The 91278-nt window shown below is 60.4% G+C and carries 77 protein-coding genes, 1 tRNA gene and 2 pseudogenes (1 of these 80 only partly in view); 42 read left to right on the top strand and 38 right to left on the bottom strand.

The genetic code is table 11. The features are described 5' to 3' along the window. Nucleotides 1-108 precede the first annotated feature (108 nt). Nucleotides 109-1122, bottom strand: a complete 1014-nt coding sequence (locus IE061_RS11655; protein ID WP_193461657.1) for an isocitrate dehydrogenase — start codon at nucleotides 1120-1122, stop codon at nucleotides 109-111. A gap of 529 nt (nucleotides 1123-1651) precedes the next feature. Between IE061_RS11655 and IE061_RS11650 the strand changes: the two genes are divergently transcribed. Together IE061_RS11650 and IE061_RS11645 are read left to right on the top strand one after the other, a co-directional pair. Next, nucleotides 1652-3142 carry a SulP family inorganic anion transporter gene (locus IE061_RS11650; RefSeq protein WP_081192509.1) on the top strand — a complete coding sequence of 497 codons (1491 nt, stop codon included), beginning with the start codon at nucleotides 1652-1654 and terminating at the stop codon, nucleotides 3140-3142. A 19-nt stretch (nucleotides 3143-3161) separates the two neighbouring features. Next, entirely contained in the window at nucleotides 3162-4019 is an 858-nt protein-coding gene (locus tag IE061_RS11645) for a universal stress protein (protein ID WP_193461656.1), read from the top strand. Between the two features lie 39 nt (nucleotides 4020-4058). On the opposite strand, the gene IE061_RS11640 is transcribed toward IE061_RS11645, so the two are convergent. The 4 genes from IE061_RS11640 to IE061_RS11625 form a co-directional block, all read right to left on the bottom strand. Beyond that, nucleotides 4059-5039, bottom strand: coding sequence for an arsenic resistance protein (locus IE061_RS11640; RefSeq protein WP_193461655.1), 981 nt, complete (start codon nucleotides 5037-5039; stop codon nucleotides 4059-4061). Continuing rightward, nucleotides 5036-5428, bottom strand: a complete 393-nt coding sequence (locus IE061_RS11635) for a fluoride efflux transporter FluC (RefSeq protein WP_193461654.1) — start codon at nucleotides 5426-5428, stop codon at nucleotides 5036-5038. The genes IE061_RS11640 and IE061_RS11635 overlap by 4 nt, the downstream gene beginning before the upstream one ends. Beyond that, on the bottom strand, nucleotides 5425-5808 hold the full coding sequence (locus tag IE061_RS11630; RefSeq protein ID WP_096921376.1) for a fluoride efflux transporter FluC: 384 nt from the start codon (nucleotides 5806-5808) through the stop codon (nucleotides 5425-5427). Before IE061_RS11630 ends, IE061_RS11635 begins: the two co-directional genes overlap by 4 nt. A 131-nt stretch (nucleotides 5809-5939) precedes the next feature. Further along, nucleotides 5940-7634, bottom strand: a complete 1695-nt coding sequence (locus tag IE061_RS11625) for a 2-isopropylmalate synthase (RefSeq protein WP_193461653.1) — start codon at nucleotides 7632-7634, stop codon at nucleotides 5940-5942. A gap of 219 nt (nucleotides 7635-7853) precedes the next feature. Between IE061_RS11625 and IE061_RS11620 the strand changes: the two genes are divergently transcribed. Both IE061_RS11620 and IE061_RS11615 read left to right on the top strand, forming a co-directional pair. Beyond that, the gene (locus IE061_RS11620) at nucleotides 7854-8330 is read left to right on the top strand and encodes an Lrp/AsnC family transcriptional regulator (protein ID WP_039175572.1); all 477 of its coding nucleotides are present in this window, start codon (nucleotides 7854-7856) and stop codon (nucleotides 8328-8330) included. Between the two features lie 99 nt (nucleotides 8331-8429). Further along, nucleotides 8430-8789 (top strand): RidA family protein, encoded by a 360-nt coding sequence (locus IE061_RS11615; protein WP_039175573.1) that lies wholly within the window; start codon nucleotides 8430-8432, stop codon nucleotides 8787-8789. A gap of 8 nt (nucleotides 8790-8797) precedes the next feature. On the opposite strand, the gene IE061_RS11610 is transcribed toward IE061_RS11615, so the two are convergent. From IE061_RS11610 to IE061_RS11595, 5 genes are all read right to left on the bottom strand, one after another. Beyond that, nucleotides 8798-9661, bottom strand: coding sequence for a MurR/RpiR family transcriptional regulator (locus tag IE061_RS11610; RefSeq protein WP_039175574.1), 864 nt, complete (start codon nucleotides 9659-9661; stop codon nucleotides 8798-8800). Next, nucleotides 9651-11183 (bottom strand): putative bifunctional diguanylate cyclase/phosphodiesterase, encoded by a 1533-nt coding sequence (locus tag IE061_RS18325; protein WP_373294974.1) that lies wholly within the window; start codon nucleotides 11181-11183, stop codon nucleotides 9651-9653. Before IE061_RS18325 ends, IE061_RS11610 begins: the two co-directional genes overlap by 11 nt. Next, nucleotides 11146-11415: a response regulator gene (locus IE061_RS18320; RefSeq protein ID WP_373294973.1), complete on the bottom strand. Its 270-nt coding sequence runs from the start codon at nucleotides 11413-11415 to the stop codon at nucleotides 11146-11148. Before IE061_RS18320 ends, IE061_RS18325 begins: the two co-directional genes overlap by 38 nt. Continuing rightward, complete coding sequence (locus IE061_RS11600) at nucleotides 11412-14033, bottom strand: GAF domain-containing protein (RefSeq protein ID WP_193461652.1); 2622 nt, start codon at nucleotides 14031-14033, stop codon at nucleotides 11412-11414. The genes IE061_RS18320 and IE061_RS11600 overlap by 4 nt, the downstream gene beginning before the upstream one ends. Nucleotides 14034-14105: 72 nt before the next feature. Further along, complete coding sequence (locus IE061_RS11595; protein WP_193461651.1) at nucleotides 14106-15461, bottom strand: aldehyde dehydrogenase family protein; 1356 nt, start codon at nucleotides 15459-15461, stop codon at nucleotides 14106-14108. A 144-nt stretch (nucleotides 15462-15605) separates the two neighbouring features. On the opposite strand from IE061_RS11595, the gene IE061_RS11590 reads away from it, so the two are divergent. The 12 genes from IE061_RS11590 (at nucleotide 15606) to lpxL (ending at nucleotide 26256) form a co-directional block, all read left to right on the top strand. Continuing rightward, the gene (locus IE061_RS11590) at nucleotides 15606-16778 is read left to right on the top strand and encodes a GNAT family N-acetyltransferase (protein WP_193461650.1); all 1173 of its coding nucleotides are present in this window, start codon (nucleotides 15606-15608) and stop codon (nucleotides 16776-16778) included. 44 nt (nucleotides 16779-16822) lie between these two features. Next, on the top strand, nucleotides 16823-17188 hold the full coding sequence (ftsB, locus tag IE061_RS11585) for a cell division protein FtsB (protein WP_016916293.1): 366 nt from the start codon (nucleotides 16823-16825) through the stop codon (nucleotides 17186-17188). Then, nucleotides 17185-17910 carry a 2-C-methyl-D-erythritol 4-phosphate cytidylyltransferase gene (gene ispD / locus IE061_RS11580; RefSeq protein WP_081136143.1) on the top strand — a complete coding sequence of 242 codons (726 nt, stop codon included), beginning with the start codon at nucleotides 17185-17187 and terminating at the stop codon, nucleotides 17908-17910. The genes ftsB and ispD overlap by 4 nt, the downstream gene beginning before the upstream one ends. Then, complete coding sequence (gene ispF, locus IE061_RS11575; protein WP_081136142.1) at nucleotides 17910-18398, top strand: 2-C-methyl-D-erythritol 2,4-cyclodiphosphate synthase; 489 nt, start codon at nucleotides 17910-17912, stop codon at nucleotides 18396-18398. Before ispD ends, ispF begins: the two co-directional genes overlap by 1 nt. Beyond that, nucleotides 18391-19431 carry a tRNA pseudouridine(13) synthase TruD gene (gene truD / locus IE061_RS11570; protein ID WP_081136140.1) on the top strand — a complete coding sequence of 347 codons (1041 nt, stop codon included), beginning with the start codon at nucleotides 18391-18393 and terminating at the stop codon, nucleotides 19429-19431. The genes ispF and truD overlap by 8 nt, the downstream gene beginning before the upstream one ends. A 21-nt stretch (nucleotides 19432-19452) precedes the next feature. Then, complete coding sequence (gene surE / locus IE061_RS11565; protein ID WP_189462592.1) at nucleotides 19453-20199, top strand: 5'/3'-nucleotidase SurE; 747 nt, start codon at nucleotides 19453-19455, stop codon at nucleotides 20197-20199. Continuing rightward, entirely contained in the window at nucleotides 20186-20863 is a 678-nt protein-coding gene (locus IE061_RS11560) for a protein-L-isoaspartate(D-aspartate) O-methyltransferase (RefSeq protein WP_039175586.1), read from the top strand. Before surE ends, IE061_RS11560 begins: the two co-directional genes overlap by 14 nt. Nucleotides 20864-20901: 38 nt before the next feature. Continuing rightward, a complete protein-coding gene (locus tag IE061_RS11555; protein WP_373294977.1) occupies nucleotides 20902-21813 on the top strand; it encodes a DUF368 domain-containing protein in 912 nt (303 codons plus the stop codon). A gap of 56 nt (nucleotides 21814-21869) precedes the next feature. Further along, a complete protein-coding gene (locus IE061_RS11550; protein ID WP_039175589.1) occupies nucleotides 21870-22904 on the top strand; it encodes a peptidoglycan DD-metalloendopeptidase family protein in 1035 nt (344 codons plus the stop codon). Between the two features lie 152 nt (nucleotides 22905-23056). Beyond that, complete coding sequence (gene rpoS / locus IE061_RS11545) at nucleotides 23057-24031, top strand: RNA polymerase sigma factor RpoS (protein WP_039176022.1); 975 nt, start codon at nucleotides 23057-23059, stop codon at nucleotides 24029-24031. A gap of 200 nt (nucleotides 24032-24231) precedes the next feature. Next, nucleotides 24232-25332, top strand: a complete 1101-nt coding sequence (alr, locus tag IE061_RS11540; RefSeq protein WP_144979769.1) for an alanine racemase — start codon at nucleotides 24232-24234, stop codon at nucleotides 25330-25332. A 12-nt stretch (nucleotides 25333-25344) separates the two neighbouring features. Then, on the top strand, nucleotides 25345-26256 hold the full coding sequence (lpxL, locus tag IE061_RS11535) for an LpxL/LpxP family Kdo(2)-lipid IV(A) lauroyl/palmitoleoyl acyltransferase (protein ID WP_039175592.1): 912 nt from the start codon (nucleotides 25345-25347) through the stop codon (nucleotides 26254-26256). Between the two features lie 93 nt (nucleotides 26257-26349). Here the strand turns inward: lpxL and speD are convergent, their stop codons facing one another. From speD to IE061_RS11515, 4 genes are all read right to left on the bottom strand, one after another. Beyond that, the gene (gene speD / locus IE061_RS11530) at nucleotides 26350-27144 is read right to left on the bottom strand and encodes an adenosylmethionine decarboxylase (protein ID WP_016916304.1); all 795 of its coding nucleotides are present in this window, start codon (nucleotides 27142-27144) and stop codon (nucleotides 26350-26352) included. A 228-nt stretch (nucleotides 27145-27372) separates the two neighbouring features. Continuing rightward, nucleotides 27373-27792 carry an OsmC family protein gene (locus tag IE061_RS11525; RefSeq protein WP_039175595.1) on the bottom strand — a complete coding sequence of 140 codons (420 nt, stop codon included), beginning with the start codon at nucleotides 27790-27792 and terminating at the stop codon, nucleotides 27373-27375. A 110-nt stretch (nucleotides 27793-27902) separates the two neighbouring features. Further along, the gene (murU, locus tag IE061_RS11520; protein ID WP_193461648.1) at nucleotides 27903-28559 is read right to left on the bottom strand and encodes an N-acetylmuramate alpha-1-phosphate uridylyltransferase MurU; all 657 of its coding nucleotides are present in this window, start codon (nucleotides 28557-28559) and stop codon (nucleotides 27903-27905) included. Further along, entirely contained in the window at nucleotides 28556-29566 is a 1011-nt protein-coding gene (locus tag IE061_RS11515; protein ID WP_193461647.1) for an aminoglycoside phosphotransferase family protein, read from the bottom strand. The genes murU and IE061_RS11515 overlap by 4 nt, the downstream gene beginning before the upstream one ends. Nucleotides 29567-29636: 70 nt before the next feature. On the opposite strand from IE061_RS11515, the gene IE061_RS11510 reads away from it, so the two are divergent. From IE061_RS11510 to apaG, 5 genes are read left to right on the top strand one after another with little or no spacing between them, the layout of a single operon-like run. Further along, nucleotides 29637-32084: an LPS-assembly protein LptD gene (locus tag IE061_RS11510; protein WP_193461646.1), complete on the top strand. Its 2448-nt coding sequence runs from the start codon at nucleotides 29637-29639 to the stop codon at nucleotides 32082-32084. Nucleotides 32085-32119: 35 nt separating this feature from the next. Next, nucleotides 32120-33157, top strand: a complete 1038-nt coding sequence (locus tag IE061_RS11505; protein ID WP_193461645.1) for a peptidylprolyl isomerase — start codon at nucleotides 32120-32122, stop codon at nucleotides 33155-33157. Further along, the gene (pdxA, locus tag IE061_RS11500) at nucleotides 33157-34200 is read left to right on the top strand and encodes a 4-hydroxythreonine-4-phosphate dehydrogenase PdxA (RefSeq protein ID WP_039175605.1); all 1044 of its coding nucleotides are present in this window, start codon (nucleotides 33157-33159) and stop codon (nucleotides 34198-34200) included. Before IE061_RS11505 ends, pdxA begins: the two co-directional genes overlap by 1 nt. A gap of 26 nt (nucleotides 34201-34226) precedes the next feature. Beyond that, complete coding sequence (gene rsmA / locus IE061_RS11495) at nucleotides 34227-35054, top strand: 16S rRNA (adenine(1518)-N(6)/adenine(1519)-N(6))-dimethyltransferase RsmA (RefSeq protein WP_039175608.1); 828 nt, start codon at nucleotides 34227-34229, stop codon at nucleotides 35052-35054. Next, nucleotides 35051-35428 (top strand): Co2+/Mg2+ efflux protein ApaG, encoded by a 378-nt coding sequence (gene apaG / locus IE061_RS11490; RefSeq protein WP_144979781.1) that lies wholly within the window; start codon nucleotides 35051-35053, stop codon nucleotides 35426-35428. Before rsmA ends, apaG begins: the two co-directional genes overlap by 4 nt. 15 nt (nucleotides 35429-35443) lie before the next feature. Here apaG and IE061_RS11485 read toward each other — a convergent pair whose 3' ends face one another. After that, the gene (locus IE061_RS11485) at nucleotides 35444-36907 is read right to left on the bottom strand and encodes an FAD-dependent oxidoreductase (RefSeq protein ID WP_193461644.1); all 1464 of its coding nucleotides are present in this window, start codon (nucleotides 36905-36907) and stop codon (nucleotides 35444-35446) included. Further along, nucleotides 36907-37083 carry a hypothetical protein gene (locus IE061_RS11480; protein ID WP_193461643.1) on the bottom strand — a complete coding sequence of 59 codons (177 nt, stop codon included), beginning with the start codon at nucleotides 37081-37083 and terminating at the stop codon, nucleotides 36907-36909. The genes IE061_RS11485 and IE061_RS11480 overlap by 1 nt, the downstream gene beginning before the upstream one ends. A gap of 201 nt (nucleotides 37084-37284) precedes the next feature. On the opposite strand from IE061_RS11480, the gene IE061_RS11475 reads away from it, so the two are divergent. After that, nucleotides 37285-38100, top strand: coding sequence for a symmetrical bis(5'-nucleosyl)-tetraphosphatase (locus IE061_RS11475; RefSeq protein ID WP_193461642.1), 816 nt, complete (start codon nucleotides 37285-37287; stop codon nucleotides 38098-38100). Then, complete coding sequence (locus tag IE061_RS11470) at nucleotides 38100-39218, top strand: polynucleotide adenylyltransferase (RefSeq protein ID WP_096921361.1); 1119 nt, start codon at nucleotides 38100-38102, stop codon at nucleotides 39216-39218. The genes IE061_RS11475 and IE061_RS11470 overlap by 1 nt, the downstream gene beginning before the upstream one ends. Here IE061_RS11470 and folK read toward each other — a convergent pair. Together folK and folB are read right to left on the bottom strand one after the other, a co-directional pair. Then, entirely contained in the window at nucleotides 39215-39760 is a 546-nt protein-coding gene (gene folK / locus IE061_RS11465; protein WP_193461641.1) for a 2-amino-4-hydroxy-6-hydroxymethyldihydropteridine diphosphokinase, read from the bottom strand. The two genes, IE061_RS11470 and folK, sit on opposite strands and share 4 nt — an antisense overlap. Then, nucleotides 39757-40137 (bottom strand): dihydroneopterin aldolase, encoded by a 381-nt coding sequence (gene folB, locus IE061_RS11460; RefSeq protein WP_039175618.1) that lies wholly within the window; start codon nucleotides 40135-40137, stop codon nucleotides 39757-39759. Before folB ends, folK begins: the two co-directional genes overlap by 4 nt. Before the next feature lie 104 nt (nucleotides 40138-40241). Between folB and IE061_RS11455 the strand changes: the two genes are divergently transcribed. After that, nucleotides 40242-40811: a glycerol-3-phosphate acyltransferase gene (locus IE061_RS11455; RefSeq protein ID WP_193461640.1), complete on the top strand. Its 570-nt coding sequence runs from the start codon at nucleotides 40242-40244 to the stop codon at nucleotides 40809-40811. Nucleotides 40812-40820: 9 nt separating this feature from the next. Here the strand turns inward: IE061_RS11455 and tsaD are convergent, their stop codons facing one another. Beyond that, complete coding sequence (gene tsaD / locus IE061_RS11450; protein ID WP_193461639.1) at nucleotides 40821-41876, bottom strand: tRNA (adenosine(37)-N6)-threonylcarbamoyltransferase complex transferase subunit TsaD; 1056 nt, start codon at nucleotides 41874-41876, stop codon at nucleotides 40821-40823. A 200-nt stretch (nucleotides 41877-42076) separates the two neighbouring features. Between tsaD and rpsU the strand changes: the two genes are divergently transcribed. The 3 genes from rpsU (at nucleotide 42077) to rpoD (ending at nucleotide 46414) form a co-directional block, all read left to right on the top strand. Then, nucleotides 42077-42292, top strand: a complete 216-nt coding sequence (gene rpsU / locus IE061_RS11445; RefSeq protein ID WP_016416934.1) for a 30S ribosomal protein S21 — start codon at nucleotides 42077-42079, stop codon at nucleotides 42290-42292. A gap of 187 nt (nucleotides 42293-42479) precedes the next feature. Beyond that, on the top strand, nucleotides 42480-44327 hold the full coding sequence (gene dnaG / locus IE061_RS11440) for a DNA primase (RefSeq protein ID WP_193461638.1): 1848 nt from the start codon (nucleotides 42480-42482) through the stop codon (nucleotides 44325-44327). 230 nt (nucleotides 44328-44557) lie between these two features. Continuing rightward, nucleotides 44558-46414, top strand: a complete 1857-nt coding sequence (rpoD, locus tag IE061_RS11435; protein ID WP_081192460.1) for an RNA polymerase sigma factor RpoD — start codon at nucleotides 44558-44560, stop codon at nucleotides 46412-46414. Between the two features lie 101 nt (nucleotides 46415-46515). Here rpoD and IE061_RS11430 read toward each other — a convergent pair whose 3' ends face one another. Both IE061_RS11430 and IE061_RS11425 read right to left on the bottom strand, forming a co-directional pair. Beyond that, nucleotides 46516-48087 (bottom strand): AbgT family transporter, encoded by a 1572-nt coding sequence (locus tag IE061_RS11430; protein WP_039175630.1) that lies wholly within the window; start codon nucleotides 48085-48087, stop codon nucleotides 46516-46518. 179 nt (nucleotides 48088-48266) lie between these two features. Beyond that, a complete protein-coding gene (locus IE061_RS11425) occupies nucleotides 48267-48908 on the bottom strand; it encodes a hypothetical protein (RefSeq protein WP_081192452.1) in 642 nt (213 codons plus the stop codon). A gap of 183 nt (nucleotides 48909-49091) precedes the next feature. Between IE061_RS11425 and IE061_RS11420 the strand changes: the two genes are divergently transcribed. Next, nucleotides 49092-50459 (top strand): L-serine ammonia-lyase, encoded by a 1368-nt coding sequence (locus IE061_RS11420; protein WP_039175634.1) that lies wholly within the window; start codon nucleotides 49092-49094, stop codon nucleotides 50457-50459. 14 nt (nucleotides 50460-50473) lie between these two features. On the opposite strand, the gene IE061_RS11415 is transcribed toward IE061_RS11420, so the two are convergent. Beyond that, the gene (locus IE061_RS11415; RefSeq protein WP_016916324.1) at nucleotides 50474-51361 is read right to left on the bottom strand and encodes a LysR family transcriptional regulator; all 888 of its coding nucleotides are present in this window, start codon (nucleotides 51359-51361) and stop codon (nucleotides 50474-50476) included. Between the two features lie 209 nt (nucleotides 51362-51570). Between IE061_RS11415 and IE061_RS11410 the strand changes: the two genes are divergently transcribed. The 3 genes from IE061_RS11410 (at nucleotide 51571) to mtgA (ending at nucleotide 54336) form a co-directional block, all read left to right on the top strand. Then, nucleotides 51571-52680 carry an S-(hydroxymethyl)glutathione dehydrogenase/class III alcohol dehydrogenase gene (locus IE061_RS11410; RefSeq protein ID WP_096921357.1) on the top strand — a complete coding sequence of 370 codons (1110 nt, stop codon included), beginning with the start codon at nucleotides 51571-51573 and terminating at the stop codon, nucleotides 52678-52680. 72 nt (nucleotides 52681-52752) lie between these two features. Further along, nucleotides 52753-53607 (top strand): S-formylglutathione hydrolase, encoded by an 855-nt coding sequence (gene fghA, locus IE061_RS11405; protein WP_016916326.1) that lies wholly within the window; start codon nucleotides 52753-52755, stop codon nucleotides 53605-53607. 12 nt (nucleotides 53608-53619) lie between these two features. Next, on the top strand, nucleotides 53620-54336 hold the full coding sequence (mtgA, locus tag IE061_RS11400; RefSeq protein WP_039175641.1) for a monofunctional biosynthetic peptidoglycan transglycosylase: 717 nt from the start codon (nucleotides 53620-53622) through the stop codon (nucleotides 54334-54336). A 7-nt stretch (nucleotides 54337-54343) separates the two neighbouring features. Here mtgA and IE061_RS11395 read toward each other — a convergent pair whose 3' ends face one another. Beyond that, complete coding sequence (locus IE061_RS11395) at nucleotides 54344-55111, bottom strand: EAL domain-containing protein (RefSeq protein WP_444542709.1); 768 nt, start codon at nucleotides 55109-55111, stop codon at nucleotides 54344-54346. A 37-nt stretch (nucleotides 55112-55148) separates the two neighbouring features. Beyond that, nucleotides 55149-56072: a DMT family transporter gene (locus IE061_RS11390; RefSeq protein ID WP_052196320.1), complete on the bottom strand. Its 924-nt coding sequence runs from the start codon at nucleotides 56070-56072 to the stop codon at nucleotides 55149-55151. A gap of 146 nt (nucleotides 56073-56218) precedes the next feature. Here IE061_RS11390 and IE061_RS11385 point away from each other — a divergent pair, with 146 nt between their 5' ends. From IE061_RS11385 to IE061_RS11375, 3 genes are all read left to right on the top strand, one after another. Then, nucleotides 56219-56608, top strand: a complete 390-nt coding sequence (locus tag IE061_RS11385; RefSeq protein ID WP_039175645.1) for a DUF4168 domain-containing protein — start codon at nucleotides 56219-56221, stop codon at nucleotides 56606-56608. A gap of 229 nt (nucleotides 56609-56837) precedes the next feature. Next, nucleotides 56838-58748, top strand: coding sequence for a DUF294 nucleotidyltransferase-like domain-containing protein (locus tag IE061_RS11380; protein WP_039175649.1), 1911 nt, complete (start codon nucleotides 56838-56840; stop codon nucleotides 58746-58748). Nucleotide 58749: 1 nt separating this feature from the next. After that, nucleotides 58750-59475: a 3'-5' exonuclease gene (locus tag IE061_RS11375; protein WP_144979812.1), complete on the top strand. Its 726-nt coding sequence runs from the start codon at nucleotides 58750-58752 to the stop codon at nucleotides 59473-59475. A 95-nt stretch (nucleotides 59476-59570) separates the two neighbouring features. Here the strand turns inward: IE061_RS11375 and IE061_RS11370 are convergent, their stop codons facing one another. Next, a complete protein-coding gene (locus IE061_RS11370) occupies nucleotides 59571-61211 on the bottom strand; it encodes a BCCT family transporter (protein ID WP_039175652.1) in 1641 nt (546 codons plus the stop codon). Nucleotides 61212-61668: 457 nt separating this feature from the next. Between IE061_RS11370 and IE061_RS11365 the strand changes: the two genes are divergently transcribed. After that, nucleotides 61669-62097 carry a hypothetical protein gene (locus IE061_RS11365; RefSeq protein WP_193461637.1) on the top strand — a complete coding sequence of 143 codons (429 nt, stop codon included), beginning with the start codon at nucleotides 61669-61671 and terminating at the stop codon, nucleotides 62095-62097. 244 nt (nucleotides 62098-62341) lie between these two features. Then, a complete protein-coding gene (locus IE061_RS11360; protein ID WP_039175655.1) occupies nucleotides 62342-62536 on the top strand; it encodes a hypothetical protein in 195 nt (64 codons plus the stop codon). Between the two features lie 49 nt (nucleotides 62537-62585). Here the strand turns inward: IE061_RS11360 and IE061_RS11355 are convergent, their stop codons facing one another. The 6 genes from IE061_RS11355 to IE061_RS11330 all read right to left on the bottom strand — a co-directional run bounded on the left by IE061_RS11355 (nucleotide 62586) and on the right by IE061_RS11330 (nucleotide 71008). Continuing rightward, nucleotides 62586-63986 (bottom strand): sigma-54-dependent transcriptional regulator, encoded by a 1401-nt coding sequence (locus IE061_RS11355; protein WP_039175656.1) that lies wholly within the window; start codon nucleotides 63984-63986, stop codon nucleotides 62586-62588. An 11-nt stretch (nucleotides 63987-63997) separates the two neighbouring features. Then, nucleotides 63998-65443 carry a sensor histidine kinase gene (locus IE061_RS11350; protein ID WP_096921350.1) on the bottom strand — a complete coding sequence of 482 codons (1446 nt, stop codon included), beginning with the start codon at nucleotides 65441-65443 and terminating at the stop codon, nucleotides 63998-64000. A 32-nt stretch (nucleotides 65444-65475) separates the two neighbouring features. Next, nucleotides 65476-66678, bottom strand: coding sequence for a PQQ-dependent sugar dehydrogenase (locus tag IE061_RS11345; RefSeq protein ID WP_084123727.1), 1203 nt, complete (start codon nucleotides 66676-66678; stop codon nucleotides 65476-65478). A gap of 80 nt (nucleotides 66679-66758) precedes the next feature. After that, entirely contained in the window at nucleotides 66759-67634 is an 876-nt protein-coding gene (locus tag IE061_RS11340; RefSeq protein ID WP_039175659.1) for an AEC family transporter, read from the bottom strand. Nucleotides 67635-67710: 76 nt separating this feature from the next. After that, entirely contained in the window at nucleotides 67711-68631 is a 921-nt protein-coding gene (locus IE061_RS11335; RefSeq protein ID WP_039176031.1) for a LysR family transcriptional regulator, read from the bottom strand. Between the two features lie 190 nt (nucleotides 68632-68821). Then, the gene (locus IE061_RS11330; RefSeq protein ID WP_096921349.1) at nucleotides 68822-71008 is read right to left on the bottom strand and encodes a TonB-dependent receptor domain-containing protein; all 2187 of its coding nucleotides are present in this window, start codon (nucleotides 71006-71008) and stop codon (nucleotides 68822-68824) included. A gap of 244 nt (nucleotides 71009-71252) precedes the next feature. On the opposite strand from IE061_RS11330, the gene IE061_RS11325 reads away from it, so the two are divergent. The 5 genes and pseudogenes from IE061_RS11325 to IE061_RS11305 all read left to right on the top strand — a co-directional run bounded on the left by IE061_RS11325 (nucleotide 71253) and on the right by IE061_RS11305 (nucleotide 77129). Then, a complete protein-coding gene (locus IE061_RS11325; protein WP_096921348.1) occupies nucleotides 71253-72230 on the top strand; it encodes an ABC transporter substrate-binding protein in 978 nt (325 codons plus the stop codon). Between the two features lie 56 nt (nucleotides 72231-72286). After that, nucleotides 72287-73255 carry a FecCD family ABC transporter permease gene (locus IE061_RS11320; protein ID WP_039175661.1) on the top strand — a complete coding sequence of 323 codons (969 nt, stop codon included), beginning with the start codon at nucleotides 72287-72289 and terminating at the stop codon, nucleotides 73253-73255. Between the two features lie 88 nt (nucleotides 73256-73343). Continuing rightward, nucleotides 73344-74426 carry a FecCD family ABC transporter permease gene (locus tag IE061_RS11315; RefSeq protein WP_096921347.1) on the top strand — a complete coding sequence of 361 codons (1083 nt, stop codon included), beginning with the start codon at nucleotides 73344-73346 and terminating at the stop codon, nucleotides 74424-74426. After that, a pseudogene (locus IE061_RS11310) lies at nucleotides 74423-75231 on the top strand (ABC transporter ATP-binding protein). The gene IE061_RS11315 and the pseudogene IE061_RS11310 overlap by 4 nt, the downstream one beginning before the upstream one ends. Before the next feature lie 62 nt (nucleotides 75232-75293). Then, entirely contained in the window at nucleotides 75294-77129 is a 1836-nt protein-coding gene (locus IE061_RS11305) for an ABC transporter ATP-binding protein (RefSeq protein WP_096921346.1), read from the top strand. A gap of 50 nt (nucleotides 77130-77179) precedes the next feature. On the opposite strand, the gene IE061_RS11300 is transcribed toward IE061_RS11305, so the two are convergent. Next, a complete protein-coding gene (locus IE061_RS11300) occupies nucleotides 77180-77755 on the bottom strand; it encodes a hypothetical protein (protein WP_016916346.1) in 576 nt (191 codons plus the stop codon). A 184-nt stretch (nucleotides 77756-77939) separates the two neighbouring features. Between IE061_RS11300 and IE061_RS11295 the strand changes: the two genes are divergently transcribed. Then, nucleotides 77940-78016, top strand: a tRNA-Ile gene (locus tag IE061_RS11295). Between the two features lie 45 nt (nucleotides 78017-78061). Here IE061_RS11295 and IE061_RS11290 read toward each other — a convergent pair. From IE061_RS11290 to IE061_RS11265, 6 genes and pseudogenes are all read right to left on the bottom strand, one after another. After that, nucleotides 78062-78465: pseudogene (locus IE061_RS11290) on the bottom strand (DDE-type integrase/transposase/recombinase); the annotation flags it as partial. Between the two features lie 155 nt (nucleotides 78466-78620). Beyond that, a complete protein-coding gene (locus IE061_RS11285) occupies nucleotides 78621-80858 on the bottom strand; it encodes a hypothetical protein (protein ID WP_096921344.1) in 2238 nt (745 codons plus the stop codon). Between the two features lie 12 nt (nucleotides 80859-80870). After that, nucleotides 80871-85043: a helicase-related protein gene (locus tag IE061_RS11280; RefSeq protein ID WP_193461636.1), complete on the bottom strand. Its 4173-nt coding sequence runs from the start codon at nucleotides 85041-85043 to the stop codon at nucleotides 80871-80873. Continuing rightward, on the bottom strand, nucleotides 85033-87534 hold the full coding sequence (locus IE061_RS11275; protein WP_096921342.1) for a hypothetical protein: 2502 nt from the start codon (nucleotides 87532-87534) through the stop codon (nucleotides 85033-85035). The genes IE061_RS11280 and IE061_RS11275 overlap by 11 nt, the downstream gene beginning before the upstream one ends. Beyond that, a complete protein-coding gene (locus IE061_RS11270) occupies nucleotides 87527-89284 on the bottom strand; it encodes an HsdM family class I SAM-dependent methyltransferase (protein ID WP_096921341.1) in 1758 nt (585 codons plus the stop codon). The genes IE061_RS11275 and IE061_RS11270 overlap by 8 nt, the downstream gene beginning before the upstream one ends. Nucleotides 89285-90085: 801 nt before the next feature. Further along, a protein-coding gene (locus IE061_RS11265) for a 3'-5' exonuclease (protein ID WP_193461635.1) crosses the window boundary here: on the bottom strand, nucleotides 90086-91278 show its 3' portion. It continues 658 nt past the right edge of the window; 1193 of the gene's 1851 nt are visible here — the last part of the coding sequence; its start codon lies off the right edge, out of view — the gene reads right to left on this strand; it ends in the stop codon at nucleotides 90086-90088.

Genomic DNA, 91278 nt, shown 5'->3' with positions numbered 1-91278 from the left:
AAGCAGTATATTGAGCAACAATCGAGGCCGGACTAGGGGCGCTCTCGCGCCCCTCGCTATCCATCCTCGCACTAGAAGTACGAGGTTTTTCGCGATGTTCGATAATTATCAATGATTGATCTGCTCCACCAGGGCTTGAGCAAAGGTCGACGTCGTGCCAGTGCCGCCCATGTCGGGGGTGATCATGTCTCGGCGGGTTTCGAGTACCGCACGGATGCCGTTGCGAATGGCGTCTCCTTTTTGCTGCATGCCCAGGTGGTCCAGCATTTGTGCTGCTGCCAGCAGCAGCGCACAGGGGTTGGCCATGTTCTTGTCCGCAATGTCGGGAGCAGAGCCGTGTACAGCTTCGAAGATAGCGGCCTTTTCACCGATGTTGGCGCCCGGGGCAAGGCCAAGACCGCCCACCAGCCCGGCGCACAGGTCCGAGAGAATGTCGCCGAACAGGTTGGTGGTCACCACTACATCGAACTGATGCGGGTTCATGACCAGCTGCATGCAGGCGTTATCCACGATCATTTCCTGAAATTCGATCTCCGGATACTCACTGGCGACTTCTCGGGCCACGTCCAGAAACAGGCCGGAGCTGGTCTTGATGATGTTGGCTTTGTGAACGGCGGTGACTTTCTTGCGGCCATTCTGTTTGGCTAGCTCAAAGGCGTAACGCACGATGCGCTCGGAGCCTTTGCGGGTCACTTTGATCACCGAGATGCCGGTATTGCCGTCGTCGAGCATCTCTTGGCCATCGGAGAGGTAAGCCCCTTCGGTGTTTTCCCGCACGGTGATCATATCGATCTCATCGTAGCGAGAGCGGGTGCCCGGAAAGCTGATGGCCGGGCGCACGTTGGCATAAAGGTCAAAGTGGCGGCGCAGCTGCACGTTGATGGATGAGAAACCCTTGCCGATTGGCGTGGTGAGCGGGCCTTTCAGGGCAATGCCGTGCTTTTCAATGGCATCCAACGAGGCTTGAGGAATCAACGTGCCGTGCTTGTCGAGTGCTACCAAGCCCGCGTCGATGAATTCGTAATTCAGCCCGCACTCCAGGGCGTCTAACACTTGCAGGGTGGCGTCCATGATTTCAGGGCCGATGCCGTCGCCTTTAATCACTGCTACTGTTTGGCTCATGTGCGGGGTCCTCTCGTTGGTAGGATAAAAAGTGGCGAGGAAACGGCGGCCAGACCGCCATTTGAGTGCCATGGTAAGCCAAGCTTAGGGGGCAGGTCATCGTCTAAACGTCTAGGGTGACGGGTGCGAAGCTCCCTGTTTGCTGATAGAATGCGGCGCTCACGACGACCAAGGCACTTAGTATCAAGGTACTTAGGATCAAGACACTTAGCGGCCATCCCTTCGTCTGAAAAACGATAATAGAACAGCAAGGTTTATTTGTAATGAACAATGCAATGGCAGCGATTGCTCTGCCCACCCCAGGGCTGATGACTCCGCCCTAGGGTTCCCCTCCTTATCAGCGCCATAACGCTCTGCGCGTTATATCAGCGCTATGGCACCCCGTTCCGCTATTTGGCTATCGGCGCGTTAGCGCCTTCGGTTGGTAGCATTCATCCGACAATCTATTACTAACGTGCGCTCTTGTGCTGCCTTTGTGTGCGGCTGCGGCGCGCAATGTCTTTAACCCCCTAACCATTGGACTCCCTGAATGGCACTTTTCAGCAAGCATGAGTGGTTCTCTAACATCAAGGGCGACACGCTCTCAGGTATTGTCGTCGCGCTGGCGCTAATTCCTGAAGCGATCGCCTTTTCAATTATCGCGGGCGTGGATCCAAAAGTGGGGCTTTACGCCTCGTTCTGTATCGCGGTGATTATCGCCTTTACCGGTGGCCGCCCAGGTATGATCTCTGGGGCCACAGGGGCGATGGCGCTGCTGATGGTAACGCTAGTGCGTGAGCATGGTTTGGAGTATCTGCTGGCCGCCACGCTGCTGACCGGCGTGCTGCAAATTATCGCGGGTTACCTGCGGCTGGCGGAACTGATGCGCTTTGTTTCTCGCTCGGTGGTCACCGGGTTTGTGAATGCGCTGGCGATCCTGATTTTCATGGCGCAACTGCCGGAGCTCACCAATGTGACGTGGCACGTGTATGCCATGACGCTGGCCGGCCTGGGGATTATCTACTTGTTCCCTTATTTGCCGGTGATTGGCAAGTCGATTCCTTCCCCCCTGGTGTGCATCGTGGTGCTGACCGCCGTGTATATGATCAGCGGCATGGATATTCGCAGCGTCGGCGATATGGGAGAGCTGCCGGATACGCTGCCTGTTTTCTTATGGCCGAGTGTGCCGTTAAATCTTGAAACGCTGATGATTATCTTCCCTACCGCCATCATGCTTACCGTTGTAGGTCTGCTTGAGTCGATGATGACTGCCACCATTGTGGATGACCTCACCGACACGCCCAGCGATAAAAATCGCGAGTGTAAAGGTCAGGGTATTGCCAATATTGGCGCTGGTTTAATGGGCGGTATGGCTGGTTGCGCGATGATCGGGCAATCGGTGATCAACATCAAATCAGGCGGCCGGACGCGCTTATCATCCCTGATTGCGGGTGTGGTGCTGCTGCTGATGGTGGTATTCCTAGCAGACTGGGTGTCGCAAATTCCCATGGCGGCGCTGGTAGCAGTGATGATCATGGTCTCGATTGGCACCTTTAGCTGGGAGTCCATTCGCGACCTGAAGAAGCACCCGTTGAGCACCAATATCGTCATGCTGGCAACGGTGGCCGTCACGGTCGGTACCCACAATCTGGCGATCGGGGTTTTCGTGGGCGTACTGCTGGCGGCGCTGTTTTTTGCCAACAAAGTCGGCAAGATCATGTACGTTGGTTCGAAAGAGGTAGAGGCCGGCAAACAGCGCGAGTATCAGGTGGTGGGGCAGGTGTTTTTTGCTTCATCCGAGCGTTTTATGGCTGCGTTCGACTTCAAAGAGAGCATCGACAAAGTCACCATTGATTTATCGAAAGCGCACTTCTGGGATGTGACCGCCGTTCAAGCGCTTGACCGCGTGGTGATTAAATTCCGCCGCGAAGGCACCGAGGTTGAACTGGTAGGCCTAAACGAAGCAAGCGCCACCGTGGTGGACCGCTACGCCGTTCACAACGACCCGGAAGCCGTTGAAAAACTGATGGGCGGCCACTAAACCAGGCAAGGAGAACAGCATGACTGAACACGTACTCGCCGCCATTGACGGCTCCCAATTTGCCGAAGGCGTTTGCGACTATGCCGCCTGGGCAAGCCTAGCCTTGGATGCGCCGCTAAGCTTTGTGCACGTAGTGGATAACCACTCCAGAGCGCCCGAAGAGCAAAATTTATCCGGCAGCCTGCGCTTCGGTGCCCGCGAAAAGCTGATGGAAGAACTCTCAGCGCTTGATGAGCAGCGTGCCAGGGTAAATCGTGAGCAAGGCAAGCTGATGCTCGAAGCGGCCAAGGCCAGGGCGGTGGAAGATGGGGTAAGTAGCCCCACAACCCGCCAGTTAAACGGCACGCTAGTGGAAACACTGGTAGAGCTGGAAAAAGACGTGCGCCTGCTAGTGGTAGGCAAGCGCGGCGAAACCGCCCACCAGGCAAGTGGGCACTTGGGCGCTAACCTAGAGCGGGTGGTGCGCGAAATGCACCGCCCGATTTTGATGGTGCCCAGAGCCTTCAAGCGTCCAGAGCAGGTGCTGATAGCCTTCGACGGCAGCAAAACGGCCAGGAAGGGGGTCGAAATGTTGGCCCGCTCCCCGCTGTTTGCCGGGGCAACCTGCCATGTGCTGATTGTCGGGTCATACACGGCGGAACATCGCAGCGAGCTGGCATGGGCGCTTGGCACCTTACGCGATGCGGGACATCATGTGCAGGGAGAAATTCGTGCCGGGGAAGTGGATGACGTTTTACAGGCGTATGAGCAAGAAAACGCCATCGACCTGCTGGTCATGGGCGCTTACGGGCACTCGCGGATTCGTCATTTGTTGGTCGGCAGCACAACCACGACCATGCTGCGCAATAGCCGAATTCCGGTACTAATTCTGCGCTGACCTACCGTCTGCCGTCAGGAGTGCCATGCACGCCAGTCTTTATTCGAGACTGGCGTTTTTCGTTAATGGCTCAGGCAGTAGCTTGCCTGGCACCCAGCGAAGGTAGCCCACCATGCCGAACAGCTCGACGAGGGATTGAAAGACGATCACGACCACGGCAGCTTGCCAGCCGTTGGGCAGAGTGAGGGCGATTGGCAGCATCACAAAGGAGTTGCGTGTGCCAAAGCTGAAGGCCAGGGTGCGTGCGCTGCGGGTCGGGAGTGAGAAAAGTCGTCCTAACGCTCGGCCCAAGAGCCCCGCCAGCAGGAGATAGCCGCTAAACAGAAGCCCTAATGGCAGCAACCAGTGGGCCAGCGCCACCACGCTGGCCACTTGCGATGCCGCGATGATGAACACGACGACCGCCAGCAGTGGTACCGGGCAGTATCCCATGGCTTGCGTGATGCGTTGAGCCTTTGCTGAGCGCTCCGCCAGACGCTCCGTCAGCCAGGCAAGCAGCAGTGGGGTGGCGATCAGCCCCACAAAGGCGCTGATCAGTGCTGTGGATAGGGCGATGTTCAGCCACTCTATGCCCAATAGCCACCATAAATAGACGGGGAGGGCGATCATTTGTATCAGGAGCAGTAGCGGCGTGGCGGCAATGGCGCGGCCCGTATCGCCTTTGCCCAGATGAGTAAAGGTGATGAACCAGTCGGTGCAAGGCACCAACAGCACTAGCAGTACGCCAGCCAATAGGGCGGGCGGCAGGGGTAGCCATAAAGCTGCCAAGCCTACGGCGGCAGGAATTACGATGAAGTTGCCCACCAGCAGTGCTGCAATGAAACGTTTGTCCTGAAGGCCTTGGCGAATAGCGAGCAGGGGAATTTGGGTAAAGGTGGTGTAGAGCAGCGCACCCAGTAACGGCCAAAGCAATGGCTCCAGCACGGCCATGCGTTCGGGAGCCCATAGTCCTGCGCTTATGCCCAAGCCAATGCCAAACAGATACAGCCAGCACTGCTGTCGTTCCAGGATATCTTTCATTCGGCAGCAGGCGATGAGGCAAGTGCCCAGCGCTCTCCGGCCCAGGCGGCCAGCAGCCATAGCGGGACGCTGACCAGCACGTAGAGCGGTGCCAACCACCACTGGGGCTGTTGGGCGAGGTAGAGCGTTTCCAGGCCGAACAGTGAAAAGGTGGTGAAGCCGCCACAAAAGCCTGCCACCAGCAGAGGTTGGTGGCGTGCCAGCGCGCGGTGAGGAAAGCGCGAGGTGGTGGCCGCCAGCCAGCCGATCAGCAGCGAGCCCGCGATATTGACCAGTAGCGTGCCCCAGGGGAAATAGCTGCCAAGCGCTGCCAGGGATGCCAGTGACACCCCATAACGCAGCAGGCTGCCCACGGCGCTGCCGAGCCCAACGGCCAGATAGGCGTTCATGACAACCCCCCGCCCAGCCACCAACCCAGGATGGCCATCAAGAGCCCCAAACCTAACGTACTGGCAACGTTGAGTGCCGCCCGAGCGGCTTGGCCGGACTGGTAAAGCTCCAGGGTTTGCAGGCTGAAGGAGGAGACGGTGGTATAGCCGCCCAGTAGGCCGATGATGGCGAAGGCCCAGATGGGGTCGTGATGCTGCAAGCCATAACGTGCCAGCAGCCAGCCCGCCAAGAGCGCGCCGCTGGCATTGACGATGAGCGTGCCCCAGGGGAAGGCTTTGCCTAGCCGTTTCGCGGCGGCATTGGACACGGCAAAGCGGCCCATGCCGCCAAGCGCGCCTCCCAGGGCAATCAGAAAGAGACTGGCCATGCCAGCGTCCATGGTGGCCTCGTGCGGAAAGCAGAATCAAGGCCGGAAAGTGTAGCATGTTTGGCAAGGCCCTGAGGGCGGGCCTTGCTCACTTTCATGCCTCAATCTTCATATCTCAGCCGTCATGTCTCAACTGGCGAAGATCAAGCGGTGGCCATGGAGGAGTGCTCGACGGGGGCCTCGCTGGATGCTGCCATGCTGGCCATATTGATGCCTGACAGCACGGCCTTGAGCGAGGCACTCACCGTGTCGCTGTCCTCTGCCACGGCACATACCCGTTGGCCGTCGATATTCAGCTGCACGAAGGCAATGGCATTGGCCTCGCTGCTGCCCCCCAGTGAGTGCTCGCTGTAGTCCAGAATGGCCACGTGGCTGCCGGTATGCTGTTTCCAGGCGTCGGTGAACGATGACATGGCTCCGTTGCCCGTGCCGGAAAGGCGCAGCGTTTCAGTGCCGTGCCACAGGGTGATGTCGATGCCTTCCTGATGGCCTTTGGAGAGCCGGTAATCCGCCAGGGAGAGCGGGGCATCCAGGGCAAACTGATCGAACATCACCTGGCGGACCATGGCGCTGGAGAGCTCGCTGTTGCGCCGCTCGCTCTCTTTCTGCACGTGGGGGGCCAGTGCCAGCATCATCCAGCGGGGCAGGTGAATGCCGTAGTCCCGCTCCAGCAAAAAGGCCATGCCGCCTTTGCCTGACTGGCTGTTGACCCGGATCACTGCCTGGTAGTCGCGGCCGATGTCATGGGGGTCGATGGGCAGATAGGCCACTTGCCACGGCTCATCGGGCTTCTGATGCTTGAGCGATTTACGAATGGCATCCTGGTGGCTGCCGGAAAACGCGGTGTAGACCATCTCGCCCACCCAGGGGTGGCGGGGGTGAATGGCAATGCCGGTGCACTCATGCACGACCTGGATGATCTCGTCGGGGTTGGAGAGATCCAGCGCCGGGTCGATGCCCTGGCTGTACAGGTTCATGGCCAGCGTCACGATATCCATGTTGCCGGTACGCTCGCCGTTGCCCAGCAGCGTGCCCTCGACGCGATCGGCACCGGCCAGCAGGGCCAGCTCGGCAGAAGCCACTGCGCCGCCCCGGTCGTTATGGGTGTGTACCGAAATGATCACGCTATCCCGACGGCTGATATGCTGGCAAAAGTACTCGATCTGGTCGGCGTGGTGGTGTGGGCCGGCCACTTCCACGGTGGTGGGCAGGTTGAGAATGCACGGGTTGTCTGGCGTGGGCTGCCACACATCCATGACCGCTTCGCAGATGGCCAGTGAAAAATCGATCTCCGTGCTGGAGAAGCTTTCAGGGGAGTACTGGAAGCGCCAATCGACGTCGGGGTACTGCGCGGCATGGGTCTTGACCCAGGTGGCGCCCTGAACGGCGATGTCGGTAATGCCCTCGCGGTCCATCTCGAAGACCCGTTCGCGCTGAATGGTCGACGTGGAGTTGTACAGGTGGATGATGGCGCGCTTGACGCCCACCAGCGAGGCAAACGTTTTCTCGATCAAATGCTCTCGGCACTGCACCAGCACCGCAATGGTGACGTCATCGGGAATCTGGTCCTCTTCGATCAACCAGCGCACGAAGTCGTAATCCGGCTGGCTGGCAGAGGGAAAGCCGACCATCACTTCCTTGATACCGACCTTGATGATCTGGTGCCAAAAGCGCTGCTTCTGCTCGACGGTCATTGGCTCCAGTAGCGCCTGGTTGCCATCGCGCAGGTCCTCGCTCACCCAGATGGGAGCGTGGGTCAGTTCCCGGTCGGGCCACTGGCGATTGAACGCGGGTACCCGCGGGGCAGGGCGATACTTGCGATGATCGAAGGCAGACATGGTGAGTTTCCTGAAAGCATGAGGTTGTTTGAGGCGGCCGCTTGTGGCGTGAGCCGCGTGCCAGGCCTCCGGGTAAGAGGCCCTGGGAGCAGCTGCTTTTGGCAGCCATGCTAGTGTAACCAGAATGCCGCGAAAGGTTATTGCGAAAATAGGCCAGTGGGCAGAAAAAGTGGCAGAATATGGCGGGTTTATGGATTTCATTAGTAGAGGCTGTCGAGCATGTCGGTGACTCCCCTGACGCTGGATCGTTATGACCGTCGTATCCTGGATATCCTTCAGCAGGAAGGGCGCATCAGTAACCAGGAACTGGCCGAACGCATAGGCCTCTCGCCATCCCCCTGCCTGCGCCGGGTTCGGGCGCTGGAAACCCATGGGCTGATTACTCAGTACCGGGCCGTGGTGGACGCTCGGCCGCTGGGCTATCAGCTGATGGCGCTGCTGCATATTTCCATGGATCAACACACCCCCGAGCGCTTCGATAACTTCGAGCGCCACGTGCGTGACATCCCCAACGTGGTGGAGTGCTTGATCATCACGGGTCAAGCCGCCGACTTTCAGCTCAAGATTCTGGTCAAGGACATGGATGACTATCAGCATCTGCTGCTGCATGTCATCAATCGGATCGAAGGGGTCACGGGGGCGCATACCAGCTTTGTGTTGCGCCGCGTCTTCGAGCACCGCCCGGTACCTACCTGAGACGGGCTGTTCGATATGACCGGTCAGTTCGATATGACATAGGCAGTGGCTTGCTGGCGGTTTACACTGCTTTTTTTAATCGATACAGGAGATTGAACCATGAGTATTCAGCGTCATGATACAAAAGCCCGCATGAGCCGTGCCGTGATTCATGGCGGCGTGGCGTATCTGTGTGGCCAGGTGGCGGGGCCAGAGGCGCGCCATGGCGATATCAAGGAGCAGACCGAGAGCATGCTGGCGCGGGTGGATGCGCTATTGAAGGAGATCGGCTCCAGCCGCGAGCAGTTGCTCAGTGCGACGATCTACCTCAAGGAGGGCAGCGATTTTGCGGCCATGAACGAGGTTTGGGATGCCTGGGTACCGGAAGGCCATGCACCGGCACGCACCTGCGTGTGTGCACCGATGCCTGCCGATGAGTTGAAAGTCGAGATTACCGTGACCACGGCGGTGGATGCGTAGTCGCCGCGTTACTTGATGGGCTTTTCGGCCGGAAAGCGGGTATCGCGCAGGCTGTCCTTGATCTTCTTCAGGTGCGGCAAGAAATCTTCGCCGCGCCTGAGGGTGACCCCCGTGGCCAGCGCATCGATCAAGGTGAGCTGAATCATTCGGGAGGTCATGGGCATGTAGTGGTCGGTATCTTCGGGGGTGGCGACTTCCAGGGTCGCGGTGCACTCCCGTGAGAGCGGAGAGTCCGGTGCGGTAATCCCCAGCACCACGGCGCCTGCTTCGCGGGCCACCTTGGCGATATCGACCAGTTCCCGCGTGCGGCCCGTGTAGGAAATGATCACCACCACGTCGCCCGTATGGCAGGCGGCAGCCACCATGCGTTGCATCAGCACATCCACATATGCCATGACCGGCAAGTTGAAGCGGAAGAACTTGTGCTGCGCATCCTGGGCCACGGCACCGGAGGCACCCAACCCGAAAAAGTGAATCTGCTTGGCCTGGGTCAGGTAATCCACCATGCGCTCGACGGCGGCCATGTCCACCTCGCGCTGGGCTTCGTCCAGGGCGGCAATGGTGGCTCCGAAAATCTTGTGCGTGTACTGAGTGGCCGTATCGCCGGGCTCGACGGCACGGGTCACGTAAGGCGTTCCGCCGGCCAGGCTCTGTGCCAGCTTGATCTTGAAATCGGGATAACCCTTGGCGCCGAAGTTGCGGCAAAACCGGTTCACGGTAGGCTCGCTGACGCTGGCCGCCTGAGCGAGGCTGGCAATGCTCAGGCTGGTGGCGGCTGCCGGGTCGTCGAGGATCACGTTCGCCACCTTGCGCTCCGAACGATTCAGCTCTTCGAGACGTTCCCTTAGGCGGTCTAGCAGGTCATGCGCCATTGACTGACTCCGTGGCAGGCGTTGAGGGTAAACGAGGCGTCCACTGGCTGCACCAGTGATAAAACTCATCTGCAGGCAGTGGACGAGCATAGTAATACCCTTGCGCCGCTTCGCAACCTATCGAACGCAAATAGTCGGCCTGGGCAGCCGTTTCGATGCCCTCGGCGACGACGTCACAGCCCACCGCATGGGCCAGTTGGGTGATGGTCAAGGCCAGGTGACGATCCACGGCGTCCTTTTCCAGATCCATGACGAAGGCCCGGTCAATTTTCAGCGTCGAGAAAGGCAGGGTCTTCACATAAGCGAGGGATGAGTGGCCGGTGCCAAAATCATCGATGGCCACGGCAATATTCACATCCGCCAACTGGGCCAACTGGATACGTGCGTTATCCAGGTCGCTGAGCAGGCCAGACTCGGTCACTTCGAGCGCAAAAAAGCGCGCCGGAATCCCGTGCCTAGCGAGTCGCGCCAGCAGCGCTTCGGCAAAGTCCTTGCGTGCCAATTGGCGCGCAGCCACGTTGACGGCGATATGGAAGTCATCGTCCAGCAGGCCCTGCTGCCGCCACTGGGCAATATGGCGCATGGCCTCTTCCAGCACCCACTCGCCAATCGACAGAATATCGCCACTGGCCTCGGCCAAGGGGATGAAATCCCCAGGCGAGACATGCCCCAGCTCGGGATGGTGCCAGCGCAGCAGCGCTTCGGCGCCCAGCACCCGCTGAGTGCCCAGCGACAGCTTTGGTTGAAAAGCCAACGACATCTCGCCGCGCTGGGTCGCCCCACGAATGGCCTGCTGCAGGTGCAGGCGGTGGCGCTGCTGGGTTTCCAGCGTTTCATTGTAGCTTTGAATGCGCAGCGAGCCTGACTGCGGTAGTGCCAGAGCAGCCTTGTGCACCAGCCGTTCGCTGTCGAACGGGCCCTGCGCCCAACTGATGCCAATGCGCGCATTGAGCGGCAGCAGCAGGTCTCCCACTGCCTGATCCTGATCGAAACAGCTCAGCAGCTTGGATGCCAGCTGGCGCAGTGCCTTGAGGTCGTTGCTATCGGCAATGACCAGCAGTTCACTGCCGTCCCATACGCCCAGGGTGCAGCGTTCACATAGTTGGGCGTGGAGCCGATGGCTGATATGCACCATGAGCTGGTCGGCAACGCTGTAGCCGTGCAGGCGTACCACGTCGTCGAGATGATCCAGAGCGATGAACAGCAGGCCAGTGTCGTCGCCTGCCTTAGCGGCTTCCTGCAGCGTCTGGGTCAGTGCTCGCCGATTGGGCAACTGAGTAATGGGGTCGGTGCGCGACTGGCGGTCCAGCTCTTCGGTGCGTTTGGCCACCATCTGTTCGAGGGTCTCGGCCTGTTTGTCGCGCACCTGATAGCGGTGTTCCACATCCAGCGTGTTGCGAATGCGCTGGAGCACCTCGTCATGCTTGAAGGGCTTGGTGAGAAAATCACGGACCCCCATGCTCAGCGCTTTATGGCGTGTTTCGTCATCGATCTGGGCGGTCAGTACGATGACTGGCGGCATCTGAGCCCCGAAGTGCGCCTGCAGCTGTGACATGACCCCATAGCAGGTAGGGCATCCGAATATCCAGCAGGATCAGGTCGGGCAACTGCTGTTGGCACAGGCCCAGCACCTGGCGAGGGTCGCTGATTCCCTGCACGTGGTCGAAACCGTGATCGTCCAGCAGGTCCAGCAGCAGCTCGACGTTGATGCTGTTGTCGTCGACGATGAGTAAGCGCTTGCTCATCAGGGTCATGTGGCCATCCTTGGAGAGTGGGCGGGGGCGACAGCCAGATAGTGGCTCAGGGTCGCGGAGAGCTTGTCGAGGTCGATGGGCTTGGTCAGGTAGTCGGCAAAGCCAGCCTCAAGGCCTCGGGCAATGTCCCGTTCCATGGCGTTGGCCGACAGGGCAATGACGGGAAGATGCTTGAGCTGCTCATCGTGGCGAATGATCTCCAGCGCTCGATAACCGCTCATGCCTGGCAGGTTGATGTCGATCAATACCAGGTCGGGCGGCGAGTAGCGCATGATTTCAAGCCCCAGCTCGGCGCTGGACACGGTTTGCAGCTGGACGTGTGGGTAGTCGTCCACGATATCTTCCATGAGCTTCTGGTTGGTGGGGTTATCCTCGATATAGAGCAGGCGGTAGCTGCTCTGTGAGGCAGTGTCTCCCAACGTTGCCGACACCGCCGAGGAAGGCTCGGCGGTGTTTTTTTCTGCCATGGGCAAGGTAAACCAAAAGGTGGAGCCACGTTCGGGTTGGCTGTCCACACCAATGGCCCCCCCCATTCGCTCCACCAGTTCACGGGTAATGGCCAGGCCGATGCCCGTCCCTTCGATGACGCCATGCTCCTCATCCAGCCGATTGAAGGGTTCGAACAACTCTTCCAAACGTTCGGCAGGGATGCCTTTGCCGGTATCGGTCACGCTGACGCGCAGCATCGGTGCCTGGGGCACCACTTCCAGGGTGATACTGCCCTGAGGGCGGTTGTATTTGATGGCATTGGAGAGCAGGTTCAGCAGGACCTGCTTGGTGCGCGTGTAGTCCGCCTGCACGACCCAGTCTGGCGCAATGTTCGGACGCTGGAAGTGAAGGCCTGCGGCATCCACGTTGGCTTCCAGGGTGCTGGCGGCATCTTCTATCAACTGCTGAAGAGAGATGGCTTCGAGGGACAGGCTCATGTGCCCAGATTCGATCTTGGCCAGGTCCAGCACCTCATTGATCAGGCTCAGCAGGTGCTGGCCACTCTTCTCGATTTGGCCTACCTGCCGCTGCTGTTTGTCGCTCAGCGGGTCTCGACGGCCCTGGGCCAGCAGCTGGGCAAAGCCGATGATGGCATTCAAGGGGGTGCGCAGCTCATGGCTCATCGAAGAGAGGAAATCGCTCTTGGCTCGGTTGGCCTTTTCAGCCTGGTCACGGGCCGTGGCGAGGTCCAGGGCGACCTGTTCGCGTTCGGCCATTTGCCGATAAAGATTGATCAACAGGGCGCAGGTATCGGTAAAAGGCTGCAGCCAATTGAGTAACGACTGGTCCAGCGGTTGTCTGCTGTTGGCGATGGCAAACATGCCAATCAAGCGGTCGCCACTGAAAATGGGCGCACCCAGGTAGTTGTCCAGCCGCGGGTGACCGGGAGGGAAGCCGCCTCGCTTGCTGTGCCCATCAACGTCATCGGTGATGACCGTTTCGCCATGGGCGTACACCCGCCCCAGCAGCGAGTTTGGGTTGGTCAGGGTCATGTCGCCACTGCGTAACATTTCCATCAGGTGGCGCGACTCGTCGTTCCAGGACAGATCGGTAATGGCGTGGATCTTCAAGGCACTGGTGGTGTCCGTGGGGAGCACTTCGCCGATCAGGGCGTAGTCACTGTCGGTCAGCTCGCGCAGTGCCTCCATCAGAAACGTCCACAACTGCTCGCCGGACATCAGCGCCTGATAGTCGGTGATACCCTGATGCAACACCTTGAGCAGGCTCTGCTCCTTGTGCATGCGCTGGTTGGCGGCATGCACATCCGTCAGGTTGGTCAGGATGCCCAGAAACTCGACGACGTCTCCTTTTTCATCGGCAATGGCATTGACCGCGAGATGCACCGGCACGGTGTGGCCCTGCTGGTGCAGGGCGTCGACTTCCCGGCCACGGCCAATCACCCTGGGGTCGCCTCCGGCCAGAAAGTGGGCCAGGAAACCGTCATGTTGGTCACGGATGGACGCGGGTGTCAGTATGGAAACGTTGCGCCCTACCACTTCATGATGGGCATAGCCCAGCATGCTGAGCGCGTAGGGATTGATGCTCAGCACCTTGCCTGAGCGGTCGATGCGGACGATGCCCGTGGCGCTACCATTGAACAGAGTCTGATAGCGCAGATTCGTTTGGGAGAGGTGATAGCGCATCTGATGCTGACGCAGCAGCTCATCGACCTGGCCTGCCAGCTGTTCGAGTAGCCGGCGGTCACGATCGGAAAATGGGCGTGGCTCGGGGCCAATCAGGCACAGCGTGCCCACGACCATCCCTTGAGTCGGTCGGAGAGGGTGGCCTGCATAGAAGCGTATGTAGGGAGCTCCGGTGACTAACGGGTTATCGCAAAAACGTTCGTCCTTGTGGGTATCCTCCACCACCAGCGGCGCGTCGGCCGCCACGGCGTGGGCGCAGAACGACACTTCACGGTTGGTTTCGCAGGCATCGAGCCCTTGGCGCGCCTTGAACCACTGGCGGTCTCGGTCCACCAGCGATACCAGCGATGTGGGCACGTCAAACAGCTCGCAGGCCAACTGTGTCAGGCGTGAAAAGCCCTCGTCATCGGCGGTGTCGAGAACGTGTAACCCATGCAGGGCTGCCAGGCGCTGAGGTTCATTGTCTGGTAAGTCGGCCGCGTGCATGGCAATCCCTGAGTGTGTGAGCGTATGCAGTCAAAGCATATTAGGTAGATATCGGACGCTGGACGCTAATCTTTAGCCGAGCCTGAGCAATTTCAGCAGCCAGCGGCGATAAGGCGGTCGCAGCCAGCGGCTGTTGGCGCGTTTGGCTTGATAAAACACTCCCCGCATATGGCTGAAACGCTCGAAGCCGTGGCGACCATGATAAGCCCCCATGCCGCTTTCACCGACCCCCCCGAAGGGAAGCGAAGGCACGGCGTGGTGCAGCAATGTTTCGTTGAACACCAGCGCGCCCGAGCGAGTGCCCTCAAGCAGCCGCTGCTGCAGCGCCTTGTCATGGGTAAAGGCATACAGCACCAGCGGCGCTGGGCGAGCGTTGATGAAGCGCAGCGCGTCCTCCTGATGCTGTACGCTGATGATCGGCAAGGCACGGCCAAAGATCTCCTCTTGCATCAGAGGAAGCCCCTGATGGGGGTCGATCACCAGCGCGGGGGCGTGGGGGCCGTGATCGATCACGCGGCAACCTTGATCACGCGCTTGCTCGATCAGGCGCTCACTGCGTGTGGCGAAGTGTTCACTGACATGGCCGGTGGCTTCCCTGGCGTTGGGCCGCTGATGGCGTATGGCCAACTCCAGCGCCTTGATCAAGGCCTCCATGCGGCTGGCGTCGACCAGCACGTAATCCGGGGCCAGGCAGGTTTGGCCGTTGTTGAACCCTTTGCCGAACACGATGGCCTCGGCAGCGCTATCCAGGTCCGCGTCACTGGCAACCAGCGCCGGCGACTTGCCGCCCAGCTCCAGCGTCACCGGGGTCAAGTTGATCGCAGCGGCGGCTGCGACCAGACGGCCCACGCGGCTCGAGCCGGTAAAGACCAGGTGGTCGAACGGCAGTGCGCTGAAGGCGGCGGCCACGTCCTCACCTCCCTCGATCACCACGAACTCGTCATCGGTAAAGTATTGCGGCACCAGCTGGGCCAGCAGCGCGCTGGTATGCGGCGCCTGCTCGCTGGGCTTGAGGAGCACGGTATTACCCGCGGCCAGCGCATCCACGATGGGCATTAGCGCCAGGCACCAGGGGTAGTTCCAGGCAGACATGACGCCCACCACCCCCAGCGGCTGGGGCGAGATGCGCGCGCGCGCTGGCCACAGCCGCCAAGGCATGGTGGCGACTTGCGGGCGCATCCAGTGCCACAAATGCAAGCGGGCGTGGCGAATGGCATGCAGCACCGAGCTGATCTCGGCCAGGCGAATTTCCACTTCACTGCGCTGACCAAAATCCGCCTGAATCGCTTGGATGATCGCCCGTTGATGGCGCCGTGTCATGAGTGCCAAGCGTGCCAGCCGCTCGCGCCGAATGGCGAGGGTCGGGTAGGGCGCGGTGGCGGCGGTTTCCCGCTGCGCGGTCAATAGGGACGTGAGATCACGCTTCATGGCCACTCCTTGGAATCGTTCGACATTGACCATACTGGCAGGTTGTTGCAGGTGGAACCATCGCCGCCAGACATTGACAATTGTTCACATCGTTAATGGTAAAGTAAGCCATCCACGGCGTCTGCCCGTGCCTTGGGAGCTGTCATGCCTTCACTGTCGTTGACCATTCTACCTGCCATCGAGGCCGTTTCGGCAAGCCAGTGGGATGCATTGGCGGCACCGGGCCAGCCGTTTCTGCGTTATGCGTTTCTCCAGGCGCTGGAGCAGAGCGGCTCGGTCAGTGCCGCCACGGGATGGCAGCCCAGCCACCTGTGCGTCTGGCAAGGGCAGCAGCTCGTCGGAGCGCTGCCGCTGTATCGCAAATACCACTCCTATGGTGAGTACGTGTTCGACTGGGGCTGGGCCGACGCACTGGAACGGGCAGGAGGGCAGTATTACCCCAAGGCGCTGAGTGCGGTGCCGTTCACCCCTGTGCCTGGGCCACGCACCCTGATCGCCGAGGAGGCACCTGCTGCTGAGGTGTACGCCTGTTTAGCCCAGGGTATCGAGCAGCTGTGTGAAGCCCGGGAGCTCTCCAGTTGGCATCTGCTGTTTGCCCATGAGCAGGAGGTGGGCGCCTGGCAACGACAGTGGCCGCAGCTCATCACTCGTGAAGGCGTACAGTTTCAGTGGCGTGACCAGGGGTTTGGGGATTTCGAAGGCTTTCTGGCCTCGCTGGCCTCCAAGCGCCGCAAGATGATCAAACGTGAGCGCCGATTGGTGGCCGAGCAGGGGATTACCCTGACGCGTTTGGTGGGCAGTGAGATCAGTGACGCAGACATGGCGCACTTCTACCGCTGCTACACCATTACCTACCATGAGCGTGGTCGCCCACCGTACTTGAATCACGCTTTTTTCGAGCGCCTGCGTCATACCATGACCGAATCACTGGTGCTGATCCAGGCCCGGTTGGAAGACCGCCCGGTGGCAGCGGCGCTCTGTTTTCAGGATGCCACGACCCTCTATGGCCGCTACTGGGGCAGTGAAGTGGTCGCCGACTGCCTGCACTTCGAAGCTTGCTACTATCAAGGTATCGAGTATTGCCTGGAAGCCGGGTTGACGCTGTTCGACCCCGGCACGCAAGGGGAGCACAAACTGGTGCGCGGCTTTACCCCGCAGCGCGTGCGTTCGCTGCACTACATCGTTCACCCTGGGTTGGCTGCCGGAGTAGGGCAGTTTTGCCAGCAGGAAGCCGAGCATGTTCAGGCGTATCGGCAGGCGGCCAGCCAGTCTTTACCCTATAAGTCGCCTCTGGCGTCGCAGGACCCTGCGGCTTGATGGCATAATGCGCGCCGCTCTGGCTTTTATACAGGAACACTCTCATGCACAGATGGCTCTTGGTGATACTGCTGGCGGTGCTTGGCCTGATGCAGTACCAGCTGTGGCTGGGCAACGGCGGCTGGCGCGACCTTCAGCGGGTCGAAGAGCGTGTGGCTGAACAGGAAGCGGCCAATCAGCCCCTGCGCGAGCGTAACGCCCGACTGGCGGCCGAGGTCACGGATTTGAAAACCGGGCTGGCCGCCATCGAAGAGCGTGCGCGCAGCGATATGGGCATGGTGCGTTCCGACGAGCAATTTTTCTGGGTGCCTGGTGTCGCCATCGAAAACGAGCTGCTGGGGATTCATGCGGGGTTGATCGCCCAGCCGGGAGTCATTCCACCGCGTGAGCGCGAAGGCGGTGAGCCATGAGTGAAACGCTCTGGCTGGTGGTGCCCGCCGCAGGGCAGGGTAAACGTATGGGGGCTGATCGACCCAAACAGTATTTGTCGCTCGATGGGCAGCCGATCCTGGCCCACACCCTGGCACGGCTAGCCCAGGCTTTTCCTGAGGCCCACCTGGTGCTCTGTCTGGATCGCGACGACAGCTGGTTCGACCCGCATAGCGTACCGTTCAAGCGCTGGCAGCGGGTCGATGGCGGCCAGGAGCGAATGCATAGTGTGCTCAACGCGCTGCGTGCCATTCCCGCTCGTGCGGATGACATCGTCATGGTGCATGACGTGGCGCGCCCCTGTATTACCCAGCAGGACTTGCTGGCGCTGCATGCGGCCATCCAGCGCCATTCGGCCGGTGCGCTGTTGGCCATGCCGGTGGCCGACACCATGAAGCGTGACCGAGGTGATCAGTGCAGCCTGCGCACTGAACCCCGCGACGGTCTGTGGCATGCGCTGACTCCGCAAGGCTTTCGTTACGCGCTGCTGCTGCGCGCCCTGGAGCATGCCGAACAGCACGGTACGCTGGTCACCGACGAAGCCTCTGCCGTCGAAGCATTGGGAGAAGCGCCGCGGCTGGTCAGCGGCCGCCGCGACAACCTGAAAGTGACCCACCCCGGCGATCTGGCGCTGGCTGGCGCCATCCTACACACTCAACAAGCCGCCGCGTCGATGGCGGATAACGGCAACAGGAGCGCCTAATGCGAATTGGCCATGGATTTGACGTGCATCGCTTTGGACCCGGCGACCATCTCATGATTGGAGGCGTCGCGCTGCCCTTCGAGCAGGGGTTCGTGGCGCACTCCGATGGTGATGTGCTGCTGCATGCCATCAGCGATGCGCTGCTGGGTGCCTGTGCGCTGGGCGATATCGGCCATCATTTTCCGGATACCGACCCCGCCTGGCAAGGCGCCGACAGCCGTGGCCTGCTGCGTCACGTCATGTCGCTGGTGCGCCATGCCGGCTACGAGGTGGGCAATCTCGATGCCACTTTGATGGCGCAGGCCCCTAAAATGGCGCCTCATCTCCAGGCCATGCGAACCGTCATTGCCCAGGATCTGGAAATCGCCCTGGGCCAGGTGAACGTCAAGGCCACCACCACCGAGCGGCTGGGCTTCACCGGGCGGGGTGAAGGTATCGCCGCCGAGGCCGTGGTGCTGCTGACCCCGCGAGTGTCAGCGGATGCTTGAACTTCCTGATTGGCAGCGCAGCCTGACGGCCGATTTCGGCCCGCCCGCCCCTGGCCACTACCGCACCGCGCCGGAAGATTTTTGGGTCGACGAGCAGCTCGACTTCATCCCCGAAGGGCAGGGCGAGCACCTCTGGCTGCGGGTGGAGAAGCGCAACCTGACCACACTGGATGTGGTCAGACAGCTCAGCCGACTATGCAGCGTGGGGCAGCGCGACATCGGCTACTCAGGAATGAAAGACCGGGTCGCCGTCACGCGACAGTGGCTCAGCGTACATCTGCCGGGGCGCCCAGCGCCTGAGGGGCTGGCAGCCGCTCTGGCCGAGCTGGGCATTCAGGTGCTGGAGCAGGCGCGCCACCCGCGCAAGCTGAAGCGCGGCGTGCACCGCACCAACCATTTTCAACTGCGGCTCAGTGGCGACGCCGTGCAGCGGGAAGACTTTACCGCGCGATGGGAAGCGCTGTGCCGTCACGGCGTCCCCAACTATTTTGGCCATCAGCGCTTTGGCGCGGGTGCCCGCAACTTGCAGCGAGCCCAGGCGGTGCTGGCCAAGGGCTGGCGCAAACGCGATGACCGCCAGGGCATGATGCTCTCGACCGCCCGCAGCTTTCTGTTCAACGAACTGCTCAGCGTGCGCTTGCAGGAGGGCAGTTGGTGCTGCCCGTTGGCAGGTGACACGCTGATGCTGGAAGGAACCCAGAGCGTGTTTGCCGTCGATTCAGTGGATAAGGCGCTGATCGAGCGGGCCGCCGCGATGGATCTTCACCCCACCGGGGTGTTGTGGGGTGTTGGTGAATTGGCGCAGGGGGCGGCGGCGGAGTATGAGACATTGCTTCGACAGCGGCATCCAGCGCTGTGTGAAGGGCTTGAAAAAAGTGGCGTCAAGCGTGCTCAACGGGCACTGAGGGCCTGCCTGGTGGCGCCCAGCATCACCCATGAAGACGGCGCTGTGCTACTCTCATTTGCCCTGCCGCGAGGTAGTTTTGCCACGGCGGTGATCGGCGAGTTGATCCACCATCCCGATACCGCCTGATGTACGTGTAAGGAGACCAACATGCGGCGACTGCTGCTTTCCAATGACGATGGCGTTCACGCCCCCGGCCTGAAGGCGCTGCATGATGCGCTCACGGCCCATGCGCACCTGCGCGTGGTTGCCCCTGACCGCGATCGTAGCGGGGCCAGCAATTCGCTGACACTGTCTCGGCCGCTGTCGCTGACCGCACTGGACAGCGGTTTCTATAGCGTCGATGGCACCCCGGCCGACTGCGTCTATCTGGGCGTGAACGGGCTGTGGGACGAACGGCCAGACCTGGTCATCTCCGGCATCAATCATGGCAGCAACCTGGGCGATGACGTGCTCTACTCCGGGACGGTAGCCGCCGCCATGGAGGGCCGTAACCTGGGCATGACGGCCATCGCCATGTCGCTGTGCGGCACCCAGCACTTCGCTACGGCCGCGCACGTGGCGGCCAGCCTGGTGGGGGCCGCCGACCGCCTTTCGTTGCCGCCGCGTACGCTGCTCAACGTCAATGTACCTGATCTGCCCTGGGAAGCCATCAAAGGCTTCAAGGTGACCCGCTTGGGGTATCGGGGTCCTGCCGAGAAGCCCGTTCCGGTACAAGACCCCCGTGGTCGCACGCGCTACTGGATTGCCCCCGTGGCGGCCAACGCCGATGATGGCGAGGATACCGATTTTGCGGCGGTCGAGGCGGGCTATGTCTCGATCACCCCGTTGCAAACAGACCTGACGCGCCATCCGGCGCGCCGCGATGTACAGGACTGGTTGGATGCCTTTGCCTGATCTATCCCCCGGCGAGTTGAGAGGTCGTGGCATGACCTCTCAGCGCACCCGAGATCGCATGATCGAACGCCTGCAGCAGCAGGGCGTGCATGATGCGCGGGTGCTGGAGGTGATGGCCCGTGAGCCACGTCATTTGTTCGTGGACGAAGCGCTGGCACACCGTGCCTATGAAGACACCGCACTGCCGATTGGTTTTGGGCAGACCCTGTCGCAGCCCTTGACCGTGGCGCGCATGACCGAGCTGGTCTTGAAGGCATCGCCCCGACGTGTTCTGGAAGTCGGTACGGGCTCCGGCTATCAAACGCTGATTCTGTCGCGCCTGGTCGACACCCTTTACTCCGTCGAGCGCATCCACGCGCTGCACGAGCGTGCCGCCGAACGACTATGGCGGCTGGATGCCCCGGCGACGCTGGCCGTGGCCGATGGGGGCGAAGGGTGGCCGGAAGCCGCCCCTTTCGATGTGATTTTGCTCACTGCCTGTGCGCAAACGCTGCCTCAGGTACTGCTCGAGCAGTTGACGCCAGAAGGCGTATTGATTGCGCCGCTGGAAGAGTCCGACGGCAGCCAGTGGCTGACTCAGGTCAAGCGCATTGGCTGTGCATTTGAAAAGCGCCGGCTCGAACCCGTGCGCTTTGTTCCCCTGTTGCAAGGAGTCGTGGATTGAAGCGTCGAACGATAGGACTGTTTTTCAAAGGCGCTGGCATGGGAGCCGCCGATGCCGTTCCCGGGGTGTCTGGTGGCACCATTGCGTTCATTACCGGTATCTATGAAGAACTGATCAACACCATCAAGCAATTTGGCCCCAGCGCCCTGGGGGCTTGGCGGCGCGGTGGGCTGCGTGGGCTTTATGTCCACCTCAATCTGGCCTTCCTGATGCCTTTGCTGGCCGGTGTCGCCATCAGCCTGTTCAGCGTCGCGCACCTGGCGCTGTGGCTCATGGAGGCCCATCCACTGCTGCTGCAAGGCTTCTTTTTCGGGCTGGTGGCGGCCTCGGGGCTGGTCGTCGGGCAGGCGGGGGAGCGCTGGAAAATAGCCTATCTGCTGCCGCTCACCCTGGGGTTGCTGCTGGCTCAACTGCTGCCGGGCATGATGCCCCTGGTGTTGATGATCGGTAATGAAGCGATGGTCGTGGTGGTCGCAGGCGCCATCGCCATCAGCGCCATGCTGCTGCCGGGCGTGTCGGGGAGTTTTCTATTGCTCACCATGGGCCTCTACGGCACCATCATGGGCGCGATTCGCAGCTTCGATATGGGTATCATCATCCTGTTCGGCATGGGTTGCCTGCTGGGACTCGCCCTGTCCTCACGGCTACTGTCATGGCTATTGAAACGCTATCATGGGGCAACCTTGCAGCTGTTGCTGGGGTTCATCGTCGGTTCGTTGCCGGTTCTCTGGCCCTGGCGCGAGCTGTTACGCTACCAGCTGGGCTCGGATGGACAAATGATACCGTTGGCCTATCGCTATCTGTTACCCAGCGACTACGCCGTGCTGACCGGCGAGTCCGCGCAGGTCGCTGGTGTCGTATCGTTGATGGTCTTTGGAGCACTGCTGGTCGTATTATTGAATCGTCGCGCAGTGACGCATTCCTCACGCTCAACAACCCCGAGCCATTGAGCGGGAATCGAATCATCGAGTGTGAGCGCACGGCATTGAAAAGGAGTAGGGATTGCATGCGTAAGGTTTTTATCGTGTCGGTGTTGGCGCTGGCGATCAGCGGCTGTGCCAACCAACAGCAGGGTGCGCCACAGGTACGCGATTTGAGTGAAGCCCGTCGCGTGGTTGAAAATACCCCTCAGTACACCGTCAAGGCAGGCGATACTCTGTACGGTATTGCTTGGCAGCACAACCTGGATTACCGCCAGTTGGCGGCCTTGAACAACATCAGCCCGCCTTATCAGATTCAGCCGGGGCAGACCATCGCCCTGCGCGAAGGCGCGGGTGCCAGCACGGCACCCAGCCAGGCGCCTGCCACGGCTTCCCGTGGCGTAGTGGCCACCGGGCTGCAGCCCCAGGCCACGGCCGTTGCCAGTAACGAGCAGGAGCTGGACTGGCTGCTGCCCGATGAGAGCGCCATCGAGCGTAACCAGCGTTTGACGGCCGAACCCCGCGCCGTGGAAGCCGCGCAGCAGGTGGCTGCCAATACGCCCCCGCCTGCCTCGCCAGAGCCGCCCGAGTCGGTCGCTGCTGAGCCGCCCTCGGCACCTGCCGTCGAGCCCGAGCCCGAACCGGCTCCAGAGCCTGCGCCCGCAGCGACGCCAGAGCCAACGCCTGCGGCACAACCCGCCCAGGCCGCTCGCCAGGATCGTTCGTCGCGCACCTTCACGCCTGTCGATAACGTCGACTGGCGCTGGCCCACCGATGGTCGAGTGACCGGCGAGTTTGGCCAAGGCGGCAGTATCACCGCCGGGATTGATATCGCGGGGCAAAAGGGGCAACCTGTGCGAGCAGCAGGACCTGGCATCGTGGTGTACGCGGGCAGCGGTGTGCGCGGCTACGGTAACCTGATATTGTTGAAGCACAACGATCAATACCTCAGCGCCTATGCACACAACGACAGTTTGAGTGTCAAAGAGAATGATGTCGTCGAGGCGGGTGAGGTCATTGCCACCATGGGCGATAGCGACGCCGATAGCGTCAAGCTGCATTTTGAGGTGCGCCGCGATGGCCAGCCACAGAATCCGCTCGACTATTTGCCAGCTCGCTAGGCATCATGCTCTGAAGGTAACGTATTAGCTCGATCAAGGTAACCCGGACAGCTAACTAAGGCGTCATATAACAATAAGGTGCACGCGCACAGGAAGTGCGACCACCCTGACTTTTTCGAATGGCGGATAGGCGAGACAACGGGGGTATGACCATGAGTATGCTGGAGAAGGACCTACAGGAGATCGACCTCGACGAGGTTGAGGAGGCGCTGGACGAGGCTGATGACGATGCCACGGCTGAGGAGGAAGAGTTCGAGAAAGCGCTTGGTCGAGACGATCGCCAATCCACTCAGAGTCTGGATGCTACCCAGATCTACCTCAATGAAATCGGCTTTTCGCCGCTATTGACGCCGGAAGAAGAGGTCTATTACGGACGTCTGGCGCGCAAGGGTGATGCCTTGGGGCGCTCGCGGATGATCGAGTCCAACCTGCGGTTGGTGGTCAAGATTGCCCGACGCTATTTGAATCGAGGTTTGACGCTGCTGGATTTGATCGAAGAGGGCAACCTCGGGCTGATCCGCGCGGTGGAAAAGTTCGACCCCGAGCGGGGTTTTCGCTTCTCCACTTATGCCACCTGGTGGATTCGGCAAACCATCGAACGCGCTTTGATGAACCAGACGCGCACCATTCGTCTGCCGATTCATGTGGTCAAGGAGCTGAACATCTATCTGCGTGCCGCCCGTGAGTTGACCCAGAAGCTCGACCACGAAGCCACCGCAGAAGAGATTGCCGAGCATCTCGACAAGCCGGTCGAGACCGTCAAGAAGATGCTGGGGCTCAACGAACGTGTTTCCTCGGTGGACTACCCAATGGGCGGCGAGAGCGACAAGCCACTCATCGATACCCTCACCGACGATGATGTGCTGGGTCCGGAAGCATGCCTGGTGGATGGAGACGTGCGCGAGCATGTCGACCACTGGCTGGACGAGCTCAGCGAGAAACAGCGCGAGGTGGTGGTGCGTCGCTTTGGCCTGCGTGGGCATGAAGCCGCCACGCTGGAGGAAGTGGGTGCCGAAATCGGTCTGACCCGCGAGCGTGTTCGTCAGATCCAGGTAGAAGCGTTAAAGAAGTTGCGACGCTCGCTGGAAAAACAGGGGCTTTCTCTGGATTCGATTTTCGAGGCGTAGCCTCGTCGAAGCCACTTGGCCCGGCCAGCACGTTCGACATGCTAGTCTACAGCGCACCGAGCATTTCACTCGGTGCGCTGTTTTTGATAGCCAGCCTGTCTGGCAATCGGGTAACGCCCGCTAAACCCATATCCGTTCGCTAGCCGTGCGGATTATCAGCACCGCGCTGTCGTACGAGCGCTCTGATAAGTGAGATAGCCATGCGCCCGTTAGTGGCCCATATTGACCTGGACGCGCTGCGTCACAATTACCAGCTGGCCTGCCGCTGCGCGCCTCAGAGCCGCTCGGTCGCCGTCATCAAGGCCGATGCCTATGGCCACGGTGCGCTGGCCTGTGCCAACGCCCTGGAAGCCGAGGTGCCTGCGTTTGCGGTGGCCTGTATCGAAGAAGCACTGAGCCTGCGTGAAGGCGGCATCAAGGCCCCCATCATCCTGTTGGAAGGTATCTTTACCGCTGACGAGCTGGCGCTGGTCGACCATCATGGCCTGTGGATCAGCGTGCACAGCCATTGGCAGGTAGAGGCGCTTTTGGCCTATGCCCCGCAGCGGCCGATTCCCGTCTGGTTGAAGGTCGATTCCGGCATGCACCGGCTGGGGTTCTCTCCTCAGGAGGCGACTGCGGTATGGCAGCGTCTGCACAGTGCCCCACAGGTTACGGCACTGCATCTGATGAGCCACTTCGCCAACGCCGATGCCCAGGATGCCAGCTACTTCGAACACCAGATGGGCGTCTTGCAGGCCCTGGCGGCAACGCTGAAAGCACCGCTTTGCCTGGCCAATTCACCTGCCACCCTGGCTCGGCCAGTCGCCCATGGCGACTGGAATCGGCCGGGTATCATGCTGTATGGCAGTGACCCCCTGGAAGTGGCCAGCGAGCTGACCCGCCAGCTGCGCCCGGTGATGACGCTGCGCTCGGAAATCATCGCCCTGCGTGAGCTGGCCGTCGGCGAACCAGTGGGCTACAGCGGACGCTGGAAGGCCCCACGCCCCTCGAAAATTGCCGTCGTCGCCGCAGGGTATGGGGATGGCTATGATCGCCATGCCGTGGATGGCACGCCGGTACTGGTCAACGGCCAGCGCTGCCCCATCGCCGGTAAAGTCTCCATGGACATGCTCACGGTGGATGTCACCGAGGTGCCCGACGCCGCCATCGGTAGCGAAGTCGTGCTGTGGGGGCGCGCTACCCAGGGCAGCGTGCTGTCGGTGGACGAAGTGGCCCGCCACTGCGATACCATCAGCTATACCTTGCTGACCGGCGTGCTGCCCAGAGCGCCTCGGCAGTACCATGGTGCCAACGTCTAAACGGTTATTCGTATGTCGAAATCTTATCCGCGCTCCTTTGCGCACCCCCGCTACTGGCCTACCTGGCTGGCCATTGGTGCCATGTACGTGGCGGCCTGGTTACCCTGGCGGGTCAAGCTTTGGGTAGGCAAGATGATAGGCCTGCTGGCGTGGCGGCTTGCCAAGCGTCGGCGGCACATCACGGCCACCAATCTGGCGCTCTGCTTTCCCGAGAAAAGCGCCGAGCAGCAGCGCCAGCTGGTCAAGGAAACCTTCATTGCCAACGGTATCGGGCTGGTGGAAACCGCCACCGGCTGGTGTCGCGATGCCGAAGGCCTGCGTCATCGCGTGGCCTATCATGGCCAGGAGCACCTGGCCCATGCCAAAGCTCAGGGCAAGGGCGTGCTGGTGGTCGGTATTCACTTCTCGACGCTGGATCTGGGTGGCGCGCTGCACTCGCTGTTTTTCCCGGCGGACGTGGTCTATCGCCCCCATAACAACCCGCTGTTCGAACGCTTCATGACCCGGGCACGCTCGCGCATTTTCGGCCAGGCCATCGACCGTCACGACCTGCGTGGCGTGGTGCGGCGGATCAAGGCGGGGCATATCGTATGGTACTCCCCGGACCAGGATTTCGGTCGCGATGTCAGCGTCTTCGCTCCGCTGTTTGGGCAGCAGGCGGCCACCATTCGCCTGACGGCCAAGATCGCCCGCATGACCGGAGCGCCGGTGGTACCGCTGATGTTTCACCGCAACCCGGACAACCGTACCTACACCATCGAATGTCTGCCCGCCTTCGAAGGCTTCCCCAGCGGCGACGAAGTGGCCGATGCCACCCGAGTGAACGAATTCATCGAACGGGCCATTCGCAAGCACCCCGAGCAGTACTTGTGGCTGCACCGGCGCTTCAAGACGCGCCCTGAAGGCGACGCCGGGTTTTACTAGCGCGGCCTGGGGTTGGCGCACTGAACGAGCATGAAAAAAGCCGCCCGAAAGGGCGGCTTTGCGTTGTGCTGAAGGAATCTTTTGCCCGCAACCTCAGTCGAGATTGCGCGAGTAGAAGATTTCCAGCATCTCTTTGCGCAGACGGCCTTCGATATCGCGGGCTTCTTCGAAGGTGATGTCGCGGCGCGACGTGCCGAACAGGTAGTTGTCCAGCTCGAAGTCCTTGAGCAGCATCTTGGTGTGGAACATGTTTTCCTGATACACGTTCACATCGATCATCTGGTAGGCCTGCTTGGTATCTTCTGCCAGATAGTCCTGAATCGAGGTGATGTCGTGATCGATGAACAGCTTCTTGCCATCGACGTCACGGGTGAAACCGCGCACGCGGTAGTCCATGGTGACGATGTCGGAGTCGAAGCTGTGGATCAGGTAGTTCAGCGCTTTCAATGGGCTGATATGCCCACAGGTGGATACATCGATATCCAGACGGAAGGTGCTGATGCCGTTGTCGGGGTGCGACTCGGGGTAGCTGTGTACCGTCACATGGCTTTTGTCCAGGTGGGCCACGACCGTTTCCGGCAGCGGGCCAGGTCCTGGCTCGGTTTGCCCTGGCGTCGGGTCATCCAGCTCGTGCTCGGCAATCAGAATGGTCACACTCGCGCCATGGGGCTCATAATCCTGACGCGAGATGTTCAGTACATGAGCGCCAATGATGTTGGTGACGTCTTTCAGGATCTGCGTCAAACGTTCGGCGTTGTAAAGCTCATCGATATAGTCGATATAAGCCGCACGCTGCTCTTCGGTTTTGGCGTAACAGATGTCGTAAATATTGAAGCTCAAAGAGCTGGTCAGGTTGTTGAACCCGTGGAGTCGGAGATTATCTGACACTTCCGAACCTCCCTATGGCAGATGAGGACACCCCGACGAGCCAGCGCCGGAACCGATAAACACTTGTCACCGTGCTAACGCAGCCGCCGTGAAGACGACCCCGCACTACGCAGTAAAGGGAAAAACAAGCGGGCGTATTATGCCCGCCCAGGGCGTGGCTTGCATCCAGCCACGCCATTTTTTTTGATGCTGCAGCGTCACCCGCGTGGCCAGCCGACCCATGACGGCTCAAGCTTCGCGGATCTCATAGGAGTGAGTGATGTCGACACCGCCTTTGACCAGCATGATCGAGGCGCTGCAGTACTTCTCGGCCGACAGCTCCACGGCACGCTGGACCTGCTTCTCTTTCAGGCCGCGACCAGTGACCACGAAGTGGACATGGATCTTGGTGAAGACGGCGGGGACTTCATCGGCGCGCTCGGCATCCAGCTCGGCCACGCAGTCGGTGACCTCTGCCCGTGCCTTGTCGAGAATGTTGAGAATATCAAAAGCGGTACAGCTGCCCATGCCCATCAGCAGCATTTCCATTGGGCGAGGCCCCGTATTTCGGCCACCGTGGTCAGGCGGGCCGTCGATCACAACGCTGTGCCCGCTGCCAGATTCCGCCACGAACTGGCGTCCATCGGTCCATGTTACCCGTGCTTTCACGTTGCTCTCCTCATGCTGGCGACGAAAGGTAGGTCGCGCAGCATAACATTTCCAGGCGCAGACGCACGGCTTCTCTCCATGTCGCCTGCACGTCCTCTATCGCAAACCCGTCAGGCAAGGTGTCGTTCCAGCACCGCCAGACGCTCTGGCGTACCCACGTCTACCCAGTGGCCAGCGAAATGCTCGCCCGAGACACGCCCTTCGGCCATGGCCTGACGCAGCAGCGGCGCCAGGGCAAACGCCCCTGGCGGCTCGCTGGCCACCAGAGCGGGGCGCAGCAGGCTGATGCCCGCAAAGGTCAGGCGTGGCGCTCCAGCGCTCGCCACCCGGCCCTGATGCAGCGCGAAGTCGCCGTCAGGGTGTTGCACCGGGTTGTCCACCAGCACCAGATGCGCCAGATCCTCGGCGGCCAGCGCGGCAGCATCCGGCAGGTAGTCGCACCACACATCCCCGTTGATCAACAGAAAAGGAGATTCTCCCAACAGCGGCAGCGCCTGGCGAATACCGCCGCCGGTTTCCAGCGGAGATGGCTCGTGGCTCCACTGGATGGATACCTGATAGGCGCTGCCGTCGCCCAGGGCGGCCATGATCTGCTCGGCACGATAGCTGACATTGATGACCAACTCATGAATGCCCGCCTGCCGCAGGCGTTCGATGTGATGCACGATCAGCGGCTTGCCCGCGACGGGCAGCAGCGGCTTGGGGCAGTGGTCGGTAAGCGGGCGCATGCGCTTGCCAAGGCCTGCAGCCAGGATCATGGCCTTCATGTGCTCTGCTCCGCCAGGCGCTGCATGATGGCGGGGCGCAGCTCGCTGCTGACCCACTCGGCAAACCCCTGATGGGCAGGCAGGGCTGCCAGGCTGTCTTCCAGGTGAGCGAGGAAGTGGGGCAGGCGGGCCAGGTAGCCCTGCTTGGCGTCGCGTAGCGTCAATCGGCAGAAGATGCCCAGTACCTTGAGCGAACGCTGGGCCGCCATGGCATGGCACTGGGCCAGAAAGTCCGCTTCCGAGGTAGTGCGGGGCAGTCGCCCCTCCTGGCGAGCCTGCTGGTAGAATAGCGATACCAGCTCGGCAAACTGGCTGGCGCTGAAACGACAGTAACGCCCCCGCAGCAGCGAGATCAGGTCGTAGCTGAGCGGACCAGCCACGGCATCCTGAAAGTCGATCATCGTCAGTTGCTGATCCTGGCACATGAGGTTCATGGCATCGAAGTCCCGATGTACGCTGACCACGGGCTGTGCCAGCGCGCTATGGATCAACGCCTGACGCAGCGCGGGCCACGACTCGGGGGCGGCCAGCCCTAGCCAACGTTCCAGGCACCATTCGGGGAACAGGTCGAGTTCACGCCCCAGCAGAGCCTCATCGTAGGCGGGTAGCGCCGCAGGGTCGGCACGATTCTGCAACTGAGCGATCAGCGCCATGGCTTCCAGGTGGCGCTGACGGGTGTTGTCAGGGTCCGTGAAGGTGTCCTGAAGCGGGGTGTCGCCCAGATCCTCCAGCAGCAGGAAGCCTTCGTCGAGGTTGCTGGCATAGATGCAGGGGACCGCTAGCCCGGCGGCATGCCAGCGTTTGCCGATGGCCACGAAAGGCGCCGAGTCCTCTTGGGCGGGCGGCGCGTCCATGACGATGCGTGTGCTGCCATCGGGGAGCGTGAGGCGAAAATAGCGCCGAAAACTGGCGTCGCCGCCCGCCGGTGCCAATTGAATATGCGCGGGCGCGAGGCCATGATGCTGCGCTGCCCACTGGGTGAGGGCGTCGATCCTGGAAGAGGACATGCAAGCTCCTTGCTGGTCGGGCATGATGCGGGCTGTATAATACCGATTCTGGATGCCAAGGATAACGAACATGGGCAAGCGAATCTCGCGCACCACTCCGGTTGCGCAAACGCTGTTGGGCAGTGTGCTCGCCGGTGCCTCGCTGTCAGCGGTGGCTCAGGGCCAGCCGCTGTCGGCTGACGCGCTGGACTGGCAGCCCTGGGGGCAGGACGAAGCACGTCAACAGCTGTGTCGTGGGCGCTATGTGATGCCCGACTATCGTTTGTCCGCGCAAGAGAACCCGGAAACGCTCTCGGTGGAAACCGATGAAGCGGATTATGCCGCGGATGGCGAAGCGTTGCTGCGCGGCGATGTGGTCTTGCGTCGTGGCAATACCGAACTGCAGGCCGATCAGGTATTTCTCCCGGCGGACCGCCAACGCGTCGATGCCGAAGGTGATCTGGTCATCCGCGACGGGCAGGCCATGGTGCGTGGTGAACAGGCCACGCTGATGCTCAACGAAGATCGCGCCTCGCTGCGCAATAGTCATTACGTGCTCTATGACCAGCACCTGCGCGGTCAGGCCAGTCAACTGGAGCAAACCGGAGAAGAGCAGTATCGCCTGCGCGATGCCACCTTCACTACCTGTGATCCGGGTGCCAACAGCTGGCAGCTGGTGGGTAGCGATATCCAGTTGAATCAGACCACCGGATTCGGCACGGCACGCCACGCGCGCCTGCAGGTCAAGGACGTGCCGATTTTCTACTGGCCCTGGCTGCGTTTTCCCATCGATGACCGCCGCCACACGGGGCTGCTGTCGCCCACGCTGAGCTTCTCCAGTGACGGCTTTGACTATGCTCAGCCGTTTTACTGGAACATTGCGCCTAACCATGACGCCACCATTACACCGCGCTGGATGTCGGACCGTGGGCTGCTGCTCAATGGCGAGTATCGCTACCTGTTCGAGCAAAGCCAGGGGATCGTGGAGGGTGGTTTCCTGGGCAGCGATGGTGGCAGCAGCACCGGGGACAATCGCTTCGAAGGCGAGGAGCGCTGGTACATCGATGCGCAGCACGCCGGTGCCTTGGCCCCGCGTAGCGACTATCAATTGCGCTACGGAGCGGCCAGCGATGGGCGCTATTTCGACGACTTTGGGGGTGAGTTCGGCAGCGGTGACCGGGTCAGCATGGAGCGCCTGGCGCAGGTGGACTACCGCGGCGAGCGCTGGCAGCTGGACGCCAGGGCCCAGGGGTTTCAGCGCCTGGAAGACCCGCTCAGCGATACCGATCGCCCTTTCTACCGTCTGCCCAGCCTGACCGCCAACTCGGACTGGCAGCTGGGCAGCGGGTTTTATACCCAGTGGCGCTCCAACGCGACCTATTTCTGGCGTGACGTGGACGAACGGCGGGTCCCCGAGCGGGAAGCCGCCATTGGTACCCGCTTGCACCTGACCCCCAGCGTGGGCTGGCGCTATGAGCAGTCCTGGGGCTATATCGAACCGCGCAGCGAGCTGTGGCATACCGCCTACGAACTGGATTACGGCGACCGTATCACGGACCGCGATACGTCGCCCTCGCGTAGCGTCGCCATCACCTCCATCGACGGTGGGCTGGTCTTCGAGCGTGAACTGGAGCTGGGTGGGCGTGACTATCGCCAGACTCTCGAGCCCCGTATCAACTACGCCTACGTGCCGCGTACCAACCAGACCCAGCTGCCAGACTTCGATAGCCGTGAGCGGGCATTCTCCTGGGATCAGCTCTGGTCCCCGCACCGCTTCTCGGGGGCTGACCGGGTCGGTGATCTGAATCGCGTCTCGTTGGGTGTACAGTCTCGGCTGATCGAAGACAGCGCCGGACGTGATCGTTTGACGCTGGGCGTTGGCCAGAGCCTCTACTTCGCCGAGCGGCGTATCGACAGTGACGGTGACCCGAGCACGCTGCCGCCGCGTCCGGAGGATGCTCCCAATGCCAATCCGCTGAGCCGCTATCAGGCCACGCGAGACCGCTCGCCGCTGGTGACCCGTCTGGACTGGCAGATCAACGACCGCTGGAGCACGGGCTATGAATGGCTCTACGACGACGAGCGTGAGCAGACCGAACGCTCCAGTGTCGATGTACGTTATCGCCATCCGGACGGCCACGTAGTGAACCTTGGCTACCGCTGGGAGATCGAAGGGTTCGATCCTTCCGTGGTGCCCGGCGACGACGGCTTCCGCGACTACAGTCGTGAAGAGTGGGACCTGTCGCTGGCCTGGAAAGCCAGCCCAAGGATTGATTTGATTGGCCGCTACCTGCACGATCAAACCAACGATCGTCCTCTGGAGCAGTTGGCGGGCTTGCAGTGGAACGACTGCTGCTACGGCGTACAGCTTGTCTGGCGGGAGTGGATAGACGACAACGATACCGCCAGAGTGGAAGACGACTTTAGTGACCGTGGGCTGTTCTTGCGCTTTGTCTTCCGTGGTCTTGGCGGTGTTGGTCAACAGGCCGACAGCTACTTTGAGCAGGCGATCCCTGGCTACCGCCCCACACCCCTTTAACGATCACCTTGAATGGCGACTGAAAGAGACTTTTTATGACGATCAGAAAGACCCTGCGGACCCGCAAGCTCTCCCAGCGGGCAAGACTGCTTTCGGCGGGCACCATGATGACCCTGTGTCTGGGTGCCGGTGCTGCCCTGGTACCGTTGAGCGTTCAGGCCCAGAGCTTCGAATCCGCGCAGCGTCAGCCGCTGGATAGCGTCGTGGCCGTTGTCAACGATGGTGTCATCATGCGCAGTGAGCTGAACGACCGCATCGCGCAAATCGAACAGCAGGCGGCCGCTCAAGGCGGGCAACTGCCGCCCCGCAGCCAGTTGGCCCAGCAGGTGCTGGAGCGCATGGTGATGGACGAAATTCAGCTGCAGATGGCCAACCGCGCCAACCTGAGCGTGGACGACACCGAGCTTAACCGTCAGCTGCGTACCATTGCCGAGTCCAATGGCATGAGCCTGGACCAGTTTGCCGATGCCGTGGAAGCCGATGGCATGAGTCTGGCCAGCGTGCGAGAGGAAGTAAGGCGCGAAATGCTGATGCGCCAGGTGCAGCAGCGTCAGATCAGCCAGCGGGTTTCCGTGTCGGACCGGGAAGTGGAGCGTTTTCTCGAGCAGCAGCCCTCTCAGCAGGGCCAGTCGTTCATCGAAGAGACCCGCGCGCGCCACGTGCTGGTCGAGCTGACGCCCACCCGTGACGAAGCGCAAGCGCGTAGCCGCGCAGAGCAGGCTCGCCAGCGCCTGCAGCAGGGCGAAGACTTTGCCACCGTTGCCCGTGAACTCAGCGATGACCGGGGAAGCGGCATGAACGGTGGCGACCTGGGTTGGGTGCGCCCCGGCCAGACGGTGCCTGCCTTCGAAGAGGCCATGAACTCGCTCGGCCCCAACCAGCTGTCCGAGCCGGTGCGCTCGCAGTTTGGCTACCACGTGATCGAAGTGCTGGAGCGTCGCCGTCAGGACGTGACCGAAGAGAGCCGTCGCGAGCAGGTGCGCCAGGCCATCTTCCAGCGTCGTGCCAATGAAGAGCTGGAAGTATGGCAGCGTGAAATTCGCGAACAGGCCTTCGTGGACATTCGCCTGTAATGTCGCTGCCGCTGCTGATCACCACCGGGGAGCCCGCCGGTATCGGCCCCGAGCTGACGCTGATGCTGGCGGCCCAGGGGCGTCTGAACAACACCGTGGCGGTAGGTGACCCGACGCTGCTCGCCCAGCGGGCGGCGTTGCTCGCGCTCACGGTGGAGATCGTGGTCGCCGAGCCGGGCAGCCAGCAGGTCTCCTCGCCAGGGCGCCTGGTGGTGTGGCCGGTCGCCTTGCGCGCACCGGCCACGCCCGGCGTGCTGGACCCTGCCAATGCAGGCTATGTGCTGGACACCCTGCAGACGGCAGTGGATGCCTGCCTGGCCGGACACGCGGCGGCCATGGTGACTGCCCCGCTGCACAAGGGCGTGATCATCGAAGGTGGCTACCCGCACTTCACGGGCCACACCGAGTGGCTGCGGGACGCCTGCGGCGTGGATGAGGTGGTCATGCTGTTGGCCACGGACGCTGCGCTGCACGCCACGTCGCCACAGTGGCAGGGCGAAAGCGACCTGCGGGTTGCTCTGGTGACCACCCATCTGCCGCTGCGCGATGTGGCGGATGCCATTACCGGCGAGCGCATTGCGCGCATCAGCCGTCTGCTGGTGGCGGACCTGCAGCGTCAATTCGGCATTGCCCAGCCTCGGGTGGCGGTGTGTGGGCTCAACCCCCATGCGGGTGAAGATGGCCACCTGGGCCGCGAAGAGCTGGAAATCATCACGCCCACCCTGCAGGCGCTGCGTGCCGAGGGCCTGAACGTGGAAGGCCCGTTTCCGGCCGATACCCTGTTTACCCCACGCCATCTGGCGGGGGTCGATGCGGTACTGGCGATGTATCACGACCAGGGCCTGGCAGTGCTAAAATACGCAGGCTTTGGTCAGGCTGCCAACATCACCTTGGGGCTGCCGCTGGTACGCACCTCGGTAGACCATGGCACGGCGCTGGACCTGGCAGGCCGCGGCATTGCCAACCCCTCCAGCCTGGGCGTGGCGGTGGCACTCGCCCAGCGGCTGGCCACCCAGCGTGCCTCCTCTCAGGCCGCCCCATGAATCAACCCTCCAAGGAACACTGTTAGATGTCTCAAGTGCCCCAGCAGCACCGTGCTCGTAAACGCTTCGGTCAAAACTTTCTCCGTGATCTCGGGATCATTTCACGGATTGTCCGTGCCATCGGGCCGCGTGAAGGCGATCGGCTGGTCGAAATCGGTCCTGGCCAGGGCGCCCTCACTGCTCCCTTGCTGGAAGCGACCGGCAAGCTGGAAGTCATCGAGCTGGATAGAGATCTGATTCCGGGGTTGCGGGTGCAGTTTTTCAACTACCCCGAATTCGTGATTCACGAAGGCGACGCACTGAAGTTCGATTTTGCCGCCCTCAAGGGCGACGGTCAGCCGCTGCGCGTGGTGGGGAATCTGCCTTACAACATTTCGACGCCGCTGATCGTGCACCTGCTGACCATGGGGTCAGCCATCGCCGATATGCACTTCATGCTGCAAAAAGAGGTGGTGGAGCGCCTGGCGGCCGAGCCCGGCAGTACCGATTGGGGGCGGCTCTCGGTGATGGCGCAGTATTACTGTCAGGTGGACCAGCTGTTCATCGTGCCACCGGAAGCCTTCGTGCCCCGTCCCAAGGTCGATTCCGCCATTGTGCGGCTGACGCCCCATGCATCGCTACCCCAGGTGGCCGATGATCCGGCCCTGCTTTTCGAGCTGGTCAAGCTGGCCTTTGGGCAGCGCCGCAAGACGCTGCGCAACAACCTGAAGGGGCGGGTCAGTGCAGAGGCCCTGGAAGCGTTGGGCATCGACCCTGCCCGGCGCCCGCAAACCCTGACCGTGGCGGAATACGTGACCATCGCCAATCATGTGGCCGCCAATGAGGACGTGGAACAGCGGAGTGGTGACGCGTGAGCGGGCTGGAGATCGAGGTCAGCGTCACGCCAGAGTTTCAGGACGCCGAGTCGAGTGCCAGCGAGGCCCGCTACGTATTCAGCTATACCGTGACGGTGCACAACCAAAGCCCCCATAGCGTGCAGCTGATGGCACGCTACTGGAAAATCACCCAGGGCAATGGCGAGAGCCAGGAAGTGCGCGGCAAGGGCGTGGTGGGTCAGCAGCCGCTGATTGGCCCGGGGCAACGGTTCCGCTATACCAGCCGAGCGATACTGCAAACCCCGGTAGGTGTCATGGAGGGTGCTTACACCTTGTTGAACACCTACACCCAGCGGGCGTTCGATGTGCCCGTCTCGCCCTTTCGGTTAGCGGTGCCCCGCCAGCTGCATTGACGCCTCACTCTCGGCTCAGGCCGCGGGTGGGGTCAGTTGGGCATGCAGATGGTCGCATAGCCTCAGTGCCAGCTGGACGATGGTCAGGGTCGGGTTGGCATGGCCGACGCTTGGGAAGACGCTGGAACCCGCAATATACAGATTGCGCTGATCGAACAGTCGGCAGTCGCTGTTCACGATCCCTTGCTCGGCTCGATGGCTCATGCGCGTCCCGCCCATGTGGTGGCGACCGGCCAGCTCGCCTTCAACAGGGAACTGCACCGTAGGCGAGGCCAGCCAGTCGGCCAACTGCAAGCGGCCAATGTCCTGGTCGATCAGGTACTCGCCGAACAGCATCAGGCTGTCGCGGATGGTGTGGTAATCCAGCGCGGACTGCCGCCAGAACAGGCGGCTGCGCGGTATGCCAAATTCGTCGTGTTCTTCGCTCAACGCCACTCGGTTGTCGAAACGGGGCTCCTGCTCCCAGGCGGCTCGCAGAATGACGCCATGCATACGTTCACCGCGTGCATGCCGAGCGGCAATCTGTTGCCCCAGCGCCGGAGCCGTGAGCGATAGTGTGTCGATGAGCTGCTGCGTACCTTCCGGGCTCATGCGGTGGAGCCGCAGCCCGCAGTTGAGGAGCCCACGCTGACGCAGGGCCGTGGGCGTAGGCGAAAGGAACACGTTGTATTCGGGGTCGATGCCCACCGCCTGGGGGTCGAACAGCAGCGCCTGACCCACCGATGCATGGGGATGCTCCATCCAGTAGCGACCCAGCGTCGTGGCATCGCGAATCAGCGCCCCTTGTGTCTGCTGGTTCAGCCACAGCAGCAGCCGAGCGTTGTCGATGCCGCCGCAGGCCAGCACGAAATAGCGCGCCCGCACCTGGCACTGCTGACCGGCAAAGCTGCGCAGCGTGATGCTCCGTACATGGCCTGCCTCCTGCTCGATGCCCGTCAGGTTGGCATCCAGGCAGTAGTCCAGCGTAGGGGCGGCGTTCAAGGCAGGCGCATACTTGTCTTTCAGGCGCACCGGGTTGCCCAGTGAAAAATGGATGCGCTCGAAGCCGGAGCCGACCAGCGGGCTGTCGCTTGGCGGCGGTGTCAGGTCGAGCAGTGTGGCTGCCGGAGCGTAGTAGGGGGCCAGCGCGTCATGGGTGATGGGCCAGCCCGTCTCGGGGGCGGCAGGCTTGGCGACGAAATCGTGGCGGTCGAGGGGGCGGCAAACGCCACCCCAGTGATTGGTGGAGCCACCCAGGTAACGTAAACGGGCGCCGTCGAGCGCCGGATAGGCGTCGCCCACCACCTCGCCTCGGTAGATCTCCTGGGAGCGTTCGCTGTACGAGGCTCCGCCCCCTTCGCATAGCAGAATGCGGTGGCCACGCTGGGCCAGCGTCACGGCGATGCTGATGCCCGCAGCGCCTGCCCCCACGATACACAGATCATAGGGCGGAGCAGGGGGCGCAGTCTGGGCCGCAAGGGTTTCGAACGCCACATACATTAGCGATCATCCTCATGCAGCAGCCAGCCATTCACCTGCTTTACCGGCCGGGCCTGCAAAAGCGGTGAGTAGGCTAGCGCGGCCAACGTGCCGCCCGTGATCAGGGTGAAGGTCTTGAGCGCATCGCGCCGGGTAAGACGCAGGCGCGCGTCGTCGGGCAAGGCAGAGGCAGGCATGGCGGGGCATCCTTGTGGTGGCCAGTCGTGCGCGAATCGCACCCCCGGTGGTTGTCAGGGTTTGTCAGATAGGCCTGCCAGGGGTTGCCGAGTCGCTAACGTTATAGTGGGATATGCACGGCGATTGCTCCAGCGGTTTATGCGTGGTCACCGATACGGCCCCGCGACGCCAACATTGAATCAGTCAACAGGCCTTTACCCATGAGCACTTATGTCATTGGCGACCTGCATGGATGTCATGCCGAGTTTGTCGCCTTGCTGGATAAAATCAGCTTTGATCCCGCCCGCGATACGCTCTGGCTGGTGGGCGATTTGATCAACCGGGGGCCTGGCTCCCTGGCCTGCCTGCAGGAAGTGAAAGCGCTGGGCAGCGCCGCACGCAGCGTGCTGGGGAATCACGATTTCCACCTGCTGGTGGTGGCACGGGGGGGCGGCAAGCTCAAGCGCCACGACACGCTGGACGACATTCTGTCTTCGCCGCACCGCGACGATTTGCTGGACTGGCTGCAAAGCCTTCCTCTTGCGGTACAGGTCGATAACACGCTGATGACCCACGCTGGGCTGCTGCCCAGTTGGAGTGCCGAACAGGCGCTGGCACTGAGCGGAGAAGTACAAGCAGCGCTGGGCAGCGAGCAGGCGGGAGCTTTCCTGAGCCAACTGTTCGGCAATCAGCCTGACCGCTTCCACGACCAGCTCGAAGGCATGGACAGGCTGCGCTGTATCGTCAATGTGTTCACTCGGATGCGCTTCATCGATGCCCAGGAGCGGCTCGATTTTGCTGCCAAGGAGGGGTTGGATAGCGCGCCTGCGGGCTTTGCGCCCTGGTTCCAGTTTCCCCGTGCCGACGATCTGCGCCTGCTGTTTGGCCACTGGGCGGCGTTGGAGGGGCGTACCCCCGGCGCGAGGGTGGATGTGCACGGGATCGATACCGGGTGCGTGTGGGGTGGTTCGCTGAGCGCGCTGGTGCTGGAGAGCGGCCAGCGTGTCAGTGTGCCCAGCCAGCAGGGAGGCCGCTGATGTTTCAGCTGGATGCATACACCCAAGGGCTGGAGGTCTACCGCGTGGGTGGGGCCGTGCGGGACGAGCTGTTGGGGTGGCCCGTGGTGGATCACGACTGGGTGGTGGTGGGGGCAACCCCCGAAATGATGCAGCAGCGTGGATTCAAGCCCGTCGGGCGCGATTTTCCGGTGTTCCTGCACCCGGCTACCCAGGAGGAGTACGCGCTGGCGCGTACCGAGCGCAAGTCGGGCCACGGGTATGGCGGGTTCGAGGTGCACGCCAGCCCCGACGTGACGTTGGAAGAGGATCTCTCCCGTCGGGATCTGACCATCAATGCCATCGCCCAGGCGGCGGATGGGCATTTGACCGACCCTTATCACGGACAGCGGGACATCGAGCAACGCTGGCTTCGCCATGTCTCCCCCGCCTTCAGTGAAGACCCCTTGCGCGTACTGCGTACTGCGCGTTTTTTAGCCCGCTATGCCTCCATGGGCTTTGCCGTTGCTCCGGATACCCTGGCCCTGATGCGCGCGGTCAGCCGCAGCGGAGAGCTGGCGCATCTGGCAGCCGAGCGCGTGTGGGTCGAGACCGAGAAGGCGCTGGCCGAACCCAGCCCCGAGTGCTATTTCACGACCCTGGCCGCGTGTGATGCGTTGGCGGCGTGGTGGCCTGAGCTGGCAGCGAAGGCGTGTCTGGCCCAGGCCCTGGAGGCCATGCAGGCAGCTCCCGAACAGCGCGAGCCGCCGCTGGCGCACTGGCGCTATGCGCTGCTGGTGTCGGTGCTGAGTGAGCCACAGCGCGAAGCCCTGGCCGTGCGTTTGAAGTTGCCCAATAGCGTTGCGCAGCTGGCACGCCATGCCGCCTCGACCAAGGCGCTGCTGGCAGCCCCGCTGGAAGCCGAGAAAGTGCTGTGCTGGCTGGAGCGTCTGGATGGCTGGCGCAAGCCTGCCCAGGTCAGCGCGCAATTGCAGTTGCTGGAGCGGCTTGCGCCGGCCTTGCGCCCCGTTCTGGAGGCGGCCTGGCAAGCCGCCTGCGCGGTCAGCCCTCAGGTGTTGATGGGGGAAGGCTACCGAGGGGCAGCCTTGGGAGAAGCGCTGCGTCAACGGCGGCGCGAGGCCGTGGCCGCAGCGCTTTAGCGCGCGTGGACCTTGCGCGGCAAGGGGTCGGCCTGGGAAACGAAGCGCCCCTGCCACTGAAAGTCGATGGCCCACAGCCGCTGACGACCCAAGGTGAAACGCTGCCACAGCGTGGCATAAGGCGTATGACAGCGGGGGTGCCGTTCGTCGGGCAGCAGCTCGGCCAAGGGTTGCAGTACGAACGCGTTCTGGGTGATTTCAGCCCGCGGCAGGGCCACATCATCTATCACGCCGCAGGCGTCCCCCACGGTCAGCAGGTCGATATCCAGGGCACGCGGGCTGCACTTGACCATGTCGGGCGTCCGCCCATGGGCCATTTCCAATGCTTTGGACCAAGCCTGCAGTCTGGCCACGGACCAGTCGCTATGGAACGCCACCACCAGGTTGTAGAAATTGCGGCTATCCTTGAAGCCGACGGGTTCGCTCTCGAAAATGCGCGATATCTGCAGTTCGCCAAACGTCTCTGCCAGGGCATCCAGGCACAGGCGGATGTGCTTTTCCGGGTCGATATTGCTGCCCAGGCTCAGTGTCACCAGATTCATGGGTCGCTATCCTTGCGGTTTTTTGGCAGGCTGCCACGGGTGATTTCCAACCCGACACTGGCTGCTTGAGGCACCGCGCCGGGCTTGCGCACACGCATGTGCAGCCAGCTGATCGGGAACTCGTGCTGCAAACTGGCGGCCAGCCGCTCGGCAAAGGTTTCGACCAGCGCAAACTGATGCTCGTCGGCGAACTGCTGGATTCGCTGGCAGATCGCGGCATAATCGAGAGTCAGGCGCAAATCATCGGTGGCGGCGGCAGGCCGGATGTCCGTGGCCAGGGAGAGATCCAGGCTCAGCGATTGCGTGATGGTGCGCTCCCAATCGTATACGCCAATCACGGTTTCTACGGTGAGTGCTTCAATCAATATGCGGTCCACAGGCCATTCCCCAGCGTCGACAAGCGGGCGATTGTACTTGAGGACGACCATAAACGACAGTTCAGGCGGCGGCGCTGGCTGATGAGGGGCAGGGTGAGCAGGGGATGCTGTGGATCGTCATGGGGTACTTGAGCGGCAGTTGGCTGGCGGCGGTGAGCGTCTGCCGTTGGGCAGGCGTGGCCGATCCGCGCTTTTGCGGTTCCTGTAACCCCGGGTTTTCCAACGTGTTACGGCTGTATGGCCCTCGGCTGGCGGCGGCCACCCTGGCGTTGGATGCCTTGAAGGCGGTGCCGGTGGTCTTGGCTGCCAAGTGGCTGGCCTTGCCGATTATGTGGCAGGGTCTGGTAGGGCTGGCGGTGCTGCTGGGCCACAGCTTCCCGCTCTGGTATGGGTTTCGAGGCGGCAAGGCCGTCGCCAGCGCCTTCGGGGTGTTGCTGGTGCTGGTGCCCAGCGTCGCGCTGCTCAGCGCTGCCATCTGGGCGTTGATGGCATGGCGGTTGGGTACCGCCGCGCTGGCGTCGGTTGCGAGCGCGCTGTTGGCGCCGCTGCTGTGCACCTGGCTGGCGCCTGACTATATGATCGTGGTGGGCGGGTTCAGCCTGCTGGTACTGACCCGTCATGTGCTCAATATTCGTCGCTGGCGGCAGGGGGAAGAGCCCCCGCTGCGCAAATAGGCCAACGGCTTATCGGGTGGTGCTGAGGGGCGCTGTCAGCGTGTCCAGTGGCCAGCGTGGTGTAGCCTGCATGATACCGCTGTCGTCGCGCGCTCCTGCCGCCAGACGCTGGGCGCCCACATAGGCAATCATGGCGCCATTGTCGGTGCAGAAGCGCCCACGTGGGTAATAGGCACGGGCCTGGCGCTTTTGGGTCTCCAGGGCCAGGCGCTCGCGCAGCCGCGTATTGGCACTCACACCACCCGCCATCACGATGCGTTTCAGGCCGGTCTCGTCCAGGGCTCGGCGGCATTTGATGACCAGCGTATCCACGACGGCCTCTTCGAAGGCGCGTGCCACGTCGGCTTTGGCCTGTTCGTCCAGCTCGCCTGCGGCTTCCAATTGGCGAATCGTCGTCAAGGTGTGGGTCTTCAGGCCTGAAAAGCTGAAGTCGAGCCCGGGGCGGTCGGTCATGGGGCGCGGGAAGCGAAAGCGTTTAGGGTCGCCCTGTTCGGCCAGTTTGGCCACCAGCGGGCCGCCTGGGTACGCCAGGCCCAGCATCTTGGCGGCCTTGTCGAAGGCCTCACCGGCCGCATCGTCTACCGATTCGCCCAGGAGTCGATAGCAACCCAGCCCCTGTACTTCCACCAGCTGGGTGTGGCCGCCGGAGACCAGCAGGGCCACGAAGGGAAAGGCAGGAGCCTCCTCCTCAAGCATGGGGGCCAGCAGGTGGCCTTCCATGTGATGCACCCCCAATACGGGGATGTTCAGCGCCCTGGCCATGCCATGGGCGGTGCTGGCACCGACCATCAGCGCACCCACCAATCCCGGGCCCGCCGTATAGGCGATGCCGTCCAGGTCGTGGCGGGAAAGATGGGCCTCTTTCAATACCTGTTCGATGAGCGGCAGCAGCTTGCGTGTGTGATCCCGAGAGGCCAGTTCGGGCACCACGCCGCCATATTCGGCGTGCATGGCAATCTGGCTGTACAGGGCATCGGCCAGCAGACCCTGACCGCCGGTGTAGGCCGTGTCGTAAATGGCGACGCCGGTTTCGTCGCAGGATGTCTCGATGCCCAGTACACGCATGGCAAAAGCACTCATCTGATTGAAAAGGCAGGTACTCGAAACCGGCTAGTCTAGCATTGTCGTGCCCGCTGGGCGTAAGCATTTGCAAAGATGGCCAACCACGACTAGACTACTGTGCGCTGTAAAACTGGGTCGTACACCGTCTTGTTCGGTGTGCGTACTATCCGAACTCAAGACTCCTTAAGGTAGGTGAGTGCTTAATGCCTTCTGTAAAAGTACGTGATAACGAGCCGTTTGACGTCGCCCTGCGTCGCTTCAAGCGTTCTTGCGAAAAAGCTGGCGTTCTGTCTGAAGTACGTCGTCGCGAGCACTACGAGAAGCCGACTGCTGAGCGCAAGCGCAAAGCGGCAGCTGCCGTAAAACGCCACGCCAAGAAGTTGCAGCGTGAGCGTAAGCGTTTCGAACGGCTCTATTGATCCGTACCTGGAGAGAGCCAGAGCAGTTGGCTGGTTGTCTCAAGAGGGATGCCAAGCGGCCGCCACCAGGTGGCCGTTTGTTTTTCGTTTCGTGTTGTCTGTTTTGCGCGGTTTAAGGTGATCAGGCGCGTGGCCTGATGACGTTAGACCCGCCCACAAGCGTGTTGCGCGAGGATGCCCTCAGCCCATGGCAGGTCAAATTCCACAGCGATTTATCGACGATCTGCTTGGCCGCGTCGACGTGGTCGAGGTGGTGGGGGAGCGCGTACAGCTCAAGAAAGCGGGCCGTAATTTTTCCGGCCTGTGTCCTTTTCATCAGGAAAAAACACCTTCGTTTACCGTCAGTGCCGACAAGCAGTTTTATCACTGCTTTGGCTGTGGTGCCCACGGTAATGCGCTACGCTTTTTGATGGAATACGACAAGCTGCCCTTTCCCGAGGCAGTCGAGCAACTGGCCGGACGGCTGGGGCTGGACGTGCCCAGGGAAGGGGCGGACGACCCGCGAGCCCAGCAGCGGGAGAAAAAACGCAAGGAAGGGGTCAATCTTCTCGAGGTGGCGGCCAGCTTCTATCGCGAGCGATTGAAGATGCAGGAGGGCCAGGCGGCCCAGCGCTACTTGCAGGGGCGCGGCCTCTCGCCAGATGTGATGACCACCTACGGGATTGGTTATGCCCCCGGCGGGTGGGAGGCGCTGAAGCAGCATCTGAGCGCCAAGGGCATCGGTGAGCCGGTGCAGATCGAGTACGGTCTGCTGATTCATCGCGAGGACACCGGGCGTACCTATGATCGCTTCCGCGACCGGGTGATGTTCCCGATACGCGATTTGCGCGGTCGGACCATCGCCTTTGGCGGTAGGGTCATGGGGGATGAGCAGCCCAAGTACCTCAACTCGCCGGAGACGCCTGTCTTTCACAAGGGGCGCGAGCTCTACGGCCTGTACGAGGCGCGTCAGGCGACCAGCAAGCTGGAACAGCTGGTGATGGTCGAGGGCTACATGGACGTGGTGGCGCTGGCGCAGTACGGCATTCACAACGCCGTGGCCACGCTGGGGACTGCCACCACCGAAGATCATCTGTCGCGGCTGTTTCGTCTGGTCAGTCGCGTGGTGTTCTGTTTCGACGGTGACCGCGCCGGGCGTCAGGCAGCCAGCCGTGCGCTGGAAACCGCGCTGCCGCAGATGATCGATGGCCGCGAGGCGCGGTTTCTGTTTTTGCCGGAAGGGGACGACCCGGACTCGCTGGTGCGCCGCGAGGGTCGCGAGGCCTTCGAAGACCGCGTGACCTGTGCCATGCCGCTGTCGGAGTTTCTGTTCGAACAGGCTGCCCAGGGGCGCGACTTGCAGACCGTGGAAGGGCGCGAGCGCTTCGCCAGTCACGTGCTGGAGGCGCTGCAGAAGGTCCCGGAAGGCATACTGAAGTCGCTGCTGCTGGAGACGCTCGCCAAGCGAAGTGGGTTGGCCCAGGCGCAGTTGCAGGGGTTGCTGGACAAACGCGTGGCGGCGGCCTCCAGGGCGTCGCCGCAGTGGGAACCGGTCGATGCGCAGGCGATGCCGGAAGAGCAGGCCCGCCCGCGCGGCGGTCGGCCATCGCGACAGGCGAGCACCTCGCGGACGCTCTCCACCGTGGGACGCATCGTGCAGCTGTTGCTGCATGAGCCGACGCTGGTGGCCGTTCTGCCGGAAACGCAGGATTGGCTGCCTGGTCAGGATCCGCAGGCATCGCTGTGCCGCGACCTGATTGCCCTGCTGCGCGCCGGACGCTACCGCAGCCCGCAAGTGGTGCTGGCGCACTTTCAGGGCAGTGATGAGGGGCGTGTGCTGGCAGAGTTGGCCGCGCGTGAGCTGCTGATTCCCAAGGCGACCCGTGAAGCCGAGCTGACCGGGCTGGTCGAACACCTGGCCGAGCAGCAGCGCAAGCGTTCGCCTCAGGAAGAGTACGATGCCTTGCTGGCGCTGGAGCGCTCAGGGCAAAAACTGGATAAGGAGCAGCGGCAGCGGTTGGCCGGGTTGGTGTTGGAATTGACCCAGGGCCGCTAATGCACAAGGTGGTTGCAAGAGGTGAGGGGTTGAAATCTCGAACTTCAGGGCCACATAGAGGTTATGTCGCCAAGTATTGGCTAACCGAACAACCTAACACACCTGAATGATCGCGCAAATACGTTTCGCTGGAAAAAATCCAGCTATTTACGCTATACTGTTCGGCTTGTTGAGTTTAATCGATTCAGCGCCCCAGGTGTTTCATTCTTCTTCGTCGAGATAGGGTTTCTATGGCTGGAAATGCGCAGCAGCAGTCACGTCTGAAGGAGTTGATCGCGCGCGGCAAGGAACAGGGCTACCTGACCTATGCCGAGGTCAACGACCATCTACCCGAGGATATCGCCGACCCGGATCAAGTGGAAGACATCATTGGCATGATCAACGACATGGGTATCAGTGTCGTTGAAGAAGCGCCAGATGAAGACACTTTGATGATGTCGGATCACTCCACGGACGAATCCGCTGCGGAAGAGGCCGTTGCGGCACTCGCCGCCGTGGAAAGCGACGTCGGTCGCACTACCGACCCGGTCCGCATGTACATGCGCGAGATGGGCACGGTGGAGCTGCTGACCCGTGAAGGCGAAATCGAAATCGCCAAGCGGATCGAAGAGGGCACGCGGGAGGTCATGTCGGCGCTTGCGTACCTGCCCGGTGCCGTTGCCTCCATCCTCGAAGCCTACGACGCAACCCAGGACGAGGAAGCGCCAGGGCGCCTTTCCGATCTGTTCTCTGGCTTCATCGATCCCGACGAAGGCATTCCCGGGGTGGCCGAAGCGGAAACCCCCGAGCCGGAAGTCGATGCCGAGCTGAGCGATGACGATGATATCGACAGCGACGATGACGATGATGACGAGGACACCAACGCCAGCGAAGGTGGCCCGGACCCGGAAGAAGCCAAGGCGCGTTTCGAGCAGATTCGTGAGCAGAACGCCGCCGTCGAAGCGGCGCTGGCCAAGTTTGGCCGTGGCAGTAGCGAGCTGAAAGCCGAGCAGGCACGTCTGGCCGAGCTGTTCTCACCCATCAAACTGGTGCCCAAGCACTTCGAGCGCCTGGTGGGGCAGATCCGCATCAGCGTGGAGCAGGTGCGTGCCCAGGAAAAGGCGGTCATGCAGCTGTGCGTCAAGAAAGCCAAGGTGCCGCGCAAGACCTTCATCAAGTCCTTTCCGGGGCATGAGTCGGATTCGTCGTGGCTGGACGCTTTCCAGGAAGCGCAGCCCAAGTATGCCGACCGTCTTGAGCCACTGCGTGCCGACATCGCACGCTCTCAGCGCAAAATTGCGTTCGAGGAAGACATGGTGCAGCTGACGGTGGCGGACCTGAAGGAAGTCAACCGCAAGCTCTCCATCGGTGAAGCGAAGGCGCGCCGGGCCAAGAAAGAGATGGTCGAGGCCAACCTGCGTCTGGTGATCTCGATCGCCAAGAAGTACACCAACCGTGGCCTGCAGTTCCTGGATCTGATTCAGGAAGGCAATATCGGTCTGATGAAAGCGGTGGACAAGTTCGAGTATCGCCGTGGCTACAAGTTCTCCACCTACGCGACATGGTGGATTCGTCAGGCCATTACGCGCTCCATCGCGGATCAGGCGCGTACCATTCGTATTCCGGTCCACATGATCGAGACCATCAACAAGCTCAATCGTGTGTCGCGTCAGATGCTGCAGGAAATGGGCCGCGAGCCGACCCCTGAAGAGCTGGGCGAGCGTCTTGAAATGCCGGAAGACAAGGTGCGCAAGGTGCTCAAGATCGCCAAGGAACCGATCTCCATGGAGACGCCGATTGGTGACGACGACGACTCTCACCTGGGTGACTTCATCGAGGACAGCACCATGCTGCTGCCCATCGATATGGCGACCGGCGAAGGCCTGATCGAAGCGACCCGTAACGTCCTCGGTGGTTTGACCGCTCGCGAAGCGAAGGTGCTGCGCATGCGTTTCGGTATCGACATGAATACCGATCACACCCTGGAAGAAGTCGGCAAGCAGTTCGATGTGACCCGAGAGCGGATCCGCCAGATCGAAGCCAAGGCGCTTCGCAAGCTGCGTCATCCCAGCCGTTCCGAGCCGCTGCGCTCCTTCCTGGACGAGTAAGCGTCGCTCGAAAAAGCCCGCCGTGGAAACACGGCGGGCTTTTTTGTGGGCAGCTGTTGGGCAAGGTGCCAATAGCACCTTGCCGCCTTTTGTTGAAGCCTTTACAGGGTGTAGTGAGTCGCGGAGCCCGGTCCTACGGGCAGACCCAGTACGAACACCCAGAGGAAGAACAGAAGGCTCCAGCCGATCAGCATGAACAGGGTATAAGGCAGCATGAGCGCTACCAGGGTGCCAATGCCCATATCCTTGCGGTAGCGGGTCGCTACGGCCAGAATCAGCCCGAAATAGCTCATCATCGGGGTGATCAGGTTGGTGACCGAGTCGCCGATCCGGTAGGCGGCCTGAATCACTTCCGGGGCGTAGCCCATCAGCATCAGCATGGGCACGAAGATGGGTGCCGTCACGGCCCACTGCGCCGATGCGCTGCCCAGCGACAGGTTGATGAAGGCGCACATGATGATGAACAGCGCAAATAGTCCAGGCCCGCGCAGCCCCAGGGACTCCAGCAGGTCGGCTCCGGCAATGGCGGTCACCGTGCCAAAGTTGCTCCAGTTGAACAGCGCCACGAACTGAGCGGCAAAAAAGACCAGCACGATATAGAGGCCCAGGCTGCTCATGCTCTTGGCCATGGCGTTCACCACGTCGCGGTCATTGTGCATGGTGCCTGCCAAGCGACCATAGATGAAGCCCAGCACGCTGAACGAAACGGCCACGATCACCACGATGCCGCGCAGGAAGGGGGAGCCGCTGATCAGCCCGGTCTCGGGGTCGCGCAGAATGCCGCCTTCAGGCACCACCATGATGGCCACCAGGGCGATGAGTGCCAGAGTGGCCAGGCCGGTGCCCTTCAGTGCCCGCTTTTCGGTGTCGGACAGGCCCTCCATGCGCTGCTGATCGATATCGCTGTCGGCATAGGCCGTGTCGAACTTGCCCAGCTTCGGCTCGACGATGCGTTCCGTGACCAAACCGCCAATCAGGGTGACGAAGAACGTGCTGGCAAACATGAAGAACCAGTTGGCTTCGGCTCCGACGATATACGCCGGGTCCAGCAGACGAGCGGCTTCCTGAGTGATGCCCGAGAGCAGCGGGTCGACGGTACCGATCAAGAGGTTGGCGCTGTAGCCGCCGGAGACGCCACAAAACGCGGCTGCCAGACCGGCCAGCGGATGTCTGCCCAGCGAATGAAAGATCATCGCCGCCAGCGGAATCAGCACCACATAGCCAAGCTCGGCTGCCATGTTCGACATGATGCCCGCAAATACCACGGCATAGGTGACGATGCGCGGTGAGCGGTTGAGTACCAGCGCGCGCATGCTGGCCGACAGCAGGCCCGAGTGCTCGGCCACACCCACCCCCAGCATGGCCACCAGCACGGTACCCAAGGGCGCAAAACTGGTGAAGTTGGTCACCATTTCGGTGACCAGGCGGCGCAGGCCCTCGGCGTTGAGCAATGAATTGACGGCAATCCACTCGCCTTCATTGGCTGGGCGTGGGTCGGCTACCGATACCCCTAGCGCCCCCGCAATGCCGCTGCCGACCACCACCAGTACACACAGGATGGCGAACAGTGTCACCGGGTGAGGCAGCAGATTGCCCAGCCATTCGACGCTATCCAGGAAGCGAGTGAACGCCCCGCGTTTTAGCGTATTTTCACGATTGTTTGGTGTATTCATAACGTTTGTGTCGTCAGTTGGTTGTTTTTTAGCAAAATTGCCCAAAGCAGTGTGGGGGACGACACTACGTGGATGGCCAAGGGGGCGCAAATGGCTTTACGTATAGCGGGATGTAAAAAATGAAATGCCGTCTCTGGCGGTGCTCTCAAAGACGGCAAAAAGAACCTATTGGCAGGGTGTCAGGCGCTTTTCTGGCGAGCAAGGTGCAGGCGTCGGGCCAGCAGGAGCAGCTCGATCATGGCAAACAGAATCAGGCTATAGCCCAGCAGCTCGACCACTTCTTCTGCCACATCCTTGAAAACCCGGACGTACTGCTCCTCCAATACGGCGCGCCAAAACACTTGCCTGCCATAAAGACGTGAAAATACATAAGTAACCAGTACGCCGCCTGCAAACAGCCCAAAGGCAAAGCTATTGCTGAAGTGGCGAAACTCCTCCAGAAAACGCTGGCGCTGGTACACGACCCAGGCCAGTGAGGGGAGGATGATCATGGCGACCAGGATTTTCCAGGTATGCCGTGCGACGTACTCATCGAGAAAGTAGTCCTGCTCACGTACCAGCGAGGCAGCGAGGAAGGCCAGCAGCAGAAGGGTCACCGTGGGCCATACTTTCAGCACATGGCGTACGTAGAGGAGCAAGGTGCAGCAACTGATCAGAATGAAGGTCTGGGTCAGCTCGGTGAACCCCAGCTCGGTATAGCGCACGGTAGGCAGATACAACGCTTCCAGATACGCGCCTTGGGCGATGCCTCCGATGAAGAGTATATAGAGTGTCGCGCGCAGCAGCGCAGTGCGAAAATCAATAGGCCAGGAGGGTGGCATCACGGTTCCTCTACGTCAGGCGAGATCAGTCAAACAACAAACATACATGAATGGATGTTCATTGTATCGTCACTTTTCTGTGCTGACACGTCGAACGTGCCAGGAATATCTCGACGAATGGCGGGTTACACTGCAAAGTAACGACATGAAAGCAATAACGACCGTTGAGGGGCGGGTGTCACCATGGCTATTAGCGTCTTTGATCTGTTTCGGATAGGCATTGGCCCGTCCAGCTCGCATACCGTGGGGCCCATGCGCGCGGCGCGGGATTTCGTGATGGCGTTGCCGGAAGCGCCAGTGTCACGGCTGGTGGTGCGGCTGCACGGGTCGTTGGCCGCGACTGGGGTAGGCCATGGCACCGACAATGCGGTGGTGATGGGCCTGATGGGTGAAATGCCCGAGTCCATCGAGCCCGACAGCATTGCCGGACGCCTGGCGGCGCTGGACGACGGGACGCCACTGACGCTGCCCAATGGGCATTCGCTGCCCTTCGACCGTGCGCGAGACATCGAGTGGGACGAGACCTGTCTGGCCTTTCATCCCAATGCCATGGTGATCACGGCCTACCAGCAAGAGCGAGTGATCGCGACCAACACTTACTACTCGCTGGGCGGCGGCTTCTATGTCGACCAGGCCTGTGCCGATCAGGGCGGGCTAGATGAGGACAAGACGGCGCTGCCTTATCCGTTCGAATCGGGTAACGAGCTTTTGGCACTGTGCCAGGCGAATGATTTGCGTATCAGCCAGCTGATGCTGGAAAACGAGAAAGCCTGGCGCAGCGAAGACACCATCCGTACCGAACTGCTGAAGATCTGGCACGCCATGCGTGACAGCATCGAGAACGGATTGAAAGCCACCGGGCGGTTGCCTGGCGGGCTGAACGTGCGCCGTCGCGCCAACGCCCTGCATCAGCAACTGCTTTCGCCGCCCGCCCAGCAGCGCCTGATCGTCAGCAGTTTCAGCGTGATGGATTGGGTCAACCTGTTTGCGCTGGCCGTCAATGAAGAGAACGCGGCCGGCAAGCGGATGGTCACGGCGCCCACCAATGGGGCTGCCGGTATCGTTCCGGCGGTGCTGGCCTATTACCTGAAGTTCGAACCCGACGCCTGCGATGCCGATGTGGTCGATTTTCTGTTGGCGGCGGGCGCCATGGGCATACTGTGCAAGAAGAATGCCTCGATCTCCGGGGCGGAGGTGGGCTGCCAGGGAGAGGTCGGCTCGGCGTGCGCCATGGCGGCGGCCGGGCTGGCCGAAGTGCTGGGCGGTACGCCGCGGCAGGTAGAAAACGCTGCGGAAATTGGCCTGGAGCATAACCTGGGGCTGACCTGTGACCCGGTGGCGGGGCTGGTGCAGGTCCCTTGTATCGAGCGCAATGCCATTGCGTCGGTCAAGGCCATCAATGCCGCCCGCATGGCGCTGCATGGTGATGGCGACCACTTCGTCTCGCTGGATAAAGTGATCAAGACCATGCGCGATACCGGACGCGACATGCAGGACAAATACAAGGAGACCTCCAAGGGAGGGCTCGCGGTCAACGCCATCGAGTGTTAATCCGGCAGCGCGTGTCAGGCCTGGGGCAGGGTGCGGCCGATATTGGCCACCAGATAGTCCACCAGTTGACGAATCTTGGGTGACAAGTGGCGGTGGCGCGGGTAGACCGCCCACACCGCCGTATCGTGGTGCTGGAAGGGTTCCAGCACCGAGATCAGTTCACCATTGGCCAGATGCGGAGCGACGTAGTAATCCGGCAACTGAGCCAGGCCCAGCCCTTTCAGGGCTGCATCCAGCAGGGCTGGCCCCGAGTTGCCGCTCCAGCATCCCTCCACCTTGACCTCTCGCCGCTGGCCGTTCACTTCGAACAGCCAGTTGGGGCGCGACCCCAGCAGGCAGCGGTGTTGGCTCAGCTCGCCCAGCGTGTGGGGGCGGGGCGCCTGACGAAAATAGGCCTGTGAGCCCACCACGTATTCGCGGCGTTCGCACAGCCGCCGAGCAATCAGGCTGGAGTCTTTCAGCACCCCCATGCGAATGGCGATGTCGAAACCCTCTTCGATCAACTCCACCGGGCGATTGGTGAAGTGCATGTGTACTTCGAGCTGAGGGTGCAGGCGCTGGAAATCATTGACCAGCGGGGCAACGTAGCGCTCGCCGAAGGTCGTTGCCGAGGTCAGTTTCAGTAGCCCATGGGGTTTGGCCTGCAGCTCGCTGATCGCCTGCTCGGCATCACGCAGCCCATCGAACAAATGGCGGCAGTGCTCCACGTACAAGGCCCCGGCATCGGTCAGCCGAATCTGCCGTGTGGTGCGATACAGCAGCTGAACGCCCAGCTGATTCTCCAACTGGCTGACCAGCCGACTGATGTGCGAGGTGGACACCTTCAAGTGGCGAGCCGCGGCCGAAAAGGTGCCGAGCCGTACGACTTCCACGAACGCTTCGATACGATCCCAGCGCTGCATGGCGCTCCTCATGCCCATCTGGCGGTGAAGGGTGGCAGCGAATGAGCAACGCGACTATTGCTCAGTGGCAATAATCTTGTGAGTGTATCCCGCTTTATCCCTTTCGCCTAGCTGGCCTACACTGCAAGCACGTTTATCCATCCACTTTATCGAGCGCTGTTGCGCCCAGGCAGTGGAACGTCGCTGCGCAACACCTCGGGGAGATTTGCATGAAATCACGTGCTGCGGTTGCACTCGAAGCGGGCAAGCCGCTCGAACTGGTCGACATCGATGTGGAAGGCCCCAAGGCGGGCGAGGTACTGGTGAAAATGGCGGCCACCAGCGTCTGCCATACCGATGCCTATACCTTGTCGGGCGCCGACCCGGAAGGCAACTTCCCGGCGGTACTGGGCCACGAAGGTGCGGGTATCGTGCAGGAAGTGGGCGAAGGCGTGACCAGCCTGAAGCCGGGCGACCACGTCATTCCGCTGTATACCGCTGAGTGCGGCAAGTGCAAATTCTGCCTGTCCGGCAAGACCAACCTGTGTGGCAGCGTGCGCGCTACCCAAGGTAAAGGGGTCATGCCCGATGGCACATCGCGCTTCTCGCTGGAAGGCAAGATGCTGCACCACTACATGGGCACCTCCACCTTCAGTGAGTACACCGTGCTGCCGGAAGTCTCGCTGGCCGTGGTTTCCAAGGAAGCGCCGCTGGACAAGATCTGCCTGCTGGGCTGCGGTGTCACCACCGGGATTGGTGCCGTGTTGAACACGGCCAAGGTCGAGCCGGGCTCCACCATTGCCGTGTTTGGCCTCGGTGCGATCGGCCTGGCGGTGATCCAGGGTGCCGTGATGGCCAAAGCCGCCAAGATCATCGCCATTGATGTCAATCCGGACAAGTTCGAGCTGGCCAAGCAGTTCGGCGCGACGGACTTCGTCAACCCGAAAGACTACAGCGACCCGATCCAGCAAGTGATCGTCGACATGACCGACGGTGGCGTGGACTACTCCTTCGAGTGCATCGGCAATGTCAACGTGATGCGTTCTGCCCTCGAGTGCTGCCACAAGGGCTGGGGTGAGTCGATCGTCATTGGCGTGGCGGGTGCCGGTGAAGAGATCTCCACGCGCCCCTTCCAACTGGTCACCGGCCGGGTATGGAAAGGCTCTGCGTTTGGCGGCGTGAAAGGGCGTAGCGAGCTGCCGGGTTATGTAGACCGTTATATGAACGGCGAGCTGAACATCGACGACTTCATTACCCATGACATGCCCTTCGAGAAGATCAACGAAGCCTTCGACCTGCTCCATGCCGGCAAGAGCATTCGTACCGTTCTGCATTACTGAGTATGATGAAAGCAGCCTGAAAGAACGCGGCCGGGGCAACCCGCCGCGTTTCACTGTTTAAGGAGCCTGCCCATGAGCATGAGTGAAACGTTGGAACTGGTGTCGGCAAACCGCAGTTTTGGCGGTTGGCACAAGCGCTACCGCCACTACTCCCGAGCCCTGGACTGCGACATGGTCTTTGCGGTGTACCTGCCGCCACAAGCCGAAAACGAGCGGGTGCCCCTTCTGTGGTGGCTGTCGGGGTTGACCTGCAATGACGAAAACTTCATGCAGAAAGCTGGCGCGCATCGCATTGCGGCAGAGCTGGGCGTGGCGATCGTGTGCCCGGATACCAGCCCGCGCGGCACGGAGTTGCCCGGCGAGCATGAAAGCTACGATCTGGGGTCCGGCGCAGGTTTCTACGTGAACGCCACCCAGGCGCCCTGGAAGCCTCACTACCGCATGTACGATTACGTGGTCGAAGAGCTGCCGTCCGTGGTGCGTCAGCATTTTCCGGTCAATGGCCGCGAGTCGATCAGCGGGCACTCCATGGGAGGGCATGGTGCATTGATTCTGGCGCTGCGTCATCCGGGGCGCTTCCGTTCGGTATCGGCCTTTGCGCCGATCGTGAACCCGATGAACTGCCCTTGGGGGCAAAAAGCCTTCACCAGCTACCTTGGAGAAGATCAGACCCGCTGGCGCCAGTACGATGCCTGCGAGCTAGTGGCCAATGGCGCTTCCCGGCAGCGGTTGTTCATCGATCAAGGGGAAGCCGATCAGTTCCTGGAAGAGCAGCTGATGCCCGAGCGTCTGGAAGCGGTATGCGCCGAGCATGATCACCCGCTAACGCTGCGCCGTCAGCCAGGCTACGATCATAGTTACTTCTTCATCGCCTCGTTCATCGAGGACCATTTGCGCTATCATGCGGAACACCTCATGAAACGTTAAGGGTACCGAGACATGGTCAATCGCGCGCTGCGCCGAGTTCTTCGTCTGCTTTGGCGTCTTGTTTGGCGTGGCGCGCTGGCCTTTGTGCTGCTCTCGGTGGCGCTGGTGTGGCTGTTTCGCTTCGTGCCGCCGCCGGGTTCCATGGTGATGGTGGAGCGCAAGGTACAAAGCTGGGTCCATCGCGAACCCATCACCATCCAGCGCCAGTGGCGTAGCTGGGACAATCTCTCGAATAACGCCAAGCTGGCGGTGATTGCCGCCGAGGACCAACGCTTCCCGATTCATCGTGGTTTCGATGTGGTGGAGCTGCGTCGTGCCTGGGAGGCCAGCCGCGATGGCTCGAGGCTGCGGGGAGCCAGTACGCTCAGCCAGCAAACGGCCAAGAACGTTTTCCTATGGAGTGGGCGCAGCTGGCTGCGCAAAGGGCTGGAAGCCTGGTTCACCCTGCTGATCGAAACCTTCTGGAGCAAGCAGCGGATTCTGGAGGTGTACCTGAACGTGGCCGAGTGGGATACCGGGGTGTTTGGGCTGGAAGCTGCCGCCGACCACTACTTTGGTGCTTCCGGAAGTGCCTTGACCGAGCGCCAGGCCAGCCTGCTGGCGGCCATCCTGCCTAGCCCGCGCACTCGCAGCGCATCGCGACCCGACGCCCAGGTCGAGCGCCGCGGCCAGTGGATCCGCCAACAGATGCGTAATCTGGGCGGCACGGCTTACCTCGAACGTCTTTGAACCTTCTTCAATCGTATTGCTCGTCAGCCACGCTGGCCAGCACGCCTACCTGTGGCCTGGCGAAGTAATACCCCTGCTGTACCGAAATGCCCAAGGCCAGCAGGCAGCGTGACTCCGCCCGTGTCTCGACCCCTTCGGCCACCAGTTGGGTGCCCAGAGTGCGCGCCAGGGCGACCAGGCTCTTGAGAATGGCCTGCCGCCGTGGATTGCCGTCGCAGCCCATGACCAGCTCTCGGTCTACCTTCAGCGTATCCGGTCGCAGATCGGTCAACAGGTCCAGGTTGGCGTAGCCGTTGCCAAAATCATCCAGCGACGTGGTGAACCCCATGCGGCGATAGCTATCGATGATGTTGCGCAGGTGTGTTCGGTCGACCACCCGTTCGGTTTCGGTGATTTCGAAGTTCAGCCGTTCGGTGGGCCAGCCCACCCGGCGTGATGTTTCCAGGGTAGATTGAATACAGGCTTCGGGTTCGTAGACGGCATTGGGAAGAAAGTTGATCGAGAGACGCGCCGCCATCCCCAGCTCACTGGCCAACTCGATGGCTTTGACCCGACATGCCTGGTCAAAGCGATACAACAGGTCGTCGGTCACCTGCTCCAGAATGGAAAAGGCGGACTCACCGTTGATGCCTCGTACCAGCGCTTCGTAATAGATCACTTCACGACGTGCTACGTCCACGATGGGCTGAAAGGCCATGGTAAACGCGAAAGGTACCGGTGTGTCGCAGCGGTTGCAGACGCCGTTTACCCTGGCGCAATGAGGTTGTGCTGTCATGTTCTTCCAAGCCCTGGAACGATCAAAATTATTAGGGTTATTTGCTGGCGGATTTGACGACCATCACCACCCCTGCGATGGCAATGACCATACCGATGAGCCCCATCAGCGGCAGCCGTTCATCAAATAACCACCACGCCTGCAGCGCGGTCACGGGAGGCACCAGATAAAAGAGGCTTGCCACGCGGGAAGCCTCCCCCTTTTTTATCAAGGCCATCAATAACAGGATAGCGGCAATTGACAGAATCAGCACGAGCCAGCCCAGCGTCAGCAGGAAGGTCGTGCTCCACGCTACGGAGCGGGTCTCGAACAACAGCGCGCCCAAGCCCAGCAGGGTGCCTGCAGCCAGGTACTGAATCACTGCACCCGACAGCAGCGGCATGCTGGTGCAGTAGCGTTTCTGGTACAGCGTGCCCAGTGAAATACCCAGCAATGCGGCGAGTACACTGACCAGCGCCCCCATGCCAAAACCGCTGAACAGCGAACTGCCAAACTCCAGCTTGCTGCCCAGCACCAGGCAGATGCCTACCAGCCCCAGTGCCAGGCCCAGCCATTGTCGCGCGCCCAGGCGTTCGCCCAGCAGTGGGCCTGCACAGGCGGCGGTCAACAATGGCTGCAAGCCGACCAGCAAGGCCGCCAGACCCGCTGGCATTCCCAGGTAAATGCCATAGAATACGCCGCCAAGATAGGTGGCATGCACGAGCAGGCCCGATATCCCGATATGCATCCATAGCCTTGGTGAACTCGGCCATGGAATGCGCATCAGCAAGGTCAGCGGTACGAGCAGCAGCAGCGTCAACACGAAGCGGATAAACAAAAACGTGAAGGGTTCGGCGTAGGGCAGGCCAAACTTGGCACCAATGAACCCCGTGCTCCATAACAGCACGAAGAGCCCAGGCATGGCGGCCAGCGCGAGCGAATGGCCGTGCATGTTTTGCAAGGCCTTGAAATGGCTAGACATAAAGCTCCTATTGCCAGCGTGTTGTTTATCTGTTGTTGTTACGTTCTGTTCTTCTTGTAACGTGTTTTTACATAAAAGATTGAACCTGTGCCTGAACCACGCGTCACACTGTGCACATTCATAACGCGCCAATGAGGTTTCTTACCATGCAACGTATGACTGCTTTGTTCTCTGCTGCTCTCCTTGCCACTGGCCTGATGGCGGGCACTGCCCACGCCCAGCAAGCCCAGGACCCGGCACAAGATCCGATGGCGACCCAGCAGGCGCCTGCACAGGATTTTTCTGATCAGCAGCTACAGCAGTTCGCCGATGCTTCTCAAGAAATCGCCGTGATCTCTCAGGAGTACACACAGCGTCTGCAGGAAGCAGAAGACGAAGCTGCCCAACAGGAAGTTCGCGCTGAAGCCAATGACCGCATGATCGAAGTGGTCGAAGACAGCGGTCTGGACGTCGACACGTTCAATGCTATCGGTCAATCCATCCAGCAGGATCCGGAAATGATGCAGCGTGTACAGGAAATGGCTAGCCAGTCATAAGCCTGTTGCCACCGCCTCTGGCGGTGGTGAACCATCGAGACCTGCAGGATAGTGCCAGATTTTCCTTAACGTGCGAAGTACCTGCCTGTTCTGTGGTCCAAAAGCCCAGCGCCAACGCGCTGGGCTTTTTTTTGCGTGGTTCACCCAGGCTGAAAGGTTGTCCTCTACCGACGCACACGCCACACTAAATGGCTGATCATTAACCCTTTGAGCCTCTGCAGGAGAGCGTATGGACGTGGAGCTTCTGGAAATCCGCCAGCACATGGGACAGTTCCCGCCATTCGATGGGCTGTCCGATGAGCTACTGGACGCCATTGCCGCCCGGGTGGAGGTGAGTTACTTCAAGACGGGTAGCGACATTCTCGAGCTGGACGCCACCCTCGATGAGCTGTGCTATATCCGCAGTGGGGCAGTAGAAGTGTATCGGCGGCAGGGCGAACTCTACAATCGCCTGGCAGAAGGAGACATCTTCGGTCATTTCAGCCTGCTGCGTAACCACAAGGTGCGCTTTCCTGCCAAGGCCATCGAAGATACGTTGATCTATTTCATACCCAACGACGTTTTCCAGCGGCTCTGTGAGGAAGACGATGAGTTTGCCGACTTCGTGGAGCTGGAGCGGCCTCGGTTGGAGACCGCTGCCGAGCAGCAGAAAAAGTCCAACGACATGATGGTCACGCGCATACGCAAGCTGGTGACACGTTATCCGGTGATGGTGGAGTCCACCACCAGCGTTCAGCAGGCGGCACAGCAGATCAGCGCTGCCCAGGCATCGGCCGTACTGGTGATCGATGAGGGGAGCAATCATCCTCGCTACAGCTTTCAGGACAGCGAAGGCAAGACCTGGCAGATGTGCGGCATTCTCACCGACAGCGATTTCCGCACGCGGGTAGTGGCCGAAGGGCTGGCGCCCTCCACGCCCGTGGGCGATGTGGTATCAGAGCGGCTGATTACCGTCCAGTCGGATGCCACGGTCTACGAGGCCATGCTGGTGATGCTGCGCAGTAACGTGCATCACTTGCCGGTGCTGTATCGCCAGCGCCCGGTAGGTGTGGTGCATCTTTCCGATATCATTCGCTACGAGACCCATAGCGGGCTTTATCTGGTCAGCAATATTTTCAACCAGTCCAGCGCCCAAGGGTTGGCCAAGCTGTTGCCCGATGTTCGCGCTGCCTTTGCACGGATGGTGCAGGAGGGGGCCAATTCACAGATGGTGGGCAGCGCGCTATCGACCATCGGGCGCAGTTTTACCCGCCGTTTGCTGGAGTTGGCCGAAGAGTCGCTGGGGCCACCCCCGGTGCCTTACTGCTTCATGGTCAATGGGTCCATGGCGCGTAACGAGCAGAGCATCGTGACGGACCAGGACAATGCGCTGATCTTGTCCGATGATTTCGACCCGGACGAGCACGACGCGTATTTCCAGGCGCTGGCAGCCTTTGTCAGCGATGGATTGGCCGCCTGTGGCTACACCTATTGCAAAGGCGATGTCATGGCCACCAACCGCCAGTGGCGCCAGCCGCTGAGCGTGTGGAAACGCTACTTCCAGGACTGGATGGCCAACCCAACTCCGGAGAGGTTGCTGCACAGCTCGATCTTTTTCGACCTGGACAGTATCTATGGCGAAGAACACTACGTGGAAGCGCTTCAGGACCTGATCGCCCAGACGGCACCCCAGTCGCCGCTGTTTCTGGCCGCCATGGCGCGTAATGCCTTGAACCGTACGCCCCCGCTGGGCTTTTTCCGCACGTTCGTGATGGAAAAGGATGGCAAGCACAACAACTCCATCAACCTCAAGCGGCGTGGTACGGCGCCCATGGTAGACCTGATTCGTGTGCATGCGCTGGCCTGTGGCTCCAAAGCGCAGAACTCTTTTCAGCGGCTGAACGACATCAGCCAGACCCAGCTGTTGGCCACCGGGGTCAGCGACAAGCTGAGCTATGCCCTGGAGTTCCTGTGCATGTCGCGTATTCGCCATCAGGTCATCGACCTGCAGGAAGAGCGCGAGCCGGATAACAACATCGAACCCGAAAACGTCGAAGACAGCGAGCGGCACACGCTCAAGGATGCGTTTCAGGTGTTGAGCCATGCGCAGAAATTCCTGAAATTCCGCTACCCGATTCCCACGCAACGGCAGGGGCGTTGATATGCACGGTATTCGCCCACGTCAGAAAGTGACCCAGGCCGACTGGGCTGGCTACATGGCTGCTCGCGCCCAGCGCGCTGATAATGAGGCGTTGCAGCGTTTCTTCAGCACGCCCTTGCCAGACCCCGACACCCCTCTGGGCGAGGTGCCCATGGTGGCGCTGGACCTGGAAACCACTGGGCTGGACGAGCGTCGCCACGGTATCGTCAGCGTGGGGGCCGTGCCCTTTACGCTGGGGCGGATATCGCTTGCCCAGCGACGTTACTGGGTGGTGAAGCCTGCGCGGCCGCTGGACGAAGCCTCCATCGCCTACCACCATATCACCCACTCGGAGGTGGCTGACGCCCCTGATCTGGACGAGGTGCTGGATGAGCTACTGGAGGTGCTGGCGGGCCGAGTGGTGGTGGTCCATTTTCGCAACATCGAGCGCCCTTTTCTGGATGCCGCCGTGAAGGAGCGGCGCGGCGAGGGCGTGCTGTTTCCCATGATCGACACGATGTCGCTGGAAGCCAGACTGCATCGGCAGACCCTGTGGGCGCGCTTTCGCCGCTGGCTGGGCAGGCCGCCAGTCTCGATTCGGCTCAATGCCAGCCGTGAACGCTATGGCTTGCCGCCCTACCAGGGGCACCACGCCCTGGTGGATGCGCTGGCCACCGCCGAGCTGCTGCAGGCGCAAATCGCCAACCGCTACTCACCGGATACGCCGCTCAAGGCGCTGTGGTGCTGACGGACTAGAGTGGGGGTAGTGGCAAACACAAAACGGGCAGCCCATGGGCTGCCCGTTTTGCGTAAGGCCAGCAAGAAACGCTGGCCAAGGAGGGGTCAAACGGCTTTGGGTTCGCTCATCAGCCCTTTGATGATGGCGTAGCAGGCCACCAGCAGGATGATGGTGAACGGGAAGCCCGTCGATACGGCCATGGTTTGCAGGGCCGTCAGGCCGCCACCCAACAGCAGGGCGATGGCAATGGCACCTTCGATGATCGCCCAGAACACGCGCTGCGGCTTGGGAGCATCCACCTTGCCACCGGCAGTGATGGAGTCGATGACCAGCGAGCCCGAGTCAGACGAGGTCACGAAGAAGATGATGACCAGCAGAATCGCAATGAACGAGGTGATCTGCGACAGCGGCAACTGCTCCAGCATCACGAACAGCTGCAGGTCCACACCGGCGTCACGCACGGCTTCGATACCCTGGCTCACGTACTGGTCGATGGCAGTGCCACCGAACGTGGTCATCCACAGCACCGAGACGATCGAAGGCACCAGCAGCACCGAGATCAGGAATTCACGAACGGTACGGCCACGGGAAACTCGCGCGATGAACATGCCGACGTAGGGTGACCAGGAGATCCACCAGGCCCAGTAGAAGGCAGTCCAGCCTTGGCTGAAGTTGGCATCTTCACGGCCAAAGGGGTTGGAGAGGGCCGGTAGATGCACCACGTAGTTGATCAGGTTTTCGAAAAAGCCCGTGGCAATCAGCAGGGTGGGGCCTACCGCGATGACGAAGAACAGCAGTGCCGCCGCCATGGCGATGTTGATTTTCGACAGCAGCTGCACGCCTTTGTCGACCCCGGCAATGATGGAGCCGATGGCAATGATGGTGATGCCGATAATCAACAGGATCATGGTGACATCGCTTTCCGGTGCGCCGAACAGATAGCTCAAGCCCGCAGCGGCCTGGGTAGCACCCAGCCCCAGCGAGGTCGCCAGACCGAACAGCGTGGCAAACACCGCCAGAATATCGATCAGGTGCCCTGGCCAGCCCCATACGCGCTCACCCAGCAGCGGGTAGAACACGGAGCGCATCGACAGCGGCAGACCCTTGTTGAAGGAGAACAGTGCCAGCGACAGCGCGACCACGGCGTAAATGGCCCACGGGTGCAGGCCCCAGTGGAAAATGGTCGCGGCCATGCCCAGCGCAGCGGCGGCAGCCGTGTCACCTTCGGCTCCCGCCAACGGTGCCCAGTCTCCGCCGTCCAGCGAGGTGCCAAAATGGGTCAGCGGTTCGTTGACCCCGAAGAACATCAGCCCGATGCCCATACCCGCCGCAAACAGCATGGAAAACCAGCCGGTATAAGTGAAATCAGGCTTGGCGTCCGCTCCGCCGATGCGAATCTTGCCCAACGGCGATACGATCAAGCCCAGACAAAGCAGGACGAAGATATTGGCGGACAGAATGAAGAACCACGACAGGTTGCCGGTCAGAAAGCCGAAAATCGAGTCGTAAAGCGGTGCGATGGTGTCCTGTAGCGCCAGCGTGAGGATCACGAACAGCAGTACCACCAGCGCCGAGATGGTAAATACCTTGCCGTGCAGGTCAAGGCTGAACCCCATGGTGCTGGTGGTAATGTTGTCCTGACCGATCACGTAGTCGGTATCTATCAGGTTGGCCGGGCCATCCGGGGCAGGAATGCCCTCCGAGACCGGCTCTTCAGGGGGACGTTTAGCGTCTGGGTTTTCCACAAAAGCCTCTCCATGTCGAACAAAAACTGCCAAAGGCCACGGGACAAGTGCCTGGCAAGCGAATGATGCAACTATTAGGGTAGCAAATGTTGATTAATGTTTATCAACGCAACCAAGATATACGGTCAATGGGTGGGTATCGCAGGTGGTCGTGGCGATCTCACCACCATTCATAACGGAATGACCTGTTTTTTTTATTTTCTTGATTAATTTTTATTATACATGGTCTTGGTCGGTGTGTCACAACGCCGCCAGCATCTGAGCTGAAAAATGCCACATGTGCCATTTTTAACCTGCCTGGCCATCATGTTTCAGTGTTTGATGCGCCCATTGTTGTTTTTTCAAGATTTTGTTTTTAATGGATTATTTTTTATATTGGAAAGATTGGCACGTTGTGTGAAAAGGTCTTTGCAGATGCAGGACGAGCAACATGTAATCAGTAATGGAGGCAACTCTTATGGATAAGCAGACTCCCCAGACAACCAAGCGTCCACGCGTACTGACACTATGCATGCTCGCCGCCACGGTCAGCACGCTGGCACTGGCAGGTTGTGGAAATGGTGAAGACGAGATGCCCCCGGCTCAGCAGCCTGAGACCATGGAACAGGATGCCACCTCCGGCCAAGTGCCCAGCACTACCGAAGGCGATAGCATGATGGGCGAAGAGCCCGCTGCTCCAGCAGATACCATGGCAGACGATCCCATGGCGGCTGACCCAGGCCTCGAGGGTGATGCCGCATCCACACAGGAGCCCATGCCCGGCGAGACCACGGATATGACCGACCCGCAGGAAGAGCCTGGTTTTGGTGAAGGCACCGACCCGATGCCCGGCGCCAATGACGAAGTACCTGCGGACGACGAAGACGAGATGACCACGACCCAGTAATGTTTACCGCTCCCTACGATGCCAGGTCGCCCAGCTGTCTGTTCCCTGCGGCTGCTCCACACGGCCTGTCATCCTTTCACCCCCGCGCCCGCGGGGGTTTTTTTTGCATCCTGGTCAGTAGCCGCTAAAGTTAAACAGGCAGGAGGCGAACAAGCAGGTGTTTGGCCTGCCAAACGCATTCGACGATCTCGCTTTCCATGGAGGGCGTTTTCACAAGAGATTTTCAAAAGGGAAGGAGCACGACATGAAGTCACCAAAGCACCAGCGTGTATATGCAATGTTGTTCAGTGCGCTCTTGATGACCGGGGTATTGGCGGGGTGTGGCGACAGCTCGCCGCCTAACGGAGAGCCCGAGCCGGAAGAGCCCATGGGCAGTGGCCCCATGGCCAATGATGGCACCACCCCTGAAGAGACGCCGGGGGAGGGCGTGGATAATTAAGAGGCTTCAACGAGACCGCCCCCTGACATGGGGGCGGCTTCGTTATGGGTCACTCGTCGCTGTCTTCCAGGCGACGGTAGAGCGTTCGCCGCGCGATGCCCAGAACTTCCGCCGTACGGCGCTTGTTGCCGCCAGTGGCTTCCAGCACTTTGCGGATGTAGCGTTTCTCCACCTCTTCCAGACTGGGCCAGCGGGCCGGAGCAGGGGCCGGTGCCGAGGTGCCGGGCAATACTTCGCCACTCAAGGTCGGCGTGGGGTCGTCACCGTTTTGCTGATGAGCCTGATCGCGTAGACGCTCGGGCAGGTCCTGATGCTTCAACAGGCCCTCCTCACTCAAGGTGACTGCACGCATGATGGCGTTTTCCAGCTCGCGCACGTTGCCAGGGTAAGTGTAGTTGAGCAGGCTGTTGAGTGCTTCGGGCTCGATATGCTCCACCTGTTTGTGCTGAGACTCGGCGTGTTTGTCGATCAGCGCAAAGATCAGGTGTTCCACATCGGTGCCGCGCTCGCGCAGGGGAGGAATACGCAGCGAGAACGTTTCCAGACGATAAAACAGGTCGCTACGGAAGTTCTCCTGCTCGATCTCCTTTTCCAGGTTACGGTGAGTGGCCGCAATGATGCGCACGTCCACCGGTTCCTCGCGCTCCCCGCCCACCGGGCGAACGGTCTTCTCTTGCAGGGCACGCAGCAGTTTGGCCTGCAGGTTGATCGGCATTTCACCAATTTCATCCAGGAACAGGCTGCCCCCCTGGGCGCTCTGGAACAGGCCCTTGCGGGCTTCGTTGGCGCCGGTGAAGGCGCCTTTGACATGGCCGAAAAACTCGCTTTCCATCAGGTCGGCGGGAATGCTGGCGCAGTTGACGGGCACAAAAGGCGCGTCGTGGCGGCTGCTCTCCTGATGAATGGCCCGCGCCAGCAGCTCCTTGCCGGTACCGCTTTCACCCAGAATGAGAATGGGAGCGTCGCTTTTGGCCAGCCGCGAGGCATCGTGGAACAGCGACTGCATCGCCGGACTTTTGCCCACGATGCCATGGAAGTGGCTCAGCTCGGTATCGTGCGATAGCGAGAGGCGCTGGCGCTCCAGCACACGAAACACCGCTTCGCGAATCGCATCCAGATCCAGCGGCTTGGTCAGAAAATCGTCGGCCCCCAGCTTCAGGGCTTCCACGGCCTGGTCGATGGTGCCAAACGCGGTAATCACGATGATGCCCAGCTCGCTGCCGCTCTGGCGAAGCTGCTGCAAGAGTTGAATGCCGGTCATGCCCGGCAGCCGTACATCGGTGATCATCATCGCCACCGGGGTATGGCTAAGTAGCGCAATGGCTTCTTCGGCGCTGGCGACGCCTACGGTTTCATAGCCCGCATCGTGAAGCTCCTCTTCCAATAACTCACGTATAGCGGCGTCATCTTCCACCACCAAAAGCGGTAACAGGTGTTCCTGATGGGTCACAAACGTTGTCCTCAAGCGGATGCGGTGTCACAAAGGGGCAGCGTGATCTCGAAGCCAGCACCGCCCAGGGTGCTGTCAAAAACGCCAATCGTCCCGCCGTGGTCGTTGATAATGCGGTGTACCATGGACAGCCCCAGGCCACTGCCTTGCCCCACCGGCTTGGTGGTGAAAAAGGGGTCGAATACCTGATGGTGATGGGAGGGCGGTATGCCTGGCCCGTTATCCTCTACCCATAGCGTCAGCTCTTCCTCATGGGCCTTCGCGCGGACACGAATATGGTTCACGTCGGGCGCTTGCGCTGCATTGCGAAACAGGTTGGTCAGCACCTGGATGATCTGCTGGCCATTGACCAGTAAATGGGGGGTCGGTGCAGGAAGATCAATATCCAGACGAATATTTCTTGGCTCCAGCTCTTCCTCGACCAGCTCGCTGGCACTCAGGATAAGCTGGTCGAGCGCCTGATTTCCTTTCTCTACGTTATGTTGTCGGCCCAATTCCATCAATTGGCGCACGATTTCGACGATACGCTCCACTTCGCCGCGTATTCTGCCCAGCCGGGCGCGCTCATCGTCGCCGATGGTGTCCCGGCGTGCCAGGCGCTGGGCCTGGCCGTTGATGACGGTGAGCGGGGCACCGATTTCATGGGCGACACCCGCTGCCAGTACGCCCAGCTCGGCCAGCTTCTTGGATTTGCGCAGGCGTTTTTCCAGCTCGATCTCGCGGCGCTGACGATCCTCGATATCGCGGTCCTTCTCGGCCATGGCGTCCAGCATTCCGTTCAGGCCTGAGGCCAGCCGACGGTATTCGGTAGGGCCATCAGCCGTGGCCCGTTGGCTGCGGTCGCCATCTTCTACCAGCAGCATGACGTGCAGCAGCCGGTTCAGGGGGCGCTCGATGTAGCGACGGAAGCCCCACCAGATACTGAACACGATGCCCGCCGCACCGATCACGAAGACCAGCACGGCCACGATGCTGATGAACCCGGTGTAGTTTTCGATGCCGGTATTCAGGCGGTTGACCTGCAGCACGCCCTGTACGCTGCCATCCTGGGTACGCAGCGGGATCAGTGCCGAGTAGTAGGTCCAGCCCTCCTGCTGGCGATAGTTGCTGTAGAGGTCGTCGCGTTCGATGACTTTCCGGATCTCTTCAGGGGTGAACAGGTCCTTGCCCAGCCCCAGGCCGTATACTTCGCGCCCATGGGTGTCGAACACATAGGCACCGTAGATACGGTGAAACGAGAAGGCCGACTGCAGGGCCTCCTCCAGGGGCGTGGCGCTGTCGCGGGCCACCGCGTAACTCAGCGACGTGCTCAGCGCCCGGGTGATGATCTCCACCTCGGTTTGCAGCTTGGAGCGTACGTTATCCTCCAGCGACTTGATGGCCACCAGGCTGAATACCACCAGCACAATGAAAAGCGGCACAATCACCGTGAGAATGATCAAGTTACGTAGGCGCATCGTCTATCCGTGGTGGTCAGTGAGTAGAAGTATCAACGCGGGCTGGGGGTCAGCCGATAGAGGCTGCCCTGGGCACCGTCGGAGAGCAGGTAGATCGCATCGTCGGGCCCCTGGCGTACATCGCGTATGCGGCCCACTTCGCCATCCAGTATCTGCTCTTGCTGGCCGACCTGGCCCTCTTCGAGGGTCAGCAGCAACAGCTGCTCGCTGGCCAGCCCGCCCGCCAGCAGGCTGCCCTGCCATGGGCCAAAGGCCTCGCTGGTGACTTCCGCCAGGCCCGAGGGGGCAAACCGTCCATCGAACCGATACACGGGGTCCTCCATGCCTGGCTTCGACTCCACGCCGATCGGTTCATTGGTGGCGTAGTCATTGCCCAGGCTCACTTCGGGCCAGCCGTAGTTGTTGCCCGGCTGAAGCAGGTTCAGCTCGTCACCGGTCCGCGGCCCGTGTTCAGTGGCCCAGGCTTCACCGTTGCTGAGCACGGTCATGCCCTGAATGTTGCGGTTGCCCTGGGTATAGATTTCGTCCAGCGTCGTGTCGTCATCGACGAACGGGTTGTCCTCGGGGGCCGAACCGGTGGCGGTCAGGCGCAGGGTGGTGCCTGCGTGGTCGTCGCTGGCCTGGGCGCGTGGCGGCTCATTGCCACGGTCGCCAATGCTCATCAGCAGCGTGCCATCCGGCAGCCAGGCGATCCGTGAACCGTAGTGCCTGCCGGGTGCAGAGGCGCGGTCCTGCTCGAACAGATGCTCCACCTCGCCCAGTGCGTCCTCCTCCCACTTGACCCGCGAAAGCGCGGCACGGCTCTGGCTGCCCTCCGGCTTGCTCCAGGTGAAATAGACCCAGTCATGTTCGCCGTCGCCAAACGCTGGATGCAGCACCACATCCAGCAGGCCGCCTTGCCCATGGTGATTCACCTCGGGCATGCCCTCCAGCACGCGTGTCTCACCGCTATCCGGGTCGACCAGATTGAGCTGGCCGTTACGCTCGCTGACCAGGTAGCGCCCATCGGGCAGAAATGCCACTGCCCAGGGGTGCTCGAAACCGCTGGCCACGCGTTCGATGGACACCGGGAAGTGTTCGGTTTCGAGCCCTTGGTGCACGGTCTCGGCCTGTGCAACGCTAGTCAACAGCAGCCCACTCGCGGCGATGGCGAGCCAGCCAGCAGGGCGCACCTGAGCCGGCGTGGAGGCAGTAAGGGGGAAGACGTTCAACACAGCGGGCTGACGTTCGGACATGATCGGTTCTCCGGTGACGTTGGCTAGATGGGTCGGTTCAGTCTAGCAGTGACTGCGACATGGGGGTGGGGTTCCCCACCCTACATCAGTAGTGCCAGCAGCAGTGGCAGGTAAATCAGTGCCAGCAGCGTAGAGCAGAAGACCAGGCTGGCCACATAAGCGGGCTCGCGCTGGGCGCGTTGGGCAAACAGATAATTGAACACGGCCACCGGCATGCACATCTGTACCACGAGGATGCTTTGTGCCAAGGGCGGCAACCCCAGCCAGGCGGCGATGAACCAGGCCGTCACGGCGGCCAGCGGGATACGGATGAGGCTGAAACCCACGCCGGAGCGCAGGCTCTTGACCTGGATGCTGGCCAGCGAAACCCCCAGAGTAATCAGCATCAGCGGTACCGTGAAGCCCGACATCAGGTCGACGGTATTGGCCAGCCAAGGAGGCAGAGGGGTATCGGTGAGCAGCAGCGCCATGGCGATGACGATGGCATACACGGTTGGTGTCTTGACCAGCGTCTTGAGCGGGTTGCCCTTGGCATCCAACGCTGCCCCCAGGGTGAACTGAAACAGCGAGACGGTCACCATCACCGTGATGCCGTAGGCAAACCCGGCGCTTCCAAAGGCATACAGCACCACCGGCAGGCCCATGTTGCCCGTATTGGGATACATCATGGGGGCGATGACCACGCGCCAGTGGCGGCCCAGCAGCTTGGCCACCAGAAAGCTGGCAGCCCCCATGGTCAGGATGACCAGCGCGGTGGCCAGCATGACATGGCCAAAGGTGCCCGCATCGATATTGGCGCCCGACAGCGATGCCAGTACCAGCGCCGGGGTGCCGATGTTGAAGACCAGACGCGTAATGAAATCGACGGGGTAGGGGTGGCCAAGGCGTACCCAGGCATAGCCAAGCCCGGCGCCTGCCAGTACAGGGGCCATGACGGCGAACAGTTCGGCGAGCATCAACGTTCCTTGACGGGATTCAGCGCTCTATTGTCGGCAATAACGCACTGTACAGGCAAGCAACGTGACGTGGGTGTCAGGCATTGACCCGTGAGCGAGTGGTCTGCCACTCGGCTGGGACTTGTTCACGCAGAAATTCCAGCAGGGCGTTGACCCGCCGGGAGTGTTGCCCGTAGGCATACAGCATGGTGACAGGCAGCGCCGCAGGCTCCCAGCCCGGCAGGCAGCGCACCAGATCCCCCGGGTGATGCTTTTCGCGCCTTGCCACCACCCAGTGGGGCAGCAGGCCAATGCCCTGGCCATAAGCAATGGCATCGATGTGCAGTACCGTGAGGTCGACGCGTAGCCGCGAGCGGGGCGCATCGAACAGGTAGTCGGGATGCTCTGAATGATGCAGCAGCAACCCGTTGGAAGCCGTATCCAGCAGGTCGATCCAGGCGTGCTCGCCAAGTTCGCTGGGGTGCTGTGGGCGGCCTGCCTGTTTCAGATAGCTTGGGTTGGCATACAGCCCCCGCGAAAGATACCCCAGCCGCTCCTGATTGAGCCCGCATTCATGATTGGCCCCCAACCAGATATGCACGCTGTTGCTATGCATCTTGCTGGGCGGCGTTTCGCGGGTGCGCAGGGTCAGCTCCACTTTGGGGTAACGCGTCAGGAAGGCATCCACGACCCCCGCCATCCAGCCTCGGGCCAGGGCGCCATGCACTTCCAGGGTGACCTTGCCGCTGATCTCTTCACGCAGCTCGGCCAGCGCCTCTTGGCTATGGGCCGCCATGGCCAGCAGCTCGTTGCAGTAGCTCTGGAACAGCAGCCCCGCTTCGGTTGGGATCAAGCGATTGGCTTGGCGCCGCAGCAGCGGCTGATTCAGGCGGGCTTCCAGTTGGCTGATGCGACGGCTCAGGGTGGACTTGGCCAGCCCCAGCTTCTGGGCGCTGCGGGTCAGGCTACCCGTCGACATCACATCGGCAAATGCGGCAAGTTCATCGAAATCGTACATGGCACGGCCACCGAGCTGAGTCATGGAGAGGATAGTGTGCCATTTATCTTGATGAATGAAAATAATTTATATTTGTGTTTGTATTTGTGTTCTAGGCAAGGCCTTCTCAGCTGCGGATAAAAAAAGCCCTGGCACCAGGCCAGGGCATCAAATCAGCATTGAAACAGTAAGGGTCGTAGGCGACCTACGATCAGAACTCGTAAGTAGCAGACAACCAGAAGCTGCGACCGTTCAGCGCAACACCGTCAGTGGAGCGGCCGGTTTGGGTGTAGCGGTAGGCCGCGTAGGTGTCGCCGTTATGCTCGAAGGTGTCGTAGCCCGTGAAGTCCTTGTCCAGCAGGTTCTGGACCGCGCCGGTCAGCCGCACGCTGTCGGAGAAGCGGTAGGTGCTGCGCAGGTTGAACAGCTCATACCCGTCCAGCTTGTTGCCCAGCTGCTGATACAGTGAGAGCGTTTCACCCGACGTGGGCAGGCCTGCCGAGAAGCGCTCGCGAGAAGAGTAGTACTCGCCTTCCAGCGTGGTGCTCCAGCGGTCGTTGATCTGCCAGGTGAGGTCGGCAGTCAGCTTGTGCTTCGGCGTGTTGGTCAGAATCATCCCTTCGTTGTCACCGGAGGTGATCTCGGAATCGGTGAAGGTATAGCCGCCGCTGACACGCCAGTCCGGAGCAATCTGATAGTTGGCGCTCAGCTCGACGCCGCGGGTCTCGGCGCGGTCGATATTGGTCAACTGCCCGAAGCTCTCCTGCTGGGTAAAGTTGCCCACGCTCAAGCAGTTGGCCAGCCCCGCATAGGGCGTATTGCCATTGCTGTCGATGAACTGGCAGTTGGGGATATCGTCTGCGTCGGCAATACGATCGCGGAACTGGGTGAAGAACAGCGTTGCCCCGGCAGAGAAACGCTCCTGATCGTCGTAGATGGCGCCAATTTCATAGTTGGTGCTTTTTTCCGGCTCCAGGTCTGGGGTGCCGATATTGACCGTTGCCCCCTGGCCGCCGAATCCGTTGACGCCATCATGCAGCTGGTTCAGCGTGGGCGTCTTGTAGCCCTGGCTGATACCACCTTTCAGCGTCCAGTGGGGAGTAGTGTTCCATACCAGGTAGCCGCGTGGACTGAAGTGCCCGCCAAAGGCGTCGTGGTTTTCGTAGCGGCCACCCAGGGTCAGCGCCAGATCATCGCGCAGCAGCCACTCGTCTTCCACGAACGCGGCCCAGCTGTTCTGCTCGAAACGCTCGTTGCCTGCCGTACCGTCTTCCAGGCGGGCGTCGATGTACTGGCCGCCGACGGTCACCATGTGGTCACCCAGCGGGGCCACGAACTTGCTGTCGACCACGATATCGCGGTTTTCCAGCAGGCGGGGTTCGCCGCCTTGTGCCACGTAGCCGTAGTCGGGGGCATTGCCCGCTGGCAGGGTGCGGCCCAGGGTTTCGGTTTCGCTGTGGCTGATGCTGCTTTCCCAGGTGCCCGCTTCGAAACGTCCGGTATGGCCAATGGCGACCTGATCGCGGTTGAAGCGCATTTCGTCTTCATAACCAAACACCCGCGCGGGGGTGTCCAGGTTGCCCAGGCGGCTGTCGCTGTTGTCGTAGGTCTGGCGGGAGCGCTCGGCATCCAGCCAGAATTCGTTCGTTTCATCCGGCGTGACGTTGATGCGCCCGCCAATGGAGTAAATGCGCGCTTCCGAGGGGCGCGGGTCGCGACCTGAGCTGTTCTCGATCATGCGCTCTGAGCTGTCGCGGTCAAACAGGCGGCCGCGCAGCTGCAGGCCCACGGTGTCTTCCACCAAGGGGCCAGAAGCATAGAGGTTGATGGCGGAGCTGTTGCCCTCGTCGCGATTCTGCTGGAAGGAGTTTTCCACCGACACCGAGCCTGCCCAATCCTGGCCAACGCGGCGCGTGATGATGTTGATCACGCCACCCATGGCATCGGAGCCGTAAAGCGTGGACATCGGCCCACGAATCACCTCGATACGCTCGATGGCAGAAAGCGGGGGGATGAAGCTGGTGGAGGTCTCACCAAAACCGTTCGGGGTCACATCGCCAGAGGCGTTTTGGCGGCGGCCGTCGATGAGGATCAGGGTATAGTTGCTGGGCATGCCACGAATGGAAACGTTCAATCCGCCGGTCTTGCCCGTGCCAGCGCGGACATCCACTCCCGGTACGTCAGCAATGGCTTCGGCAATATTGGAAAACTGCTTCTGCTCCAGCTCTTCACGGGTGACCACGGAAATGCTGGCGGGCGCGTTGTTGAGCGTTTGCTCATAACCGGCCGCTGTCACGACCATGTTGTTGAGCTGGGCAGTTTCCTGAGCGTTGACGGCTGTGGCGGTCATGCTGACAGCAATGGCGCTGGCCAGTGCAGAACGTGTAAAGCGTGGCATGGCGATCCCCTGAGATGAAACTTATTTGCTAATGAAACTGATTATCAAAAGAGGTTGGGATTCTAAGAAGAAAAGTTCCCATGCGCGAGGCTGTTTCATCGAACGGTGCGTTGCATGAACCGAAACGGCCCCGAGTCGCCTTCAAGCGTTGCAAGTTATGCAACGGCGCATTCGCGTAAATAAGGGTGCAAGTGCTGTTGAGAATCGTTACTATCTTTCCAACACTCAATCGGGAGAGGCTTTCATGGGCCGTACGTTGCAGCGCAGAGGGATCGGGCCTAGTGGGATCGGGCGTGGTGTGATCGGGTTGGCGGGTAGAACAGTCGTGGCGCTGGTGGTCGGTAGCCTGATCGCCGGTGCTGCCCAGGCGCGCACCCTGGAGACCGCTTATGGCGAGGTCGAGGTCAACGACCACCCCGAGCGTGTGGTCACCCTTTACGAGGGGGCGCTGGATGCCTCGCTGGCCGCAGGCATTCTTCCGGTGGGCGCCGTGACCACTCGGGGCGGTGACAACGTGGCAGAATATGTAGAAGCCTACCTGGGCGAAGAGCGCCCGGCCATCGTCGGCGTCGTGCGCGAGATCAACATCGAAGCCGTGCTGGCGCAGCAGCCCGACCTGATTCTGGCGGCACCGCAGCTTCCCGAGGCCCAGTACCAGCTGCTGTCGCGTATTGCGCCTACCGTCGTGCCTCACACGCAGCCGCTGGCGTCCGATAACTGGGAAGCCGAAGCCCGCCTGTATGGCCAGGCGCTCAACCGCGAAGCGCAGATCGACGAGGCCATTGCCGCCGTGGAGCAGCGCGCCGCAGAGCTGGCCAGTGCCATTGCTGAAGCTGGAGTAGGCGGCACGGCCGTGCTGGCCCGCTGGATGCCCAGCGGCCCCATGGTGATGTCGAAGGACCTGATTGCCACGGGCCTGCTGGATAGCGTGGGCCTGGAGGTGCAGGATGCCGGGCTGATCAAGCCAGACAGCGCCCACAGCGACGTGCTCAGCCTGGAAAACCTGTCTCAGGTAGACGGTGACTGGCTGTTTCTGGCGACCCTCAACGCCGATGGCCAGGCCGCGCTGGATGCTGCCCGCCAGAGCCCGGCGTTCACTCGTTTGAACGTCGTCGAAAACGACCGAGTCGTGCCGGTCAACGGCCAGCTCTGGAGCAGCGCCAACGGCCCGCTGGCGGCCCAGGCCATCCTGGATGACATCGAGAACGCGTTGTTGCCGTGATGTCTGCTGCTTTTATAGGGAGCAGCGCCGCCCGGCGCTGCTCCGCAACGACCTGGATGCTGATACTGCTCACCGCCTTGCTGGCGGTGTGTGTCGTTAGCCTTGTGATTGGCGCGGGCCAAGTGGGCCCTGTGCGCGTATTGGGGTTGCTGCAAGGCGTGGACGACAGCGAAGCGCTGTTCGTGGTGCAGGAGCTGCGCGCCCCCCGCACCCTGATCGGCCTGACCGTAGGCGTAGCCCTGGGGGTGGCGGGCGCACTGCTGCAGGCCGTTTCGCGCAACCCGCTGGCCGAGCCGGGCCTGCTGGGGGTCAGCGCTGGGGCGGCATTCGCCGTGGCGCTGGCGCTGGTGCTGGGGGCCAGCGCCGCCACCCTGCGTATCTCCGTGGCTCAGTTGGGCGCACTGATCGGCTGCCTGTGCGTGCTCAGCGTGGCGCGCTTTCGCGGTGTCGGCAACGACCCGGTTCGGCTGGTGCTGGCCGGGGCGGCGTTTTCCGGGCTGCTGGGCTCGCTCAGCTCCCTGATGCTGCTCTACGATCAGCGCGCTGCCGATGAAATCCGCTTCTGGGTCGTGGGCAGCCTGGCGGGCCGACGTTTGGAGGATTGGTGGGCGGTGCTCCCCAGCCTGGCAGTGGCGGCGGCCACGGTCGCGCTCATCGCCCGCCCCCTGGCGGCGCTGGCGCTGGGCGAGCGGGCAGCCAGCGGCCTGGGGCATCGCCCTGGGTTGATTCGCTGGCTGGCGATTGGCTGTGTGGCGCTGCTGGTGGGGGCGGCCACGGCCATTGCCGGGCCGATTGCCTTCGTCGGGCTGGTGGTGCCGTTCGTGGCCCGCGCCATTGCCGGGCCGGACATTCGCCGCACGCTCTGGTTCTGCCTGCCGATAGGCCCGTTGATCGTACTCACCGCCGATATCATCTCCCGGGTCATCGTGGCGCCTTCCGAACTGCCGCTGGGCGTGCTCACGGCGCTGTGTGGCGCACCGGTGCTGATTGCCGTGGTGCGCGCCCGTCGTTTACCCATGCTGTGACCCTCTCTTCATGCTGTGCAAGCCCGCTGCTTGCCTGGACGCTGACGCTATGAAAATGACGGCAAAATCGACGTTGGGTGCAAGGCCGATGTGGCCGATGACAACCCCCGCCCCCTTGGCCACGCCCGCCGCTACCCCGGCGGGCTATTGGCGTTTGCAGAGCACAACAGGACGCTACCATGTGTTGCTGGAGAAGCGTGCCGTGGCGGTGAATGCGGGGTTGCTGCTGGCGCTGATGGCCGCCAGCCTGCTCTATCTGAGCCTGGGCAACGTGGCGCTGGCCCCTCGTGCGGTGCTGGCGGCGTTGGCCGGGCAGGGGGATATGATGGCCACCTTCATGGTCCGCGAGCTGCGCCTGCCGCGCCTGCTGGCAGCGTGCTATACCGGGGCCGCCTTCGCCCTGGCCGGGGTGCTGATGCAGACCCTGGCCCGCAACCGCCTGGCCACGCCGGGCATCATCGGGATCGACAACGGCGCCACTGCCTTTGCCGTGGCCTCGGTGGTGGGGTTGGGGGTGGGCATTGCCCCGCCTGCCATGGCGCTGGCCGGGGCCACCACGGCGGCCGTGCTGACGTTCGGCCTGGCGGCGGGTAGCGGGACCCAGGGCTATCGGTTCATCGTGGCCGGAATTGGGGTAGGGGCCGTGTTTGGCGCCATTACCCAACTGCTGCTGGCGCGGGTGGCCATCGACACCGCCAACGCCGCTTACCCGTGGACGGTCGGCTCGCTCAATGCACGGCCCAGCGGCAGCGTTCAACTGTTGGGCGTGGGGCTGCTGCTGGGCCTGGTGGCGGCCATGGCGCTGGCCCGCTCCCTGACCGTGCTGCGCTTCAAGGACGCCACGGCCACTGGCCTGGGGGTCAGCGTCACCGCCCGCCGCTTTCAGGTGCTGATGCTCTCGGTGGTGTTGACTGCCTTCGCCGTTGCCGTGGCAGGGCCGGTGGGCATGGTGGCGCTGATTGGGCCTGAAATCGCTCGCTCACTCTCCAGCGCTCGCCATGTGCCGATTCTGGCTGCCACCCTGGCCGGGGCGCTGGTGATGGTGCTGGCCGACCTGGCCGGGCGAACCCTGTTTGCGCCCATCGAGATTCCGGTGGGCATCGTTACGGCCGTGGTAGGTGGCCCCTGGTTATTATGGATTTTAATGCGCCCGCAACGGAGTCGCCCATGAGCACTGCCCCCGGTTTACCCACCCTGGCCACCGACGCGCTCAGCATGAGTTATGGCCAACGCCAGGTGATCAAGGAGCTGGGCGTCGAGCTGCCCAGCGGCAAGGTGACGGCCATCGTTGGCCCCAATGGCTGTGGTAAATCCACGCTGCTCTCGGGGCTTGCCCGGCTGCATAAGCCCGATGGTGGCGCCGTACTGCTCGATGGCCACGACATTCAGCGCCTGCCCACGCGCCAGCTCGCCACCCAACTGGCGCTGCTGCCCCAGGAAGCCGTGGCCCCCGAGGGGCTCACCGTCACCGAGCTGATTCGCTTTGGCCGTCAGCCCCACCAGGGGTGGCTACGCCAGTGGTCGGCGGAAGACCAGCAGGTCGTGCAGCACGCGCTGACCGCCGCAGGCCTGGAAGCGCTGGCCGACCGACCGCTGGAAGCTCTCTCGGGCGGGCAGCGCCAGCGTGCCTGGATCGCCATGACCATTGCCCAGCAAACGCCGCTGCTGCTGCTGGACGAGCCCACCTCAGCGTAGACCTGGGCCACCAGATCGAAGTCTTCGAGCTGGTGCGCACGCTGGCCTGCCATGGCCGCACTGTGGTGATGGTGCTGCACGACCTGGCCAGCGCCTGCCGCTACGCCGACCACCTGATTGCCATGCGCGATGGCCAGATCGTTGACCAGGGGGCGCCAGCCGATGTGGTGACACCAGCCTTGGTGCGCGCGCTCTATCAGGTAGAATGCACGCTGTTGCTGGACCCGGATACCGGCAGCCCGCTGCTCGCCAACGTGCGCCGCGCCGAACGTTCTGAATGAGCGGAGCCCCGTGGAGGGGTTCCAGGCCAAAAATACATGACAACACGCTAAAAGGAACCCACGTGGCCTCTTCAACGCCCAGTTCTTCCGCCAGTTCTGCCAACCAAAGTTTTCAGGCGTTGGTCAGGCTGCTGCGCTACGCCAAGGGGTATCGTCGGCGGATTACCGCTGCCACGATCTGCTCCATCATCAACAAGCTGTTCGATATTGCCCCGGAAATTCTCATCGGTGTCGCCATCGATGTGGTGGTCAACCAGGAGAACAGCTTCGTGGCCCGCCTGGGGTTCGAAACCCCGCACGAGCAGATCGCCATCCTCGCGGTGCTGACCTTCTTTATCTGGGCGGGGGAATCGCTATTCGAGTACCTGTACCAGGTGCTGTGGCGCAACCTGGCCCAGCGGCTCCAGGCCGACCTGCGCCAGGATGCCTATGAGCATGCCCAGCGGCTCGACATGGCGTTTTTCGAATCGAAGAGCTCAGGCCAGCTGGTGGCCACCATGAACGATGACGTCAACCAGCTGGAGCGCTTCCTGGACGGCGGAGCCAACGCGCTGATTCAGGTGGGAGTGACCGTGGTGGCGGTGGGGGCCGTGTTCTTCGTGCTTTCCCCGCTGATTGCGCTGCTGGCCTTCACGCCCATCCCGCTGATCATCTGGGGAGCGTTCTTCTTCCAGCGCAAGGCGGGGCCGCTCTACAGCGAGGTGCGTGAGAAAGTGGGCGACCTTTCCAGCCGGCTCTCCAACAACCTGAGCGGCATTGCCACCATCAAGAGCTTCACCAGTGAAGCCCGTGAGGCCGAACGCCTGCGCAGCGCCAGTGAAGCCTATGTAGATGCCAACCGTCAGGCGATCAGGGTCAGTTCGGCGTTTATTCCGGTCATCCGCATGGCCATTCTGGCGGGCTTTTTGGCCACCTTCACCGTGGGTGGCATGATGGCGCTCAACGGCAGCCTCAACGTAGGCGCCTACGGCGTGCTGGTGTTCCTGACCCAGCGCCTGCTCTGGCCGCTGACCGGGCTGGCCCAGGTCATCGACCTGTTCGAACGCGCCATGGCCAGCACCAAGCGTATCCTGGACTTGCTGGAAGTCCCCATCACGGTGAAAGACGACAGCACTCAGGCATTGGCCGCACCGGTGAAAGGCGAGGTGCGCTTCGAAGCGGTGAGCTTCCAGTACGAGGCCAGCCAGGTAGGCGTGAACGGGGTAGACCTGCACGTTCCGGCGGGCACCACGCTGGCCTTGGTGGGGGCCACGGGATCGGGTAAATCGACGTTGATCAAGCTGCTGCTGCGCTTCTACGACCCAGCCAGTGGCCGCGTGCTGGTCGATGGCCAGCCTATTACCGAGGTCAGCATGCATTCGCTGCGCCAGGCCATCGGCCTGGTCAGCCAGGATGTGTACCTGTTCGAGGGCAGTATTCGCGACAACATCGCCTACGGCATGCCCGATGCCGACGAAGCCGCCATCATCGAGGCTGCCAAAACCGCAGAAGCCTGGAGCTTTATCGAGACGCTGCCCCAAGGGCTGGACACCCCGGTGGGGGAGCGGGGCGTGCGCCTTTCCGGCGGCCAACGCCAGCGCCTTTCCTTGGCCCGGGCGCTGCTCAAGAACCCGCCCATTCTGGTGCTGGACGAAGCCACCAGCGCCGTGGACAACGAAACCGAAGCGGCGATCCAGCGCTCGCTGAAGCGCATTGCCCACGGGCGTACGGTCATCATGATTGCCCACCGGCTTTCCACCATCGTGCATGCCGATGAAATCGTCGTGATCGAGAAAGGCCAGGTAGCGGAGCGTGGCAGCCATGCCAGCCTGCTACAGGCCGATGGCCACTACGCCGCCCAGTGGCGGGTACAAACCGGAGCCGCCCAGGCGGGCGATGTGGAAGTACTGGGCCGCTAGGCCGTCACGTGCCACGCACTCAAGCGCCGCCCCATGGGCGGCGCTTGCGTTTAGCGGTTCACCAACAGCGCGTTCAGGGTCACTGGCACATGCTCATCGATCTGCTGATAGCCCAGCAGGGAAAGCACCGTGCGCAGCGTGCTGTTGGCCATCAGGGCATTCCCATCCAGCGCCATCGGTTCGGCATGGGTGACACGCACTTCGTTCAGCCCGACGCGGGTAAAGCGCAGCGGCACCGCTTCCTCCTGGGTCAGCCGGTCGGTTTGGACTCGAAAGGTCAGGGTTTCCACCAGTTCCTCGCCCATGTCCAGGCGGTCCAGGCGCTCGGGTGGCATCTGTGCCACCAGCGTCACCAGCGGCGTATTGGCCAGCAGGCCCACCCACGGCGGCAGGTCACCCAAACGTTGCAACACGTCGGTCTGGCTCAGCCGGAGCGGCAGGCGCAGCGTGCCATCGGGGGAGATATCGCCCTGCAAATTGCTCACGTGATGATGATGAGTTTGCGGCGCGCTACCGTCCAACTGGGTAATGGACGCCCGCACCTGCGATTGGGCAGGGTCCAACTGCCAGTCGGCCTGAACGGGCAGCGCCAGCAGCAGCGGAAAAAGAGCAATCAAGGCTTTCACAGCGTGTCTCCATAGAAGCAGTCATCAGCAGACCCCGGCCGCGCCGATTAGTGCCCGAAGGCCCGCGGGCAACCGCATCACGTCAGGTATCGCAGCCTGCCCGAAAAAGTGCCGCCCTACCACAAGATAGCGCCCCAAGGGGTAGCCGTGCCCCCACACATTCGCTATGATATGCACGCTTTTCGGGCCTATAGCTCAGTTGGTTAGAGCAGGGGACTCATAATCCCTTGGTCGTAGGTTCAAGTCCTACTGGGCCCACCACTCTTCAATGGCTTTCTCGCCGTTTTTTTATCTTGCCTTCAGTGGTCAACTTATACCGGACAGTAATTTAAGGTTTTCCTCAGCCTCCACGGGAGGCAGGTTATCGTTAAACGTGTGAGGGCGCTGCTGATTGTAGTACCCCATCAGATAGCTACTAACGTCTTTCTTGGCCTCAGGTAGATTTCGATATCCCCAAGACGGTATCTACTCTGATTCAAGCTCCGGAACAGCCTTTCCATCGGGGAGTTGTCCCAGCAGTTGCCTCGTCGGCTCATGCTTTGTTTCATTCGATAGCGCCAAAGTCTTTGGCGGCACTTGTGGCTTGCATAGTTACTACCCTGACCGGAATGGAACATGGCGCTCTTAGGCTGACCACGTTGCTCCCAAGCGTGATCCAGCGCTTTCACAATAAGATTTGCATCCGGGCTGGACGACATAGCCCAGCCGATGTCGACGTCACCTTCAGGCTGGCAGCTTTTTGCTTCAATTCAGGCGAAACAGCACGTCGTTGCTTGGTCATCAGACACCTCGCTTCTGGTGGCAATATTACCACCTACGTTGGTGTCTGGTTTTATTGAATCACTACACATCCAGGACGGTAGTTTTAAGCGGATTCGTTGACATCAAAGAACCCCGGGAGGATGGGACAGAGTTCACGAGTAGCTTCATAGGAATTGGGACCGGAGCGCAGAACTGAGCGGGTTAGCAGATTGTTACCCGCCAGGCAGCTGACCTCAGGGATCATGATGCAGTCTGGGCAGGCTCCGCCGCGGCTGTCGCATAAACTGCCGGAGCCACATTGGGTTGCACGCGGGCTGAGCATGTCGCTCAACAGGGCATCGCGTCGACTGCGCCAAAGTGAGCTTATGTTGCCTAAGTCCATGGTGGCACCATTGCGATAGACCACGAAGGCTAAGTCCGCAGGGAAAAGATATTCCCCTAGGGAGGCTTGGTCGAGGCCGGATTCCTGAGCGATGGTGTTGATTACCAGGTGGGCAAAGGAGTGTAGCAGGGTGTACACCATTGGATACACCTTGTGGGTGTCTTCTGGATTGAGTTTGTCCACGTAGCGTCCCCATGGAAGTGCTCGCTCCAGGAGGCGGCCTCCAAAGGCGACCTCGTCTCCCGGCGACCACTGGAAAAGATCGCTCAGTGGTTCATCGAAGGCCTGCAGCCAGCGATAGACAGCATCTTCACTGAGCCGAAAGTAGAGTGCCTCATTATCCTGATTGATGGCGTAGATTGGATGTTTGTTGTGGCTTTTCTTGTGGCCGGTTTTGTCGCCGCCTAGTAAAACGGGAAACAAATTCAAGCGCACCGGCATGACGACATTCTGTTCTTCCACGTAAGGTTTGGACTCGCGGCGGGTGAAACCGTAGCTGAAGCGGCACAAGGGGAATTTTCTAAGGAGGCCGACCTCTTCCAGACCCAGAGCTCGCATGGCTTGGTTGACACGGTCTTCTATCGCAGCTCGCTCTTCCGGATCATTGGGAGCCAGGAGATCGTCGAGGCTGTTAAAGGGAACAAACACGCGACTGCCGCCATGGGTTCCGCTCAGGATGATGTCCTTGAGCAGCGAGTCGTGTTCCACAGCCAGCAGGAAAGGGTCGTAGCGAGAGGAGAATTCCTGACGCACAGCCGGTATCAGCTTGTCACGAATTTCTGCTGGGGCCTGGAATACTTCATCTTTAAGTTCGCTGCAGGCGTTAATAGCCTTTCTTTTAGATTCCTCGAAGTGGTTCTTCATGATTGACAGAATGCTCGGAGAGGTTTTTTCATTTTGGGCATCCTTTAACCCTTCATATGCTAATTTTAGTTCCTGGGCGACTGATTTGAGATTGTTTTTGTCCAGGCGTGTGATGATATCCTCAGGATTCATTTCATCTCCCACATAGCCATATCGGTGGGCGACAAATTTTTCCAATGCTGCATGGTCATCCCGGCTTATGACCTCCTTTAACTCCTCCAGCCGTTCGCTATCAGTGAGACCTAGACCACCTAAAATGACAAACTGATCCAGAATTGTGTAGTGCGTGCTTGATGCATTGGCTGGACTGGCACGGAAACGCGCGAGCCGGATGCGCTCCAGCGGATTGTCGAGAATCTCCAGGGTTTCACGGTCGTTGTTGATGATATCTCGCGGTTGGATGCAGTTTGGGTTAGCGCAGATAAACTGCCACTCGCTTAGCTTGCTACTGCGGTGGTCAAGCGTGTATTCGGTGCTCCCACAGGAGGTGCAGCCACTGCTCCATTGAGAGACTTCGCCATGCTCGTCGACATTCCAGCGGGCCGGTGATAGTGGCTCGACCCGGCCAGAAGGATGCACGTTAACCACATCGACTTGATGCCACTGCGGTTTTCCACCGCAGTGCGGGCATGCGTCATTCGAGTTGAAGAATGACGCCGCACGCTCCTCTTTGTTGAAGCGCAGGAAGTAGTCACAGTGGCCGCAAGTATAGGTCAGCGGGAAGACCTCATAACCCATCTGGTCGGGGTTCATGACATGAAACAGAGTTTCGAGCTTTTTGAGCCTGTTGACTGTGCCATGCTCCGTGAGCAGTGAGCTGTCTAGTACCTGACGGGGGGCGATGTTGTCACTGCAACGCATACCTACGCTATACCAGCCAGACGCGGTATCCTCAATTAGATAGGCCATTTGAATGTAAAGGATGTCGTTGCCCGGGAAAGGTGTGCTATTAACAGATAGGATCTTGCAGCTTCCCTGTCCGTCCTCAAAGGAAAACAGCTTACCCGGCGCATAGCTTGACAAAAGCTGGCTGCGCGAGCGTGACATAATCTTGGCTTTAATTTCTGCAGTGTCACTAGTGCGAGTGTTATTCATTCTAGAAGCTCCTCAGGCCTTGCCATGCTTCGCCACCTGTAGCAAGGTGCGCGTGGCCTTGATCTTTTCCCGTTTGACTTTCTGCGTGATGATCCCATTTTCATCCACATCACGAAGAGATGTCATGGGTTGTTCTTCCTTTACGATTGCAAATTCGCTGAAGTAGCTGTGCATCGACAGGTCACCCGAGTCGCTATATTCATTGACGGCCTTCTGCAAGCGGTTGATCAATCTTACGGTAAGCTCGTCAAAATGCTTCCGGTAGTATTTAAAATTACTCTCTTCAAGGAATTCCGGGTTGACTCCGAGGGCTTCCTTGACATAATTCTTGAATGCCTCTCGATTCATGATTGCCTTTCCGCCCTGAAATTCCCGCAGAACTTGGCTCACGGAGGAACCGTCCCGCCAGCGCTGCTTGTCTGCATCTAGGAACTTAGAAAGCGGCAGGATGCCTCCGAGATAGTTGAGCCAGATGCTGGGGAAGCTTCGCTCCATGGCCTGCCTGGCGAATCGGTCAATCGGGGCCGGCTGCACCATGCGTTCAAGGAAACGGTGGAAGCCATCGAAGACTTCGACGATGTATCGATCCCGTCGCTGCTGCGGTGTCGGTATCAACAGTACAAAACCGGTATGTGCGCGCCCCACGCGTGATGAGGCTTGGATATATTCGGCAATGTTCGAGGGAACCCCGGCGAAAAACATGGAGTTGAACTCGTCGACGTCGACACCGTGTGATACTGCTGAGGTGGCGATTACTGAGCGCATGAGCCCCTTGAGACCGGGCATTGGCGTACGCGGAGCCGGAATATTTTCGGCGATGTCGATGATGTTTTGGATCTCGCCCTGGGAGACATCTCCGGTGATCATGCTTGTCACCTCGCCCTCATAGGGCAGGTCTTTGGTCTCGTGGCATTTGCGAATTTCCTCGCGTTCCGCATTAAGAACCTGGTCGCCGCCTTTCTTGTTTGTGACATAGGTGAGCGCAATACGATGAAGATCTACAAGAGTCAGTAGCCGCTCAGGGGTGGTTCTCTCATGCAGGAGTTGGTCTCGAAACTGTCCCGCGTTGGGGTGCTCTGGGTCAATGGCCTTCAATAGTCTCTGACGCGCTGCTTCCTGTTGATTTTCATCGCAGCTATATAGCGCCTCGTAAAGCTCGGTGATGATCAGATGAAAGTTGCCAAGAATATTGGCCGTGGCCGACGTATGGGCTCGGCCGTTGGTGAGGACCGCACAATAAATGCGTGACCAGTGCGCAGTATGCTCTTCCTGATCCGGCTTGAGGTTGGAAGGTGGGTTATCACGCACTTTAGGTTGGGCGTAGAACGAGCGGTAGATGTCTGGACCCGGATGGGGGAATTGTACGGTTGGGATCTTGCGCTGGTAGAGGTGCTCCATGTGCCGTTCTGGATCAGATACCGTAGCTGTGGCGGCGATGACCTTGGCCTTGCGGCGGGTGGTGTCCCCGGTTCCTGGATAGCCGGCTACCGTCTTGTCCGGCATATTCTCGCCTAGGTGGTCGAGTGAGGCTTCGAAGAGAGTTTCGAAAATGCTGGCAAAGGTGCCCAAGGACTGGTTGAGCAAGTGCGCTTCGTCCTGTACCAGCAAAGAGGGGAATGGGTCGTGGAATAGGTCAACACCGTCCTCAAACGCCGGTTTTAGGCGAGTGAATCCGCTTTGGGTCTTCTCCGCCGCCTCGAGATTGGCGCGAGTGGGCGTCACCAGTTCTCCGCTCTCATCGAGCCATCCAGCGAGTCCGAACATGCTGAATACCTTCTTGAGAGTGCTGTCGTTCTGCCCGATAAGGGCTAGCTTATCGACTGTTCCGAGGAGTACCGACGGTGCCTTCTTGTAAATATCCTCATCGCAAATGTAGAACGGCAGAGGCTGGTAGGCTTGACCGGCATGAGTTCCGCAATGGACATCAGTACAAACGTGGGCCAGCAGCCCGTTGTCCGCCTTGCGCAGCATGGTGGAATTGCCGCAGAAAGGGCACTTGATGATCTTGAGCCAGTCTTCCTTGGCCTTCTCGTACGTGCTGGCCTCTTTTTCAGAGAGCTGCCCGATCCCCTTGCTCAGGGGGGGAACACCCTTAACATCCTTCCGCCAGTTTGGTGAGCCGCCACTGCCTACCCAGAAGCCAATAGCAAAAGGTTCTCCGCCGTATTGGTGTGACTTGCGTACGAGCTCAGCCTGGGCAAGCACCCGCGCAGTACGGCTGGCCTGCTGAATGGTTAGTAACCGCAGCGGATAGCGGAGCATGGCGGTTACACCAAAATGCTTGCCACGGATGCGATCGAGTAGAAGATTAAAGACTAGCAGACCGAGGAAGGCCTCTGATTTGCCGCCACCGGTGGAGAAATACAGTAGAGTGACTGCCTCGTCCCTATATTCCTCAAACAAGCCATGGAAGGCTTTCATGCGTGTCACAAGGGTCGGTAGGTTGGCGAGAATGAAGGCGATCTGGAACAGTCGCCATTGGGCATCGTCTTTACCCGTAGAGACCTGCATCACGTTTGCCATGGTCTCGTTCATGGCCAGCCAAGCCTCGTACGGCGCGGCCTTTGGGTCGCTCTGTGGCCCCCTGGCTTTCCAGGCTTCATAAGAGCTCTCCAGTATATGCAGGCCAGCACTGACCGCAGCCATCTCTACCTTCCAGCCTTCCTCAACATCTCGGGCGAGAGCCCCTTTTTCCTTCTCTAGTTCCTCGCCGCTGAAACCCATTGCCTCTAGCTCGGTGTTTTTGGCCACGTCATCGATCCAGTGCGCATAAGCTTCACGCAAGCCCTGCAGATGAACGTGGCCACCCGGCTGGGCGAGATCACGTATGCGTCGATTAATGCCCTTGTGTGGCACCGGCTCCATCCGCGGCTGAGTGAATTGTGGCGTCCAGGTGGTTCCCAGACGAATACGCCCGGGTAATGAACGCAAGCGACGCACACCGCCGTTGATACCGATGGCAGGGTAGTTCAGGAAGCGGTTCACTCGATAGGAGCGCTTGATGCGGCTCATCTTCAAAGGCACATGCAGGTTCTCCTCAAGCTCCACTTCGAGGCTTAGATCGAACAGAGCGCCTTCCCAGTCACGGTTAGCCCGCAGAAGTTTCCGTTTGTCATCCGGGTCTCGACTATCGTTGATCAGGGATATTCGGGTGCTCAGTTGCTCTGGATTTGCCCAGTTATTCCTGAAACCGATATCCCAGGCCACCTTGTGCGCGGGTAACACCGGAGACTGGTCTACGCTATTGACGCGATTGATGAAGCTGTCCCAGTTTTCCAGCTCGCTGTACAGGATAGATGTGCGGCTTCGGTAGAGGTACCGATCCCGTTCGGGATCGGTCTGTATCCAGGTTTGGATGGCATCCTTAATCGCTTGCTGTATGAGTGCCTCGTGAGAGCGAAGATGTGTGTCCAGGTCGGGCCGGCAGGCCGGAAAATCCAGGATCAGGGGGGAGGGATGCACCGGGATACGCACCCATTTATGTGGCACGGGAATAGGGTCGAACAGGGCGTTGACGTTGGCTGTATCATCCGCTTTGTCCTGCACTGTTTTCCCTTCTGTGGCATCAACCAGCAGGCTGTCCACGGCCTCTTCTAGGGAGACCGCCGCCTCGTCAGCCATGTCCTTCTCCATGCTCAACCGTGGTAGGCCAATTTCCGTGCGCACTTCGTCGAGCAGACGTTCATGGAGCGCTTTCTGGCTCTCCCCTTCTTTTGGTAGGGAGCTTTCCTTGCGCGCTCTGAGCTTTTCCCTGATTACTCGTCGGGCATCCCCAGAGAGCCGCGGAACCGGTCGCAGATTGTGTTGTTTGAGCTCTTCCTGGGTTGGGATCATGCGCAGATAGATGTTAAAGCGCGGACGCACGGTGAGGGTGCCTTCGCCGTGCGCATGGATTAGTAAGTCCAGACCGTGATTGCTGATATGAATCTGGCGGGTGACCGGATCACCTTCGTCAAATGCCTTGAGGGTCTCATCCGTATCCCCTTCATTCCTAGCTATCCCGCTGCTTTGTGGTCGCGGCGGTAGCAGGAAACCGGAGACTAGGACATCTGTCGGTGCTGTACCAAAAATAATGTCAGTATCTTCGTCTCTCCCGGCAACTCGATCATTGAGCATTTGCACTATTCCCAGAGTGACGGCTTCCTTCAACGTCTCTGGAATATCGGCGGGATTGTCACGATTCATCATCGGCATCCTCCAATGGATTGATATCGGTAATTTCCGAGAAGTTCATCAACAGACGCTCTCTGAAGCGCTGCAATTTTTCTTTCGGAGTATCTAGGTAAACGATGGCTTCCGGTTTCATTAGGTACATGAGGATCAAGCCGCTCTCAATCCGGCCGTCTCGTCGCCGGGCTCCGCGGTGGGCGCGGACGGCCTGCCAGAAAACGTCCCACATCGCCTCCGGGACACCCATAATGTTGCAAAAGGCATTGAAGTGCTCTTCTTTCTGTGGGGCATGTGCGCGGCCATTAAGGTTCTCCTCTAGAGCTGGGGCTAGCCAGCTGCACAGCATGTCGCGGCTGATGTTGAACTTAGGGTACGCTTGCGCCATAGCTTTACTAATCGCCTTGAAACGCTGATCTTCCGATACTGGGTAACTTTCATATCGGCGGCAAATTTCACGGTGATAGAGTCTCAGCAAGCCGCTGCTCTGATGGCTGGACATAAGGACATCGAAGTCTTTCTCACTGAGAAAATCGCGCAGTTCCTCGCGCAGTTCATCACTGATGCCGAGTATCCGGTCACCCCTACGCAGGCTCCGTCCCTTCACCAGCTCCATACCACCCTGGCGATTTTGACGAAGAAACTGAGAATTGTTCCATCGGTACCAGAGCTCCTCGTGATCTAATTGGATCAGTAGCTCAGGGCCATAGCTGTAACTGTCATATACCCACTCTCTTTTGGATCCGGTCTGGCTCTGCACCAGGATTTCAAAGCTCTCATCCCTGCTGGCCTCGTCGAAAATCATGAGCAATCCCTCGATAGCCGGCTTGAATGGCTCAAGACCCGAGCTCGCGAGCAGGCCCTCAAGATGGTGCTGGGCTAGGCGCACATGTTTGGGTGTGAGAACAATCTCGATATCATCGCATTGGGGAGTCAGCAGTAATTCGTCGATCAGCTGCGAAGTCAGAGCCGTGTAGATTGTAGTTTTGTGCTGTTCCACATCGGTGGTAACCCGAGATATAGGTATAGCTTCCAAGCCTGCTAGGCTGGCCTGGTTCCAGGCATAGGCTTCCAGAGAGGAGCCAACCACCAGCTGCAAGTGGTCAGCCTGAGACTTATTGATACGCTCGGTTACGGCTTGGGCAAAGGGCTGTCCTTTTTCCTTCCAGTGTTCGACGAGCTGATCGCCTGCATTGAGCGCTGCCTCAATTTCGGAGCCTTCGAGCACCCAATTAGCATCACGGGCCCACTGGAGTACCGCACGCTTAGCTTTGCGCCAATCGATGCGGTCAAAGGATCGTTCGAAGCCTGTTATGTCTGACATTAGTGCCTTGAGTTTCTCGAGGTTTAATGTCAGGGCGGAGATGTTGCCTAGAACACTGGAAGCATGTCTCAGAACAGTCTGACCATCGCGGTCAATGGCACTCATTTCGTAGGGCAAGCGATGTAGCTTCCGGATAACACAAGCTGCGTAAGCATCGATGACATATGGCTTGTCGAGCTCAACCTGGTAGGCCTGCAAAGTCTCCGCCTTGAACTGGGTAAGCATGTGGTCACGGGGCGTGGCCCATATAGCACTATTGTCTAGCAGCGTACGCGTCATGGCCTCGGAGATATTAGCGCTACGGCTTTTTAGAGTGATCTGCAAGTGACGCCAAGTAGAGGGAGCGTCGGTGAGAATCAGCAATCCCGGTGGGTTTGTAGTCTCCTCAATAAGAGAGACAAGATCGGCCAGGCGCGCCACCATGGAGTCGTGATCCCATCCAGAGAGATTGAGCATAATGCGTCGAGCGTCGAAGATGACTAGTCCTGGCCGCGCTACTGGGTCAGCGAAAAGATTGTGCAATTCACGTGTAACCATGTCCTTTTTTACGCGCCCGCCGATGGAGAGCAGACCCATGGGCGATTCGAGAACGGCATTCTGCTCCATTAACGCACGGGCATTCTTGCGGTCGCCAGCTTTGAGGTAGCTGAGGTCACTCTCCCGGAACAGGTTCCCGGGGCGAACGGGCCATGTGGACTCACCGGTGCGGTAATGGTAGGACGGCAGTACCTCGTTAGCATATACCCATGGTAAGCGCGCAAGAGCGAACAGCAGCAACGTGGTGTTGTAGCGCAAGCCGCCGTTTTCGGAAAGGTAGTACTCCTGATACTCGTTAGCCAGTTTCCGTAGGTGCTCTCCGAAAAGAATATATCTGTTAAGTTGATTAAATCGCGACAACGAAGCTGGATAGATCAAGGTTCTTAGCGCACTAGAGTCTTCCTCGTAGGCGACGAGGTTAGCCATAAGGTGGGTCAGCCCTGGGTGAGGCACTTTGCCTGGCCATAGCAGACGAGCTGCAATACCACCAGAATCTACCAGAGTGCGTGTTATCTCTACCCACCTAAGGAATGATTTGGACAATTCCAGTGGCTTCTCAGGAGTATCCTCTTGAGCCAATAGGCCTTCCATGAACGTTCCCAGTTCTTGATTTAGCTCGGGTAGAATTCTGATCTCCCCTTCAGGCATAGACTATGTCCTCTTGAGTAATCTGTGTTACTGCCTCTGCCCAGTCTCTTGTTTTTTCGTAAGCATCGGCTAGGTGTTCAGGAGGAGGGAATCTCAACTGACCCAGTTCATAACTGGATACGTTAGTTGCCCCTGATATGCAACGAAACTGCTCATTTGTCCAGGACGACCCGATCAAGACCGCTAATCCTTCGGCTGGAATAAGAGGTAGGTTCTCTGTAGCAACGAGAAAGAGGACGTGATTTTCACCCACTACACCTCCAAAGGCCTCGTATAGTTCGGTAGGAATTGCAGCAGCAACCAGGCGTCTCGCTTGTTTGGGCGCGGTAACCCTCTGTAGGGCCACAGCTGGTGTATGGATTTCACCGGTTCTGCTTGGATTGGTAGATTGATCTACAAAACAAGGGCACCCAGCTTCTCGGGCCCGCTCAAGATCAAGTACGCCCGGCTGGACGGCATGGGCCCATATCAAAGGGAGCACATTTCGGGGGTTCGGTGCCTTGTCTAGACTGGCGTATCTCGGTCGTTTATCTCGGTAGTCGACTAGGTGGCCTGTAACGATTTTGTAGCCATAATCCACAAGCCTCGCGTTAAATTTCCGGGAACGAGTCAGTACATGTACACCTTCAACTGTCCTAGGGAATGTCCAGGGCGAGGAACCTTGGCTAATGGTCCACTTCCCCAAATCGGTTACTCGTTCTTCCGTGTCAATAAGGCTGATCTGCGTCTGATGGCTATCAAGATGACCAGTCTTACTCAAGTGAGTCAGTACTGCATCCTGCTCTGCGCCGAAGAAGGAGCTACCCTTTTCATGAATCAAGTCCAAGCTTTTGATGTGAGCCTCGTTGTCGAGGGCCTGACGCAGCTTGCAAAATGTTTTCCCGGAAAAGAAGCTCATTGGAGTAATGAGACAAGCCTCGCCACCGTCCTTGAGCAGGTCCAGTGCCCGTAAACTAAATAGGGCATATAGGTTTGATTGGCCCTCCACAATATTGCGCAGACGAGGGGTATCTAGCCTCTCCACTTCAGCACGCTTCATCTTGCGATAGGGAGGGTTGCTCAGCACCAAGTCGAAGGAGCCTAGTGCTTCACTGAAAGCCTCTAGACCATTTCCAGTCAGGATTTTCCACTGAGGTCTGTAGGTTGAGTAAGAGATATCATCGGCCATTAGAGCGTAGAGAAAAATCTTCGTGATCTCGACTAAGACTGAGTCAATGTCAGCGCCGAAGAAGTGGGATTCCACGTGAAGTAAACGTTCATGCGGGGTCATTCTCTGAAATCGCTTATTGCCCTTAAGGCGAAGGAGGGCAGGAATAAGGAATGCTGCACCACCGCAGGAAGGATCAATGATTTTGCCAAATAACAAGCTCTTCTCGCCTCCATTTATCTTGTTTAGAAGCCGGTTGGTCAGTGGTGGTGGGGTGAAGTAGTTTGCCTGACGCTTACGGATTTCTGAGGGGATAAGATTGGAGTAAAAGGAGCCTACCCAGTAAGCGGCATATTCAAGATCCAGATCTATGAGCCATTTGAGTGTGTCATCTACGGCTGTGTTTTTGACGCAAGTATAGTCAATGCCCTTGAAGGCCTCCGGTGAGTCTAGATAGCGATCAAGAATCGATAGAAGGATGTCTCGGGGGGTGAGGCAGCTAGGTAGAGCTTGAAGTTGAGACAAATATTTGCGAAAGCACTGTTTTTGTTTTTTGAGAGTTTGGCTGTTTGTAGCGATGCTGGAACGAACAATAGTTTTCATGGGGTGTTTGCTTAGGCTTGTATAAAGAATCTTATCTGTAGCCAAGGTTTTTTTGAAAAATATCCTTTACATGACACCCGTGAGTAGTACGAAGCTGAACTCCGGGGGGCCAAGAAGGCACCATATTGGGACCATCTACAACTCGATATGCCATGCTCGCTCGGCGAGGGATAGTAGTCTCGCTACTGTGGCGGTGTTCTTCCGAGATGGGCATGTGTCACCTTTCACGAAGCTGGCCCTGGAGCAGTCTCTCACCTACGGTCGTTGCCGTCTAGAACGTGTTCAGGGTGAGAGCTATGCCCTTTTCCTGGGTGATCAAGTGTATAGCCTCTACCTGTAGTGTCCAGGATGACCAACTGAGCCACAATCACAACAATCAGTAAAGCCACTTCCATGATGGCAACCGCTCTATAAAGCAGGTAGGCTCTGCTTGAGCCTCGTGTACATAGCTTTCAACGTTTCGTTGCTTATGGTAGCTGGGCGAGGTCAGCAGAGCGGTGCAGCAACGGTACACACACCAGCTTCCTGTTCTATCCTCAAACTTCGCTAACCTACTGATTCCACGGTGCTATGCCTTTCGTTCGATTACGGTAGTTTTTACTTTTTTGTCAGTAATTTCTTGTTTTAAAAGCGAGCTCATAATCCCTTGGTCGTAGGTTCAAGTCCAGCTGGGCCCACCACCTTCCTCGCTTCTTTACTCTTGCTTTTTTATCTTCATTCTTTATTACCACTTGATAAATTTCAGATACTCACAATGGGCAAGACTAAAAGAGCCCCAACACGCGCCACACACCATCATCCTCACCCAGCCCTCGCCAGTTCCTTCAACCGCTTGGTGTACCAATTCTCCTGGCTGCTGGTCACGAGCAGGCGGCGGCGGGCTCGGGTCATGCCGACATAGAGTAGGCGGGCTTCCTGGGCTTGTTGTGCTTCATCGTTGCTGAGGGCGCCTAGCCCGCTGAGCAGCACCGTGTCGAATTCGAGGCCTTTGCTGCTTTGGCGGCTCAACAGCACCACTTCGTTGGCGTCCGGGTTGTAAGCGCGTTTGTCGGCAGCGTTTTGCAAGCAGCGGCTGGGAATGCCCGCTTTTTGAAAGGCTTTGTGGAAATGAAGCCCTTGGGCGTTGTTGGTGTACAACACGGCCATGCTGTTTAACGTGCTGCCTTGCTGTTGCCACGCCTTGATGCAGTGCACGAGATAGCGGCTCTCTTGTTGGTCGCTGTCGAAGTCGCGAAACGCGGGAGGTGGGCCGCTGACCCCGGCCACTTCCGGTGCGATCAGCGGCACATGGTCTTCGTCGGTGTCGTGCGCTTCGAGGAAGTCCCGCGCGAAGTCGTAAGCAAAGGTGAGAATTTCCCGGGTGTTGCGGTAATTGAGTTTGAGAATTGTGGTACGACCGCGCGCCTGAACGCCAGCCGCCGACAGTGGGAATGACAGCGAGCCTTTGCGGTAGATGGACTGCGCATCGTCGTAGAGCAGCAGTAGCGAATTGGTGTCCGGGTCGATCATCTGAACGACCAGCTTGAGCCACTCCCGCTCGAAATCATGGCCTTCGTCGATCATCACGGCGGCGTACTGCGCGCGGGGGATCTGCTCTCGATCCACGGCGTCCATGACGCTCTCGACCTGGCGCTCGTAAGCAGGGCGGCTACCTGGCAGCAGGCTCACGTGGTAGGTCTTGAGCTGTAGGCCACACCATTCATGGAAGTGGTGAACCTGCACTTTATCGGCAATCCCTTTCTCGGCAGTGAAGCAGCGGAGCCTGGCGGCCAGGGTGATGTTGAAGCACAGCACCAGAATCGGCTTGGTCGTTGCCTGGGCCAGGTGCAGGCAGCGGTAGCCAAGAATCAGGGTCTTGCCGGAGCCTGCCACGCCGTGGATCACGCGGTGGCCGTCACCCATGCTGCGCGCCAACTGTTCCTGGTGTAAATCCATGACGCGAACGATATCGGGTACGACCTCGGTCGTGGGCGTCTCGCTGCTTTCCTCGTCAG

This window comes from Vreelandella hamiltonii (assembly GCF_014651795.1).
GTDB classification, from domain to species: domain Bacteria; phylum Pseudomonadota; class Gammaproteobacteria; order Pseudomonadales; family Halomonadaceae; genus Vreelandella; species Vreelandella hamiltonii.
Note: the sequence above shows the minus strand (reverse complement) of the source record. Positions and strands in the feature narration are given on the sequence as shown.

Bases quoted from the DNA above. Each gene is read 5' to 3' on its own strand.
- IE061_RS11515 (WP_193461647.1), bottom strand. From the start codon at position 29,566: ATGTCCTCTTCCAGGATCGACGCCCTCACCCAGTGGGCAGCGCAGCAT.
- IE061_RS11285 (WP_096921344.1), bottom strand. From the start codon at position 80,858: ATGAATAACACTCGCACTAGTGACACTGCAGAAATTAAAGCCAAGATT.
- IE061_RS11620 (WP_039175572.1), top strand. From the start codon at position 7,854: ATGTCGGTGACTCCCCTGACGCTGGATCGTTATGACCGTCGTATCCTG.
- IE061_RS11560 (WP_039175586.1), top strand. From the start codon at position 20,186: ATGCCTTTGCCTGATCTATCCCCCGGCGAGTTGAGAGGTCGTGGCATG.
- IE061_RS11425 (WP_081192452.1), bottom strand. From the start codon at position 48,908: ATGCCACCCTCCTGGCCTATTGATTTTCGCACTGCGCTGCTGCGCGCG.
- IE061_RS11455 (WP_193461640.1), top strand. From the start codon at position 40,242: ATGCTGTGGATCGTCATGGGGTACTTGAGCGGCAGTTGGCTGGCGGCG.
- IE061_RS11480 (WP_193461643.1), bottom strand. From the start codon at position 37,083: ATGCCTGCCTCTGCCTTGCCCGACGACGCGCGCCTGCGTCTTACCCGG.
- IE061_RS11410 (WP_096921357.1), top strand. From the start codon at position 51,571: ATGAAATCACGTGCTGCGGTTGCACTCGAAGCGGGCAAGCCGCTCGAA.
- IE061_RS11345 (WP_084123727.1), bottom strand. From the start codon at position 66,678: ATGTCCGAACGTCAGCCCGCTGTGTTGAACGTCTTCCCCCTTACTGCC.
- IE061_RS11385 (WP_039175645.1), top strand. From the start codon at position 56,219: ATGCAACGTATGACTGCTTTGTTCTCTGCTGCTCTCCTTGCCACTGGC.
- IE061_RS11360 (WP_039175655.1), top strand. From the start codon at position 62,342: ATGAAGTCACCAAAGCACCAGCGTGTATATGCAATGTTGTTCAGTGCG.
- IE061_RS11470 (WP_096921361.1), top strand. From the start codon at position 38,100: ATGTTTCAGCTGGATGCATACACCCAAGGGCTGGAGGTCTACCGCGTG.
- IE061_RS11270 (WP_096921341.1), bottom strand. From the start codon at position 89,284: ATGAAAACTATTGTTCGTTCCAGCATCGCTACAAACAGCCAAACTCTC.
- IE061_RS11475 (WP_193461642.1), top strand. From the start codon at position 37,285: ATGAGCACTTATGTCATTGGCGACCTGCATGGATGTCATGCCGAGTTT.
- IE061_RS11615 (WP_039175573.1), top strand. From the start codon at position 8,430: ATGAGTATTCAGCGTCATGATACAAAAGCCCGCATGAGCCGTGCCGTG.
- ftsB (WP_016916293.1), top strand. From the start codon at position 16,823: ATGCACAGATGGCTCTTGGTGATACTGCTGGCGGTGCTTGGCCTGATG.
- IE061_RS11365 (WP_193461637.1), top strand. From the start codon at position 61,669: ATGGATAAGCAGACTCCCCAGACAACCAAGCGTCCACGCGTACTGACA.
- IE061_RS18320 (WP_373294973.1), bottom strand. From the start codon at position 11,415: ATGACCCTGATGAGCAAGCGCTTACTCATCGTCGACGACAACAGCATC.
- rpoD (WP_081192460.1), top strand. From the start codon at position 44,558: ATGGCTGGAAATGCGCAGCAGCAGTCACGTCTGAAGGAGTTGATCGCG.
- ispD (WP_081136143.1), top strand. From the start codon at position 17,185: ATGAGTGAAACGCTCTGGCTGGTGGTGCCCGCCGCAGGGCAGGGTAAA.
- ispF (WP_081136142.1), top strand. From the start codon at position 17,910: ATGCGAATTGGCCATGGATTTGACGTGCATCGCTTTGGACCCGGCGAC.
- IE061_RS11635 (WP_193461654.1), bottom strand. From the start codon at position 5,428: ATGAACGCCTATCTGGCCGTTGGGCTCGGCAGCGCCGTGGGCAGCCTG.
- IE061_RS11640 (WP_193461655.1), bottom strand. From the start codon at position 5,039: ATGAAAGATATCCTGGAACGACAGCAGTGCTGGCTGTATCTGTTTGGC.
- IE061_RS11320 (WP_039175661.1), top strand. From the start codon at position 72,287: ATGCTGATACTGCTCACCGCCTTGCTGGCGGTGTGTGTCGTTAGCCTT.
- IE061_RS11485 (WP_193461644.1), bottom strand. From the start codon at position 36,907: ATGTATGTGGCGTTCGAAACCCTTGCGGCCCAGACTGCGCCCCCTGCT.
- IE061_RS11340 (WP_039175659.1), bottom strand. From the start codon at position 67,634: ATGCTCGCCGAACTGTTCGCCGTCATGGCCCCTGTACTGGCAGGCGCC.
- IE061_RS11650 (WP_081192509.1), top strand. From the start codon at position 1,652: ATGGCACTTTTCAGCAAGCATGAGTGGTTCTCTAACATCAAGGGCGAC.
- IE061_RS11630 (WP_096921376.1), bottom strand. From the start codon at position 5,808: ATGGACGCTGGCATGGCCAGTCTCTTTCTGATTGCCCTGGGAGGCGCG.
- lpxL (WP_039175592.1), top strand. From the start codon at position 25,345: ATGTCGAAATCTTATCCGCGCTCCTTTGCGCACCCCCGCTACTGGCCT.
- mtgA (WP_039175641.1), top strand. From the start codon at position 53,620: ATGGTCAATCGCGCGCTGCGCCGAGTTCTTCGTCTGCTTTGGCGTCTT.
- alr (WP_144979769.1), top strand. From the start codon at position 24,232: ATGCGCCCGTTAGTGGCCCATATTGACCTGGACGCGCTGCGTCACAAT.
- IE061_RS11280 (WP_193461636.1), bottom strand. From the start codon at position 85,043: ATGAATCGTGACAATCCCGCCGATATTCCAGAGACGTTGAAGGAAGCC.
- IE061_RS11610 (WP_039175574.1), bottom strand. From the start codon at position 9,661: ATGGCGCATGACCTGCTAGACCGCCTAAGGGAACGTCTCGAAGAGCTG.
- IE061_RS11550 (WP_039175589.1), top strand. From the start codon at position 21,870: ATGCGTAAGGTTTTTATCGTGTCGGTGTTGGCGCTGGCGATCAGCGGC.
- IE061_RS11415 (WP_016916324.1), bottom strand. From the start codon at position 51,361: ATGCAGCGCTGGGATCGTATCGAAGCGTTCGTGGAAGTCGTACGGCTC.
- IE061_RS11555 (WP_373294977.1), top strand. From the start codon at position 20,902: ATGGGAGCCGCCGATGCCGTTCCCGGGGTGTCTGGTGGCACCATTGCG.
- IE061_RS11325 (WP_096921348.1), top strand. From the start codon at position 71,253: ATGGGCCGTACGTTGCAGCGCAGAGGGATCGGGCCTAGTGGGATCGGG.
- IE061_RS11625 (WP_193461653.1), bottom strand. From the start codon at position 7,634: ATGTCTGCCTTCGATCATCGCAAGTATCGCCCTGCCCCGCGGGTACCC.
- IE061_RS11375 (WP_144979812.1), top strand. From the start codon at position 58,750: ATGCACGGTATTCGCCCACGTCAGAAAGTGACCCAGGCCGACTGGGCT.
- IE061_RS11595 (WP_193461651.1), bottom strand. From the start codon at position 15,461: ATGAAGCGTGATCTCACGTCCCTATTGACCGCGCAGCGGGAAACCGCC.
- IE061_RS11395 (WP_444542709.1), bottom strand. From the start codon at position 55,111: ATGACAGCACAACCTCATTGCGCCAGGGTAAACGGCGTCTGCAACCGC.
- fghA (WP_016916326.1), top strand. From the start codon at position 52,753: ATGAGCATGAGTGAAACGTTGGAACTGGTGTCGGCAAACCGCAGTTTT.
- dnaG (WP_193461638.1), top strand. From the start codon at position 42,480: ATGGCAGGTCAAATTCCACAGCGATTTATCGACGATCTGCTTGGCCGC.
- tsaD (WP_193461639.1), bottom strand. From the start codon at position 41,876: ATGCGTGTACTGGGCATCGAGACATCCTGCGACGAAACCGGCGTCGCC.
- IE061_RS11380 (WP_039175649.1), top strand. From the start codon at position 56,838: ATGGACGTGGAGCTTCTGGAAATCCGCCAGCACATGGGACAGTTCCCG.
- rsmA (WP_039175608.1), top strand. From the start codon at position 34,227: ATGTCTCAAGTGCCCCAGCAGCACCGTGCTCGTAAACGCTTCGGTCAA.
- IE061_RS11390 (WP_052196320.1), bottom strand. From the start codon at position 56,072: ATGTCTAGCCATTTCAAGGCCTTGCAAAACATGCACGGCCATTCGCTC.
- rpsU (WP_016416934.1), top strand. From the start codon at position 42,077: ATGCCTTCTGTAAAAGTACGTGATAACGAGCCGTTTGACGTCGCCCTG.
- pdxA (WP_039175605.1), top strand. From the start codon at position 33,157: ATGTCGCTGCCGCTGCTGATCACCACCGGGGAGCCCGCCGGTATCGGC.
- truD (WP_081136140.1), top strand. From the start codon at position 18,391: ATGCTTGAACTTCCTGATTGGCAGCGCAGCCTGACGGCCGATTTCGGC.
- IE061_RS11645 (WP_193461656.1), top strand. From the start codon at position 3,162: ATGACTGAACACGTACTCGCCGCCATTGACGGCTCCCAATTTGCCGAA.
- IE061_RS11275 (WP_096921342.1), bottom strand. From the start codon at position 87,534: ATGCCTGAAGGGGAGATCAGAATTCTACCCGAGCTAAATCAAGAACTG.
- IE061_RS11350 (WP_096921350.1), bottom strand. From the start codon at position 65,443: ATGCGCCTACGTAACTTGATCATTCTCACGGTGATTGTGCCGCTTTTC.
- folK (WP_193461641.1), bottom strand. From the start codon at position 39,760: ATGAATCTGGTGACACTGAGCCTGGGCAGCAATATCGACCCGGAAAAG.
- surE (WP_189462592.1), top strand. From the start codon at position 19,453: ATGCGGCGACTGCTGCTTTCCAATGACGATGGCGTTCACGCCCCCGGC.
- IE061_RS11505 (WP_193461645.1), top strand. From the start codon at position 32,120: ATGACGATCAGAAAGACCCTGCGGACCCGCAAGCTCTCCCAGCGGGCA.
- IE061_RS11600 (WP_193461652.1), bottom strand. From the start codon at position 14,033: ATGCACGCGGCCGACTTACCAGACAATGAACCTCAGCGCCTGGCAGCC.
- IE061_RS11420 (WP_039175634.1), top strand. From the start codon at position 49,092: ATGGCTATTAGCGTCTTTGATCTGTTTCGGATAGGCATTGGCCCGTCC.
- IE061_RS11510 (WP_193461646.1), top strand. From the start codon at position 29,637: ATGGGCAAGCGAATCTCGCGCACCACTCCGGTTGCGCAAACGCTGTTG.
- IE061_RS11590 (WP_193461650.1), top strand. From the start codon at position 15,606: ATGCCTTCACTGTCGTTGACCATTCTACCTGCCATCGAGGCCGTTTCG.
- IE061_RS11430 (WP_039175630.1), bottom strand. From the start codon at position 48,087: ATGAATACACCAAACAATCGTGAAAATACGCTAAAACGCGGGGCGTTC.
- IE061_RS18325 (WP_373294974.1), bottom strand. From the start codon at position 11,183: ATGCCGCCAGTCATCGTACTGACCGCCCAGATCGATGACGAAACACGC.
- IE061_RS11315 (WP_096921347.1), top strand. From the start codon at position 73,344: ATGTGGCCGATGACAACCCCCGCCCCCTTGGCCACGCCCGCCGCTACC.
- IE061_RS11655 (WP_193461657.1), bottom strand. From the start codon at position 1,122: ATGAGCCAAACAGTAGCAGTGATTAAAGGCGACGGCATCGGCCCTGAA.
- rpoS (WP_039176022.1), top strand. From the start codon at position 23,057: ATGAGTATGCTGGAGAAGGACCTACAGGAGATCGACCTCGACGAGGTT.
- murU (WP_193461648.1), bottom strand. From the start codon at position 28,559: ATGAAGGCCATGATCCTGGCTGCAGGCCTTGGCAAGCGCATGCGCCCG.
- IE061_RS11330 (WP_096921349.1), bottom strand. From the start codon at position 71,008: ATGCCACGCTTTACACGTTCTGCACTGGCCAGCGCCATTGCTGTCAGC.
- IE061_RS11335 (WP_039176031.1), bottom strand. From the start codon at position 68,631: ATGTACGATTTCGATGAACTTGCCGCATTTGCCGATGTGATGTCGACG.